This is a genomic window from Bradyrhizobium sp. Leaf396, from assembly GCF_001424605.1.
GTDB lineage: Bacteria > Pseudomonadota > Alphaproteobacteria > Rhizobiales > Xanthobacteraceae > Bradyrhizobium > Bradyrhizobium japonicum_C.
In genome coordinates this window covers 179,458-294,800 of sequence record NZ_LMQJ01000023.1, presented here as the reverse complement: position 1 = coordinate 294,800, position 115,343 = coordinate 179,458, and the positions used below count along the sequence as shown (strand labels likewise).

Here is a 115,343-nt window from a genome sequence, read left to right as displayed (position 1 = left end):
CGGCAGCACCGCCGGGGCCTTGCCCGTGGTCGCCTGCACCGATTCCGCCGCCCATTTGATCCAGGGGCTGTCAAAATCCGTGCGCGATGCAGCAAAACTCTGGGCCGCCCGCACCTCGACCATCGGAAAACCTTTCGCGGTCAGATGTGCCTGGATCGCCTCGATCAGGCCCTCGATCTTGGTCCCGACCACAAAACGCAGTTGCAGCACGGCATTGGCCTGACCGGGGATAGCGTTCGCCGGCTTCTCGATGTTGCCCGAGGACATCGCGAGCACTTCCAGCGTGTTCCAGGCATAGAGCCGTTCGGCGGCAGACAGCCCCTCCTCGCCCCAATTCTCCGCCAGTGCCGGCTCGTCCGCCGAGGGCACCACCTGCACGTCGGCGAGATAGCTGCGGATCTGATTGGTGAGCCGCGGCGGCTTCAAGGCATCGAGCAGGAGACGGCCCTGCCCATCAACCAGCGTCGAGATCGCATTGGCCAGGATGGTCGCGGGGTTGGCGAGCACGCCGCCCCAATTCCCGGAATGGTGGCCGCCATCGCGCAGGTTCACGTCGAGATGGATGCGGATGCCGCCGCGGCAGCCGAGAAAGAGCGTGGGGCGGTCGGCGGACAGGCGTGGCCCGTCGGAAGCCATGAACAGGTCGGCCTTGAGCGCATCGCGATGGAGATCGCAGACCTTGCCGAGATCGGGCGAGCCGATCTCCTCACCCATCTCGATGATGAACTTGGCGTTGAAGCCGAGCTGGCCGCCGCGAGCCTCGCGCACCGCGCGGAGCGCCGCCATGTTGATGCTGTGCTGGCCCTTGTTGTCGGCGGTGCCGCGGCCGTAGAGCCGCGCGCCTGAAACGGTGGTGCGCCAGGGATCACGGCCCTCGCGCCACTCGCCCTCCATGCCATCGACGACATCACCATGGCCGTAAATCAGCACAGTCGGCGCGGACGCGCTCTCGTGATGCTCGGCGAGCAGGAAGGGCGCCTTACCGCTCGGCGATTCCACGATGCGGCTGGAGAAGCCCAGCGCGGCGAAGGCCGGCTGCATCTCCTGATTCAGATAGGCGCGCAACTCGGCGCCGCGCGATGGATTCTGGCTTTCGGTGCGATACGCGACGCGACGGTCGAGTTCAGCGAGAAACGCACCGGATTTGAAGTCGTCCCGGGCGCGGGCGATGGCGTCGGCTCTGGTCATTGCTTTCGGTTTCAAGGTTTCGGCGCGGGCGAACGCAGCGGGCTACAAAGGCCGTCCACAGCGGCGCGCTTGGACAGTTCTGGAGTTTCCGTTGTAGTTCTCTTGCAGTTGTCTCGGGATTTCGTCCTGCTCGTTTGAGATTGGCTTGCCAAGCGCAGCGGCACCGCCGAATTGATCTTGCCAACACCCAAACCTTGGTTGGCCCTTGCCAAGGGCCAACCATATGCAAGAACTTCGCCAGGTTGGCGCGCACATCTATCATTCGATGAGCGCCCAGTACAGAGCGCCCGGAGATCAGCATGGCCAAAGAGATCAGGCTCAACGCATTTGCGATGAATTGCGTCGCACACCAATCACCCGGCCTGTGGACCCATCCGCGCGACCGCACCGCCGACTACAACCGCCTGCCCTACTGGATCGATCTCGCCAGGACGCTCGAGCGAGGCCGCTTCGACGGGCTTTTCCTGGCGGACGTGCTCGGGGTCTACGATGTCTATGACAACAGCCCTGACGCAGCCTTGCGCAATGCAGCACAGACGCCGTCGAACGAGCCGCTGTTGCTGCTCTCGGCGATGGCCGCCGTGACGCAAAATCTCGGTTTCGGCGTCACCAGCAATCTATCCTTCGAGCCACCCTACCCGTTCGCACGGCGGATGTCGACGCTCGACCACCTCACCGAAGGGCGGGTCGGCTGGAACGTCGTCACCGGCTATCTCGACAGCGCCGCACGCGGCGCCGGCAAGGACAAGCAGACCGGGCATGACGACCGCTACGACATCGCCGACGAGTATATGGAGGTCGTCTACAAGCTCTGGGAAGGCAGCTGGGAGGATGACGCCGTGCTGCGCGATCGGACGCGCGGCATCTTCACCGATCCCGCGAAAGTTCATCGCGTCAATCATGAGGGCGCGAACTTCCGTATCAACAACACGATTCATCTCAGCGAGCCGTCGCCGCAACGCACGCCGGTGCTGTACCAGGCCGGCACCTCGCCGCGCGGCCGGCAGTTCGCCGCACGTCACGCCGAATGCGTGTTCATGTCGGGACCGTCGGCCAAGGTGATCGCGCCACGCGTGTCGGCGATCCGGCAGGAGGCCGCTGCGCGGGGGCGAAATCCGGCCGAAATCCTGATGTTCTCGATGATGACGATCATCCTCGGGCGGACCGAGGCTGAGGCAAAGGAAAAATACGCCGATTACCGCCGCTACATCAGCCCCGAGGGCGCGCTGGCGCTGATGTCGGGATGGACCGGCGTCGACTTCTCCGGCTACGACCTCGACCAGCAGGTCCGCCACGTCCAGAACGACGCCGGCCGCAGTGCGATGGACAATGTCACCCGGGCCGATCCCGACCGGGTCTGGACCGTGCGCGACGTCATCGAGCATGTCGGCATCGGCGGCGCCGGCCCGGTCGTGGTCGGCACGCCCGAGATGGTCGCGGACAAGATCGAAGAGTGGTTCGAGGCGACCGACGTCGACGGGCTCAACGTCGCGTTCGCAGTCTCGCCCGGTGATTTCGAGGATATCGCCGACATGCTGGTGCCGGAGCTGACCCGGCGCGGGCGGTACAAGCCGGAATACGCGAAAGGCACGCTGCGTGAGAAGCTGTTTGGCGCGGGCCGGGCAAGACTCGATGCGAACCATCCGGCGGCGGAGTATCGGGTGGGGAAGAAGGGATAGTTGCCACCTCCTCGCATCGCGAGGGTAGCGAAGCGGTCCGGAGATGCATCCGCAGAGACTGTCTGGATTGCTTCGTCGCTACGCTCCTCGCAATAACGATGCGACATCCCGCCCCTACACCTTGCCGTCCACCATCACCTCGATCAGCTTCGTCCCAGGCCGGCCGAACGCCGACGCCAGCGTCGCCTTCAGCTCGCGGGGGTCGCTGACCTTGATCGCCTCGCAGCCCAGTGCCTTGGCGACGCCTACGAAATCCACGGGAGGATCGACGAAGTCCATGCCGACGTAATTGTCGTCGCCATGGAAGGCGAGCAGCCGCTGCTTGATGATGCGGTAGCCGCCATTGTTGACGATGACGACGTTGAGCGGCAGCTTGTGGTGCGCCGCGGTCCACAGCGACTGGATCGAGTACATCGCGCTGCCATCGCCCGAGAAGCACACCACCGGACGATCCGGGTTGGCGATGCTGGCGCCGACGGACGCCGGCAGACCCCAGCCGATGCCGCCGGAGGCAAGGCCGTGATAGCCGTAGCGGTCGCGGTGCGGGCGCAGCGCCGTGATCTGGCGGCTGGAGGTGAGGCCTTCGTCGACGAGGATGGCATTGTCAGGCATCGCCTCGACCATCTGCAGCACCAGAAAATCGGGATCGATCGGAGTACGGTCCGCGCTCTTGCTGATCTCCTGGACAAGAGCGGCACGCCGCGCGGCCCAGTTGGTCGGCGCGAGCTCGGCGAGGCGCTGCTTCGCCTTGCTCGCCAGTGTTGCGCCGCCCATCTCCTTCAGCACCGGGATGAGCGCGCGCAATGTTTCCTTCAGATCCGCCTTCAATGCGATCTCAGCGCCGTAGTTCTTGGCGATTTCCCAATCGAGCAGACCGATCTGCACGATGCCGAGGCCATCGGGCAGCGCATCGACCTCGCTATAGACCGACATCCGCAAGGGATCGCCGCCAAGCGCGATCAGCAGATCGTAAGGCGCAAGCGTATCGCGCGCGACCTTCTGCACGCGTGCCAGAGTGCCGACGAAGCTCGGGCTCTCCGACAGGAAGTGCGCCCCGTATGGCGTCGACGACTGGTAAGCTGCCGCGCCGAGCAATTCGGCGAGTGCGGCAGCCTCCTTCAACGCATCGCTCTTGACGACTTCGTCCATGGTGACGATGACGGGGCGCTCCGCCTTCAGCAGCCGCGCGGCAAAGGCCTTCAGCGCCTCGTCCGATGGCTTCGTGCGGGCATCGATCCGGGTGGACCGGCCGAGATCGATGCCGGCTTCACTGTTTAGGATATCGCCCGGCAGCGAAATGAACACCGGCCCGGTCGGCGGCGTCGTTGCGACCTTGGCGGCACGGCGCACGATGCGCGGCAGATCTTCCAACCGCGTCACCTCGACCGCCCATTTCACCAGCGGCTCGGCCATGCGCACCAAGGGGCCGTAAAGCACCGGCTCCATCAGGCCGTGGCCCTGCTCCTGCTGGCCGGCCGTGAGAATCATCGGCGTGCCCGTGAACTGCGCGTTGTAGAGCGAGCCCATGGCATTGCCGAGGCCGGGCGCGACGTGGACGTTGCAGGCCACGAGCTTTCCGGAGGCGCGGCTGTATCCGTCGGCGATCGCGACCACCAGGCTCTCCTGCATCGCCATTACATAGGTGAGGTCAGGATGATCCTTCAGCGCATGCATGATCGGCAGCTCGGTGGTGCCCGGATTGCCGAAAAGGTGCGCGATGCCCTCGTCCTCGAGCAGCGCGAGAAAGGCGGAACGGCCGGTGATCTTGTTCTTCATGTTTCCTCCAGGAGCGGGCGTTGCCGCAAGGACGGAACGCATGATGGCCGAGATTGCGGGATGGGCGCAAGGAAACGCGGTCATGGCTGCGTTGCGCGGGAGAGGCGCGCTACATCTCTCCCGGTCCCAGTTCGAACGGATCACCGCCGCGCGCACGCATCCTCTTTTTCGATCGCTGCCACACCACGCCCGGAAACCCCTTGAGCGGCACCAGCGGCTCGCCAGTGTAGGCCCATTCCTGCAGCTCTTCGATGGCGATGTGATAGAGCGGCTGGCGGCCGGTGCGCTCGTTGAACAGCGCACGGGGGATGTTGACCATGTGCGGGCCGCGCGGTCGCTCATAGGCGATCGGCGTGCCGCAATGCGAGCAGAAGCTGCGCGCGGTCTTCGTCGCCTTGTCCTCGTAGCGCGTGAGCGCGGTCTTGCCGGCGGTAATGCGAAAGCGCTTCTTCCAGCTTCCGACATAGGTTGCGTAGGCCGCGCCATGTGCGCGACGGCTGGCGGCGGAATGATCATGCCAGGCCCACCGCGCGGGAACGTGGATTTCGAAGGTGACCTTGCCACAGAGGCACTGGCCGGTGGCTATGCCCGCGGCTGCTGCGGCTTTGGCCATGGAATTCTCCCCGTCGTCATAGCGACCGCAACAATACACGATTGTCATTCCGGGACGCGCCGAAGGCGCGGGCCCGGAATCCATCAGGCGGCTCGTTCATATTCCGGGTTCGATGCTGCGCATCGCCCCGGAATGACAGCAGAGGTCAAGCCGGCGTCAGTTCGTCATACACAGGATAATCGGTATATCCCTTCTCCTCACCGCCGTAGAATGTCGCACGGTTGTACGGCGTGATCGGATAGCCGTGCTCAAGGCGGCGTGGCAGATCGGGATTGGAGATGAAAATGCGGCCGAACGCGATGATGTCCGCATGTCCATCGGCGATCGCCGCGTTCGCGGTCTCCCCGGTGAAGCCGCCGGCGGTCATCAACACGCCGCTGTAGAGCGGACGGAACAGCACCATCGCCGATGGCACGTTCTGCCAGTTGACCTCGGCGCGGCCCGAGCCGCTGGAGCGTGGTTCGATGAAATGCAGATACGCCAGACCGAGCTTGTCGAGCTCCTTCACAACATAGGTATAGAGCGGCATCGGATCGGGCTCACCGGAATCGTTGGCGATGCCGTAGGGCGACAGCCGTACCCCGACGCGGTTTGCACCCCAGACGTCGATCGCAGCTTGCGTTACCTCGAGCAGCAGCCGCGCGCGATTCTCGATCGAGCCGCCATATTGATCGGTGCGCTGGTTGCTGCGCGATTGCAGGAACTGCTCGAGCAGATAGCCGTTGGCGCCGTGGATCTCGACGCCGTCGAAGCCCGCGGCAAGCGCGTTCTTCGCGCCCTGTCTGAAGGCTTCGACGATGCCCTTCACTTCCTCGGTCTCCAGCGCACGCGGCGTCTCGTAATCGGCGATCTTGCCGTCTGCGGTCATGGCCTTCATGCCCTCGGCCTTGATCGGGATCGCCGAAGCAGAGACCGGCAGCGCGCCGCCATGGAACGATGAGTGCGAGACGCGGCCGACATGCCAGAGCTGCAGGAAGATGATGCCGCCCTTGGCGTGCACCGCATCGACCACCTTACGCCAACCGGCTACTTGCGCCTCCGAATAGATGCCTGGCGTGGCCGGATTGCCGCGGCCATGCGAGAGCACCGGCGAGGCCTCGGCAATGATCAGGCCGCCTTTCGTCGCACGCTGGCCGTAATACTCGGCGTTGAGCGGGCGCGGCGAAAAGCTCTCGCGCTCGGCTCGCATACGGGTCAGCGGTGCCATCGCGACGCGGTGCGCAAGCTTATACGGACCAACCTGCAACGGTTGAAACAACGCCTCGAATTTCATATGGGCCCCAGATGTCTATGGAAGGATGCGGATCATATAGCGAAGGGCGGCCACCGGCAAAGGTGCCGCCCCCGCAAAGGCAGATATTCCCTCCCGTGGAAGATGGAAGGGATGTTGATGTTAGGCGGTCTTGATCCAGACGGCTTTCACGTTGAGATATTCCTCGACATGCTGCTTGCCGGACTCGCGGCCATAGCCGCTCATCTTGTAGCCGCCGAACGGCACGGCTGGGTCCATCGCCTGGTAGCAGTTCACCCAGACCGAACCGGCACGCAGACTCTTCGCCACAGCGTGAGCCTTGCTGACGTCGCGCGTCCACAAGCCGGAGCCGAGGCCGAACGTGGTGTTGTTGGCGCGCTTGACCAGCTCGTCCATGTCCTTGAAGGCGATCGCGGAGATCACAGGTCCGAAAATCTCCTCCTGCGCGATGCGCATGTTGTCTTCAACACCCGCGAACACCGTGGGGGAGACAAAGAAGCCCTTTGACAAAGCTCCTTCGGTGACGCGGCCGCCGCCGGCGAGCGCCCTGGCGCCTTCCTTCTGGCCGATGTCCAGATAGCCGGTGACGCGTTCGAGCTGCTGCTCGGAGACGAGCGGGCCGATCTGCACGTTGGGATCGAGGCCGTTGCCGACCTGCAGCTTCTTGCCGAACTCGGCGACGCGACCGACGAATTCGTCATAGATCGACTGTTCGACGAACAGGCGCGTGCCGGCGCTGCAGATCTGCCCGGAATTGGCGAACACCGCCATCGCGGCGCCCGGGACGGCTGCGTCGAGATCGGCATCCGCGAAGACGATGTCAGGCGACTTGCCTCCGAGCTCGAGCGAGACGCGCTTGAGGTTGCCGGCCGAGGCACGGATGATCGACTGGCCCGTAACATGCGAGCCGGTGAAGGCGACCTTGTCGACATCGTGGTGCGATGCGAGCGCAGCGCCCGCGGTCTCGCCATAGCCGGGTACGACATTGATGACGCCGGGCGGCACGCCGGCTTCCATCGCGAGTTCGGCGATACGCAGCGAAGTCAGCGGCGCTTCTTCGGCAGGTTTGAGCACGACGGTGCAGCCGGTCGCGATCGCCGGACCGATCTTCCAGATCGTCGCCGTCAGCGGTCCGTTCCAGGGGATGATAGCGCCGACGACGCCGACCGGCTCCTTCAGCGTGTAGGAGAAGATCTCACCCGGCAGCGAGTTCTCGATGGTCTCGCCATGGATCGCGGTCGTCTGGCCGGCGTAGTAACGCAGCATGCCTACGGCGCGGAGACGATAGGCGCGGGTGCGGCTGAGGGGCGCACCCATGTCGAGCGTATCAAGCTGTGACAATTCGTCGAAATTTCTCTCGACGAGATCGGCGAGCTTCAAGAGCAGGTTCTGCCGCTCGAAGGGCTTGACCTTGCTCCAGGACCCTTCGAAGGCGCGGCGTGCCGCGGCCACCGCGCGGTCGATATCTTCTTTGTCGCCTTCGGCGACGGTTGCGAGCAGCTCGCCGGTGGCGGGATTGCGGGTCTCGAAGCGCTTGCCCGAGGCTGCATCGACCCATTTTCCGTCGATCAGCATCTGCTTGTACGATCCGTTGGCGAACGGATGACGCGTGATCGGAATAGCCTGCGATACAGCCATGGCTGCGCTCCCTATCAGGTGATTGATTGGTTCGATCTGGGCGGGATCGTTCGATCGAGGATACAGCCCTGCTGGATAGGCGTAAAGGCAGCGAAGAAGGAAGACCTCCCATGCCGACTTGTGCAGGGTCGGATTGCTGCCATGCTATAGCTCGACCGAGAGCCATCCACGGAGACGATCCATGCCACATCCCGCCATCGTCAGAGACAACGTTGCCGTTATCACAGGCGGCGCGTCCGGCATCGGATTTGCCGCTGCCACCGCGTTTGCGCGCGCTGGAATGAAGGTGTGTATCGCGGACGTCGACGAGACACGGTTAGCAGAAGCTGCAACAAAACTGTCATCCATCACGGTTGCCACAAACGTGATGAGTTCAGTCGTCGATGTCAGCGAGGCCGAGAGCGTATTGGAACTGGAGCGCACGGTACGCGGGCGGTTCGGCGGCACCGATGTCCTCATGAACAATGCCGGCATCCAGCCGGGCAGCACATTGTTCGGCGATCCCGACAATTGGCAGCGCATCATCGGCGTCAACATGTGGGGCATCATCAACGGCTCGCGGATCTTCGCGCCGAACATGATCGCACGCGGCCGGTGCGGCCTGATCATCAACACCGGTTCCAAGCAGGGCATCACCACGCCGCCGGGCGACCCCGCCTACAACGTCTCGAAGGCCGGCGTGAAGGCGTTCACTGAGGCGCTCCAACACGAGCTGCGCAACACGAAAGATTGCCAGGTCTCGGCACATCTATTGATCCCGGGCTTCGTCTTCACCGGCCTGACGGCGAAGGGACGCAGCGAGAAGCCGGCCGGCGCCTGGACGCCGGAACAGACCGTGGATTTCATGCTGATGCGGCTGGAGGCGGGCGACTTCTATATCTTGTGTCCGGACAACGACGTACCGCGCGCCCTCGACGAGAAACGCATGCTCTGGGCCGCCGGCGACATCGTCGAGAACCGCCCGCCATTGTCACGCTGGCATCCGGACTACGCGGACGCGTTCAAGACGTTCGTGGAGGGGAAGTGACTGCCGCCCCCTCGCCGTGAGGAGCGCGCCTTGTGCGCGTCACGAACCATGCAGGCCCGGCTGGGGCAGCCCGGCCCGACCGCTTACAGCGGGCTCCGCAGGAGGACGGGCGGAGTGTTCGCTGCACGCAAGCACTACAGCGTCTCCTGCTTGTGCCCGCAATTCTTGCAGGCGAACTTGACGCGGCTTTGGCCCTTCTCCGCCTGTACCCGGTTCGGTGCGCCGCATTTGCCGCAGATCGCCTCGATGCGGGTCGTGCCCTGCTTGACGACGATGGTCTTCTTTTCCATCGACTCGCGGATCAGGCGTTCGGCCTCCTCGCGCAGGGATTGTTTCGACAAGGCTGGTCTCCGCTTCTGAAAGGCGCGCGAGCCATATCGCACCTGCGTTCGAAGCACAATGCTGACGAGGATCGCGGGTCACATAACCTCATGCGAAGTGGTCCACATTTGCGGTGGCATGGCGCCTCCTCGTCCCCCGTCACCCCCGCGAATCCCAACTTTGGGATGGCTAGGAACGAACATTCCAAGCGTTCGTTGTCGGCGTAGTTCCCTCTCAGCGCGAGCCCTTCCATGTATCACCACGTCAAAAAGCTGATGTTCACTGTGCGCGTCGATGAACCCGATCCGCGCTTCGGCAATATGCTCCTCGAGCAGTTCGGCGGCGCCAACGGGGAACTTGCGGCTGCGATGCAATACTCGATTCAGGGGCTGAATTGCGAGGATCCTGATCGCAAGGACCTGCTGATGGACATCGGCACCGAAGAGCTCAGCCATCTGGAAGTCGTCGGCTGCCTTGCCCGCATGCATCTCGCGCCTTCGAAGAACGACCGTCAGGCCGCCGAGGCCGATCCGCTGATTGCGATTGCCGGCGGGGGAGGCGTCAATCTGTTCAATTCGCAGGGCAATCCCTGGACCGCCGACTATCTCAAGATCACCGGCGAACTCGACGTGGACCTCCGCAGCAACATCGCGGCCGAAGCGCGCGCGAAGATCGTCTACGAGCGACTGATCAATTTCTGCGACGATGCCGGCAGCAAGGATGCGCTGCAATTCCTGATGACGCGCGAGATCACGCATATGAAGGCATTTGCGCGCGCGCTCGAAAGCCTGTCGAAGCCGGCCTTCAGTGTGGGCAGGATTGCGCCGACGCCCGGCCTGGTGAACCAGTACTTCAACGACTCCACGGGCAGCGGCGACCATGGCGAGATCGACACCCGCGGTCCCTGGAACGAAGGAGAGGACTGGGTGTTCACGGAATCGCCTGCGCTGCAATCCTCGGATCCCGGCGCTGCGACCCCGATCGTCACCGAGAGTTCACCGCCCGTCGACGAGGCGGGCCTGACGGATCTCCTGCTCCACGAACTCCGCGACATTCTGCATGCCGAGAAGCAGCTGACGAAGGCGCTTCCCAAGATGGCGCAGGCCGCGCGCTTCGACCAATTGCGCGAGCTGTTCGAGCAGCACCTGGTGGAGACCGAGAACCAGGTCGAGCGCATCAACGAGTGCTTCGAACTGCTCGGCGAGAACGCCCGGGCCAAGCCATGCAAGGGCATGATGGGCCTGATCGAGGAGGGCCAGGAGGTCATGAAGGAAGGCGAAGATAAGGAGGACGCGGCCGCCGACCTTGCGCTGATCTCAGCGGCCCAGCGCGTCGAACATTATGAGATGTCCGGCTACACCACGGCCCGCAACCTGGCGCAGCAGCTTCGGCACAGCGCGATTGTCGCCCTGCTCTCCAGGTCGCTTGCCGAGGAAGAAAATGCCGACCTCCTGCTCAATCAGGTGGCGCGGTCGCTGATGTCGGTCGCGAAGATGCCCGCCGCGCTGGAGCAGGCCGAATAAGGAGCGCACGACGACCCGACGCACGGACGACCGGAACCGGACTGCCTCGCGCCGTTGCGCGAGGCGGTGCTGCGCGATCGAGCCGGTATGTAACTATTCCTGACGATCGGCGCTGATCGCTCGCGAAACAGTCCGGGCCTGCACGACCGGACGGCCACTGTCCAGCCGCCCCGCGCTGGCGCGCAGCATCGCGGCATCGAGCTTGTCCTGCCGCGATCCCTCGAGCGCGCAGGCAAAGACACGGTAGAACTGCACGCCGTCATAGGCGACCAGCAGCAAATCGACCCCGCCATTGATCGCCTCCACCACAGCCTTGCAGACGTCGTTCTGGTAGATCGCGCCCATGACGAGATCGTCGGTCATCACCACGCCGTGGTAGTTCCACTTGTCGCGAATGATGCCCTGGACGACGCGTTTCGAATGCGAGGCGGCGCGATCGGGATCAACGGCGGTGAGCGTGACATGACCGACCATGAGCGCGCTGCGCGAACGCGACAGCACCTCCCGGAACGGGCGCCAGTCCGTTGCCTCCAGCTCCGTCACGGGCGTATCAAGGTTTGCGCTGAAGTGGTGGGTGTCGCCGTCCACGCGGCCGATGCCAGGAAAATGCTTCAGCGTGGCACCGACGCCGGATTCCTCCAGCCCACGCACATAGGCGGTCGCGATCGTGCCCACGACGACGGGATCGGTCGCGATCGCACGTTGCCCGATCAGCGTATGGAAATCGAGGCGATTGCGCCTGGGCGGCGGCTTCAGGTCGAGCACCGGCGCGAGGTTGAGGTTGACTCCGAGATCCGCGAGTTCGCGGCCATGAATGCGGCCGAACTCTTCGGCTTTGGCCTGCTGCTCGTCTGGCGCGAGCCCGGCGAGTGTTGCCAGCGCCGGAACTTTCGTCAGCGGCGGTGAAAGATGGCCGACGATGCCGCCCTCCTGATCCGCGGCGACGAACAGTGGCGGCAGGCCGGCGGTGCGCCTGATATCCTGGAGCGTCGCGATCTCGGCGCGTAGCGCCCCGACCGTCCGCGCCCGGATGTTGTGCCGGGTGATGTAGACGCCGCCGATCAATCCCTTCTCGGCAAGGCGCGCGACTTCCGGGAACGATGAATAGCCGACCATGAAGTGAGGTCCGAGCTGTCGCGCCTCGGGGTCACTCGAGGCGAGGACAGCGTGCTTGCGCAGCTCGAACCTGACATGCGCCGCCGACATCAGCAGTGGCGGCAAGCACCAAAGCATGACGAGCAGCTTTCCTGCAATGCTTCGCCATCGCCCCCTGCGCCACAGGACGATGACAATCGCGATGCTTGCAAAGACAAGCGCGATGTTTCCGGCGCCGCGCAGCAGAACCAGATAGGGATCGTTCTTGTTCGCGGCCGCGAATGCAGCTACAGGCGCGGCCAGCCGAAGCAGGATGAGACCGATACGTCGGAGTAACTGCATGATGCGTCACACTCGTGAGTGGCGAATGCTTCACACCTAATCAGCGCGATCGGCATTGCGCGAGAGGCAAGAACGCACCTGCACGAAATCTGCAAAAGACTCCTGAAACCGTGCAGACGACGATCCAGGCTTCTGCACAGGAGCCATTCAGACTCTGTGATGCCACCATTCACGGAGGATCTTCTGGACATGACCAGCCTGCCTTCGACATCGACGACGGACATCCAACCGATCGGGCCTTCCGCGCTGCCGGTCCAACTCACAATGGCCTTGCTGCTCGCAGCACTCGCCGATTGGCTCTTCTACGGCCAGCGGCTCGGGTTTTCGCTGGCCATCTTTGTGATCGCAATCGCCTGTGCCTCGATGTTCACAAACCACGCGATGCTGAATCTTCGGCGCGCGGCGATTGGAGGTGCGATTCTCGCGCTCGGCCTCGTGCCCGCGATGGAAGAGATCAACGCTCTCTCATTTCCGATCCTCGCCGCAGCGCTGCTCGTCGCCCTGCTGCTCACGACGAATCCAGACACGGCAGGACTTGTAGACCGCGCCCGCGCCCTTCGAGATTTCATCCTGCTCGGCTTCTTTCGCTTCTTGCCGGATGTGCTCAAGGTCTTCGACAAGGCAGCTTTCGCTAAAGGCATCGCGCTGTGGCTGATGCCGATGGCCCTGAGCACCGTATTCGTCACACTGTTCGCCGCGGCCAACCCGGTGATCGAGCAGTGGGTATCCCTGCTCAATCCGAAGGTTGTCCTCGAGCATGTCAGCGTTCCGCGCGTGCTGTTCTGGGCCTTGATGCTGACACTGGTCTGGCCATTCATCAATGTGCGCTGGCGAAGCCGGAAGATCGCTGTCGACGCGGCAGCCAATGTCGCCGAGCCGGAGCCTGTTGCGCCCCTCGTCTCGCCAGATTTCTTGGGCCCCTCGACCATTCTGCGATCGCTCATCCTGTTCAACCTGCTGTTCGCGGCCCAGACCGTCCTCGATGGCATCTATCTCTGGGGCCATGTGGCGCTGCCCGACAATTTGACCTATGCCGGCTATGCCCATCGCGGCGCCTATCCCCTGATCGCGACGGCATTGCTGGCCGCCGCCTTCGTGCTGGTGGCAATGCGCCCGGGCGGCCTGGCAGAGAAATCGAGGGTGATCCGGCCGCTGGTCTATCTCTGGGTAGGGCAGAACGTGCTTCTGGTCGCCTCGTCCATCCTTCGGCTCGATCTCTACGTCGACATCTACATGCTGACCTACTGGCGCATCGCCGCCTTCATCTGGATGGGGCTGGTGGCGCTCGGCCTGATCCTGATCGTCGCGCGCATCGTGCTCGACAGGTCCAACCTATGGCTCGTCGGCGCCAACCTCATCGCGTTGTCGATCGTGCTTTATGGCTGCTCCCTCGTGAACTTCGATGCGTTGATCGCCGACTACAATGTCGCCCACAGCCGGGAAGCATCGGGCAAAGGCGTGCAGTTGGACATCGATTATCTGCTGACACTCGGGCCGCAAGCGCTGCCTGCCATCGACAATGCGATGGCGCTGCGGCCCGGCGCCGGCCAGGGCAGCCTTGTGTCACGCCGCGACCGACTTGTAGAACAGCAACGTCGGGACCTGGCCTGGCGAAGCTGGGGATTTCGGAGCTGGCGGCTCCAGCGCAGGCTGGACGCGCAGGCGAGAGCTCAGTCCGGCAGCGGTCCGGCGGGCTGACGAGTTAACGGAGAGTTTCTTGGCGCATCGCATTCTCATCGTCGACGACGAGATCCATATCCGCGAGGTCATCCGTGTCGCCCTCAAGAAGGCGGGCATGGACGTGATCGAAGCGCGCGACGGCAAGGAGGCACTCGCCCGCTTTGCCGCCGACAGGCCGGATGTGATCGTGCTCGACATCGGCCTGCCCGAATTCGACGGCCTCGACGTCTGCCGCGAGATCCGCAAGACGTCCGACGTGCCGATCCTGTTTCTGTCGGCGCGCGACGAGGAGATCGACCGCATACTCGGTCTCGAGATCGGCGGCGACGACTACGTGACGAAGCCGTTCAGCCCCCGCGAGCTAGTGGCGCGGATCAATGTCATCCTGCGCCGCCTCAGTCCGCGCAATGGCGAGGCCAAGTCCGGTCCGGCCGCGCTCGTGCAAGGTGGGCTCCTGATCGATCCCGAGCAGCACGTGGCTTCGTTTGCAGGGACGCCGCTGAAGCTGACCGCGATAGAGTTCGGCATTTTGCGCGCCTTCCTGACCCGGCCAACGTCTGTGTTCAACCGCGAACAGCTGATGCGGGCGGCATATCAGCTCAATATCCAGGTCTCCGACCGCACCATCGACAGCCATATCCGCAACATCCGCGCCAAGCTCGCGGCGCTCGCCTGCGAGAACGTCATCGAGACCATCCACGGCGTCGGCTTCAAGCTCGGACGCTGCGAGAAAGAGGCATGAGCGCGGCGCCCGACAAATGGCGGCCGTCGCTTGGGCTCGTCATCTTCACGGTGCTGGCCACGGTCGCCATCCTGCCGCTGGTCGGTCTGTTCTTCTTCCGCCTCTATGACAACCAGCTGATCCGCCAGACCCAGGCCGAACTGATCGCGCAGAGCCGCGTGCTCGCGACGATCTATGCGCAGGAGGTCGCGGCAAGACTCGACAGCGGCCTGACGCTCGGTACCGAGGTGCCCCCGGGCGTGCTGCCCGATCCCGGCGACCAGGTCACGCCGATTCGCCCCGCGCTCGATCTCACCGCCAACGACCTGCTGCGGCGTCGGCCCGGTGCCCAAGCAGCAATCCGGCCGGCGCAGCCTGCCTTTGTCGAGATCGGCGCAAGATTGACGCCGATCATCCGCGAGACCCAGAAGGTGACCCTGGCAGGTTTTCGCATCCTCGATCCGCAAGGCGTTGTGATCGCCGGGCGGCAGGAGATCGGGCAATCCCTTGCGCATATCGAGGAGGTCGCCGATGCACTGCACGGGCAGTACCGCGCCACCTTGCGCAATCGTGTGCCGGACAAGCCGCCGCCGCCGATCTACTCCTTCAGCCGCGGCCTTGGCGTGCATGTGTTCTCGGCGATGCCGGTCATCGTCAACAACCGCGTCGCCGGCGTGATCTACACCACGCGTACGCCGAGTAACATCTTCGACCATCTCTACCAGGAGCGGGCCAAGTTCGTGCTGGCCGGCCTTGCCGTCATCCTCGGCACGATCGCAATCGGCATCGTCTTCTCGCGCACCATCACGCTGCCGATGCGCGAACTGATCGACCGTGCCGCCCGAATCGGCCGCGGTGACCGCGAGGCGTTCCAGCCGCTCCGGCACTACGGCACGCGCGAGTTCGCCCAGCTCTCGCACAGCTTTCTCGGCATGGCCGAGCAACTGGCGCGGCGCTCCGACTACATCGCGACATTTTCGGCCCACCTCACCCATGAACTGAAATCGCCGCTGACCTCGATCAAGGGGGCGGCCGAGTTGTTGCAGGACTCCGTTCAGGGCAAATCGGGCGGCCTGACGCCGGCCGAGCAGAAGATGTTCATCGCCAACATCCTGTCGGACACCCAACGGCTGGAAGCAATGGCACAGCGGCTGCGCGAGCTCGCCCGCGCCGAAAGCCTGCCGCAAAACGAGCGCACCGAGCTTGCCCCCGTCATTGCCGATCTCAGGAGCCGGTTCCCGGCAGGCGACATCTCGGCCAGCGGCGACCTCGACCGCCCGGTCGCGATGTCCAGCGAGAAGGCGCTGATCGTTCTGTCGCACCTCGCCGACAACGCGATGCGGCACGAGGCGAGGTCAATCCGGCTGGAGGCGGCCTTCGAGCGCACGACCCTGCTGCTGACCGTGAGCAACGACGGCGAACCGATCTCGCCGCCGAATCGCGACAGGATCTTCGACGCGTTCTTCACCACCCGCCGCGACCAGGGCGGCACCGGGATGGGACTGGCGATCGCGCGCGCGGTGATGGCGAGCCATGGCGGCTCGATCAGGCTCAAGCCCACCGACAAGGGCGCGGCCTTCGAACTCCAATTCCCGGCAGCCTAGATGGCGAACACCCAGGCGGCGACGATGGTGGCGATGGTCACGAGACCAGCGATGGTCCAGCCTGCGGCATATTCCAACTCGGGATGGCCGGTCGCTCGCATGATCTCTGCCGGATCGGCGGAATGCTTCTCTGCCATGACAGCCTCGCACATGACTCCCCGCGTCATATGTAAGTCGTATCAGCCGCCAAGAGGTTCCATCACGGACGTGCGAGAATGACCCAGTTGGCCTTGTTCGGCGGCGGCGAAGACGGCCCTGCGGGGCTCCGCTACACGGACGACTTCATCAACGCCGCCATCGAGCAGGACCTGATCGATCGCATCGCAGCATTGCCGCTGCGGCGCTTCCAGTTCGGGGCCTTCGAAGGCAACCGCCGGGTCGCCTCGTTCGGCTATCGCTACGATTATGCGCTGCAGCGGCTGGCCGAGGCGGAGCCGATCCCGGATTGGGTGACGCCCGTCGCCCGCCGGGTCGAGGCATGGGCGGGGCTGCCGGAGGCCAGCGTCCGGCAGGTGCTGTGTACCGAGTACGAGGTCAGTGTCGGCATCGGCTGGCACCGTGACAAGCCGCATTTCGACAAGGTCTTCGGATTGTCGCTGGGCTCGCCCTGCAAGTTCCGCTTCCGCCGCCGCAGCGGCGACCGGTGGGAACGCCACACGCTCGAGGCCCTGCCGCGCTCGCTTTACATGATGGACGGCGAGGCGCGCTCCGTGTGGGAACACAGCATCCCGCCCGTCGAGGCGCGGCGCTATTCCATCACCTTCCGCACGATGAAACGGACCTGATGGGCGGTCCAAAACAAAACCGCGAAAACAACCCCATGCACAGTAGAAGGCCCGTACCGGGTCGAAGCCGGCAACGCCTCGCCAAGGGTGCCGTGAATCCGCCTCAAGGGCAGCCAACTAATGAGGCGAACTGAAAAGACAGGCCAAATCGGCGAGCCAATATGCCCCACAGGGCCCGCATCACGATGAAGAATTATCTGGCATTTTTCCTCCTTCTGACCATGACCACGGCCTCGGCGCACGGGCCTTTGCCGCACCGGCTGGCTGCGCCGTCCGATCTCGTCCGGGCGGGCCTCACCGATTCCGACACCACGGCCGGCGGCACCGCGCGGCTGTGCGAGCAGGTCACCTTCTCGCGCGGTCTGCGCTACGGCGAGAGCGAGGCCAACGTGCTGGATGTCGCGACCAACGCGACCAAGGCCGACACGCCACGGCCTGTGCTGCTGTTCGTCGCGGGCGACACCTTCACCGGCGACCGCGCGGCGCCGGAGCTGGCCCGTCAGATCCAGGATCAGGTCATGTGCTTTGCCGCACGCAACGGCATGGTCGGGGTCCGCGTCAACTACCGCCTGGCGCCCGCGGCGACCTGGCCGGCCGGCGCCTCCGACGTGGCGTCCGCGCTATCGTGGGTCCACGGCAATATCGACCTGTTCAACGGCGACCACCGCGAGATCGTCGCGGTCGGATACGGTGCCGGCGCGTTCCATCTCGCAACGCTGCTGGCGCATCCCGAGCTGCAGACCGACGGCGCCGACGTCGCCGGCGTCGTGCTGGTGTCCGGGATCTACCGCGTCGGCAAGGACGCGAGCGACAGCGAGAAGGCCTATCTCGGCACCGATGCCGCCCAGTACGACAAGCGCTCGGTCTTCCCCGGCATCCTCAATGTCGATGTGCCGATCGTGCTGGCCTGGGCCGCGGATGATTCCGCCGGCCTCGTGGCGCAGGGCGAAACCCTGAAGAAGACGCTCTGCGGCGCCGGCCACTGCCCGCGCAGCGCATTGCTGCGCAGCCGCGACGGCATTGCGAGCGCCTTCGGCCTCGACGGCTCCGGCGACAGCCTCGCCGAACCCACGCTCCTGCTGGTGCGGCAGCTGGAGGCGCGGGGACTGCCGTAACCGGCGCAAGGCGTTGGGCTGGACAGACCGAGGCCGGGCCTCATGCCGGCTTCAGCGTGGCGAGCGCGTTCTCCAGCAGCGAGCGGACACGCGCGGCATCGCCTGATCTCACCACCGCGGGGTCGAGATAGAGCTCGAGCCCGGGCGCGCGCTCGGTGATGATGCCGCTGTTCGCCGCCGCAGCGTCGTTCAGCGCATCCACCGAATAGGGAATCACCTCTCGGCTGATGCCCTTCATGGTGATCGCCGGCAGCGCATGGGCGCGCACGACGTCGCTGACCAGCGCGAAGGTCTCGTAGCTCAAGACGATACCGCCGGGCTCGGCGATGGATTGCAGGCGCGCGGCGAGGTTCGCTTCCGCGCCGATGATGGTGTAGTCCATGCGGTCGGCGCTGCCGAAATTGCCGACATTGCAATAGCCCGAATTGATGCCCATGCGGGAGCGGAACGGCTGCTCGATGCCGGACGCGCGCCATTTCGCATTGAGCTCGGCAAGGCGCTGCTGCATGCGCCAGGCCATCTGAAGGCAGGCCTGCGCATCGGCGCGGTCCCCCCGGGTCTCGGGATCGCCGAAGAAGATCAGCATGGCGTCGCCGATGAACTTGTCGATCGTGCCGCCATATTCGTGGGCGATCGCCGACATCTCCGTGAAATATTCGTTGAGCAGCTGCGTCAGCTGCTCCGGCTGGAGCCGCTCGGCGGTCGCGGTGAAGTTCTGGATGTCGGAGAAGAAGATGGTGAGCTTCTTGCGCTCGGTGTGGATGGTGACGTCCTTCTGGCCCGAGAAGATGCTCTTGTAGACCTGAGGCGGAATGTAGCGCGAGATTTTCATCGACAGAGAGGCCAGGAAGTCGTTGGCGGATTCAAGCTCCTTGTTCATACCCTTGATGCGAAGCGCCTGGCGGCGCTGCAGCGACAGGAACGCCAGACCGCTGCCGGCGGCAATCACGAAATAGGCCAGGAGAAACTTGAACGAGAAGATGTTGGCGGCGATCGGCTGGGCAATGATCACCTCCTGGATGCCGCGGACGTCGCCCACCTTCCAGTCCTTCTTCGGGCTTTCCGGGTGGCTGTTGTGGCAGCTGACGCAGGCGGGACCCATGGTGACCGGGGCCACGAGGCGGACCTTGTCGTTGAACAAGGAGGTCTCGGTGTCGACGATCTTCTGTTCGGGATCCTTTCGAAGCGCCTCCAGCGCGTCCTTCTCGAACTTGTCGAGCTGGTGGGGCGCCCGGTTCTGGAACGGGAAGTCGGAGACGAAGCGGTAGGTGATGTTCTCCTGCTGCGCACCGATCACCCGGCCGAGTTCGAGCGAGAGCGTCGCCGGGATCGGGATCGCGCCGGGAACGGATTCATAATTGTGCACGACCTTGGTCGTCCCGTTCGGGTTGGCGAGCACGCGCCCGACCACGTTGGATGCGTAGTAGCTGCGCACGCTCGTGATCACTGAATTGAGATCGACCGCCTGGCGGCGCAGCGCCGTACTGCTCAGCTCGGTCAGGTCCAGCCACACTGCCAGGGGCAGGGCAAGCAGGAGGAAGACGATCACGGCGCCCGTGAGAATGCCGCTCTTGCGCTGTTCTTCGGAGATCTCTTGTTTCACCCTGCGGCTCCGTTATGTACGGTTTTGTCGCAAATTGCACAGAATCTGCGACAAAGAATGCGGCGGCACAGAGCCAATAATTCCAGGCCGGCGCAACCCCATTTTATGGGGTCGCAGCAAATGGCTTTTCGTTTGATCACGGATGCTTAAGATCAGCACCGATCTGCATCCGCCCGGCCGGGAGAAGCCCATGACCGAAACCATCCGCATCAAGCGCTTCCAGGCGCGTCCCGTGATCGTGCCGATGAACCTGCCGCTCCAGACCGCGACCGGCGCGGTCGCCAAGGCGCCGCTGGTGCTGATCGACTGCGAGACCGATCAGGGCGCAGTAGGCCATGCCTATCTGTTCTCGCTCACACCCTCGGCCTTGCGGCCGCTGGCGGCGATGGTCACGGAGATGTCAGATCTTCTCACCGGAGACGAGTTGCTGCCGTTCGAGATCGAACGCAAGCTGGCCCAGCGCTTCACGCTGCTGGGCCTCGCCGGCCTGCAACGGCTGGCGCAATCCGGCATCGACATGGCGGCCTGGGATGCGCTTGCGCGCACACGCAGCCTGCCGCTGGCGCGCCTGCTCGGCGGCGCACCGAAGCCGGTCAGGGCGTACAATTCGAAGGGGCTTGGCATCATGCCGGCCGGCGCCGCTGTCGAGGAAGCCCACAAGTTGCTGGCCGAAGGCTTCCAGGCTGCCAAGATCCGCGTCGGCCGGCCCGATGCGCGGGAGGATCTCGCGGTCGTGCGCGCGGTGCGCAAGGCCGTCGGAGATCAGGTCACGCTGATGTGCGACTACAACCAGGCGCTGACGGTGACCGAGGCCATCCGCCGCGGCGAGATGCTCGACGACGAGGGCCTCACCTGGATCGAGGAGCCGATCCGCCATGACGATTATGCCGGCTGCGCCCGCATTGCGGACGCGCTGCATACGCCAGTGCAGATCGGCGAGAATTTCGACAGCGCGTTTTCGATGCAATCCGCACTCTCGGCGGAAGCCTGCGACTACGTGATGCCGGACGTTCAACGCATCGGCGGCGTCACCGGCTGGCTCCGTGCCGCGGCGCTTGCGCACGCCGCCGGCATCGAGATGTCCACGCATCTGTTCTCGGAAGTGAGCGCGCATCTGCTCTGCGTCACGCCGACCGCGCATTGGCTGGAATATGTCGACTGGGCCGATGCGGTGCTGGCAACACGATTGAAGATCAAGGACGGCTTCGCACTGCCGAGCGAGGAGCCCGGCAACGGGATCGCATGGGACGAGGCGGCGGTGAAGAAGTATCTGGTCGGTTAGGTCGGGGGTGGAGGCTCTCAACGTGTTCGTCATTGCGGCCAATGTCGGCGTATAAGGGCGACTGCATTCGCCGTCTCCGGCGATCTCTTCACGGTGATCTGGGTGCGATACGCACGTCCGGTGCAACTCGGTCGCTGGGATAGACGATCACCTCTTCACCAGGCGCAAGGCCGGAAGCGACGGCCGCGAAGCGGCCGGACCGGCGCAGGAGTTCGATTTGGCGCAGTTCGGCCCGCCCGCCCTTCGCAACATAGACATTCCAGCCTTCACCCCGACGAAACAGCGCGCCCGACGGGACGATCGTGGCTTCGTCCCGCGCGAGGACGGTGATCTGAACATCCACCCGATAGCCATCTCCTAGTCGTGCCCACTGCTTCGCGGGCGAGAGGATGTCGACGAGAACATTGACCCTTTGCTCCTCGACTCCGAGCGTCGAGACCTTCGTGAAAGCTGCCGGCTCGACCCGGCGCACCCGACCCTTCAGTTTTCCCTCCCCACCCCAATTGTCGATGTCGACGTCGGCTCCGGGGCGGATCTCCACCGCATCGGTGCTGAGAACGTCGGCCACGACTTCGAGATCTCTGGCGTCACCGACGTCAAGCAAGAGCGTACCCGGCTGCACGATCGTTTCGCTTTCCTGCGCGACCTTCAGCACCACGCCGGCGACAGGCGACACAACGTTCCAGCTATCCGGGTGGCCGTTGCCATCATTGCCGTACCGGGCCAGCAATGCGCGCATTTGGCTGATCTCATGCTCGGCCGCATGATTCTGAAATTCCGCCGCCCGAAGATCCCGGTCGGCGAGATGCACCGCAAGCTCTGCACGCTCGAGCGCCTGCGTCGTCGCCGCTCCTTGCTGAGCCAGCGTCCGCGCCCTGGTCAAATCGGTATTGGCGTGATCGCTCTGGGCCTTAGCCCGCTCGACGACCGCCCTGGCGCGCTCCAGATTGGCTTCGGCCACTCCCAATCTCTCCTCGACCTCTCGGCGGGTCCGGGGGTCCATCAGGGGCGCTGGGGATGGGGTGATCGTGGCGATGGCGTCGTCGACCTGAACTTGATCGCCAACCTTGAACCGGATCCGGCTCAAGCGCCCCGCAAGCGGCGCGGCGACCGCGTACCGCTCGCGGACGCGCGTCTTGCCATCCTCATCGACAGTGGCGGCGAACCTCCCCTTTGTCACAGCTGCGGTCTCGACCGGCACTGAGGCCGGAACCAGGAGCCAGGCCGTAACGCCGGCGGCGGCCAAGAGTCCGGCAGCAATTGCGATATGACGGCCCGTGACGTGCATGTTTACTCCCTGGTCTTGAGAGCTGCGACCAAGTCGATCCGATCAACACGGCCTTTGACAATGCGGGCGCTGGCGGCAGCCGCAGCGAGGACGACGCCGACGGCAATGAGATAAGTCTGCGGGGCGATCACGGCAGGTATCTGGAAGCTCTCGTTGGAGTGAAATCTGGCGATCAGCTCGATAACGGCATGAGAGAGCGGCAGGCCGATCAGAATCCCCAGCGCGATCTCGATAGCGAACTCGCCGAACAGGATGCTCGCAACCTCGCCGCGCGTAAAGCCCAGCACCCTAAGGCTGGCCAGTTCCCATGCGCGCTCCTGCAAGCTGATGCGCGCGCTGTTGTAGACGACCCCTACCGTGATGATGGTGGCGAAGGCCGCAAGGATTCCGGCGGTCACGAAAACGAGCCCGGCGATCTTCTCCATGAACGAAGTGAGCGCATACGCCTTCATCGTCACAGATTCGATGGTCGGCAAGCTCTTGAACCTTTGCCCCAAGGCTATCATCGCAGTCGGCTCAACGTACAGGCTCGCCGCCGAAATCACCGCACCCTCCCCGGTAAAGCGATTCAGGGTCTCGATCTCCATGTAAGATGCCATTCCGATCGCCTCGTCGACGATGGCACTGACCGGCAGATCGCGTTTCCGTCGTCGTCCTTCCATCGCCTCGACCGTGAGGATGTCACCGGCCTTCGCGTCGAGTCGTTCGGCGAGCCGCCGTGTGAGCGTAATTCCGTCGGGGCTTACCGCGATCGGGCGCAGCGTCGCGTCATGCGGCCGCCGCAGCTCATCTCCCGCGGATAGACCGATCACCGAGGTCAAATAACTCTGCTGGCCGGCGCGTAGCCGCACCGGCAGGATGCGCTGCCCTTCCACGGCCAAGACACCGGGCTCGCGAGCCAGATCCCGCATTATGGCCCGGTCCATAGGGTGCGGGAACGTCACCGTCGTGTTGCCGCGCTCCACCAGGTTGAACTGCAGGTCGATCATCTCATTGATCGCGTCGCGCCAAAAGATTCCCAACACCATCATTGGGACGGCAAAGGCCACCCCGGCGACGGTCAGCAACGAACGAAATGGACGTCCGGCGGTATTCCGCAAAATCATCAGGAGGCGAGATCTGGTCGCGTTGCCTGGCAGAAGTGTCTCGATCCACGAGCGGCGAAAGCCCAGCGGCGCCGCCGGCCGCATGGCGACCGCCGGCGCCAGCCGGACGACCTGCCGCAGCGCAGTCAGGACGCCAAGCGATGCCGCAGCCAGGCTGATCGCAATCCCGAGCGCCAACGACCACGGCGTCAGCCGAAACGGCAGATCAGGCAAGCGAAAGAAGCTTTGATAGCTCGCAATCATCGCTTTCCCAAAGCTCCAGCCGGCTCCAACACCAAGCGCAGATCCAATCAGCACGATAACGAGGATGAGCTTGAGATAGTGCATAGTTAGCGTCGAGGTTGGAAAACCCAGCGCCTTCAACGCAGCAATCTGCTCGCGTTGGACCGCCACGATCCTCCCCAGAGCGCTGTTGAGCAGGAACGCCGCAACCCCGAAGAAGATGAACGGGATCGTGGTCGACATCACCTTCTGCTGGTTCAGTTCATCCTCGAGGAAGCGGTTAGAAGGCTGATCCCGCCGCTGGACGGCGCCGACCGATCCGTACTGTTCAAGCAAGCGGTCCAGCTCGTCGATAACCGGCTTCGGATCGGTGCCCGGCGCCAGCGAAATGACGGCGTCATTGAAGGCTGCCTTCATATCGAAGGCGGCTTCCGCCGCACTGCGGTCGACCCAAAGGATCGCATAGAGCCGATCGTCGGGAATCGGCAGGCCCGGCTTGACGGCATAGACATATTCGGGCGAAAGCGCGATGCCGGAGACGTGGAAAGCTTCCACCTTCCCGTTGAGCAGGACGCGGACGTCGTCGCCGGGATTCACTCCGTTGACTTCCGCGAACGCTTCGTTAATCGCTGCAGTTCTCGCAGAGCCTGGCTCGGGCGCCGTGCCACGGCGCAAGTGAAGTCGGGCGAGCCTTTCGTCGCCCGCATGGTTGAGCGACACGATCCGGGCCGACACCGGCTGGGATGCAGCCGGCCAATCGACGATGACCTCACGAACGATACGGGGCTCAACCGTCGCAACGCCGGCAATCGATTCGAGTTGCGGGACAATCGACAGCGGCGCCCGCTTGAGCGTCACGAAGATCTGCGGGAACCGCGCAGCCCCGTAGAACCGCTCAACGGCCATGTTGAGCGATTCGTAGGTGGAGACCGACCCGATGAAGACGGCGACGCCGGCTCCGACCAGCAGCGCGATCGTCAGCACCTGCCCTCGCATCGCGCCGATGTCACGCAGCAGTTTTCGATCGAGCAGGCTCACCAGTGCACCTCGTCTGCCGAGAGCCGATGCGCATTGCGCTCCTCGCCGACGATCCGCCCGCCTCCGAGCCGAAGTACGCGATCCGCCATGCCCGCAATTGCAGCATTGTGCGTGATGATGATCGTTGTGGTGCCGAGGCGCTCATTGGCTCGCGCAATCGCCGCCAGCACTACCTTGCCGGTCTCATAGTCCAGCGCGCCCGTCGGCTCGTCGCACAAAAGCACATCCGGCGACTTGACGATGGCACGGGCGACCGCGACGCGCTGCTGTTCGCCGCCGGACAGCTGCGAGGGGAAGTGATCGGTCCGCTTTTCGAGCCCGACGAGCGCAAGCACCTCCCGCGGCTCAAGCGGCTTGTCCGCAATCTCGGTCACCAGCGCGACGTTCTCAAGCACCGTCAGGCTGGGAATGAGATTGTAGAACTGAAAAACGAAGCCCACGTGTTCACGTCGATACCGGGTCAACTCCGCATCAGTTGCGCCGACCAGATTGTGATCCCGCCAATGAGCCTCGCCCGAAGTCGGACTGTCCAGGCCTCCCAGGATATTCAGCAGGGTCGACTTGCCCGATCCGGACGGGCCTAGGAGCACGACGAACTCGCCTTCGAAGATGTCGAGGTCGACGTCGCGCAGCGCATGCACCTCGATCTCTCCCATTCGATAGGTCTTCGAAAGACCCCTGGCGTGAAACACCGGGGATCTCTTGTTACCTTGTTCGAACTGTTGGGCGTCCATGGGCATAACCCGCTCGCCGCCTTCGGGGCCTTATCTGACCGGTGATCAGTGGGACAACAGCACCGGAATTGGCGGCTTCGTCAGGATGCTCCGGGTCGCGCCTCCCAATACGAACTCCCGGAAACGGGAATGGCCGTAAGCCCCCATGACAAGGAGATCCGCCCTGCGGGAGGCCACCTGCTCGGCGAAAACCCTACCGATCGCCCGTCCAGCGGCATCGGCCTCCTCCACGACGACGTCGATGCCATGCTTCGACAGGTTCTTGGCGAGTTCGGACGACGAGCGTCGGCTCGAAATCGTCTTCTCGTTGGTCACGGTGAGGATGCAGACCTCGCGCGCTTTCTCCATGATCGGAATGGCATCAGATATTGCACGCGCAGCCGCGCGGCTGAAATCCCACCCGACAAGAACCCTGTTCAGTTCGAACTCCCTGGAAGCCGACGCTTCCGGAAGCACGACGGTCGGCCGCCCTGAACCGAAGATGATCGATTCAGCATACCATTGATCGTAAGATTCCGGCACCGGCACAATGGCAAGGTCGCGAAGCCGCGCATATTCCACCAGAACGCCCGGCACCTCGGACGACAAACAACGATCGAGAACGAGCTCGTGCGCAACACCGGATTTTTGTGCCGTCGATTCGAAGGTCGCCAGCAGATCCTGGGCATTCTTCCGGCTCTTGTGGGCCTCGCTGGCCACTATTGCCCCGACATTGCCGGCCCCCGCCAGGAAACTGCCAGGCACCTGCACATGAACTTCGCAGGAGACCGCCGCGATGTGGGCGCCGAGGAGAGAGGCCAGCGATACGGCACGGTCGATCACCGCGACCGGGGTCGGGTCGGGATAGCTGGTGAGCGTGAGCAAGATGTCCCTGATTGCCATTTGGACTCTCCGAACTGATGCTGCCTGAGCATATTCACGCGAGTTCGGGGCAGCTTGATCTAGCTCAGAGTACCGGCGGCTTTCCCTGTGGCGCCAGGCGAGAGGCGGCGGCGTGCCGCGACCTTCTGCTGCGACATCGTCGCGCAGACGGGCCCTTCACTCAACCAACGGCGTTGCGGAGTTGAGCAGCAGGGACGGCTGAAGCGTCGCCGCAGATGCGCCCTCGCATGCTGGTTCATTGCTGTCGATGTCACAGCACGTACTTCGAGGGGCCCCTATGGCCGATCTGCCTTCACTGGATGTTGAATCGCGCGCCCGGGCATTCGTTGGTGACGGTCGTTGCCACGAGCTGGGCGGCGGGCGAGGTCGGCTTCGGAACCGCGACGATCATCCAACGTCCCTGCTTGTTGAGCCAGAACTGCCTCATCGTGGTCGCGACGCGGCGCTCGGTGTATTTTTTCGTCGAGAACAGCGGGACCTTCGACTTCGGCGCGGGGACTTCCTTCCAACCGTCGAACGAATAGAACTCCTGGAAGAAAACGTGCCACTCGATCTTCTGGAATTCATGGTGCGAAACGACGACCCGGACGATCGAGTTTCCCGTAAGCCATTCCGACCCCATCGGGTCAGGTTCGACCTGCAAACACTTCGTGTGTAGTGGCTCCTGAACTTGAAGCAAATTCACTCGCTGACTCTGCGAAAGCATCGCCGAGGTCACGGGCTGCCCTACATTCTTGTCGTTGGCAGGCCCTGAGCAGACCGGGACCGTTGAGGGACCTTGTCCGGTCCATGGATTGTTGCTGCAATAGACGTAGCGCGACCACGACGACCAGCCGGTGGACACGTTTTCCTCCGCCTTGCCCGTCTCGCGGTCCCAAATGCCGGTAAACTTGAGCGTCTTGCTCGGCGGACAGGCCGTGATGGGAGGCCCGGTCCACCAATGGGTGGTCTCGAACTCATAGATGGATTGGTTCGGATGCGGGTACATCACTGCTTTGGCGCTGGTTAGCGCATGATGCTCCGAACACCCCTCGCCCTTGGTATCGAGCCAACAGACGAGCGGAAAGTTATCGCTCGGCCAGCAACCCGCGTTCGCCGGCGAGAATCCGAGAACAGCGATCGCGAGAGGCAACCCAAAGAGACAAGCACGCACTGCAATCTCCGCGTCTGCACCTTTTCGTTGAGCTTGCCCCGTTTCGCCGCCGCCACGTTGACCAAGATCAACGCATTGATCCGTTCATCTCGGAGGTCGAGCTTCCCGATGCCGCGTTCCACGATCAGAAGCGGATCGACTTCAGGAGGACAATGGCGCCCACGTCGTTGCCCGCTGGTTCGACCTCGCCGGCCTCGACGTGGAAGGTGCCCCGAGCCTGTTTCCCGCAAGGCCAAGGGCTTGCTGCTAGGCGCGCGGCAAGGGGCAGCTTCGCGCAAACGCGCGGTCATTGCCGAACGCGACGCCTCGCGCAAAGGAAAAGCCGCCCGCTGCCGGCGGCTACTTCATCAGCCTGAAGCGGCCTCCTTCCACCTTGATCAGAAACGCCGAGCGCTCGTCGTAGCCGTTATGATCGGTTGCGGTCATCGTGGAGAGGCCGTTGTTCAGGTATACGTCCTTGACGCGCTCGAGTTCGTCGCGAAGGGCGGTGCGAAATTCTGCCGTGCCGGGTTTCGCCGTCTTCAAGGCGTTCGGTATCGCCGTCTTGAGGAGCGCCATCGAATCCCACAGATGCGCCGCGAAGATGTTCGGCTTCTGCCCGTTCGCCTTTTCGTAGGCGGACACGAATTGATCCCGAACCTTGCGGAACGGGTCGTCCGCCGGCAGGTCATCGGCGATCGTGAACGCCTCGCCGGTGAAGACGGCGCCTTCGACGCTGGCTCCGCCGAGCTTGATGAATTCCTCGGTGGCCACACCGTGAGTCTGGTAGATCTTGCCGGAATAGCCGCGCTCGCGCAGCGCCTGCTGCGGCAGCACTGCCGGAGTGCCCGCCGAGGCAATGAAGACCGCGTCCGGATTCGTCGCGATGACCTTGAGGGCCTGGCCGGTCACGCTGGTGTCGGCGCGCGCATAGACTTCGTGAGTGGTCAGGGTCAGGCCGAAGGTCGGAGCAAGCCTGCTCACTTCCTTGTAATAGCCCTCGCCATAGCCGTCGGAGACGCCGATGTAGCCGAGGGTTTTCACCCCGGACTTGGCGATGTGCTTGAGAATCGCGAGCGCCATCAGGTCGTCGTTGGGAACGACCTTGAAGGCCCATTTGCGCCGCTCGTCCATCGGCTGGACGATGGCGGTCGCCGCGGCCAGCGAGATGATCGGTGTCCTGGCTTCCCGGGCGACATCGAGCATCGGCATCGTCACGGGCGTCAGCGAGGAACCGATGATGGCATCGACGCCGTCCTGAATGACAAGGCGCCGGGCGTTCTGTATGCCCTTGGTCGAATCCGATTCGTCATCGAGAGCGATATAGACGATCTTCTCGCCGCCGATCTCCTTGGGCAGGGCCGCAACCGTCCGCATCTGCGGCTGGCCGAGCGCCGATCCCGGCCCGGTAGCAGACACCACGATCCCCACCTTGATATCGGCGTGTGCGCCGGGGATGGCGAGAATCATTGCAGTGCAAACGCTCAAGGCTGCGAGGCAGCGCCTGATCATGATGTCCTCCCTTATATTCTATTCGCCGACGCAATGTCGCTCCGGCCGCGGCGAAAGTCTGTCCCTACGGCTAGGGACAAGATCCAATCTCAGGGAAGATCGCTTGTCGGACCAACTTTGTGGGGTGATGGAAGCTTGCCGGTCAGACCGCAGCAATGGCCGCGGCAGCAAGTCTGCGGAACCGATGCTCGGAAGGATTCTCGGCCAGACGGCTCCGAGGAGCAACCGCTGGGGCAAGCCTCGTCACATCAGGCCAAGGCTGCGGACCAGCATGTAGATTGCGACCGCAAATATGAGCGCCGCAAAGACCGTATTCAGCGCGCCCTTGCGACCCGCAAGGGAGGTTGCGGAGCGGGCGCCGAGAAGCCCGCCGAGAACGCCGCCGACGATGAACAACCCGGCGAGAGACCAATCCACAAGACCGGACACGGCGTAGTTCGCCGCAGTTGTCAGCCCGAACGCGGTGACCGCCAGGAGAGATGAACCCACCGCATATAATATGGGCATGCCGGTGGCGGCGATCAGGGCGGGGACGATCAGGAAGCCGCCGCCGATCCCGAAGAAGCCGGACAACGCTCCCGTGGCGAGGCCGAAGGCAACAAGCTTCGGCAGATTCTCCCGGCTCAGCCTCACCGATGGCTCGCCCTCGCCGGAGTTCCCCCTCAGCATCAGGGCGCCCACGACCAGCATGATCAGGGCGAAAAGGGCGAGCAGCTTCTGGCCATCGATGATCTTGCCGAGAGTGGAGCCGAGAAAGGCGCCGGCCACACCCGCGACCGCGAACACGGCGGCGCAGCGCCACTTCACGTTTCCGGCACGGACATGGTTGGCCAGGTTGGCAGCCGCGTTGGCCGCGACGGCGACGGCGCTCGTACCAATCGCAATATGAGGGTCGCTCACCCCGACCAGATAGATCAGGAGCGGGACGGCCAGGATAGAGCCCCCGCCGCCGACCAGCCCCAGCGAGAAGCCGACCAACGAACCGGAGGCGATGCCGAGTGCGCCTTGGGTCAGCGACAGCATTGTGAGCTCCTCAATTTGCCGTCACGCAGCTCCTGACGGCACGTGGCAGCCCCGGCAGTTCCAGGGCACTTGACGTCGAGACGGCCAAAGGCAGGCATCATTGCGGCGATCAGTCGGCACCGTTCTGCGTTCGGCGTTGGGCCGCTCGATTACTTTCGGTCGTTTTCAACCGGCAGCCCCGCCTTGCGCCAGGCGTCGATCCCGCCTTCCACGATGAAGGCTTCGCAGCTTCCGTCCAGTTTCGACGCGAGCCGCGACGCATTGATCTGCGTGCGAGCGCCGCTCTTGCAGTGGAAAATGACCTGCTTGCCCTGATGCGCCGCAAGATCGGCCTCGTCGAGCTTGGACAAAGGCAAGTTTCGGGCGCCCACGATCCTTTCGCGGGCATGCTCATTCGCCTCGCGGATGTCGATGAGGATAGCACCTTTCGCCAGGAGATTGCGAGCTTGTGCGGGATTGATAGTGGGTAGCGACATTATCGGCTCCTATGTTGGCTTATCTGCTCCTAGTTCTGACAGGCGCGCAAAACAGCCTGTAGAACGTTGCGAAGAGTTGTTCGATCCGCGGATCGGCAATGCGATACCAGAGCGTCTGGCTCTCCCTCCGGAACGCGACGAGACCCTCGTCGCGCATTTTCGCCAGGTGCTGGGACAGGGCCGACTGCGACAGGCCCACGGCTTGAGCCAGGGAACCGACGTTGTCCTCGCCGCATTCAACCAGCCTGCATAGGATCATCAACCGGCGCTCGTTCGCGAGCGCCCGCAAGATGGCGGCGACCTCGACGGCCTGCTTCTCGAAGGTTTCCGGATCAAATGTTGAGGACGCCATCGGGCCTTCTCTTTTATTTTAGATATTGCTTATTTAGTTTATGCTAATATATCCGTCAAGACCAACCGGACGATGACATCAGGAGGTTCCAGACATGTCACGACCCATCATCCGATCATTCTTCGACGAGCCGACCAACACGGTGAGCTACCTGGTCGGTGATCCCGCCACGAGAAAGGCCGCTATCATCGACCCGGTGTTCGACTATGACCACAGTTCGGGCGAGGTGGATACGCGATCCGTGGAGGCGATGCTGAAAGCTGCTGAAGATGCCGGCAACACCATCGAATGGGTGCTGGAGACGCACGCTCATGCCGACCATCTCTCGGGCGCGCCGTTCATCAAGGCGAGGACTGGCGCGAAGATCGGTATTGGAGAGCACATCAAGGACGTCCAGCGCATCTTTCGACCGATCTTCAACGCCACCGACTTGAAAACCGACGGCAGCGATTTCGATCATTTGTTCCGCGACGGCGAGCGCTTCAAGATCGGAGAACTCGACGTCGAGGTTCTCTACACGCCGGGGCATACGCCGGCGGACATCTCCTACAAGATCGAGGATGCCGTATTCGTCGGCGACACTCTGTTCATGCCGGACTACGGCACCGCGCGCGCCGATTTCCCCGGCGGCGATGCTCACAAGCTCTACCGTTCGATCAAGCGGCTGCTGGCGCTGCCGTCGGAGACGCGGCTGTTCATGTGTCACGACTACAAGGCCCCAGGCCGTGATACGTTCGCGTGGGAGACCACGGTACGCGAGCAGCGCGAGAACAACGTCCACGTCAGGGACGGCGTTTCGGAAGACGAATTCGTGGCTTTGCGGCAGGCGCGTGACACCAAGCTTTCGGCGCCCAGGCTGCTGCTGCCTTCCATTCAGGTCAATATCCGCGCCGGCAAATTCCCGCCGGCCGAAGCCAACGGGGTGCGCTACCTCACGATCCCCGTGAAGCTGAAGGGCGGCGCGCAGACCTGCGTATAGGCCCGAAACAATCGCATCTCGTGCCGCGGCGCCGGACCCTGATCATACATCGAACGTCAGCTCCGATCTGGTGCCGCTGCGATCTTCGGGATTCAATCTGGCGAGCTGCGCTCCGACCCTGGCGAGGGCGGCCTTGAGAATTGCATGGCTCAGCCCGCGTCCGACTCTTGGATCGTCCGCGGCCAGAGGAGGACATGACAAGCGTCACTCCTTCGGCAAAGCGTATGCGATCACCGCGTCGCCCGTCTTGGTGCCGAGCGAACCATGCCCACCCGCTACCGCCAGGACGAACTGACGTCCATCGGCACCGAGGTAAGTCATCGGCGTAGCTTGCCCTCCAGCCGGTAGCCGGCCCTCCCAGATCTGTTCACCCGTGTTCACGTCGTAAGCGCGCAGATAGTAGTCGAGAGTGCCTGAGAGAAAGGCGAGGCCTCCCGCGGTCAGGATGGGCCCTCCGAGGTTTGGCACTCCCATCTTGAAAGGAATCGGCAGCGGCATGAGATCTCTGACCGTACCGTTCTTGTGCTGCCAGAGCACATTTCCGGTGGCGAGGTCCGCAGCGCCCACATAGCCCCAAGGCGGAGCCTGACAGGGCAATCCGAGCGGTGAAGTGAAGGCCGACAGCTTCACTGCGAACGGCGCTCCGAAATTCTCGTTCAGCGCCGGGAGGCTGTTGTCAGGTCTGTTGTTGCCCTGGACATACATGGTCCGATCGTCCGCACGCGGCACGAGTTGAGACACGAACGCGAGCGAGGCAGGCGTTACGAATGCAATCTGTCGCTGCGGGTCGACGGCAATGCCGCCCCAATTGAATACGCCAAAGTTGCCGGGATGAATGAGCGATCCATCGGTTGACGGAGGCGTGAAGCGCCCATCGTATCGCAGGCGGCGAAACTGGATACGGCACGCGAGCTGATCGAACAGCGTCGCCCCCCACATGCTGGCGCCGTTGAGCGGTCTCGGATTGAATGACAGTGCGGACACCGGCTGCGTCGGCGCGGTGTGATCTCCCTTGGCCGCACCTCCCGGAGCGCGCGTCTCCGTCACCGGGAGGACCGGGCTTCCGTTTCGTCGATCCAGCACGAAGATTTCACCCTGCTTGGTCGGCTGGACCAAGGCCGGAACGGTCTGTCCCTTGATGGTCAGGTCAATCAGACTGGGCTGAGAGGGGACGTCGTAATCCCAGAGGTCATGATGCACAGTTTGGAACGCCCAGCGCACCTTGCCCGTGGAGACTTCGAGAGCGACAACCGACGATGAGAACCGCTCGACGCTTTGGCTTCTGTTGCCACCCCATTGATCGGGAGGCTGATTGCCGAGCGGCACGTACACCAGTCCGAGCGCTTCATCCACGCTCATGATAGACCAGCTGTTGGGCGAATTGGCCGTGTAGGTCTGACCTGGGGGCAGCGGCGCCGTCTGGTCGGGGTTACCGGAATCCCAATTCCAGACCAGATCGCCAGTCCGGACGTCAAAGCCACGGATCACACCGGATTGCTCCTTGGTCGAGACATTATCAAGCACCGTACCGCCTACGATCACCAGGCCGCCTGCGACAACCACCGGCGAGGTGGAATAGTAGGCACCCGGCCGAACATTCGGCATGTTGGCCCAAAGGTTGATCTGACCGGTACCCCTGCCAAAGTCGCGGCACACCGCTCCGCTTTCCGGATCGAGCGCGATCAATCGGCCATCCGCGGTGGGCATGAACAGCTTCGCCGTGCAGCTCTTGGTCGGCACGCCGTCCGCCACGGCAATCGGCATGTCAGGTACCGGCTTGTTGATGACCGCGTCCGGAGGATCAGTCTGCGGGCCGGCTGCGGTATCGACGGCTTCCGTGCCGGGAGTCTGGTTCGCGCTGGAAGCGCCGGGATAGTAGGACAGCCCGCGGCAGGTCAAATGCTGAAGGGCAAGCTTGTCGAGGATCTTCGGCTCATAGCGCCAGATCTCCCTTCCGGTGGTCGCCTCCAAGGCAATGACCGACTGATGTGGCGTGCAGAAATAAAGGCGATCGCCAATCTTCAGCGGCGTCACTTCAAACGTCGTTTCCTCGGGATCACCCGGTCGCCCTCGCATGTCGCCAGTGTGATAGGTCCAAGCTACCTCGAGTTTCGCGGCGTTTTGCGGCGTGATCTGACTGAGGGGGGAATAACGCTGGCCAAGTCCAGTGCGCCCATAGGCGTGCCACTCGCCCGGCGGCAGATCCTGCGCTTCTACAGCCGCCGGCTCCGGCGTTGCCTTGGAGACAGACGTCGTCTTTGCCGCCAAGCGATGTGGATCAGTCGTCCAGGACGCGACAGCAACCAGGATCGCAGCGCATAGCGCGATGGACAGCGCCAGTCCGCCGCCATGCCATGCCGATCCCCCGCGAAGTCGAGATGATGCAGATCCCCCATGGGCCAAGCTACCGGCAATCCAGGGGGTCAACAGGATTGCACCCACGATGAAGATGACGCTGCCGCGCGCTGCCAGCGGCCACCAGTCAAGGCCGACCTCCCACAGCGACCAGATCAGGGTGCCGGCGGTCAGGACGCAGAAGACCCACAATGCCCGTTCGTCTCGGCGAAACAGGAGGATGGAGGTCGCCAGAAACGCGAGGCCAGACAGGGCATAGTACCAGGATCCGCCAAGGTAAATCAGCCAGAGACCACCGACCATCAAGGCGACGCCCATAGCGAGAAGCGCAACAGCCAGCGTCATAAGAATGACGTTTCGAAGCACCATAAATGGCCTCCTTTGTGCCGGGAGAGCGCTTGCTAAGGCTCAGCACCGCCATCAAGAATCACGATGCGCTGGCGCCAGAACAGGGCCGCACGATCACACGAATTTCTTCGGCAACGTGGGCGCTGTCGGTACGTTCCTCGGCTCCTCTCCCTGCTGCGCGGAGTTCATCGTCCTGGGCAGCGATAGACCCGGTGCACAGGAAGCCTTCTGGCCCGAGAGTCAGGTTGGCCGAATCAGCGCGCCAAGGCCGATCCCCGGATTAGGGTGATGCGCTTAAGGAGCGATCAGCTCGACCTTGCCCCAAGCAAGTGAGACGCGGCGCAAACATGGTGCGCCGGTGCACTCCCGCTTTGCCGGCTCCAACAGACATGTGCTCGAGCATGCCTTCTGCTTGAGCATGCCTTCGCCAGCGCGGTCCGCCGCTTTGAATGGCCGATGATGATAGGCAGTGGCAACAATTCGACTGTAGCGGCAAAGCAGGCCCGGGCCCTTCGGGGATTGGCTGCCTCGCTTGCGCGCACCCCAAGCCGAATTCGGGAATGTGCTATCTGGATAGCAGCCCTGAAATCAACGCTACGGCGCCGAGTGCAGTGAACGACAGAACGATTGGAGGATACAGAACCAACGCGGCCTCGAAGCGCAAGAACTTCGGGTGTTCGCCAGCACGATTGGGACGCCCAATGAAGATCAGGGTGGCTGCGGCCGCAAGCATAACAGCTCCGATTAGGATGTTCACGCACGCCTTCCTTTCTCAGAGAGCAAAGGCTCCCAAGCTGGAGGGTGCGACTATCCGCTCGTCCTGGAAAGATTGGACCGTACGCTTTGGTACTGACTTTCTCGACCACCCTTCTTTCGAGTGGAATGCTTTCAGGTGGGGTTCAGGGCGAGCGGGCTCTGGTGGCCATACCGAGAACCCGCTCGCGGGTGCGACTTCTCGAAGCGTCGAGCAGCATCGCTCCTGCCCAGCGATAGACGTTGTGCTCCTTCACCTGCTGTCGCATCAGGTTCATGCGCTCGGCCTGTTCCTCCAGCGGCATTGAGAGTGCAAGCTCGATCGCTGATGCCATTTCTTCGATATCATATGGATTGACAATGAGCGCTTCGGAGAGCTCGCGCGAAGCTCCGGTAAAGCTCGACAGGACAAGCACCCCAGCGCCGTCCTCTCGCGAACTCACGAACTCCTTTGCGACCAGGTTCATTCCGTCATGCAGGCTGCTGACGACGCAGACATCCGCTCCTTTGAACAGCCGGAACACGTCCGAAGGCTCGTAGTGCTGAACGATCAAATGGACCACACGTTGGCGACCTTTGTGTCGTTCGTTTATCTCCGAAGCCAAGTCCTCTGCTTCCGCCTGCAATCTCGAATATGAGCTCAGCTTGTTGCGGGTCGGAGCCGCGATCTGGATGAATGCGAGCCGATCCGTCCAGGTCGGATCTCGCGACAGGAGCGCATCGACGGCCCGCATGCGGTCGAGAATGCCTTTGGTGTAGTCGAAGCGTTCGACGCCGACGATCAGCCGCGTCCCCTCCGCCAGACCGAATTGCGCGATGATGTCGGATCGGCATTGCGCAGCGGCCGGCAGCTTCTCCAGTTCCCTCGGCGGCCATTCGATCGAAATTGGATAGGCGCGTATCCTGGTCTCATGCCCCCCAAGACTGACCGCCTGCACTTCGCGGTCGATCCTGCTTTCCAGAAAGCGGTCGACGCCTTCGATGAAGTTGTTGCAGTGAAACTGGGTGTGAAAGCCCACGATCGTGCTGCCGAGTATTCCTTCGATGATCTCCTCCTTCCATGGGCAGATGCTGAAAGTCTCCGCATTCGGCCATGGAATATGCCAGAAGGTTATGATCGTTGCCTTCGGCAGGCGCTCACGGATCATCTTCGGGACAAGCGCGAAATGATAGTCCTGGACCAGCACGACGGGATCCTCGGTGCGTGCTTCGGCAACGACTGCATCGGCAAAGCGCTGGTTGATCTGCCGGTACAGTCGCCAATCACCGAGCCTGAACGTGGGACGCACGAAAACAATGTGGCACAGCGGCCACAGCCCTTCGTTGGCGAAGCCGTAATAATACCCGTCCTGTTCCTCTTCGGAGATCCAGATCCGCCGAAGCGTGTAGGCCGGAGCTGCCTCGGGCACACGAATTCTGTCGTGTTCATCGACCGTCTCACGATCCGCGCTGCCGCTGCCATGCGCAATCCACGTGCCGCCGCAGGCGCGGATGATCGGCTCCAGCGCCGAGACCAAGCCGCTCGCCGGTCTCTGCACCACAGTCCCTCCTTCCGAAGCGTTGTGGATGTATGGCTCCCGATTGGCTACGACGATCACTTCGGCCCCAGGCAGCGCCCCATGCAGCACCTGTTGCAACGATTGTGGCGTCCACTCAATTTGACTTGTAACCGCAATGTGTTCGGCGTCACGCAGGAGCTTGTGAATCTCGCGATCGATTGACGAACCACTTGGCTTGGGCTCGGCCCTCTGAGCACCGCGACGCACCTCGTCGACCGCCCGCCGCAAGGCATTCATCCATCCCCTCATCATGATCACGGCAAGGATGATGGTGCCGACGGTCAACACCAGTACGACTCCGGCAAGCGCCGCGAGGAGATACGCCAGCACTTGGCTCGATCTGGCAGCTGCAAAGCTGAGGTCGGTCAGTATAACGAGGTACGACCGCCCACGGCTGCTTGCGACGGGAAAGGCAGCTACAAGAACCCGCCGTCCGCCGCTTGTTATGCTTGCGAAGCTGTCGCTTTCAGATCTGGCGAGTTTTTCGCACGAGAAGTCCGCCGGCATTTCGGGTGTCGGAGCGATCAACGATCCGTCCGTATCGCAAAATCCGACGGCGAGGATCTTCTGGTCGAGTGCTACTCTCTTGAAAAGGTCGGAGAGCCGGTCCCACGCACGTTCTTCCACATCAAGGCTGAGCAACGGCTGGATGGCATTGAAAACCAACTTGGACCTGGTCTCAACATCGCTTCGCGACCATTGCTGTACGATCCCTCCCGTGAACGGTGAGATGCCAAACGCAACGAGTGCCGCCACCGCCAAACCGAACATGCCATAGCGGAGCAACTGCTTGTATGATATCGGCATCACTCAGGCGCTACCATGGTGATCCGAACGAGAGAATGGTGAAGCCGCAGCGCAGCTCACGCTCCGAACAGAACTGGGCCAATGGCATTGCGGTAGTACATGTTGGCACCCGTGAGTGACTGCCGTCAGCTGGGACTGATCGGCAGCCTCTCCGGCGTAACGCCGCCGCGCTCATTGTTGCAGGCCAAGCAAGTCGTGCGTGCCACCTGCGCTCCCCGGATTGCCAATCGTTCATGCCGATGCGGCGTCTTCTCTTCACAAGACAAGCAATATGCTTGCGGAACCACGATGAGTGCCGTTCGATTCGGTTTTCTGATCATGAGAGCCCCCGCGGACACTATCGTTTTCAGGAGCCCCGTGAGCAAGCGGCAGCGGGCCGAGTCGGCCATGTTTGGTACGCAAGTGTACCGGATTTCATGCGCGGCAGCGCTGCCGCCAACCCTGCCACGAAATGCCTTGCGGATGTGCCGGAGGCGAAGACGCAAAGACTTGGCAGAGCAGCGCGCAGCGGCCAGCGGCCCCTCGGGGATCACCCGACCGGGGGCCGGTCGTCGTCAGGGACACGGATGCCGCATTCCGTCGTAGCCGAGATATGTTCCTGAAGCGGGGTCATACGACCGATATCGCTGCGAGCAGTATGCATTCGCATCCGCCTGTGCCCGGCTGTTGGCGATCGCGCCTCCGATGATCGCGCCAGCAGCCAGCCCACCCAGCGCTGCGGCCCCGGAGCCATAGCGATCCCTGTGCCATCCACCGTGTCGATGACCTCTGTGGCCATGCCAGCTTCGATACTGCACCTGCTGGACATGGGTGTCCTGCTTGATGGACGTTGGCGAGATCGGAGCGGCAAGCGCAGGAGTGCATGCGACTGACATCAGTGCCGTCACGACGATCATGGGCTTCATGGGTGCCATGGGAAATATCCTCTTCTGTTTGCACGAGGTGCCAACGAGGAGGCATGCGCTGCGTTCCGAGAATCGGCTGCACGAGCGCGGGCAAAAGGTCGCAAGAAACGCGCGTAGAAGCCAGTTGTACGTTACCGCACCAAGCCGCGTACGATCCGCGTCTCTAGAACACGGCTTCACTTCGGCTTGTTAGGCATCGCGTTCTTTCCAGCAATGGAAAGCGCGATCAGGCTGAATGTGATCAGGCGCGGAATGAAGTAGACAGGCTCACTTGCATTCGTCGCTTGCACGACCGCCAGCACGAAGCGCGCAACGGCATCGATTGCGAATGCTGCGGCAAAGAACAGGAAAAAAACATCGGTCGTTCTGCGCCAGAACTTCAGGAAATAGATGCTTGCCATGAGTGATGCGAATGCCGTCGCACCTTCAAGGACGGGAGCCAGATGGTCCATTACTCGGCCTCCCAGATCATTCCAAGCAGCAGGACCGTCATGGCGAACAAGCCGATCGAGACGCGTAGTGCGGAAAGATCGTCTTGAGGAAAGACGATCTTGTCTATCCACAGAGCGCCGTTCTCCAGCGCAAGCCCTGCGAAGCAGACCGCGCTCCATAACAGCAGCCTTGACCTGCTGGCAGAGTACGCTCGAACCAGCAGCCAGGCACAGAAGCCGCTCGTTATTGCGCAAAGGCTGTAGATGACCGCCGCCATGTCTAATCCTTTCGGATCCTGAAGGCATCGGAGAATGCCTGAATCCGGCGCGGCTTGTTGTGGATGATGTAAGTGATCGGAATGAGGTGCCGCGAATATGCTTTGCGGAGGGCCTCAACGACAGCCCGCAATTCGGCTCGTGGAGCGAATTCATACAGTGCCGGGCCACCCTCCAGGAAGCCATCGCGCCTAAGCGACGCCAGGGCGTCGGCCATCTCTACCTTGCCCGCGTAAAGACGCTTGGACAGCGATTCGACGTCCCAGCGCTCACCGGGCCGCTCATGGAAAAACAGGAGGGCCTCGAGCTGCGCCACCGAATGGATGTAGCGGCGGACCAGTTCCTTTACATCATGCGGCAACTCTTCGTCAGACATCTTCGATCTCAGCCAGCACTGCGCAAGCCGGGCTATTCAGAAAGCACATAATCAAGATCGTCCGCCGGAGGCGCGCAAGGGATGAATGACGCAGGCAACTTGAAGGCGGCGTCATCCGCATGACGCCGCCTCGTGAGGCTGGAGCAGCTTCGGGGTGCTGCTCGAGACCGGCTCAGTACTTGAATTCTGGCATTTGCTTCAGCTGATCCTTGTTTGTGTTCAGCACCACGTGATCCGGGTACCAGTTGTCATTTCGGCTCGACGGTGTCGATGCGCTTCCCGTCGTGCTTCCTGTCGTGCTTCCTGGATTGGCATTACCTGCTTTCCCAGAGGCATCGTTGGACGCTGTCTTCACCGGCTCCCTTACAAACTTGAGTTGATCGAAACCGACCGCGACGTTGCGTTCACCCATTCCAAGGAATCCGCCTACGCCGATCACTACATTGGCGACTCGGCCGGCCGGGTCCAGTATGATATCGTTGATGTCGCCGATCTTCTCGTTGTTGTTGTTGTAGACGGCAACGCCAACAAGCTTCGATGCCCGCCATTCGCCTTGCTTTTGCATAGAGGCGGGCGAGGCCGTGCTCGGTTGCAGGTTGGGAGCAGCCGGACTCGCGCTATTTTGAGGTGATTGCGCAGCAACCGGAGCGGTCAGAAGCATCGCTGTCGAAACGGCGCACAGAAGCTTTTTCATGTAGTGCTCTCCTAAGGTTGATGGATCGTCACCAACTCCCCGCGCGCCTAGAAGTTCGAAAGCTCGGAAGTGAACCCCTCGTTTTTCATCTAACCAACCAACATGAGGCGCGTGCGCATCTTTTGACGAAGCATCGCCCGCGTAACTGACGGATCACACAAGATGAATTCGACCATGGCTATGACGTCATCCCTAGAGCATTTGCAGTGGGGATTCTCATAGGCGGCAAGCAGGCGTTGAGCTTCCTCTACGGCGGCCACCAAGACCTCAGCATCCGTTCTCACCTTGCTCACCCTGGCCTCCATCCATTTGGCGCTCCTCTTCCCAGCATCCCTCGAATCCGTTCGCCGTTCGCGCGCCTCAGCCAGGGCGCATCAGCGGGCTAGGAATAAGCCATGCGAACGGGCGATACCGTACAAGTGCGCTCGTGCGCCGACAGGATGACGCTGTGACAATCACAGGACATCGATCTCAACCTCGTTGCATCCACAACGACGATCCCCGCCCTTCGGCAACTGATCACTCCCTCTCGCACCATCTCTCCCAAAGCTACGGTAACTCCTGCGCGCCGGACCGCGAGTGCGTTCGCAATGTAGCTGTGCGTAAAGGGCACTTCCCGCGATCCGAGCCTGTCGCTGGCTACCACCAGCCATCGGGCAAGGCGCTGGTGCAATGTGTGCCGGGAGTTGCAAGCGGACAGCTGGGAGCTGTGAATCAGGATCGCCTGCACGTATCCCAAGAGCAGCCTTTCGAGCTCGGCATCTCGCTTTATCAACGCGATCAACTCGTCGCAGTGAATGCGCAGCGCGTGGCCTCGGACCTGCACGCTGCACCGATGTGGCGACACGCGCATGCCGAGAATCAACGGCACTCCAACAAAGTCTTTCCTTCCGAGCGTGTGAATCTCCACCGGCAGGCAATCGCCGGCGCGCGTCGTGACCGAACATCCGCCGCTCTCGATAAAATAGGCAAAACGAAGAGGAATGCCTCGGTCATAGAGCACCTGACGCTTGCTTAGCGGCACCCTCTCGCACCTTTCGAGCAAGGACTGGCGCGAGCGCTCCGATAAACGTGAGATCAGTTCGTTGCAGCTGAGCTCGACGGATTTGCTCTCATAGCTCGGCCGTTTCAGGTCGAGCGCATCGCTCTCAGCAAGCAGCCGCATTGATTGATGTTCCATGTCAAGGCCAATTCTGGACCGCAACTACGATTGTCTGTAACATGGGGCAGATTGGGCGATCTCGGGAGTCAGGGTGACCGTCCGCGCTGTCAGGAAAACCCTGACGACCAGAACACGAAGGAAACTGTGGACGTGGGCGTTTCGTCGTCACATTCGGCTCCTGCTCACAGGGAAGCGAGAAGCTCGACTACACGGAGCGCAGCGCGGCGCCCGCTGGTCCTTGTCTTCATCGCAGCAGCGATGCCTCTGGCCCTGTTTGCCGGCTGGGTCGTCTTTCTGAATGCCCAGCAGCAACGCAATCATTCACAAGCGGCAGCGGTCGAAACCCTCGACAGCGTAGTGAGCAGGCTCGCCTCTGAGATCAGCCTGCAGCTCGAGATCGCGGAGACGATCGCGGCCTCCGCTACGCTGGACAAGCCGGATCTCGATGCATTCTATCGAGAGGCGACGCGGGTGAACGAGGCCAGGACGCTTTGGGAAACGATTCAGCTTGTTGATCCCAAGGGCAATCAGGTGCTGGACGTCACCCGTCCGCTGGCAGACGGAATGCGGGTGATAGCCGACCGGGAGAATTTCGAGCAGATCCTGAAGACGCGCCGGCCGGCGATCGGCGGTATCGGACCACCCGGTCCGGTCACGGGCAAACGCGTCGTTGCGGTAAGAGCGCCTGTCGAACGCGATGGGCAATTGAAGTTTGTTCTTACGATCGCCCTCGTCCCGGACGCGATGAGCCAGATCTTGAAAAGCGCGGGAGCTCCGACCGGGTGGGATGGCTTTGTCGTTGATGCAAAGGGCAACATTGTCGCTCGCACGTTCGGCGAGCAATCGGAACTCGGTCAGTCCGCCAGCGCTACCGTGCGTCAGGCGATCGCCTCGGCGCCGGAAGGAAGCTATGTCAAGACGACATCCACCGGCGATCAGGTCGACTCGATCTACAAGCTCATACCCGGCACGAGTGGTTGGTCGGTCCATTTCGGAATACCGACACAAGAGCTCAATGGTCCAGTTCAGCGATCAGCCATTTTCCTAGCCGGGGGCGGAGTGCTGAGCTTCGTCCTGGCACTTACCTTGGCCTGGTACACGATCCGCGACATCTCTCTTCGCAGGCGCGAGCAGGAGGCTCAGGCGGCCTTGGCGCTCAGCGCCAGTGAAGAGCAGCGCAGGCTTACGATTGATGCCGCAGACCTAGGCGTATTCAGCTGGAACTTCGCAACCAGGGAAGCGCTCGTGTCGCCTCGTGCGCGAGAGATGTTGCAGATTGGCGGCTCCCCTGACGGCGACACTAGCTTGCCTATCGATCGGATGCTGAACTGCATCGAACCCGCCGACCGGCAGCAGTTTGAGTCTTCACTTATAAGATGTCGTTCAGGAAGCGTCGCGATTGCAGACTTCCGGACCGCTCCTCCGCACAGTCGATGGTTGCGCGCCAGTGGTCGGCTCTCCCGGCTGGACCAGAAGAACCCAGATGTCGTCTATGGTGTCATTCTGGACATCGACGAAACGAAACGGGCCGAGCTGGAACGGCAGCGGCTACTTAGGCGTCTTTCCGAAGCAGAGGAAAATGAACGCCGTCGCATCGCGCGAGAGCTTCACGATCAAATCGGCCAAACGATCACAGGGCTCCTTCTGGGACTCAAGAACTTGGAACAGTTTCTCGGGCCAAGTCACAAGCGCAAGGTAGGGCTGGAGAAGCTCAACTGGCTCCAGGGATTGGCCAGAGGAATCGGCCGCGACATCCATCAAGTCGCCTCCGATCTTCGGCCGACTGCTCTCGATGATCTCGGGCTTTACAAGGCGCTGGAAGCCTTCTGTGTCGAGATCCAGCGGCGGTTCGGGATCAGCGTCGATCTTCAGCCCTTGGGCAGAAGGGAACGTCTCGGCCAGGATGTCGAAATCGCGGTCTACCGCGCAGTCCAGGAAGCTGTAAACAACGTGGTCAAGCACGCAAAGGCGCGAAACGTCAGCGTGGTGGTCGACCGGCGCACGGCAGAGCTGCGGATCGTTGTCGAAGACGACGGAAACGGATTTGACCTTCAGGACTTCTCGCGGAGTGATGCCCGCCACTCAAAGCTCGGCCTGTCGGTCATCGAAGAGCGCCTTACGATTCTGGGCGGATCCTTGGCGATCGAGTCTGAACCGGGCCGCGGCACTTCCCTCTTCATGAGAATTCCCGTGCCAGCAGAGGAGATGGGCTATGTGCCCGATCCGGATCACGTTAACTGACGATCATCCGCTCGTTCTGGCCGGGATGAAGGCGCTGCTGCAGGCGGTGGACGACATCGAGATCGTCGGAGAAGCAACGGATGGACAGACAGCGCTCGATATCATTCGCGAGGTCACGCCGGACATCGCGATCGTGGACATTTCACTTCCAGGCATCAGCGGCCTCGAGGTGGCTCGCACTGTCGCGACGCAGCTGCCTCAGGTTCGTCTGCTGGCGTTGACCGTTCACGAGGACCACGCCTACGTCCAGCCCATGCTCCAGGCCGGAGCCCGCGGCTATCTGCTCAAGCGCTCCGCGGCAGATGAGCTCGAGCGGGCGGTAAGAGCCATCGCCAGCGGAGGCTTGTATCTGGATCCCGCAATCGCGGAGAAGGCACTTCCGTCCTCTGCCGGCGCTCATCCGTCTGCCGAGACGACAGGCAGTGAACTCACGCCACGGGAGAGCGAAGTGCTGCGTTTCATCGCCCAAGGATTCAGCAACAAGGAAATTGCCGGCCAGCTGAACATCAGCATCAAGACCGTTGAGACCTACAAGGCAAGAGCCTTGGAAAAGCTTGGCCTGTTCACGCGCGCCGACATCGTTCGCTACGGCGTCGCGGTGGGCTGGCTGGGCCAAGCAGGGACGGGTGCCGCGGTCTGAGCCACGATCCACTTCGCGCCCGCCAGGATGTTGTGTGTCAGGATTATCCCGACAGACCTCAACTGCTGTCCCGACTGTCCGGCGAGCCGCCGCGCACTACTGTATCCTTCGTGCACTGGTCGAACAGGCTCGCTCGTCACAAGGGCCGATTTTGTTCTTGGTAAGCGCACGTTTAGCGGGTCGATCGGTCGTGGAGACTATAATGAGAAACGTACTCTTTCGAGGACGCGCCGGCCGACAACTTTTTGCGCAGTATCAGAAGCTGCCCCGGCTCAGAGCAAAAGCAGGTTCGCGAGCAGATGCCCGCGCAGCCCGGACCACGGGGATGGTCCTCGCCTGCGTATACGTCGCCTGCTTGCTGTTATCCGCGTATGCAATTGCTTGATCGACAATTACATCGTGCTGGCTACACCGGCACGGCACAGTATCCAGGCTTAAGCTCTCTGCAGGAGCGCAGATCAGCAATGGTCATCTGAATGGACGGCAGCCTGCTACTACTCGTCTTCGTCACGGCGCTTTCCGCTTTCGGCCTCGCGGCGCTGGAGGTCGCGGCCCGCCGATCATCTGGAGGTACGATCGGCGGTAAACCTCAAGCGACTAACGCCAAGCGGCCCGTGGAGTAATTCGACGTCCGTCCCGTTTGAATTCATGCGGAGGTTCGTCGTCTCTGCAAGGGGCCGCATTGATCGGACTGCAATCGCGACCTCGCCCCATCTGGAATTTTTCATCTCCTCAATGGAACGCGGATTGTGGCCAGGATCTCGGCCGCAGACGCTCAATGTCTGATCAGGCAACGGTCGTCTGCCCATGCGGGAGCCGGGGCAAGATGCTGCCAAGACAATTGTCAAATGTTACACATCGCCTGGATGGGCGAGCGCCTGTTCCAAATTGCCGAACCGCCGCCGGAGCCGTTACCTTCTGTACTTCATTCCATAGCGGCTGTGGCCTTGATGTACGCGGCTGCTTCAATCGTCCAGCCCTGAAAGTGGAGTTCGGCGGTGCTTTCGCTCATGGACATTGCGGCCGTTCTACTTACGCTTTCGGCGGTATTTGGCTGGCTCAACCACAAATTCCTGCCTTTGTCCCGCAGCGTGGGACTATTGGTGATGAGCGTCACGACGTCGCTGTTTCTCATAGGCCTGGATGCGGCAATTCCCGCCGTTCATCTTCTCAAACAGCTTTCAGAGGGTCTCCGCCAGATCGATTTCGCAGAGATCGTGGTGAATGGGATGCTCGCGTTTCTACTGTTCGCCGGCGCATTGCATGTGGATTTGGCGACCCTTAGGAGCCGCGCAGTTCCGGTGTTCATTTTGGCCGTGTTCGGCACTTCGATTTCAACGGCGACCGTTGGTTTCCTGTTTTGGTGCATCTGCAGTCTCATGGGAATACCAGTGTCGCTGCCCTGGGCCCTCGTCTTCGGCGCCTTGATCAGCCCGACAGATCCCGTCGCCGTTCTGAGCACACTTCGCAACACTAACGTGCCGAGCGAACTGAAGATCGAAACCGAGGGCGAAGCACTGTTCAACGACGGCGTCGGCCTCGTCCTGTTCACGATCTTGCTTCAGTTTGCGAGTTCCGAGGAAGGAGCGCACGTTTCGGTCGCGGAGGTCGCAGAGTTGCTCATCCGCGAAGCTGGCGGAGGGATCGTGCTGGGCTTGCTGACGGGCTATCTCGCGTATCGCGCGATGCGGCTCATTGATGACTACGCGATCGAAGTACTGATCTCCCTCGCTCTTGTCACCGGAACCTACGCAATTGCGCTCCACTTGCACGTCAGCGGGCCGCTGTCCATGGTGGCGGCAGGCCTCCTCATCGGGGATCGAGGACCGCGATATGCGATGAGCGAGCAGACACAGAGTTATCTTTTCGCACTCTGGACCCTTATCGACGAGATCCTCAATTCAGTCCTGTTTTTGCTGATTGGGCTGGAGACACTGGTTCTACGTTTCGATCTTCGCAGCTTCGGTCTTGCGGCATCGACCGTGCCAATTGTTCTTTTCGCTCGCTTCGTTTCGGTTGCAGTGCAGCCTTTTCTGTTCGGGTGGACGCGGCTTCTCTCGATGCGCAACGCGCCCTTTTTGACCTGGGCCGGCGTTCGTGGCGGGATTTCTGTTGCACTTGCCCTATCGGTGCCAGATAGCCCGGCGAAAGTCGCTATTCTCACCTCGACCTATGCGGTCGTTTTGTTCAGCATCATTGTCCAAGGCTCGACCCTGGGCTGGGTTACAAGGCGCACCGTCAAACGAGCCCGATGAACCGGTGCCGATTCAACCGGACAAAGGTTCCGCAGGTGTTTGGGCCAAGAGCAACCCTGGACAGCATTGCCGCGGCCGCCACCGCCAAGTTCGGCGGCAGCGGAAATGTTGAAATCGCACGTCGGCAATGACGGGATGCCGGCCCGGGTCGCTATCACCGCACGATGAAGTTGATGGTGAACCCGAGGCTCAACTAATGTGCCAGGCTGGGCCGCGCCTTTTCGCAGGCGCTCATGCACCGGCGACACGCGTCGGCGCAGATCCTGCAATGTTCATGCATCTCAGCGTGTTTTTCACATTCCTCGCCGCAGAGCCGGCACGCCGCTGCACAGGCATCGAGCATTCTTCGGATCATCTCCTCGTCGGACCCGGTTCGGCGGGTCGCGATCCTCCCGGTGATGTTGCAGATGTCTGCGCAGTCCATATTCAGTCGGATGCATTGGGTCAGGGATTTTACATTGTCTTCCGCGAGACACGCGTCGGCGCACGACGTGCATGTCTGCGCACAGGAGTAGCACTCCTCGATGCAGCGAATGAGGGCGTCGTTTGTATTGCCGCGAACCTGCGGATGCGTGCTGATCATTGCTTGAGCTTGCATTGAATTCTCCATCCTTACCCGCCCCGCCTCTCCAATTGGCGTGCGCAAGAATGGTTTCTACTCTTGCGAAACGGACAGCGATCAGGGGTGCCCGGTAACCATCTACAGCTGCGTCATTCATGGTTCTGGTTCGTCCCCCGGCGCTGCGGCCGCGGCTCTCCGATCACCGATCTCGAATGTCAACCAGGATGCCGTCGTACTCAATCGAACGGAACTCTCAGCGTTACGAAGTCCGTTCACGTCGACGCTTCGGCACTCATATCTTCAACGCGGCCGGTTCCGCGCGAGCGAGCCGCGGCGCAGACATCCTGTTCCGCGATCCGGTGCCTCCTCAGCTTCGCTCCAATGAACTTGCCTCGCTGGACGATAAGCTGAGGGGACGGGTCGAAAACATCCGGAGACCAGGCGAGTGAACGTAAATGGCAGCGAATAGCAACTGCGTGCCGAGAAGCGCAGCGGCCGCCGCAGTGCTCTGCAGAATCGAAACGCGGTTCGACAGGATTCCCGTTGCTATCGCAGAGCCGAGTGCGACCGTCGCTACGAGGCCGAAGGCGTTCTATTTGCCAAGGCGCGCTGGCCCAATGTTCGAACAAGGAGAAGCGCGATGTACAAGGCCACGACGGCCGCCATCGTGCGACTAGCGTCTCCCAAGCTGGGGCCAGTTCAACCATGGACCAGTTTCTCAGCTAGAAGCTCTCGCCTGCCCGGCGCGGCTACGCTCGATCGCGCCGGGCACTTCCTAAAGGCGGTTCATCACCACCGATGGCGCGCTCGAATCACCCCGTGATGATTCCGGTGATGTCGTGGCGCCCAGCCGTAGCTGTGTCTCCATGGGGGAGCACGCCGGACTGCGTAGCCCCACGGCCTGGGCGCAGACCAGCCGTGGCTGTAGCGCCAGGGGCGCGGGCCCCAGGTGTAGTAGCGTGGCGGTCCCCAGCCGTAGCCACCCCAATAAGGCGTGTAGGCGTACGCGGGATAGTAACCACCATAGCCGTATGGATAGCGGTACCTGTAGAGCGGCCTATAGCCCGCATAATAGTGAGGAGTGGCAATCGCTGAGCCGATCAATGCGCCCGCCACGAATCCGGCGCCGACGCCCCAACCGCCACGCCAGTGAACCCGCGTGAGATCGTCACGCACGAACGGCGTATGGTCCGCAGAATTCGCCGCCGCCGAGAGCGATGTCAGGGGTGCAGCCTGAATGCTGCCGACAGGCGAAATAGCTATCAGGCCCGTCAGAGAAAGAGCGAGTGTGAGTTGACGCATGTCTGGCTCCTGTCACTGCAGAGTGCGGTCAACTGAAGCCTGCTACCTTGGTTTCCAGGGTCAGGGAACGTCGGGGTACAAGCTGTACGGCAGTGTACAGACTTTATTTGGCACCGCAGACCGCAACCTTTCGACCACAGTCGCTGCCGCTCTTTCTCTCCAAGAACCATTCGACGTAGATCATACGCACCGCAACAAGAAGGACCGCAATAAATGGAGTCGCAACGATCAGGCCGATCAGGCCAAACAGAATCCCGAGAACCGTCTGAGAAAGCATCGTGAGTGCCGGCGGCAGCGCGATCGTCCGCTTTTGAATCCAGGGCGCGATCACGTTTCCCTCCAGCAGTTGAACCGAAAGGAATAGAAGAGCGACCCAGGCCGCAAGAACAGGAGACTGAGCCATGGCAACGAGAATTGCTGGAACCGCGCCGGCAAGCGCGCCCACATAAGGGACAAAATTGAGTATCCCGCCAGCAGGGCAAGGGACATCGCCAGTGGTAAGCCGATCAGGAAGATGCCCAGCCAAGCGGCAGCCCGACAATCGCCATATCTATGAATTGCCCGAGAAACCAGAGCCTGAGCGTGGCGCCGAGCTCTGCGGCAACTTCCCGGCCACGAGACCGCCAAGTCATCGGAAGAAGACGCAGCGCCCCGCGAAGATACAGTTGCGGCGATGCGGCGAGGAAATATCGCCGTCGCGCCCGTCACGATGAGGCTGCCGCCGATGCCGAGGACAGAGCCGACAACACCCGGGACATAGCCCGTCAGACCCGAGCGCAGGGACCTTCCCGCAATCTGCAACTGCTGGGCCAGCACTGAGCCCCATGAGCTGCCTTCCAGTTCTCGCCAGACTCGCTGGAGTTGCGTTCTCAGCTGCTGGCCGATCTCGTTGCCCTCTTCCAGAAAAGCGCTGCCGCGCCACCACAGCATCGCACCGAGCGTGAGGCCGATGGTGAGGATCACGCAAAGCAACGACGGGGCCCAGCCGTGTTCCCCGCCGGACGGCATCGCTTGTCCCTCGCAGGACGCAAGCGATGACGATGGCGCTGAATGAGAGCAAGAGGAGGTCGCGAAGCAGCCACACAGAAGCTGCGAGGAACAAAGCGATTGCGCTCACCCGAAGGGTGCGCTCGATATCACGGACAGAGTCATCCCGCTGATCTTCCAACTAATCTCCCGCTGTAGTGGCTCTTTGCATAATTGAATGAAGCAGCGACGACCTCTCAGCCTTACTCCAGGCGCGCTCAGCACGCTCGCAGGGCAGCAAAGCCGCTGAAGGAACGACGCGTCTGTTGTTCTTGCCAAAGCAATGCGGCAGTGGCGCATGCGACAAATGAGGAGATGCGGCCGTGGAGCCCAGCGACGTGATGCCAGCCGCGTGGTTCAGCGCGCTGGATTGAGTGCAGCTGGCGACGAACGGCCCATCGAAAAGCGCAGCGGCACAAGAGTGCGATCGAAGGCAAGCTTGGCTTCGGAGGTGACAGGACAGCCAAGTGAGCGCGATGCAGACGTCGGACACAACGGCCCGTGCGCCCACTCCGCAACTGCAGTCCGACTCCAAGCCAACCAAGCGAGACTCTCCGTCTCACGGTCATTTACGACTGCTGAAATTCCTTCATGTCCAGCCGCAGCCCTGCTCTGCTCGCCTGTTCCGCAGTGACGTAGGGAAGGCCGTAATAGCTCAGCTTCGGACTCCACCTTCCTAATTGGCCCGGGTAAGGGAACGCATATGTCCCTCCGCCGACAGACGCTTCCCGCGAGATCACGACGGCCGCTAACTTGCCGGTTCGATCGAAGACAAGATCGGATACGTAGCCATAGCCCTGCCCCGCTTGCAAGCGCGCGTAATCGCCGATGACCTTCGAGATCGAGAACTCATGCGACTGGTCCCGCCCTTGATCGGGATCAAAGAACAGACCGTATTCCCGCGATCTGAGGTCAGAGAAATCCGCCACGATAGCGCCTTCGTGAAGCGGACGCAGTACGCGCTCGAATGGAATTCGTGACATGAATTCCGGCTCTTCTTTGGTTCTGAGGCCCTCGACCAACAAAGAAACGATCTTGCCTTCCTCCGCCACGATCACGTTCCGAACTGCTCCTAGATACTCGCCCTTCAACGAAAACACAGCGCTCCCGAGCAATCGGGAGGCACGGTATCCATCGTAGACTGTGCTCGCGAACTCCTGGGATTGTGTCGGCTGAGCCGGCGGAACTTTCGGATCAGCTTGCGCAGGGCACGCGGAGATGGCGAACGCACCAAACATGAGAGCTGTGACGAAGGTCTTCATTGGGTGCATTGTGGTACTCCCTGCGCTAAAGTCGATTGCTCGACTACAACCAGATGCGAGGTCAGGAGTTCTGCGCGACGCTCCGAACATTGTCCGCTACCGTGCCAAACGGCGCGCCGGCGGAGTCTCGGTCGTCAGATTCTGCCGCCTCGCTCTCGGAGTGCCTCGACGGGAATGGAGCGCGAATGACCACCTTCGAAGCAAGGTGACGCAGCCGTGACTGCCGGCAGGATCATCAGACTGCCAAGCTGTTTCAGGTAACTGCAAGCTTCATCCAAGATCCCGTGCCAGAACATCGATCGGGAATCCGGGCAACGCGACGTTCGATCAGTCGCTCGCACATCCACTCCTCGGCAGCAGGAGCTTATTCGGCCGCATCGACTGCGAATATGCGAGGTGTTGACTCGTCCTACCGACTTAGTCGACGAGCTCCGCCGTCCAGGAACCACTCGGTAAAGCCTTGTCCGGTCCGCCATAGGTTCGGAACACCGAACGAGCGTTGGAGTTTCACCTGTCGGTGGTCGCGCAGATGAGTGATCAAGTGAGGAAAGTGGATCCATCCTACGTCGTCGTTGGCGCCACGATCTTTGTGGTTCTGACGATCTGGTGCGGCTGGATCGCCATTTCGTTTACCGGCTTCTCTTGACCTTTGCCGACGCAGCAGATGTCGGAAGACCTGCAAGGAGCGACTCTCAGGTCTTCTTGAATCTCACCGGCGTCCCTCGCGCGGCTCCTCAGAACGGATCCGGCACCTCGCACGTCGTTTCCACTGCCTGAGATGCTATGCGAGACCAGCGACAGCTAGAAGCACCGTCGATTGCTTCTTGAACGCGGTAAGACGACCTGAGCCATGACGAAGTCGCGCATGCAACGAACTGAGCCTTTGCGCAAGGTGCGAGATCCCGCAGTTTTCAGGTTCATTAGCCTTGCGTTCACGCTAGTCCAGGCTCGGCCTGGACCTGGGACATTTCACTGCCAGCCAAAACAGTTGGCCGGCCCTCGTTGAAAGGCCGGCCTCCCTCTCGGCGATCGTGCGTCTCTTGTTGTTTGGATCGCATCCCATCTGCTCATGAAAGCAACCCCGTCGCAAGCCAGGCAATCGGAGCCGAACGTGCGAACTTCAATTTAACTGGTACGCTGCCGCACGAAGAGGAGGTGCGCCATAACCGAAGAGATACTTACCTGCGGCGATTGGATGTGCCTAGGAGCATTTCAGCGCTGGCAAGATCGATAACGTCACGCATCAGCCCAGCTGACGACTCTCGCCATTGGAGGCAATCGTTCGTGGCGGGTTCCGCGATGATGGTGCTGTGGATCGGCAAAGGTCCGCCCTTGAAAGTTGGTACGCGACCGTACATCCAGCTCGTATGCCAAAACATTCGTGGGATTGTCCGGTCTCCCCAATGTGGCAGAATCGAGCATGGAAATGTTCGCCGGCCCAACGCTGTGGTCGCGGGCTCCGTTTGGAGCCGCGGTTCTGAGCTCAAAGGTGGTCGTCAATGCGCCAGTATTCTCAGCCGATCGACCGCAACTGCCGCATGAAAGCGTTGCAGGCCGCCCTGCAGGAGGTTGGACGGCCGATACTTCCCGCGTCCTTTGTAGGAGCTCTAACAGGTGCAGCAGTTTGGCTCTTCATTGCTCGGTTTACGGCATCCAGCGGCACCTCACTTGCCATCTCCGTTGCCGTGACGTTCATGGGCGCTTACTTGCTTGTGGAGCGTCAGGAGCTCAGGTTCAAGCGCGCCCTGGAGCGAGAGCTCAAGAAGATGACGGGGGGGCAACTTGAGCCGGAAGGCAGCAATCAGACCCGTTGCCGTACTTCCGATGAAACCGGCAGAGATCCTCGAAGCTAGGTTAGCCCGATGTGCGGCACTGGCAGCTTTCGGTGCCCAAAGGCAGAATGCGGCATTTGTTCGAATCAGTCGGACTGTGAGCGGGGCGGATTGCTCGCGCACACCGGGTGAGCGCTAGGTGCGGAAGCCTTGGGCGAGTTAGCTTGGCCGGCCAGTGTCGCCCATCCGGAGCCGCCTGCATCGAGAGGCAGGGTCCGCTGCAGCTCCTGACTTCGGAAAATATGAGCCTTCGCGATCATCTGGGCGCTCACCGGCGCGGTCAGGAACAGGAACAGCGTGATCAGGATTTCGTGGATGCCGACTGCCTGATGGCGCACCAAGAAATAGAGCATGGACGCGATCAGCAAGGAGCCAATCCCGAGCGTCGTCGCCTTGGTTGGGCCATGCAGGCGCCGCATCGTATCCGGCAGCTTGGCAAGCCCGACCGATCCGACGAACAGGAACGCGCCGCCAATCACGATGAAAGCGGCGCTCGCCATTTCGATAAATGCCGCCATGGTCATCACTCGATCACATTGCCGCGCAGCAGGAACTTGCAAAACGCGACGGTTGAGACGAACCCGACCATAGCGAACAACAAGGCCGCCTCGAAGTACATGGCGGTTCCGAACACGATCCCGGCCACGACGATGAGGCCGATCGCATTGATCACCATCGTATCGAGTGCAAGGATGCGGTCGGTCACGTCCGGCCCTATAATCAGGCGGTAGACGTTCAACAGGATGGATGCCGCGATCGCGATGATGGCAAAGGCGCAGCTGGCAGCGATCATGCGAATATCCTCATCAGGCGCCGCTCGTAACGGGACTTGATAGTGGCCACGGTGGCGGCGGGGTCGGTTATATCAAGGCAATGCACCAGCAGCGATCGTCCATCGGCGCTCAGATCGGCACTCAACGTCCCCGGGGTCATAGTGATCGTGCCCGCCAGGGTGGCGATCGCCTCCGGGCTTTCGAGAGAGAGGGGCACCGTGACGAATTGCGACTTCAGGCTTGCTCCGCGACGGAATAGAACAAGATAGGCGACCTGCACATTGGAGACGAAGATGTCCCAAAGCACGATGGCAAAATATTCCGGGATCGGCAGCGGGTTTCGGATCTTCGACCGCCCCGGCCAGTAGGGGCTGGTCAGCCAGGCGATCACCACCCCGAGCAGCAATCCGAACAGGATAGCGCCCCATGAGAGGTCGTTGATCAGCAGGCCCCAAACCAGAGCGAGGATCACGACAAGCACGGGATGAGGCAGCAATGCGCGCATCGGCCTATTCTCCCGTGAGGCTCGAGGTTTCGCGCGGCTGCAGCACCGTCGCGATGTAGCGCTGCGGCGAGAGCAATTGTTCGGCGGTGGCGGTCATGTCGTCCATCACCGGACCAGCGAAAAAACCCAGGGCCGCCACTGTCGCAATCATGCCGGCAATCACGAATGTCGGCAGCATCGGCACAGGTCGCACCGCCGACACCTGCGGTAGCTCGATCCGGTTCCAGAAGATCTGAATGCCGCTGCGTGCGAAACCGACGATCAGCAGGAGGCTCGTGATCAGGACCGCAGGCCAGATGGTCGTGGCATGGGAAGCGGCGCGTCCGGCCTCGAGGATCAGGAGCTTGCCGATAAACCCGGCGAGCGGCGGCATGCCCACCGTCGCGATGGCGAGAAGGAAGTAGAATCCTGCGAACAATTCGGCATGCTGCTGATACCACCCGAACTTTGCGCGGCCGCCTCTCCCGGGAGCGAGAAGGCCGGCGAGCAGAAACAGCGCGGCGCTGGCGATGGTGCTCTGCACCGCGTAATAGAGCGCAGCGGCAAGTCCGGCGGCGCTGGCCAGCCCGATGGCAATGAGCAACGTTCCCATCGAGGCGATCAGCGAATGGCAGGCAAGATCAAGCAGGCGGCGGCTTGCCAGCACCCCAATTGTCCCGATGACGAGCGTCAGCATCCCGGCCGGCAGAATCCAGGGCGTTGCGAGGTCCGACAGCGGGCCTGCACCGGAACCGAAGATCAGCGTATAGACACGGATAATCGAATAGGCCCCCACCTTGGTCATTATTGCGAACAATGCGGCGGCAGGCGGCGACGTCGATCCGTACGTCGGCGGCAGCCACCAATGCAGCGGGACCATAGCGGACTTGATTGCGAACACGGTGAGCAGCAGAAGCCCCCCGACTGCGAGCAGCGCCTGATCGGCGGTCGCGACTTGAGGTACCTTCACGGCGAGGTCCGCCATGTTGAGCGTGCCAGTGACAGCATAGATCGTCCCGACCGCGAGCAGGAAGACGGTCGAGCCGATCAGGTTGATTGCGACGTAGTGGAATCCGGCTTTCAGGCGACGGGCGCCGCCGCCATGCAGCATGAGCCCGTAGGAGGCGATCAGAAGCACCTCGAAGAATACAAACAGATTGAACAGGTCGCCCGTGAGAAAGGCGCCATTAACGCCCAGCAATTGAAACTGGAACAGAGCATGGAAGTGCCGTCCGCGCTTGTCCCACTCGCCGATCGCTGCCAAGACCACGCCGACGGCAAGCAGCCCGGCCAGCAGCAGCATGGTGGCCGCCAGCCGGTCCAGCACCAGCACGATTCCAAACGGCGCAGGCCAATTCCCAAGCAGATATGTTCGTGGTTCGCCGTCGCTGGCGCCGACGTAGAGCCCGATCGCGACAGCGAGCTGACATGCGGTTGCCGCCGCTGACAAAATCCGCTGTCCGGCCAGACTGTGGCGCATGGCCAGCACCAGCATCGCCGCGGTCATTGCCGGCACCGCGACAGGAACAATTAGCCATGCATCTGTCATCGGAAACGCTCGTCGCGGGGTATGCCGCACGACTCCTCGTCGCGCCGGACATGCAGAGCGACGTCGTCAGTGCCCGTCTCAAGAAAGGCCCGTAGCGATAACACCACGATCAATGCCGTCATCCCGAAAGTGATGACGATCGCGGTGAGGACGAGTGCCTGCGGCAGCGGGTCAGTGTATCCGGCAGCGGACCGGCTGACAATCGGGGGCAGGTCGATCGTAAGCCGGCCCATTGCGAACAGGAATACATTTACCGCGTAGGAGAGAAATGACAGTCCGATTACCACCGGAAACGTGCGCCGCAGTAGGATCAGGTAGAGACCGACGGCAGTGAGCGCACCGATTCCTGTAGCGACGAGAAATTCCATGCTCATGGATTGCGGGCCTCCATCTGGTTGGATGCCTGCTCTGCGCGTTCTTCCACGCGAGATAATGTCGCAAGCGACAGCAGGCAGGTGCCGACCACGGCGAAGAACACGCCAATGTCAAAGGCCATTGCGGAGGCCAGTTCCACTTCGCCGAACACTGGCAGGTTGAAATAGCCGAACGTGCTCGTTAGGAACGGCCGGCCGAACAGGAGCGCTGCGAGGCCGGTCGCACCTGCGATCAACACACCGCCGCCGATCATCACATGGGCGTCGAAGCGAGCGCGGCGATGCGCCCAGACATAACCGCTCGCCATATATTGCATGAGGAAGGCGATGGCGACGATGAGGCCGGCGATGAATCCGCCGCCGGGCATATTGTGCCCCCTCAGGAGGATGTAGGCGCCGACCATCAGCGACAGCGGCAGCAGAATGCGGGTCACGACCGTCAGCATCAGCGGGTGAGGGTCGTGGGCCTGCGGATCGAAACGCACCCGTGCGAGCCGGCGCCCAGCGGCGCCCTGCATCGCGGAGTCGAGCAAAGCGAAGATCGTTAGTGCCGCGATCGCGAGCACGATGATCTCGCCAAATGTGTCGTAGCCGCGAAAGTCGACCAGAATGACATTCACGACATTGGTGCCGCCGCCGCCGGGTTTCGATTGTTCGATGTGATAGCCGGAAATGGGCTCGAAGTTGCGCGTCATCACGGCGTAAGCCAGCGCAGCTACGCCAACTCCTGCGACCATCGCCAGTCCGCCAGCGCCGAGCTTTGCACGCAAGGGCGATTCGTCAGGCGTCGTGCGCGGCAACAGATTGATCGCGAGCAGAAGGAGAATCGTAGTTACCACCTCGACCGAGATTTGGGTCAGCGCGAGATCGGGAGCCGAGAACTGCAGGAAGGCGAGCGATACCACGAGCCCGACAATGCTGGTGACGATCAACGCGGTCAGCCGATCGTAGTGGCACCGGACGATCATTCCGCACGCCAGGAGCAAGACCAGCCAGCCCGTCACAACCGGTAGCGTGGCGGGAAGAACGGCGCGACCGCCTGCCATTGGCGCGGGCGCCGCCCCCAGGAATCCAGTCAGGGCCAGGATGCTGATGGTCCCGACGATGATGCTCAGGTAGCGCGGTAGACCTCCGCCATTGATGCTGCTGAGGGCAAGCCGCGATGCCCAAATTACGGCTGCGAGGGAAGTCATGAACATCGTCATGGCATCGGCCCGTGGCGCGGCGAGGCGCAAGCGGTTGGCGGACGGGTAGATCCACAACAGCACGAGGCCCCCCGCAAGTGCGAGCGAGCTCATTGCCAGTGCGGGAGTGAAGCCGTGCCACAAGGCGAGGTGAAAGTCTGGCAAGGTTCCGTGTGCGACCGCGCGCGCGGTCAGTTCGATCGGCACGGCGAATGTCGCGGGCACCACGCCGATAGCGATGACCGGGATGACCAGCACTGCAACTGGCAGCCACATCCCGAAGGACGGGTCATGCGGGTGGCGCGGGTAATTGCTCCGCTGCGGACCGAGAAAGACGTGGAAGATCAACCGGGCGGAGTAAGCCGCTGACAGCAGCGCTCCGACGGTGGCAAAAAGCGGAAAGATCCAGGCCTGTCCCGCGTAGATCGTGTGCGACGCCTCCTCCAGCATCATTTCCTTCGACAGGAAGCCGTTCAGCAAGGGTACCCCAGCCATCGAGGCTGCGGCGACGATGGCGAGGCCTGATGTGATCGGCATGAGATGACGCAAACCGCCAAGCCTGCGGATGTCACGCGTGCCGGCCTCGTGATCCACTATGCCTGCGGACATGAACAACGCCGCCTTGAAGGTGGCATGATTGAGGATATGGAATACGGCGGCGACGACCGCCATGCGGGTGCCGAAGCCGAGCAGCATCGTCAGCAGTCCGAGATGGCTGATGGTCGAGAATGCGAGCAGCGCTTTCAGATCATCCTTGAACAGGGCAATCCACGCCGCCATCACCATCGTGACGAGGCCGGTCAACGAGACGATCAGGAACCATTCCTGCGTGCCGGACATGACCGGCCAAAGACGCGCGAGCAGGAAGACACCAGCCTTCACCATGGTCGCCGAATGCAGATAAGCGGATACTGGCGTCGGCGCGGCCATCGCATGCGGCAACCAGAAGTGAAACGGGAACTGCGCCGACTTGGTGAACGCTCCCAGGAGGATCAACAGCAGTGCCGGCAGATAGAGGGGTGAGGCTTTGATCGCTTCGCCGCGGTTCAGGATCTCAGTCAGCTCGAAGCTGCCGGCAGAATGACCGAGCAACAGCATGCCGCCCATCAGCGCAAGTCCACCGGCGCCCGTGACCACCAAAGCCATGAGCGCTCCCGCACGCGAGGCCGGCAGGTGATACCAGTAGCCGATCAGCAGGAAGGATGTGAGGCTGGTGAGCTCCCAGAACACAACCAGGAGGAGGATATTGTTGCTCAGGACGATGCCGACCATCGAGCCCTGGAAAAGCAGGAGGTAACAGAAGAACCGACCCATCGAGTCGCTGCGGCTCAGGTAGAATCGCGCATAGAGGATGATCAGCAGCCCGATCCCTAGGATCAGTGCCGCAAAGAACAGGGCAAGACCGTCGGCGAAAAGCGAAACCGAGAGGCCGAGTTGCGGTAACCACGACATGTTCGTCTGCGGGACGCCACCAGAATAAACGGCCGGAGCTTCCGTGAGTAGAATGACGAGTGCGAGTCCCGTGATGGCGGCTGTAACGGTCGTGCAGACATTCCGCCCCGCTTGGATTGCGAGCGGCGGGATCAGAGCCCCAACGACCGGCAGCAAGACAACAAGCGAAAGTTTCATCTACGAGTCCGTTACAGCTGGCTGTCATTGTCGGGCGATTCGGTCGACCAAGTCTCCGAAATCTTACGATAACGCTCTCGGCATCGAAGGGTATCCGCCAGCCTTCATGCCATACCGGCTCCGCACCGACGCAAGACCGTGACAGTTGGCCGCAGTGCGCTGATGTGCATCAGGCCGCAACGCGAGTGATCGCGGAATGGGTCGCGAGCTATCTTGTATCGTAAGTAGAGAGAGCCATGCGCCGCCCTGGTCTTCAATTGTGCTTGTCGCTACACGGTCGTCTGTGAGGCGGGGGCCTGCTCGGTGCGCTGGAAGACAATTCTTAGCTGTTTCTCCGCCTCGATCACCGCGAAGAACACTGCGCCGACCGCCACGATGAGCATCCCATCGAAGAACGATACCGGTTGCGTGCCGAACACCTGCTGGAGCGGCGGAAGATAAGTGACAGCGAATTGAGCCAAGGTGATTGCGATCACGCAAATCCACACGACGCGTGTCCCCCGCACCGCTTTCAAGGTCAACGAAGTGCCGTAGATGTTGCGGATGAAAAAGAGGTGGAAGATCTCGAGCACCACAAGCGTGTTCAGGGCGATGGTCCGGGCGAGGTCTGGCGCATGTCCTTTGTCGATTGCATAGGTGTACATGCCGAAGACTGCCGCAAGGAACAGTACGGACACGAGAATGATGTGCCAGATCAGCGCGCCAGTCAGCAGTGGCTCCTTTCGTGACCGCGGCGCCCGCTTCATCGTGTCTTCTTCGGTCGGCTCGAATGCTAGCGCAACGCCGAGAGTGATTCCGGTGATCAGATTGATCCACAGGATCTGCACCGCTGTGACGGGCAGCGCCATTCCGAGAAACAGCGCGGCGATTATTGTCGTGGCTTCCCCCGCATTGGTGGGCAGCGTCCAACTGATGACCTTCTTGATGTTGTCATAGACCGTGCGTCCTTCGCGGATCGCGACGGCGATGGATGCGAAATTGTCGTCGGCGAGGACCAGATCGGAGGCTTCCTTGGCGGCTTCGCTGCCTTTCTGTCCCATCGCGATACCGGCGTCGGCGCGCTTGAGCGCGGGCGCGTCGTTCACCCCGTCCCCAGTCATGGCAACCGTCAATCCGTGCGATTGGAGCGCTGTCACCAGCCTTAGCTTGTGTTCAGGGCTGGTCCTCGCGTAAACGTCGGTGTCGACGACGACGGCCGCTAACTCGGCGTCACTCATTGCCTCGAGATCGGCCCCGGTAAGCACTTTGCCGGGGTGCTGAAGGCCGACCTGGCGCGCGATTGCTGCTGCCGTGCCTGCATGGTCGCCGGTGATCATCTTGACGCGGATTCCTGCGCCATGGCACTCCGCAACGGCGGCGATGGCTTCCGGGCGAGGTGGATCGATCAGGCCGATCAGTCCGACAAGCACCATATGGCCGTCGAGATCGGCAGTGTTCAGGACGACGTGATCCGGCGCCGTTGAACGTGCGGCAAGAGCCAGGACGCGCTGTCCATGCGCGGCAATGTCGTCCATCCGCTTGCGCCAGTAGTCCGCGTCGATAGCGTGAGTGCTACCATCTGATGCCCGCTGGACGGAACACATGGCGAGGATCCGTTCCGGAGCGCCCTTGACGTGGATCCAGGCATGCCCCTCATGATCGTGATGGAGGACGGCCATGTACCGATGCCTGGCGTCGAAGGGGATGGTGTCGGTTCGCGTCCAATCGGCGAAGGCCGCAGCGCCCTGACGCGTAATCTTGCCGGCCAGAGCCTTGAGCGCGCCTTCCATTGGATCGCCCTCGACCTTCCACCCTTCGTCATGACTGTGCAAGGCGGCATCATTGCACAAAGCACAGGTTCGGGCGAATTCGAGCAGCAGCTCATGCTCCGCCGGGTCGACGTCAGCATCGGCGAGCCGGATAGCGCCTTCGGGCGCATACCCGTCTCCCGCGACCGAATAGATGTGGTCGGCGCTGGCCAGGGTGGTCACCATCATCTCATTGCGGGTGAGTGTTCCCGTCTTGTCGCTGCAAATCACAGAAACAGACCCAAGCGTCTCGATGGCCGGCAGGCGGCGAACGATGGCGTTGCGGCGAGCCATCGCCTGGACACCCACGGCCAGCGTGATGGTCAGTACGGCCGGTAGTCCCTCCGGGATTGCAGCGACCGACAGGCCGACGACGCTCATGAACAACTCGGCGAAGGGCAGATGCCCCACGAAATAGCCGTAGACGAGCAGCACGCCGCCAATCATCAGGATCAGGATTGTCAGCCATCGCGCGAACCCGTCCATCTGGCGAACCAGCGGCGTGGTCAATGTCTCGACTCGGGACAGCATGCCGCTTATGCGGCCTATTTCCGTTGACGCTCCGGTGGCCACGGCCACGCCACGACCGGCGCCTCCGGCAACGAGCGTCCCGCTGAAAGCCATGCACGATCGGTCACCGATCATCGCTCCGCTTGCCACAGGCTTCGTTTCCTTTTCTGTCGGAACGGACTCGCCGGTGAGGATTGCCTCCTCGATCCGGAGACCGGTCGCCTCTACCAGCCGCAAGTCGGCAGGAACTCTCTCGCCTGCCTCCAACAGCACGATATCGCCCGGGACCACTGAGGCGCTGTCGATGCTGTGCCGTTCGCCATCGCGCATCACGGAGGATTTCGGAGCCAGCATCTGGCGGATGGCATCCATCGCCTGTTCCGCGCGCCCTTCCTGAATGAAGCCGATGACCGCATTGGCGATCACCACCGCGAGGATGACGCTCGAGTCGACGAGATGACCGAGAGCGGCAGTGATCGCCGCCGCACCCAGCAACACATAAATCAGGAAGTTGTGGAAGTGGGAGAGGAAACGCAGGATCGCACTGCGTCGCGGCGGTTCCGGAAGCCGGTTGGGTCCGTATCGGCTTAGGCGCCGCGCCGCCTCGGAAGCCGAAAGCCCGCTTGCACCAGCCTCGAGAGCGGCGAGGACCGCTTCCACGGACATTGCGTGGTGGTGTGCTTCGCGCTCGTTCTTGCTCAATTGTGAGACCCGGAGTTGTGTTTCGGTTGAGCTTGCTATCCGCTGCGTTGTCAGGGCGAGATCGCCACTTCGAGGACGTCCTCGCGCTGATTGGCGCATAGCCCGTAAGCCTCCTCGATCTGCTCGATCTTGAAGCGGTGTAAGGCGCGTACCTGCACGGGCACGGACGCCGGTTCTAGTGGAAGAGGAACAGGGGACAAGGCGGCCGCTCGACCAGTCGCCGCGTCGTCGAGCCAAACAGGGCATTGCTCCAGCCGCGATGACCAAACGCGCCCATCACCAGCAGACCAATGTCCCTATCAATGACTTCAATTCGGATCGCCTCGGACGGGTCCACCCTCGCCTCGATCGGAACGACCGTACAGTGTACGTCATGGCCACGTAAGAAGTCGGCCGCAGCATGAGCGCGTCGGGTCGCAAGCTCCGATTCCGCTGCGATAGACGTCACGTGCACGCGAGCCTCGCGCCACAATCCCAGAAGTGCGTACATTTGCAAGGCGCGCATGGCGGGCAGACTGCCGTCATATGCGACCAACACGTCGCGCGGACGGCGATACTCGTCGCCGCAGACGACGACTGGCCGTGGCGAGAGCAGCAGAAGGTTGGACAGCAATTCCGGCAGCGAGGGAGCCTGGTCGACCGAAAAGGTCGTATCGTGACCGGTGACGATCAAATCTCGCGTCTCGGAAGCAGCGCGGAAGGCCTCAGGCGGATCACCTTCGAAAGAGAGCCAGGAGAACTCGACGCCCCTCGCATCACATGCTTCAGCATATGACGCGTGTAGCCGCGCGTTACTCTCGCGCGCTTGCCGCCCCCGGATCTCCTCGAGCTTGGCTTGATGTGCCGACGCGCCAATCCCGCCAATCATTGGAACAGTGAGGGAAGACAGATCGATACCAGATAGGCCGGAAACCAGTAGTCCGCCGGGACGGGCGAGATCGAATGCAAACTCCCGCGCGCTAAGCGAGGACTCCGTCTCGCCGAGAAGAAGAAGAATGCGCATTGATCCCCTCCGGTCATTTGGGCCGCAATTGTGCTTGTGAACCGGTAGGTAACCTATAGGAGCATCAAGGCAAGTCTCATGACGCAGATCAACGAGCTTTCATACTTGAGGTCGGCTGCGAACTCCCAAATATCGCGGTGGGTGTTTTCCTTTCACCCTTCAGAATCAAAACGGCACGCTCTTGCTGCTGTGCGCCGACTGTGCGCTGCGGGAGGAAGGCTCGGCCGTTCGGCTTCTCTGGTTCACAAGCGGCTTCGCTCCCACCCCCGGGCATTCGAACCCTGCGGCGCCCGGCTGCACCACCGCCGGAGATGCGAGCCGTCGTGACGCTCTTCAGGGCACTCTGGATCTCTTGAGCTGAAAGAAATTGAGGACCCGGCTCTGGATGTCCTGCTGATTTGCAGACTTAGACGTGAGCTGATCGCGCTCTGGGACGGAACGCGAATGACCGGTGCGGGGAAGGCAAGCCAGCGCCGACTGCTCGTGTCGGCCAGTGCGGCGCCGGCGGACGCGACCACGGACGCATTGGTTTCAGTGGCTGTCCCGGCGTCCTACTCTTCTCGATCTCACATACACCGTCGGCGATCTGATCGCGGCCCTCAGGGAATGGCGGCACGTTGGACCGCATCGTATGGTCGCGGCCGCAATCTGCCTCCTGTTCCGGGATCTGTCGGCAAATTGGGGGATCAACCGTTTGCTTTCCTGGGATTGTCGTGCTGCCATCGCTCGTTGATCAGGGCGACGCACAAGCTGTCGCGGTCTCGCTGCCGCCGCTACCGACATCGTCGCGACGCTTCCGCAAATATAGCTCCTGCGAGCGCCTTTGACTGCGGCGATACAGATGCTATTGAACTCTCCGTCATGCGCCAATTAAAGACGACCGAGCTGGAGCGGCAGGCCAAGGAGGTGGCCGCGCTCATGCGCATGTTGGCGAACGAGCACCGCCTGCTCATCCTCTGCAGGCTGGTGGAATACGGCGAGATTGCCGCAAGCGCGCTCGCCGACGACGTCGGTCTTTCGCCCTCGGCACTGTCGCAACACCTCGCCAAGCTGAAGGCAGAGGGCGTTGTCGCCGCCCGGCGCGACGGGCAAACGATGTGGTATCGCATCGCGGACGGGCGGGTTGAAGAGTTGTTTTCAACCCTGCACCGGCTCTTCTGTCGTCCTCGGAAACGATGAGCTTGTCTCCGCGCATCTCGGCGCGGACAACAGGACTTAGCCCTTCTTCTGCCTGGCTTCCGTGGATTCGATCCACCAGAAGAACAGCCCGGCACCGACTGCCAGTGCGGCAAACCAGACGACGTCGGGGATGCCCGTCACGTCCGGCAGGCGAACCTTGCCAAGTGCCCCGACGTTGAGCACGTTCGCCTTCAGCCAATCGAAGCTCAGCGCGTAGAGGATGGCGCCGGCGATCATGCCGAGCGCGCCGACGAGAGCATGGACACTGCCGGTCGCAATAGCGCCAAGCGCCGTTCCGGGACAGTAGCCATAGACCACCATGCCGACGCCGAACAGTGCGGCGCCGAGCGCGACTGCCAGCATGTTGGCATCCTTCACGTAATATTTCGTGTTGCCGGTGTCGACGAGCAGCAGCACGCCGATGCCGCCGACCACGATCGCCGTGCCCATCACTTTCAGCACGGTGAAGTCGCGCAAGCGAAACTGATTCTCGATGACGTTGCAGCTCGTCACCTTGCCTCGCTGCAGGAGGAAGCCGAAGGCGGCACCCATCACCAGCGGCCCAAGGATGGTCATCATTGCGGTCATGTCAGTTCTCCTCAGCGGGCACGGAACATGAGGGCGGAAACGGCGAGTCCGGTGGCGAACATGACCGCCAGGAACAGCCAGCTCGAGAGCGCAAGCTGCAAACCGCCCGAGATGCCGTGGCCGCTGGTGCAACCGCCGGCGAGCCTGGCGCCGTACATGATCACGATGCCACCGAGGAACGCGGCGGCGAAGCGTTTCGCAACTGACGGGCCGAACCGTTCCTTCCAGACATCAGGCACGAGCTCGAGGCGCCACGTGCCTGATATCACTGCCGAGACGAACGCGCCGAATGGTATGCCGACGAGAAACCAAACACCGTAATCCCACTTCAGCGGCATGCTCTTCCAGTAGGAGTTCTGTGCCACAGCTTCCGGTCCGATCACCGGGACGGCGAAGAGTGAGGCGATGCGCGAATAGGCGGTGGTGACGCCGAGCGGATCGCCGAATACGCCAAAGGCGACCCAGCTCAACAATCCGATTCCGGCGCCGACCAGATAGGGCGACCAGTCGATCCGCGCGGTGCGCGGCGCTTCGCGAACGTAGCTTTCCGTGATGGTGGTCATGTGCCTTTTCCCCGGGGCAGCGGCGCATTACCGCGTTCCTGCGGCTCGAGCGGCGCGCATCGGGGGAAATCATATTCAAGGAATTAGATTTAGCAATCTCTAAAATAATGGTCAGGCGCCCGGCGTCGGCGACTTTGCCGGGCGGCGGGGTCGCGGCATGCCGGCACCGTCGACGAGAAGATCGGTCAGCCCTGCCCCGAGCCACATGCCAGCAAGCACGAGCCAGGCTGTGAGCGCAAAGACCGAGGCTCCGGTCACCCCGGCGCCGACCGCGCAGCCGCCGGCGAGCATCGCGCCGAACCCCATCAGCACCGCGCCGAACAGATAGCGCCTCATGCCGAGGCCGTCCGAGAATCCCTCCAGTTTCAGCTCACCCGCGCGCGCCGCCGCGGCGAATGAGCCGAGGAATACGCCCGGAACAATGCCGAGGTCGAAGCCGAGCCGGAGCTGCGAACTGTTCAGCACAAGCATCAGCAACTCGGCCGAAGGCCCGCTGAAGGTGAGGCTCTTCAGCGTCACGGGTGCGAACGAGGCCTGCGCGAGCTGGTAGGTGAAGAGCCAGCCAGCAACGACTGCCGCTCCCGTGGCAAGGGCGGCAAGCATGAGATCGCGTGGCAGGTTGCTGCGAAAGGCAAAAGCCAATCCGGCAATCAACCACAGTCCGCCAAACGCGAGCTTTTCGGGGGCACCGGCGCCGAAAACGGCCATGATGTCGCGGGACGGTCCACCATCGATCAGCCACAGATTGGTCACCCATTCGCGTGCCGGCGACAGCAGCCCGCGATAGGCGGCCTGGGCGGTCACCGCAAACACCAGCCCTGAAAGCAGGGCTCTCAGATTGCCATTGGCCGAGAGCACCAGCAGTCGGCTGGCGCAACCGCGCGCGAGGACCATCCCACAGCCGAACATCACGCCGCCCGCGAGCGCGCCGGAGATGCTGCCCTGCTGCGCGAGCTGGCGCGCCTCGGACACGTCGAGCCAGCCGATCGCGACCAGCGCCTGCGTGCCGACCAGCGCCGCGGCAAAGGTCAGCAGCCAGACCGCAAGGCGCGGACCGCCCTCGCCCCGGGAGAATTCGACCGCTGCGGCGCGCAGGCAGAAGCGACTGCGCTGGGCGAAGAACCCGAACAGGCCTCCGACGAGGAGACCTCCGAGCCATGACAGCCGGTCTTCACCAAGGAAATCGATAACCGGCGTCAGCACGTTCGTCCCGGCTGTTGCTGCGAGTTTGCAATTCTAGCGATCTGGTCGTCGCGTCCCATGAGCCAGATCAAAGCCAGACACCGCCGGATCCCGGACCAAAGGGGCCCTCGGGAACGCGAATCGGCATATCCGTGCTGTTGCAGCTCGGCGAGCCGCAACACGCCGCTGCAGCCTTCTTCTATCTCATTCGCTTGATGAACTCGGCGATTCGGTCTGCAACATCGTCTGCGAACAGGTCGCGGAAGAAATGGTCGGCATCCTCGATCTCGTCGAGCTGAACCCTTCCCCCTCCCGAACCCGCGAGCGAAGCGAAGGACGCTGCCACGTCGGGCACGACGGTATCCTTGGCCGCGACGAGTACCAGCACCGGCGGTTTCACACGGGCCACGAGCGCGGCCGTGTCCTGGCCGGCATCGGGACCGTAGAAAGAGGCCAGCGCCCGCGCGGTGACCATGGCATTGCGACAATAAATGAACCCCGGCACATCCATCCACTCGCCGCCGCGGCCAGCCGAGATCGACTTGGTCGCCAGCTCCACAAGGGGCTCGAGCGGCTTGCCATAGGTCTGGGCATAGGAGGCGCGCAAGTCGGCCTCGGCCTTTGCGGTCACCGGCGCCAGCAGCACCGCACCCGCAACAGGCGGGGTTTCGCCTGCGGCGAGGTACCGCGCGACCTGATTGCCGCCGCGCGAATGGCCGAATGCGAGGACGAGCCGGGACATGCCCCTCGCCCGCGCAACCCAGGCGCCGATCTCGGCAATTGCGTCCTCGATGACATAATCATGCCGCGCGGCGCAGTCATACATGCCCTTGCGACGATCGAGCCCCAGTGACAGCGTATGGGCGAGCGAAGCGATGCCGCGCTGCTCAAGCGCCTTGGCAATGCCCTGAATGACTTCCATGTCCTTGTGCGCAAGCGTGCCGTGGGTCATGACCACGAGCGGCGTATCGGGCCCCATCGAGCTGGGGGTGCGCAGGGTCGCGAGCGTCGTGCGGCCGTCGAGCGACAATTCGAGCTCCTGCTCGGCAGCACCTGCGGACGTCGCAAGTGCGAGCAACGCTATCAATCCCACCAACCATCGCATTGGCGCCTGTCTCCCCTAGGGTCGGACAATCGTCCAGTTCTTTTCCGCAAGATCCATCAACGCAGCGACCCCGACCTGGGTGACGCTGACGCCCTCGATCAGCCGCGGTTGCTTACCCTCCTTCGCCGCCAGCGTCTCCAGCGTGTTTCCGCAGGCGATGAAGCTCACATTGGGCATCGATTTCAGGAAGTTTGCGAGGCGCTCCTTCACCGGCGAGCGGTCCTCGAGCAGCATGTCGAGACCGCCGTTGAAGGCAACCACCACCAGTTCGACATCCTCGCCCTGCCCGGAATAATGCCGCGAGACGTTGGCCGCAACATCGAGGACGGCTCGCATCTTGCTCTGGTCGTCATCGCTGATCTGCAGCGCGAGCCTATGCGGCTCCGCCGCTTCCGCCGCGGCCGGGTGGATTGTTATGAGCGAACCCGCAACGAGACTCGCATGCAGCAGCATGCGACGGCTCACCCGGCCGTGGTTCACTCCACACCCCGGGACTTCTTGCCGTCCTCAGGCGTCACGTCGATGGCGACAGCTCGCCCCGTAATCTTCACCGGCGCGATGCAATCCTTCATGCAGGGGTCTTTCTGCCAGAACGACTTCTCGCTGGTGGCGCGGTCGTCCATCACGAAGCCCTGCTCGTTCGGCATCTTGATCGTGGCGAGATTCCTATTGGTCAGCTCGAAATTCTGATCTGTGATCACGTCGTTCAGATGCAACACATACGCAACCAGTGCATAATATTCGTCGACCGACAGCGATCCCGTATTGCCATAAGGCATGGCGTGACGGATGTAGTCGAACAGGGTGGAGGCGTAGGGCCAGTAGGAGCCCACGGTCTTGACCGGATTGTCCGAGGTCAACGAGCCCTTGCCGCCGGCCAGCACCGGCCAGCGACCGCTGCCCTCGCCGAACTCGCCGTGGCAGCTCGCGCAATTGTCCATGAACAGCTTCTCGCCCTGGGCAACCGTGCCCTTGCCCTCCGGCAGGCCCTGACCATCGGGTCGCACGTCGATGTCCCAACCGCGGATTTCGTCCGCGGTCGGCGCGCGGCCGATGTGATAGCGGGGACCGCTCTTGGTGTCCGTCCTCTGGCCCGCAAGCGCCGGCGCGCCCAGCACGCAGGCCGTCAGCGCCACTGCCATGAACTTACGCGACTTCGACATTCTCGACCTCACCATTGGCCTGCACATGCCAGGTCTGGATGCCATTGTTGTGATAGATGGAGTTGACGCCGCGGATCTTGCGCAGCTCGGCCTTGCTCGGCTGCACGTACCCGGTGTCATCCTGTACCCGCGACTGCAGCAGCAGCGGCTCTCCGTTCCAGTCGAACTCGTAGTAGAAGCGCGTCAGCGCCTTGTCGAGAACGGGCCCGTCGAGGCGTGCCGGCCACCAGTTGCGGCCGCCGTCGAGCGACACATCCACCCGCTTGACCTTGCCGTTGCCGCTCCAGGCCAGACCGGAGACAATGGTAAAGCCCTTGCCGTGCCTGATCGGTGCCTGCGGGCTCGGGCTCGTGATCACCGATTTGGCGTCCATCGACCAGGTGAAGCGGCGTGCCTTGCCGTTCGGCATGAGGTCCGTGTACTTCGACGTCTCCTCGCGGGTGTGCCAGGGCTGGTCGCCGACCTTGATGCGGCGCAGCCACTTGACCCACAGATTGCCCTGCCAGCCCGGCACCACGAGCCGCATCGGATAGCCCTGCTCGGGATAGAGCGCCTCACCGTTCATCTTGTAGGCGATGATGCAGTCGTCGAGCGCCTTCTCGATCGGCAGGCTGCGATCCATCGCGGCCGCATCGGCACCTTCGACCAGCAGCCACTTGCCGTTGGTCTTGACGCCGGCTTCATCGAGAAGAGTGCGCAGCGACACGCCTGTGTACTGCACGCAGTGGATCATGCCATGGGTGAACTGGCAGCCATTGAGCTGGGCGCCGCGCCATTCCATGCCCGAATTCGCCGCGCATTCCATAAAGTGGATGCGGTTGACGCGCGGATAGCGCTTCAGCTCATCCAGCGTGAGAATGAGCGGGCGTTCGACGAGCCCATGAATCATCAGGCGATGATCGACCGGATCGATCTCGGCGATGCCGCCATGATGCCGCTCGAAACAGAGACCGTTCGGGGTGATGATTCCTTCGAGCTCATGCAGCGGTGTGAAGCTCACCGAGGACTCGCGCGAGGCGGTCAGCCATTCAACGTCGCGCCGAACGACGTCCTTCTCGAACTTCGACGGCTTGCCGTACGGACGCACGGCGACGCCTTCGCCGAGCGATTTGGTCCATTCCGGCACGTTTGGGGGCTGGTTCGCCGGATTGCCGCCGCCGGCCAAGGCGGGCTTTGCGAGCACCGACGCCGCAACACCGGCGCCAGCGGCCAGAAAACTGCGTCGGGATTGCCGGGGACTGTCCATCTTCGACATCGCTTCTTACGCTCCGGTGACTTTGACGGCTCTGTTGGGCTCGAGCCGAATGGCTCTCTGTCGCGTCAGGTAATTCGAAACGACGTCCCAGATCGGCGGCCCTTCGGTCCCTTCATTGACGCTGGCCCAGCCGGCGACCTGATATTCCCTGGCAGGATCGATCGGCGTGCCGGTCTTGACCATCTGCATGTCCGAGATTCGGCTGCCCTGCGGCTTGGTGACGTCGATGGCATAGGACAGGCCGCCGATCCGCACCATGTCACCCCCCTGCTGATAATACGGGTCGACATTGAAGAGGTTGTCGGCGACGTCTTCGATGATCTCCTTCAAGCGCGCGCCAGTCATGCCCATGCGGTAGACCGCGGGATAGGTGATCGCGGTTGCATTGGTGACATCCTCAAAGGTGATGTCCTGGCCCGGCAGCACGCTGGTGCCCCAGCGAAAACCGGGCGAGAGCGCGATCTCGGCATCCCGCTCCTGCATCAGCGCCTGGCAGATCAGGTCATCAAACGTGCCGTTGAAATTTCCCCGGCGGTACAGCAGCGATTCAGTCCTGCCGAGCACCTTGGCCAAATCGGACGCGAAGGGCTTGCGGACCTCGGCGATCTTCGCAGCCATCTCGGCGTCCGCCGTGATCACATCGGAGAACAGTGGAATCAGCTTGTAGCGAAACGCCTTGACCTCGCCGTCGCGGACATCGAGATCGAGCCGCGACACGAACTTGCCGGACGAGCCCGAGGCAATCAGCAAGGTCTTGCCGACTTTCACCGCCTCTGGCAGCGCATCATGGGTGTGTCCGGTCAGGATGACGTCGATTCCCTTGACGCGGCTCGCAAGCTTGCGGTCGACGTCGAAACCGTTATGCGACAGCAGCACGACGAGCTGCGCCCCCCCCTTGCGCGCCTTGTCGACCTGCGACTGGACATCCTCCTCGCGCACGCCGAACGACCAGTTCGGGATCATCCAGCGCGGATTGGCGACCGGTGTATATGGGAAAGCCTGGCCGAGCACCGCGATCTTGACGCCGCCGCGCTCGATCATTGTGTAGGCGTCGAACGCCGCCTCGTTCCATTCGGTGTCGCGGATATTGAGCCCGAGAAACGGGAAGCCGAGTCCTTCGATCGCCTGCTTGACGCGCTCGGTGCCGTAAGTGAACTCCCAATGCCCAGTCATGGCATCGGGCTTGAGCAGCGCCATGCAGTCGATCATGTCCTGGCCGCGCGTCTTCAGCGACGACCAGGATCCTTGCCAGGTGTCGCCTCCGTCGAGCAGTGCAACCTTGTCGCCGCGCTCGGCGCGAATGGCCTTGATCACCGTGGCGGCGCGGTCGAGACCACCGATCCGGCCATAGGTCTTGGCCAGCGCCTCGAAATCCTCGGACGTCAAGGCATACGCCGCCGACGAGCCCGGCGCGATGCCGAAGCGGCTGAGAAACTCCCGACCGGTGACGTGGGGCGGCACCCCTCTTGCGTCTCCCGCGCCGAGATTGGTCGAAGGTTCTCGGAAGTAGAGCGGCATGAGCTGACCGTGAATGTCGGTCACATGCACCAGCGTGACGTTGCCGAGCGGCTCGAAGGCGAGCAACTCAGTCTGGGTCAGGCGCTGCTGGGCAACCGCCCGGGTCAGGCCAGAACCCACACCAGTCGAAAGTGCAGCCGTTGCCGCAGCAACCTGGATGAACTCGCGGCGAGAGATCACGCGCAATGCTCCTGCATATTCATGGCTTCAATTGCGCACCGAGGGCGTCTCGACCGGCAGCCCGATGCCGCGCCAGGCCACGTAGAGCTCGAGGGCAAGGAAGTCGTCAGACAGCGGCTTGAACGGCTCGGCACGCACGTCGAACATGCAGCCTTCGAACCGCTCATGCAGCGGCACCACACGCTGGTCACGCAACCGATAAGTCGGGAAGCCGTTGGTCTGCCCCTGGCTCAGGAAGTCCGCGCGCATAAACTTGCCATTGTTGCGCTCGTGGCAGGACGCGCAGGCGAGATCGAGTTGTCCATAACGGTTGTAATAGATCTGCTTGCCGCGCTCGAACCAGGGCGAGATCGGCCCGTCAATCTTCACCGCCACAGGCATACCGTGCGACTGGTAACGGACGAAGGTCGTCATGTCGGTCAACTCCCTGGATTTGAATTTCCAGGGCTCCGCCTTCATCTGTTCGCTACGGCAAAGATTGATGCGCTGCTCGAGATTGACCGGCTTCTTCAGCTTGTCGTCCCATTTCGGCATGGCGGCGCCCACACCTTTCATGCTGGCTTGGGCCTCCCCGTGACAGCTCATGCACGACTTGCCCTCACTGCCTTCCGCCTTCTTCCAGGCATCCGCCGCGCGCTCCACGGCGAGGAAGCCGGGATTCTCCAGATCGTCGTCCTGCAGGGCGCGGGTCTCCTTGCTGCGAAATTCGTAGCCGGAGATGATGGTCTTGAAGACATGGCCCGGCGGCGCCGCGATACCTTTCCGCTCGGCGTCATCGGCAGACACGAGCGTCGCACCCGACGTGATGGCCACGATTGCAGCGGCAAACCCAACATATCGTGACGCCATTCGAGTCTCCCTCACTGCGCGATGCGCATCATGCCTTGAGCGCGATCTTCTCTTCGGCGGTGATCACCGAGCCGTCGTCGTCGGTCCAGGCGAACTTGAACGTCCCGGCCTCGTCGATCCTGGCGTCGAACTGGATGTAGGGATTGGCCGAGATCGCAGGCTCCAGTGCGCAAGAGAACACCGGCCTTCCGTTGAACTCGCAGGCAAACTTGTTGATGATCTTGCGCGGAATGGGCTTGCCCTGCGCGTCCTTGCGCTGACCCGATTCCATGAGATGCGAGACCAAGGTCTTGATCTGGATCACCTCGCCCTTGGCCGCTTCCTTGGGGAGCTTGATGCGTGGTTTGTCTGCCATTGTTCCTCTCCTGACGCCCTCAGCCGCCGCAGCCGCCGATCGTGACCTTCACGGTCTTCTGTTCCGTGAACAGCGAACCGTCACTCATCTTCGCGACCGCAACCACGTTCTGCGTGGTGGCGAGCCGGATCCGGATCGAGGCTTCCGCCTTGCCCGACAGCGGTGTGAACGACAATGTCGCGACGCCGGCGTTCGGATTGCCATCCGCAATGATGAGAACGTCCTTGACGTAGGACTCCGCGGTCATCGGGCTCTCGATGTTGATCGACAGCGGCACGGTGTTGCCGTTCTCCGCGATCTCCGGCAAGTCGAGCGAAATCTTGCCCTTGGCCGGCTGCTTGCCGCCGGTGAACTTCTCGATCCACTTTGCCGCGTCGTTCGACACTTCCGCACCGGCCGCCATCGGTACAAGGGTCAGCATGACGAAGCCGCCCCCGAGCGCAAATGCCTGCCGTCGATTGATGGCTTTCATTCCTGGTCCTCCTCGCCGTCAGTTCAGCGTCTTGAGAAAAGCGACGACGTCCTCGACCTGCGCGGCCGTAAGGATCGTCTTGCCGACGAATTCCGGGCGCACCCGGCTGAGACCGTCGTTCTTGAAGAACGCCGGCATGACCGTGTCGGTGAAGATGCGCTTGGGGTCGGCGACGATGAGGCGCAATTGCGCCTCGGTGTAGCGGCCGGCCACGCCGTCGAGCGACGGACCGAACTCACCGTGGAATTCCTCGGATTTCAGGCTGGTGACCTGATGACAGGCCAGGCAATTGCCGAGCGTACGCGTGAGAAATACCTTCTTGCCGGCGGCGGCATTTCCGGGCGCGCCTATCAGGGATTTCGGCAGGGAATCGTCAACGACGTCGAGCTTGATCGGCTCCTTGACCGGTTCTTGGGCGAGAGCGCCCCCGGCCGCTACATAAAGTGCAAACGCAGCCATAAGCGAGCGCCGCATGTTTCCTGCCCTTGAATGCGGGGTGACGCCCGCTGTTGATCACGATGGAATTCAACGTCCATCAAATTCATTTATCATGATATGTTCATACGAATGGCCGCGTCAAGCGAAATTCGGAAGACGCTCTCAATCAGCCATTCGACGCCAGGAAATCCCGGAACGAGCCGCGCTCGTAGGCGCGCTCCCGCACGAAACGAAACATCGCCAGGAAGTGCGGAGGCTTCAGATAGCCGGGCGCCCGCGCCACTTCGCGCGCCATCGCTTCCTTCGCTTCCACGCCATCGGCGGACGGCGGAAAGAACTGAACAGTCGGAGTGAACCTGATGCCGTACTTCCGGGCGAGATCCTTCTCGGCCAATTCCTCGCGGTCAAAGTCCGTAACCTTGCGCGAGCCGATCAGATTGAGCTGCAACACCTCGAAGTTGGCTCGAATGTAGCTCGCGATCCCGGGGTCGGCGAAGTTCACCAGATGCGTCTCGCGGCAATAGGGACAGCCGCGCAGCTCCCACATGACGGCGAGGCGCTTGCCGCCGGCGGTGGCGCTCTCCAGGTCCTCGCGCAGATCGAGAAAGCTCTGCAGGAACCAGGGCTCGTGGTAGAGCCCGTCTTCTCCGACTGCTGGCTCGGCCGCTGCCGCGCCGCGGCCCGCCAAAGCCGTGCCTGCCGCGAATGCGAGGAGACCGCGTCGGGTGGGCATGCGGAGCGACATTGGGGTTTCCTGCCTTGGAGATCTTGCGCGCCGATCGTTTTTATTATGATATTCAAATATAGGAATGTGACAAGGAGTTCTGATCTTGCGCTGCACCATCGCGCTGCTGGCATGGCTGGCCTCCAACGCGCTCGCGCTTGGCGCGGATGGCGACAAGCCGGCGTATCTCGTATCCGCGGTGGCGCCGATCATGGCCAACCTGCGCATTGCCGCGAGCTATGTGCGCACCGGCAACGTTGCGCTGGCACAAATCGAGATCGACGAAGCGGCCAGCCGCTGGAAACGGATCGAGCCGAACACCCGCGAACGCCCGCCAGTTCACGCGTCTTCTGAATCGTCGGGATTTCTCGACCGAGGATACGAACAGCTCACAACGGCAATGGGCGCGCTGGACCGCGGAGACAATGCGGCCGCCGAACGCGAGCTGCTTGCGGTTCGGCGAGCTTTCCACGCGCTCAGGCGTCACGCGGGCCTCTACGATCTCGGCGATTGCATCTTCGAGATCGCGCCCGCCATGGACGCCTTGCGTGTCGCTGCGACCCGCTACAGCGAACGGCCGGCACAAGCGAACGCCGAGGAGACCGTCGCCGCCGCAGGCGCGTTCCGCGACCGGCTTTTACGGTGCAACGAATGGGCAAACGGCGAGATCGCCGCGCAAGGTGAATTCCGCCGCCTGATCGATGGCGCAATCGCCAGCAGCGGCGAGATCGCTCATGCCGCCATGGCCGGCGACGGCCCCCTCGTGCATCGTTACCTCATCGAGCTGCAATCTTTCGCCCAATTGCTCGACTTCCGCTTCGGCTAGCCTCAGCCGATGCTGGTCAATGCAGGGAACTGCTCGAGCAGCCATTGCGAGACCGCGGGCATCAATCCGGTCAGGAACATGAGACCGGTCACAACCAGGAAGACGCCCATCGTCTTCTCGACCAGACCGAGATGCCGACGCACGCGGCCAAGCGCTCCGATGAAGCGGCCGGTGAACGCCGCTGCGATCAGAAAGGGAATTCCGGTCCCGACCGAATAGGCGAGCAGCAGCAGCGCCCCTCGCCCGGTCGTGTCCTCCGAACCCGCCATCAGCAGGACGGCGGCGAGGATCGGGCCCGCGCAGGGCGTCCAGCCGAACGCGAATGCCAGCCCCATGACGAATGCCCCCGCCATACCGGCCGGACGATTGTCGACCTGCACGGTGGCGCTGCGATAGAGCAGCGGAATCCTGAGCAGCCCGAGAAAATGCAGCCCCATGACGATGATCAGCCCGCCCGCAGCGATACCGAGCGTCGACAGATGCGCGGAGACGAAGCGTCCCGCGATCGAGGCGGTCGAGCCGAGCGCGATGAAGACCAGCGAGAAACCTGCCACGAAGGACAGCGCCGAGAGCAGGATGCGCGGCCGCAAATCCGGCCTGTCGCCGGACAGATCCGTAACCGAGACGCCGGCCATGTAGCACAGGAACGGCGGGACCAGAGGCAGGATGCAGGGCGACAGAAACGACAAGAGGCCCGCGACAAAGGCCGCACCCAGCGTCACGTCCAAGGTCATTTCCGCCCATCCCTAGCACATATACGAATTTAATGATATAAAGCGCCGAGGACGTCCGAAAAGCAAGCCCGCCAGGCAGGTCCAAATGGCTCGGTTACGCAGCATGAACAGAATCATCGCCCTGCTCGCCCTCGCCATCGGGCTGGCGCTGCCGGCGACCGCATCGCGCGCCGCAGAGCTTGTCATGTTCGAGCGGCCTGGCTGCGCCTGGTGCGCGCGCTTCAACGCGGAGATCGCGCCAATCTACGGCAAGACCGGGGAGGGCCGGGCCGCACCGCTGCGCCGGGTCGACCTGAACGGCTCCCTCCCCGCCGATCTGGCCGGAATCGATCCGGGTCCCTTCACGCCGACCTTTGTCGTGGTACAAGAGGGCCGTGAGATCGGGCGTATTCGTGGCTATCCCGGGGATGCCTTCTTCTTCGGCCTCTTGGACCGAATCCTGTCAAGCACGGGATCAGAACCCGGGAGGTCGTGACCGTTCTTGCCTATTGTGCTAAGAGGAATCTGACGCGATGCCGTTGCCGAAGCTGAAGGAGATCGAGGGCTCAGCCGAACTCGAGCAGATGATCGAGAAGGCGCGCGAGGCGAGCGACATGCTCAAGGCGCTGTCCCACGAGTCCCGATTGCTGCTGCTCTGCATCCTCGCCGAGGGTGAGAAATCCGTGACCGAGCTCGAGCAATTCCTGGGCGAGCGGCAATCGACGGTCTCGCAGCAGCTGGCGCGGTTACGGCTCGATCGGCTGGTGACGACCCGCCGTGACGGCAAGACGATCTACTACAGCCTCGCCAACGAGGACGTCCGCAAGATTCTCACCGCCGTTTACGACGTGTTCTGCGAGCCGGTGCGCCGGCGCCGCCGGTAGTTCTCCGCGCTGGCTTTTCGCGCCCCACCGGCGCAGATTACCCGCGGCCAGAACCAAGAAGAAGCGGGAGGAATGCTGAGCCCTTCGACCATCGCGTTTGCATGCGGGCTTGCCGCCGGCGCCGTGCTCGGCATTGCCGGCCGCGCCGGACGCTTCTGCACGCTGGCGATGCTCGAGGACGCGTTCTTCGGATCGGATTATCGCAGGCTGAAATCCTTCGCGCTGGCCGCGGCGGTCGCCCTGCTCGCGACCCAGGCGCTTGCCGAGTTCGGCATCGTCGATCTGTCGCGGTCGATCTACCTCACGGCGTCGATCGGCCTTGGCGGGGCCATCCTTGGCGGGCTGATGTTCGGCGTCGGCATGGCCCTGGTCGGCACTTGCGGGTTCGGCACGCTGGTGCGCGTCGGCGGAGGCGATCTGCGTGCCATCGTGGTGTTTCTCGTGCTCGGCCTTTCGGCGCTCGCGACCATGCGCGGTATTACCGGTGTGCTGCGGCTGATGCTGATCGAACCGTTGTCGGTGCGGCTGCCCGAGGGGAGCACCCAGACCTTGACGTCGCTGCTCGGCGCCGACGGCATGATGCGCGCGGTCCTCGTCGTGGCCATTGCCACCGCGCTCGCCTTCTGGGCCCTTGCGGACGGCAGGCTGATCCGGTCGCCGCGGCTGCTGGCCGCTGGTCTTGCCGTGGGCGCGGCGATCGCGTTCGGCTGGTTTGCGACTGGATGGATTGCCGACGACGAGTTCGACGCGGTGCGGGTCTCCTCGCTCACCTTCGTGGCTCCGCTCGGCGATGCCATTCTCTATATTGCCACCTTTTCCGGTGCGCGGCTGAATTTCGGCATCGGCTCCGTCGTCGGCGTCGTCGCAGGCTCGTTTGCCGCGGCGATGCTCGCGCGCGGCTTTCGTTGGGAGGCCTGCGACGACGCCCGCGAGCTGAAGCGGCACATGACCGGCGCGCTCCTGATGGGCATCGGAGGGGTCATGTCGATGGGATGCACGATCGGCCAGGGATTGACCGCATTCTCGACGCTCTCTCTTTCAGCGCCTATCACCATGTTGGCAATTGCCTGCGGAGCTCGACTCGGGCTCGAGTTCACGATGACCGGCGAATGGTTGCCAGCAGTGCGCAAGCTATTCGGCACGTAGCTGAGGAAGGCCTCGGGAAACCAGTAACGCAGCCGGATTGTTCAATTTCATTTTGGCTGACGAAGCTCAGAGTGCAGCTGATGCCGGCGGGAGTGCCGCCTTACATTGAGCGCAGCCCAAGCGACACGCGTGCCGGTTACATGAGGCGGCGGAGATCCTCGGAACCGTCGGTGCCTCGCGCCGGGGCACGAATCGATGGAACCCAAGCGCCGTTTCTCGAGAGCCGAGCGGAACGGCATGTCTGCCGCAGCAAGGCTGTCCGCACCTGTGCATGCGGCCGTCTCCGGAACATCCTAGTGAGCTCCCCGCATATCCGCCTCGATTCCCAGAGGCGCACGTTCGTCGAAGCGTGACCGATAGGCCTGAAGGTTCTCCATCACACGCTGCACGTAGATGCGCGTCTCGGTGAAAGGGATACGCTCGACCCAATCGATGACGTCAACGGTCGGATCTCGGGGATCGCCGTAGCGTGCGATCCATTGCTTGACCCGCCCACGCCCGGCGTTGTAGCCGACCAGAACGAGGACGTGGTTCCCATCATAGGTCTTGAGAAGATCTGCGAGTTCGGCGGATCCGAGTTGTACATTGTAGGCTGGATCGCTTCGCAGCCGCCCGGGCTCAAATGCGATACCCAGCCGGCGGGCGATCGTTTGGCCTGTTGCGGGTGTCACCTGCATCAATCCCGAGGCTTTTGCCGGCGATTGCGCGCCCTTGTCGAAGGCGCTTTCCGCCCGCGCCACAGCGTAGACGAGACTTGCAGCCGCCTTCGGGCCGACCGAGGCATAGTTGGGCAGGCCGAAATTGGGAAACGCGTACAGATCCAGCGGAAACCCACGCGCAAGGGCGCCCTTGCCGACCGCAAGGGTAGCGCGCGCATCCCGCCTCTTGGCGACGGCTTCGGCGATGACCGTCAGCAGTCCAATGTCGGCCGTACGGCCAAGGTCGGCGACGAACGGGATCACCAGATCGCTGTTGCCAGTCGCGTAGAGCAGTTCGACTGCGCGAACAAGATCGCGTTTGGACAGGTTTGCGCGCTCTCTAGGACCGAGGCTTGGCGGTCGCGGCAATGAAACGTCGCGCCGGCCCAATCGGGCGCTTGCCAGCTGCCCGTAATATGCTGCGGTGCGTCTCGATGCGGCGGCATAGTGGCCGCGCGCCTTCTCCCGATCACCGCCCGCCTCTGCAGCACGTCCGAGCCAGTACGCTGCGCGTGCGAGCGAGGTTGGATGGGTCGTCATCCTCGCGATACGCGCGAAATGCTGTGTGGCCAGATGGGGGTTATTCAGAAATCGCAGCGCGATCCATCCCGCAGTGAATGTCTGGTCGACGCGAAGACTCTCCCTGGAGGGGGAGGCCGCATCGCGGGCGATTCGGTAGGCTATCTGCGCCTTGCCGTCATCGAGCAGTCGACGCACCAGGATGCGGCGCTCGACCCACCATGCATCGGCATGGTCGGAAACGGATGCGCGAAGCTTGGCGGAAAGCAGCAGTTGCGCGGCCTCCGCAATGCGGTCCTTGCGGCGAAGCCACTGGATACGAGTGAAGAGGTAAGCAGGCTCAGCGCCTGCAGCCGATGCTACCGCGTCGAGCAAGGCACCGCTGGTGCTGGCATTTTGGATGACGGCTGCCCGCGCTTTCACGATCGCTCGGTCGGTTGCGCTGAGGCGCTTCGCCGCACGCAGGGATCCCGTGATGTCGTCCGCATACAGACGTGATTCCATGCGAGCCCGGTGATCGGCAGCCGAGAGCAGGTGTCCGAAGCGCGCCAGCACTTGCGCCTCGGACTGCGCGGAGAGGCGGCCGTTGTGCCAGGCGGAACGGACGTATTTTCGGGCTGCGGCTTGATCGCCGCGCTCCGACAACGCTCGCGCAAGCGCGAGCTTGCCCAAGGCCCCCAAGGGTTTCCGCTCGGAGAAGAACATGAGCACGGTTCCGGGCTCGTGCGGCTCGAACCAGAGCCTGGCTTCTGCGCGTCGCCGAAAACGATCGAGGCTGGGCCACGATGGATTGGCGCGGACGAACGAGGCGTAGCGTTGAAAGTCGATCCCATCATCATCGGAACGCAGGATCACCCACTCCGCCAGTCTACGGCTCGCGCGGTCACGAATTGCCCCGCTGCGTTCGATCGCCAATCCCGTCTTCCCGCGACGGGCAAGACGGATCGTCTCTTTCAAGTTGCCGAACGCAGTAACCGACCGTGCCTCCGTCTCCTGGTGAACGAAGCGCGTATCGGGAGAATGGTCCTGCGACGTCGCGGCGGGAGGCAAGGGGAGCGCCGCCTTCCTCGATGATAGCAATCGGCCAATCACATCGGAAGCATCGGACGTCGAGGCGCTCTGACGTGGCAAGGACCTCCCTCGCCGTGCTGGAGACGGTTCGGTCCGCGCGAACGGCACGTGCTCTGAGCTTGAGGTACGAGAGTCGGACTGTGGATCCGCTAACGGTTTATGTCCGTGCGCTTCGGAGGCGAAGACAACCACCGAACCGGCAGCCAATAGCATCATGTGGACAAGCAGCGGGATATAGATGACCCGATTGCGCGACATCGGCGGCATAAGCTTCTTCCTGGGCGGTGAGGAGCCGAGACGATCGAGTGCAACGACGAACGACGGCAGAAACTGGGCGAGCCGGGAGAGATGGTTAACTACGCCGCACGAAGCGAGCATCTCTCTTGATTCGATCTCGCGCTTGGTCCTCTACCGTACAAATCTCGGGCGCAAATCTCCCTTCCGACGATGTATGCAACGGCTCGCGCAGGCGTCGAGGAGCTGCGGGCGTTCTTGCGTCTGAAGTGCGGACGTCCTCTCGCTCACCGCGCGCGTCGCACTATCATCAGGAGAGGGTTTGGTTTCGAGGGTGTTGGGACGATCAGATACGGAGAATTGGAGCATTTGGAAGCAGCTGTCGTTGCAGAGATTGATGAGCGCAGCAGCGACGGCGATCTTGCTCGGAAGCCTGGTCGGCTCGGCGTCTGGTTCCGAGCGCGTCCAACGGAGCGGCCTTCCGATACCCCGTTTTGCCTCCGTCAAGAGCAAGCCGGCCAACGTTCGCGCTGGACCCGGTATCGATTATCCGCTGCGATGGACCTTCGTTCGCCGCCATCTTCCCGTGGAGATACTCGCGGAGTTCGGAAACTGGCGGCGCATCCGCGATGCCGATGGCGAAGAGGGATGGATGCTGGGCGCACTGTTGTCCGGCCGGAGGACCGCGTTGATTGCTCCCTGGTCGGCCGCAAAGCCGGTTCGTCTTCGAAAGCATCCGAAGCCAGACTCGGCGGTCAACGCCGTCGTTGAACCGCGCGTTCTCGTCATCGTAGATGCGTGCGCCGGCGTGTGGTGTCACGTTCGAGCAGAGACTTCCGCAGGCTACGTTCGGCAGACCAGACTGTGGGGCGTGTATCCCGACGAAGTGTATTGATGCGCGGAAGATCGTTTGACTGATCGGCGCAACGCAGCTCTGCGCGACGGTGCCGTTCATCTCGTATTCACCCGCTGACGCAACACTGAAGATGGGGCATCTTGTAAGGAAACTTTATGAAGAAACTCGCTCATGGTCTCGCCATTGCCGTCCTGCTCACTTTCGGAACACTCTCGGTTCCAGCCAACGCGGCGCCGGCGCGTCCGATTGCTCCTGCGGTAGCTTCCGAGCTGGTGCAAGCGCACTATCACCACCGCTATCACCGTCACCATCGATATCATTCTCGGAAGGTGTGCAAGCTGCGCACCGTCGTAAGACGCGGCCCTCACGGCCACCGCGTCGTGACCCGTGTGCGCGTTTGTCGATAAGCACCACGTCGATGGGCTGCTGCAAGCAGCAGCCCATTCCCTTTCTTCCGAAGCGCTTCGCGTAAGCCTCTGGTGGTCTAGTTGGCGCGGAAGCGTACCAAGAAACGCGCGTCGTCAGCGGATTTGCGGCAATTCGTCACTTGTCTTGCCGGCCAGAGCGCTTCATCAGCGCACAACGAATTGCTCTCCTGTTGAACGGATCGGTGCTGCTCGAATTCGGACTCAGGCTTGCATGGGAATGGAAAGGTTCCAGCTTCAACTCATCATCATCCTCATTGCGGCAATCGCGATGTGGTGGAGCAGCCATCCGTCGTCCCGCACCATCGAAGGCTGCGTTCAGAGAGGTTGCCTGGCTGACTATCGGAATGGATTCGATCCAACACTGATTTCCGAGATGAGCCCTTACATGCGCAGCGAGAAATGGTGAGAACCGGGATGGGATGCAGACGCTAGCGTTGTGCGCGGCTTTTAGGCAGGAGGGCATTCTCAACTCGGAGAGCGGTGCGACCTTTTTCGACGCCCGTCTTTGAACCGTTCAATCATGCCGTCGCGAAAAAACGAGTGGCGCTAGGGAGCCGCCGCCTCATCGAATACCCGGACCAACCTGCCTCTCGCCTAGAGGCGCACCCGTCGCGTGTTCATCGCTTGTCCAATACGGCCGAGAGCGCCGAACCATCGTTCAAGATCGAAAAAACCTCCCGGGAGGACAGATGCGCCGCAGCCTGATCGAAAGTCTCGCTGGCATCGACCTTGGCGCGCCCGACCGCCAGGTTTGTGTCGACGGTCTCGGGCCGGGCGGCGCGAGGAGGCGGCAGTTGCGCAACGTGGAAGGCCAGGAGTGCGGCATCTCCGCGCAGTTCCACGAGCGCGGGTTTGATCGCTAGATCGGCCGACGCGCTCAATTCGTTCGCTCGTCGCAACACCGCAGGCGGCTCCCGCTCTTCGGGCGTGACGAACAATTTGCCGGACGCGGGCCTGGCGCTCAGTGCGCCAATCGGAACTGCGAACAGCAGGCCAACGATGACAGGCGACATCCAGAGCAGAAGGGGGAGCGAAACGGCGTACGCGCTTGCCCCCATGACAACGCCGCACAATGTTGGAACGCCGTATTTGCGATAGAGCTCGCGGCGCTCCACGGTCCCGTCGTCGCGCCTTTGCGTCTGCCAGCCCGCATCGCGGCCAGCAAGAATTTCGACGACCGCGATCGACTGGAAGATCATCATCACCGGCGCCATCAACGCCGATACGACGATCTCTGCGAAAAGGCCGGCCGAGGCTCGCAATGCGCCGCCGAATTGGCGTCGTACCGAGCCCCGCATCCAAACAAGGATCAGGCTCAGCAGCTTCGGCAACAACAGCAGCCCCATCGTTGCAGCGAACACCCAGATGGCGAGCACGGGATCCTGGGCCGGCCAGCTCGGAAACAAAGAGAAGCCCTTGGGAAAATACTCCGGACGCACGAAGCGGGCCTGCAGCGAGATCAGCATCCCCAGCAGCAGGAACAGGAGCCACAGCGGAGCCGTCAGATATGCCCCTATGCCCACCACGAAATGCAGACGTGACACCCAGTGGAGCCCCCGCGCGGGCACCACTGCGAGATGCTGAAGATTGCCCTGGCACCAGCGTCGGTCGCGCGCGGCGAAATCAAGCAGCGAGGGCGGCACCTCTTCGTAACTGCCCCCGAGCGTCGGCAGCATGTAGATGCCCCACCCTGCCCGCCGCATCAGCGCGGCCTCGACGAAATCGTGGCTGAGGATGTGCCCGCCGAACGGCTTACGTCCGCGGAGTTGCGGCAGCGCTGCCGCTTCGGCAAACGCCTTCACCCGGATGATGGCATTGTGGCCCCAGTAATTGCCTTCCGAGCCGTGCCACCAGGCTACGCCCGCGGCGATCATCGGGCCGTACAGGCGGCCAGCGAATTGCTGGACCCGGCTGAACAGACTTCGCGCGTTGACGACCATGGGGAGCGTCTGAACGAGGCCGGCGCTCGGATTGCTCTCCATGGCATGGACCAATCTCACGATCGTCTGCCCGCTCATCAGACTGTCGGCGTCGAGCACGATCATGAAGTCGTAGACGCCGCCGAATCGCGTGATCCACTCGGAGATGTTCCCGGCTTTCCGTGCCGTATTGTCTGCTCGGTGGCGATAGTACAGCCGCGTTCCAACGGCCTGTCGCAACGCAAGCACCGCCTTTTCTTCGGCGACCCAGATGTCCGGATCGGTGCTGTCGCTCAGAACGTACCAGTCGAACAGCTTTCCGCGCGAGGTCGTCTCCAAGGATTCGATGATCGCCCGAAGCCGCGCCGTCAATCGGTGTGGGTCTTCGTTGTAGGTAGGAAGCAGCATGGCGGTGCGGCTTGCGATCGCAGGGAGCTCCCCGTCTGGTGCGAAGGCGCCCGGACGATGGACAAGCAGCACAAAGAAGCCGGCCATCGCGGAGGCGAACGAGAAGGCGACCCAGGCGAGCAGCACCAGGAACAGCGCCAGCACCATCGCTTCAAGGACGGTTACGCCACCGACCTGCAGCACGCGATACATCTCATACCCGCCGCCCCCCGTGAGCGCCGCCGTCGAGAGGAGGATGAGGCCGCGCCGCCAGGCCATTGCGGGGGTGACAGGCGCGGGAATCCGGTCGCGTACCCGGTTCTTTCCCAGGTCGCCGGGAGCCATCGGAAGGGGAGCTTCCGCCGGCAGCAGGCGCTGGGCCGCGATGTCTTCGGCGATCGGCCGCTGCGCGCGGCTCACGGGGCCCATCGGTAGACCCAGACTTCGGATAAGGGCTTGTCACCTGCGGTCAGAAAGGCCCGCAGCTCGATCGGCTCGGTCTTCACCTGGCATTGGAAGCTCAGCCGCCAACCACCGGTGTACGGATTGGGCTGCGTGACGATGTTCTTCACCTCGGTCTTTTCGGCCGTCACCACGCCTTTGACGCCAGCCGGATCGACGCCTTTCAGGTTGTCGCCCAGCAGATCAAGGACGAAGAGGCGCGCGTCCTCACCCCTGGCACCTATCCCGCTTCGCGTGAACCTGGCGAGCGAATGCGGCTTCGGACTATCCGGCCCCCAATGCAGCCGGTAGGTGTAGTTGTGTTCGCCCTTGGCCTGCAGCGGGCCCTTAGGCCGCCAGAATGCAGCGATGTTGTCGTGAACTTCCTCCTTGGTCGGGATCTCGAACAGCATGACCCCGCCCTCGCCCCAATCGCCGATCGGCTCCATCCAGAGACTTGGGCGTTTTTCGAAGCTGGACTCGATGTCCTGATAGACGGAGAAGTCTCTCTCCCGCTGCATCAAGCCGAACCCGCGCGGATTGAGATCCTGGAAAGTGCTGATCTGGAGGTCGCGGGGATTGCTGAGCGGCCGCCACAGGCTTTCGCCCTTTCCGTTGAAGATCGCAAGGCCATCGGAATCGTGGACGGACGGACGAAAATCATCGATGTCGTTGCGGTCGTTCGGACCATAGAAGAACATGCTCGTCATGGGCGCGAGCCCGGCCCGCTGCATTTCGACGCGCGGGTAGACCGACATTTCGACGTCGAAGACCGTCGTGTCCCCAGGTCGCACCGTGAACCGGTAGCTCGCTGCGCAGCTCTTGCTGTCGAGCAGAGCATGGATCACCAGCGAGGACGCACCAGGCGCCGGCCGCTCGAGCCAGAACGCCTTGAAGAGCGGAAATTCCTCGCCCTTGCTTTCGCCCGTATCGATCGAGAGCCCGCGGGCTGAAAGCCCGTACGTCTGCCCCTTGGCAACGGCGCGAAAATAGCTCGCGCCGAGGAAGGCGCAGACCTCGTCGTAATAGTCGGGGCGGTTCATGGGCGCGTGTATGCGAAAGCCGGCGAAGCCGAGATCGATGTCCTCGAACGCCGGAATCTTCTCGCCGAACGAGAAGTCTGTCTTGCGGTACTTGAGCTCGGTTGCCTTTCCGTCCACGACCTCGAAGATGTTCACTCTGTTCTTGTAGAAGAAGCCGCGATGGAAGAACTGCGCTTCGAATGGAAGATTCTTGCCGCGCCAGAGCGCGCGCTCGGGCAAGAAGCGGATCGAACGATACTTATCGTAGTCGAGATCCTTCAATGCGCTCGGGAGCTTCTCGTCCGGCGCCTCGTACGGTTTGCCCGCCAGCATCCGCGCCAAGTCCCTCACCGTGGACGGGCTGAACGCGTCGTCTGACGCCGCGGCGAAACGCCCGCGCGAGGCGAGCAGCAGCGCCGGCAGCAACGCCGACCCTCGAACAAGCTGGCGTCGATTCACGTGCTCTCCTACTCGCTCCTGCTGCCGCGGCCAAGCAACGACCGCGGCGCCCGCGAGTTCCACCGTCCGGCCATTACTGGTGCGAGGTGAAGTGCGCAGCGGCGATGGACCACAAAACGGACGGAACTTGAGAGCCGCCAGCTTCCTCCATCAGGTCGGAAAATCTGACCGCCCCCCGGAGAGCCCGGAGAGTCTTGGCTCCGAAACGCGCTGTTGACGACAGAGGCGCTTCGCGTGACGCGGCTACCGCGCGCTGTCAGATCGGCGGAATCCGCGCGCTAGATGCACGGGGGCAGCCCGCATCGAGATGAGTCTTCGTGGAAATCTTGTAGAAACCTCCTCTTCAGCCCCAGGCGCCGGGCGCCCAAATCGTTGAAGAGGATGGTGGGCACGACAGGGATCGAACCTGTGACCCCTACCATGTCAAGGTAGTGCTCTCCCGCTGAGCTACGTGCCCTAGAGGTCGTCTAAGATCGGGTGGGTCCCTATAACGGCTCAGGGGAGCCGGCGCAAGGACGGAAGGGGCCTGATTCAGGCCGCCAGCATCTTGTTCACTTCGCTGACCAGCTCGCGCAGATGCACCGGCTTGGACAGCACCTTGGCGTTCTTGGGGGCGTCCGAATCCGAATTCAGGGCGACCGCGGCGAAGCCGGTAATGAACATGATCTTGATGTCAGGGTCGAGTTCCGAAGCCCGGCGGGCGAGCTCGATGCCGTCCATCTCGGGCATCACGATGTCGGTCAGCAGCATCTCGAACGGCTCTTCTCGCAGCCGCTGATAGGCGGCCATGCCGTTATCATGGGACGAAACCTGAAAACCGGCGTTTTCCAGCGCCTTGACCAGGAAACGGCGCATGTCGTTGTCGTCTTCGGCGAGCAGGATCTTTGGCATGGCAGGAAATGTCGCATCCCCAGAGGATATCAGCAGAGATCACTAAGCCCGACAGAGGGTAAATTTGGGGTGAAAATCTTTACCCTGAGTCGGCTGCGCTGCCGCACTCTTCTGAACCGGAAAGCGGCTCGAATCAATCGAGCCGCCTTGGCCCATCCCGCCTCCCTGTCGGCACGGTTAAGAGGTGTTCCAACGCGCCGTCACATCTTTTCGCTTGGCAGAATGGTTGCGATTCCGGACAATGACGACACATAAGAGCCGCTCGATCGGCCGAACTCAATGCGAACTGGCTCCTGCCAGATCCCGGCCCGAGGGACGAAACCTGAGAAGATGACCCGGTTTGACGGCGAGACGTCGCCAGCCTTCGAGATCGTGGAGCCCGCGCAATGGCGCGCGCCCGTCATCTTCAACTCGCCCCATTCCGGCTCAACCTATCCGGACGAATTCCTGGCGGCCTCGCGAATCGACCTGCCGACGCTGCGGCGTTCGGAAGATTCGTTTATGGACGAGCTGATCGGCCATTTGAGCGAGCGAGGCTTTCCGACGGTGCGGGTCAACTTCCCCCGCTCCTATGTCGACGTCAATCGCGAGCCGTATGAGCTCGACCCACGCATGTTCACCGGCCGCCTGCCGAGCTTCGCCAACACCCGCTCGATGCGGGTCGCCGGCGGCCTCGGCACGATTCCGCGCGTGGTCGGCGATGGCCAGGAGATCTACCGCGACCGCATCCTGGTCGACGAAGCGCTGGGGCGGATCGAGACGCTCTACAAGCCCTACCATCGCGCGCTGCGCCGGTTGATCAACAAGGTTCATCAGATGTTCGGCACCGTGGTGCTGGTCGATTGCCACTCGATGCCCTCGGTCGGTGTCAGCAGAGACGAGCCGCGCCGTCCCGACGTCGTGATCGGCGACCGCTATGGCACGAGCTGTACGCCGCTGCTGCCCGATTGCGTCGAGGAGACCATGACCGGGCTCGGCTATTCGATCGGCCGCAACAAGCCCTATGCCGGCGGCTTCATCACCGAACATTACGGCAACCCCGCAAGCGGTCTGCACGCGGTGCAGCTCGAGCTTAATCGCGCGATCTACATGGATGAGCGGCGACGCGAGCGAAGCGCGCGCTTCGCGCAAGTGGCGTCCGATTTCGGTGTCCTCGCCGACGTGCTGGCGACCACGATCCCCTTCGCCGATCTCGGCCCGTTCCAAGCCGCGGCGGAATAGAGCAAGCTGCATTCGTATTGCCCATGCGAAGCGCGAACCCGCTTTCGCTTCGCAAGTTTCCGCGCACCGAATGAAACCGGAGCCCCAAGAAAAAAGGGCCGCTCGCGAATGACGCAAGCGGCCCAAGTCTAGGGAGGAAACGCCCAAGGAGGGCAGCGGTAACGCCAAGCGCTACCGCACCGCAACAATATGCGGCCGCGCCGCACAAAGTGCAAGGGCTTTTGAGCCGTTTCCCATGCAATTAGCACATGGCTCACTTGCTTCCTTGGAAACCCAGATTCAGTTTCTTTGATAAGGGAATTCAATGGGTTGATAGCCGTTTTGGGGGCGCGCGCCCCAACCTCGGAACTAAGCTTTCAACTCTATGATCGATTTTTGGCCCCGGGATGACCGAACGAGCAGTCGCTCCGGGCATCCAAAATACCAGGGAGCAAATCAAGACAGCGCTGCACGTCGGAGACGAATTGAGCTAGGCAGAAGGCGAGCTTCATCCAACTTTCGCTTCGAGGATTCCCGTGACGGTGATCGATTTCTCCGCCTTCATCGGACGGCTCGCCACCGCCTCCGGCGAAACCATCCTGCCGTTCTTCCGCACGTCGCTCTCGATCGATGACAAGAGCAAGACCAGGGATTTCGACCCGGTGACGGAGGCCGACCGCGCCGCGGAGGCGGTGATGCGCAGGCTGATCAAGGCAAGCTTCCCCCAGCACGGCATCGTGGGCGAGGAATTCGGCAACGAGCGCGAGGACGCAGACTATGTCTGGGTGCTCGACCCCATCGACGGCACCAAATCCTTCATCGGCGGCTTTCCGATCTGGGGCACGCTGATCGCGCTTTTGCACAAGGGCGCGCCGGTGTACGGCATGATGCATCAGCCCTTCATCGGCGAGCGCTTTTCCGGCGACAACGGTTCGGCCAACTACAAAGGTCCGTCCGGCGAGCGCCGGCTCCAGGTTCGCCGCTGCGCTTCGCTGTCTGAAGCAACGAGCTACACCACCAGCCCGCTGCTGATGAACGAGAGCGACCGCGCCGTGTTCGGCCGCATCGAGCGGGCTGCGCGGCTGTCGCGCTATGGCGGCGACTGCTACTCCTATTGCATGCTGGCGGCCGGCCACGTCGATCTCGTGGTCGAGACCGAGCTGAAACCCTACGACATTGCGGCCCTGATCCCGATCGTGACCGGCGCCGGCGGCGTCGTCACCACATGGGAAGGCGAGCCGGCCCAGGGCGGCGGCCGCATCATCGCGGCCGGCGATGCGCGGGTTCACGAAGAAGCGTTGAAGCTTTTGAACCAGTAGCGAGCGGTCGGAGGGCTTGCATGACCGACGCGGGAGCGGGAGACGGCGAAATAGGTGGTTCTTACCCTGCCTGGAGGGGGGCGCTTCGCCTTGAGCGAAGCGAGAGGTGAAGCGGGGTGGGGTGATCTCTCCACACAGGCAGTGCCTCAATGGAGAGACTGTCAGCCCACCCCGCTCACGCTTCGCACGATGGCCCCTCCCCCTCCAGGGGAGGGTAAGGGTTCGCTCACACCGCCTCTGCCCGCAAATGCTCCACCAGCATCTTGGCCGGCTTTGGCAGCGCCTTGAAGCTCCGCGCACAGATCACGAGTCGACGGTTGGCGAACGCATCGCGCAGGCGGACCATGGCGAGCGGCATGGTCCTGGCGCAGCGACGGGCGGCAGCTTCCGGCACCAGAGCAACGCCGACATCGGCGGCAACCATCTGGCAGATCGCGTCGAAGTCGCGCAGGCGGGCGCGGACATGCAGTCGCATACCGAGCCGCGCCGCGTGCCTCGAGATGTGCATCTGGAGCGCGGTGGCGCTTGTCAGGCCGACAAAGTCGCAGGCTCCCGCCTCCTGAAAGTCGATCCGGCGGCGGTCGGCGAAGGGGCCGCGCTTCGACGTCACCAGCGTCAGGCGGTCCTCGCTGAAGACGAAGCGCTCGATATGATCGGGCAGCGCGTGCTCGGCGGCGAAGCCGAGATCGGCCGCACCGGCGGTGACCGCCGCCGCAATGTCGGTGCTCTCGCGCTCCTCGATGTCGACGGCGATGTCGCGATGCGCGCGCAGGAAGCCGGCGAGCGCCTTCGGCAGATGCTCCGACAGCCCCGACGTGTTGGCGAGGAAATGCACGCTGGCACGCATACCAGAGGCAAATCCGGCGAGATCGCCGCGCATGGCGTCGATCTGGTGGATGACGAGCCTGGCATGATCGAGCAGGCTCTCGCCGGCGGCGGTCAACTCCACGCCGCGGCGCCCGCGCTTGAGCAGCGCGACGCCGAGCGCATCCTCGAGACCCTTGATGCGCGCGCTGGCCGAGGCCAGCGCCAGGTGCGAGCGCTCCGCGCCGCGGGTGATGCTGCGCTGGTCGGCGACCGCGATGAAGAGCTGGAGATCGACGAGGTCGAAGCGCATAAGAGGTCTTTCATGCCTTCGTTTGCAGCGAAGGCTCTCTCCGTAACCTCCAGATTGTGCCGGCGCGCAGCTTCCGTCAATGTGCTGAGATGATCGACCCGCTCCTCATCCTGATCGCCGCCGTCTTCCTGCTGGCGGGATTCGTCAAGGGCGTCATCGGCCTCGGCCTGCCGACGGTGTCCATGGGCCTGCTCGCGGTGAGCATGGCCCCCAGCCGCGCCATTGCGATCGTGATCGTGCCTGCCATCGTCACCAACATCTGGCAGACCTTCGTCGGTCCTTACCTGCGGGACATCCTGAGGCGGCTATGGCCGCTGATGATCGGCACTGTGGTCGGCTGCTGGCTCAATGCCGGCGCACTGACCGGCCCGCATGCGCGCTACGGCACGATCGTGCTCGGCATTCTGCTCGTCATCTACGCGGTGATCGGCCTGAACAAATTCCATTTCCACGTTTCACCGCGGAACGAGAAATGGGTCGGCGGGGTGGTCGGCGTTATCACCGGCGTGATCTCGGCCTCGACAGGCGTGCAGGTGATCCCCTCAATGCCCTTCATGCAGGCGATCGGCATGGAAAAGGACGAGCTGGTGCAGGCGCTCGGCGTGTTCTTCACGACGGCAACGCTGGCGCTCGCCTTCAACCTTACGGCCGTTGGCTTGCTGACGCCCGCCAATGCCCTGCCGGGTGCCGTTGGCCTCGCCATGGCCTTTGCCGGCATGTTCCTCGGCCAATCGGTGCGGGCGCGGATGCCGGCAGAAGCGTTCCGCCGCTGGTTCCTGATCGCGATGATTCTGCTCGGCCTCTATCTTGCGGGCAGCGCGCTGGCGCAGGAGTTCGCCTGAGAGCCCGGAATTCGATCCAGGTGTGACGCCCGATTCACCTCCTCCCCCTGGGACAGGTGAGCTCACCGCGCCTCCAGCATGGCGACGCGGATTCCGAGATAGATGAACAGCCCACCGAGAGCGCGATTGACCCAGGCGATCGCGCCCTCGGACTGCCGCAGCCGGTGGGCGGCCCTGGCCGCAGAGGCGGCGAGCACCAGACACCAGAGCGTGCCCGTGAAGATGAAAATCAGGCCGAGCGTCAGGAAGGCGAGCGGCTTGTGCGGCGCATCGGCTGCGACGAATTGTGGCAGGAAGGCCAGGAAGAACAGCGCGACCTTGGGATTGAGCGCGTTGGTGAAGACGCCCTGGAGGAAGACCCGGCGCAACGAGCTCCGCACCGGCTCGTCCACGGCCGAAACGAGGGCCGGTCGCGACCACAGCATCTGGAGGCCGGTGACGACGAGATAGGCCGCGCCGACCAGCTTCAGGATCGAGAAGGCGGTCGACGAGGCCATCAGCAGCGCGGAAAGCCCGATCGCCGCGCCCGCGACATGGACAAAGCAGCCGCAACTGATGCCCAAGGCAGCAGCGGCGCCGCCCCGCCAGCCCATCTGCATGCTGCGGCCGATCACATAAACCGAATCCGGCCCCGGCGTGATGTTGAGCAGCACGCCCGAGAGGACGAAAAGCCCGATTTCGTGAATGCCCAGCATGCGCCACCCTCCGCCACCCGCCCGGGCGTGTTGGTTCCACTTAGTCGGTTCGCGCGGACCCGTCCACCGTCGGCCGCGCAAGATCTACCCGAAATTGCAGTGCGGATCGTGCTTCCGCTCGGCCGCATCTGCTTTATAAAGGCAGGGTTCTTGAAATGCGGGATTCAAGGCGACCGCCACGCCGTGGTCGGTCTCCTATCCCTCGGAGCTTCGCCGATATGGAAAGACGTCTGGCCGCCATCGTCTGCGCCGATGTCGCCGGCTATTCGCGCATGATGGGCAGCGACGAGGCCGGCACGCATGCCGCCTTCAAGGCCCATCGTGCAGCAATCCACCCCATCATCCTCAATCACGGCGGTCGCGTCGTGAAGAACACCGGCGACGGCTTCCTGCTCGAGTTCGCCTCAATCGTCGGCGCCACCGAGGCGGCGCTCTCGATGCAGACGCTGATGGCCGAGCGCAACCGCCATCTGCCTGCCGACCGCGCCATGCAGTTCCGGCTCGGCATCCATATGGGCGACGTCATCGCCGACGAGGACGAGGTCTTCGGCGACGACGTCAACATCGCCGTCCGCCTGGAATCGGTAGCGAGCCCCGGCGGGTTCGCGATCTCGGCCAAAGCCTATGGTGAGGCGAGCAAGCATCTGGCGATGCCGCTGACCGATGCCGGCAACCATCGCTTCAAGAACATCAAGGATGCGATCGGGGTCTTTACCTGGACGCCCGAGGGCGCGCCGGCGCTCGCTCCCGAGCTGAGAGAGGCGTCCGCTCTCTCGCAGCAGTACCGCACCGCGATCGTCGGCGTGCTGCCCTTCGCCAATCTCAGCGATGCACAGGACGAGTATTTCTCCGACGGCTTGACCGAGGACCTGATCCACGCGCTGTCGCTGCAATCCTTCTATCGCGTGCTGAGCCGCAACTCGACCTTCATCTTCAAGGGCAAGAACACCAGCACGCGACTGATCGCGCGCGAGATCGACGCCACTTATCTGATCCAGGGCTCGGTTCGGCGCGCCGGGGCCAAGATCCGCGTCACCGCCGAGCTGATCGCGCCGGAGACGGGTGAGCAGCTCTGGACCGGTCGCTACGACCGCGACATCGGCGATCTCTTCGCGATGCAGGACGAGATCACCACCAACCTGTCCGCCGCCATCGCCACCGAAATCGTGCGGGCCGAAGCTTCGGCGCCGGCGCGGCTCTCGACCGACGTCTCCGCCTGGGACCGTTTCCTCAAGGGGCTGTCGCATTACTACCGGCAGACCAAGGAGGATCTGGCCGCCGCCGTCGACCTGTTCCGCGAGGCCATCCGGCTCGATCCCAAACTGTCGATCGCGCATGCCTATCTGGGCACGATCCAGATCCAGAGCATTCAGTTCGGCTGGGTCAAGGGCACGCGGGAGATGTGGGCCGAGGCGATGAACCTCGCCGAAACCAGCGTGCGCCTCGATCCGCGCTCGTCGTTCGCGTTCTCGATCCTGTCCTGGGCCCATTCGCTGGAGGGACATCACGAGGCCGCGATGGATGCCGCAAAGCGCGCGGTCGCGCTCAATCCCTACGACAATGGCGCACGCGGCGTGCTCGGCATCTGCCATTTCATGATCGGCGAGCACCGAGAGGCGATCGAGCTGTTCTCGATGGCCTCGCAGCGCGACAACAGCGACCCGCGCTATCAATGGGCGGCGCTGAATGCGTTCAGCCACTACTTGTTGCGCCAATATGACGCGACCCTGTCATGGGCCCGCGAGCAGCTCTACATCAATCCGAACCACATGCAGGCGCTGGCGATCCGCGCCGCGGCGCTGGCGCAACTTGGGCGAAGCGACGAGGCGAGCGAAGCCGCCGGCGTGTTGATGGCAAACTATCCGTCGCTGAACGTCGACCGGCACCTGCGAAATTTCCATTGGAAGCGGCCCGAAGACATCGCCCATTATCGCGAGGGGCTGCTGAAGGCCGGCGTGCCGCTCAGTAAGCTGACCCTGTTGCAGAGCGACCTCAAACGCGCCGCCGAGTCCTGAACGGCGGGCTGCGAGTCCATCACGCCCTATCGGCGGCCGCCTGCTCTTGCCGCGATAAGTGAACTCCGCCACACTTCGTCACACGCCCAAGTCGTATATTGTGCCGGTTTGTTAGGACTTTCCGCGCTCTAACGGCGCGCCTGCTTTTCACGATTCGCTGTCTTCAGGATTGGGCCATGCATCACCCCGCTTCGAAGCCGCCCCTCGATCCCTCGATCCCGGTCTCGCCGAACAATCCCTGCCCGTTCCTGCGCGGCCTCGTCGGAGAAGGCTTCGTCGACGGCGGGACGGTCCCGCTCAACACGCTGTCGCAGACCATCGCCAACGCGACCGGCGAGACCGGGCTGAAGAAGGTCTCGGCGCGCATTCAGGTCCGCTGCGTCGCCCTCATCGCCAACGGCTTCAAGCACATCCTGAAGAGCATCTGGTCGGGTGCGCAGCTCGACGCGCTGCGCGGCGGGCCGCTGGACAAGCACGGTGCCGGCTCGCGCATCCTTGGCGTGGACGGCAAGGTCAACGAGGACGAGATCGCGCGGCTCGCGAGCTTCGGCCGGACTTACATTGATCCAAACACCGGCAGCAGCGAGCCCGGCCTCAACGCCGCGGAAATCAAGACCTTCATGCGCGACAACCTCAAGCGCGCGGGCAACGCCGCGCGCTGGTACTACCCGTTGCTGATGAAGTTCGAATGGCCGATCCTTTTGAAGATCATGGGCAAGGGCAAGCAGGACGAGGAGCGCTATCTCAGCGTGGCCGACGTGCGCACGCTGTTCGAGGAGCGCAAATTCCCCGAGCGCATCAATCAGCGGATTTTGTCGCAGCCGCTGCTGTCGTCCTGCCAGCTTCGCTTTCGCTGGGCGGCCGCGCTGACGGCGCTCGTCACCGGTCTTGGCTTCGCAGTCCTAGTGGCCGTCGCCGAATTCCCCAACCAGGTTCGCGCCATGCTGCCGCAGAAGGGAGTGCTCGTGAACCTGCTGCCGCCGCCCCTGCCGACCGTGCCCGAGACGAAGGCCGCTTACTGGCTCGAGCAGAACTGGTCGCTGAAGGACCGGCACTGGTTCCACCATGCTAGCCAGGGCACTGCGACCTTCCCGGTGCCCTATGAGTGGTTCGTGGCGCTGGAGCAGCCGCGGCTTCATCTGTTCTCGAAGCCCGGCATGATCAAGGACAGCGCCTATCTCGAGCGTTTCGGCTTCATCCCGAGCCCGCAGACGATCCAGGCCGACACGGCGACGCTGCGCCGCTTCGGCTACGCCAATGTCTACGAGACGGCGCAGGTGTCGGACTGGTCGACGCGATGGACGCCGGCGGAGAACGTCGACGGCCTGCCGGTCGGCTTCGCGCGCATGAACGGCGTGGTCGATCCCGCGACCGGGCGCCGCGAAGACGACATGATCGGGCTGACCTGCGCGGCCTGCCATACCGGCCAGATCCATTATCAGGGCGTCGACATCCGCTTCGATGGCGGTGCGGCCATGACCGACCTGAAGAAGCTCGAGCTCGCGACTGGCCTGTCGATCGCCTACACGCTGTACGTCCCATTCCGCTTCCAGCGCTTTGCCGATCGCGTGCTCGGCCCTGAGGCCAGCGACACGGACCGCGCCGCGCTCAAGCAGAAGCTCAGCACGATCGGCAGCTTCCTGATCGACTGGGCCAAGAATTACGACAAGACGATCGAGGGCAAGAAGACCTGGGACGGCAAGCAGCAGCAGGACACCGAGGAAGGATTCGGCCGCCTCGACGCCCTCAACCGCATCGGCAACCAGGTCTTCTCGCAGGACCTCGCAATGAGCGGCGTCAAGGGGTTCGAGAAGAATCTGCACGCCCAGGACGCCCCGGTGAGCTACCCCGCGATCTGGACCGTACCGTGGTTCAAGTTCGCCCAGTACGACGCCTCGATCGAGCAGCCGCTGATCCGCAATGCCGGCGAAGCGCTCGGCGTCACGGCGCTGCTCAACCTGTCCGACGCCTTTCCCGAGGACAGGCTTTGGCGTTCGTCGGTAAATGTCAGAACCCTCGGCTGGATCGAGGACATGCTGCGAGGCCCCGATCCGTTCAAAACGGCCGATCCTGTTGCCGGTCCGAAGTTCGGCGGCCTGCTCGCGCCGAAATGGCCCTCGCACATTCTCGGAGACGCCTGGAAGCTGAAGCCGGACCGCGTCGAGCGCGGCCGCGCGATCTACGCGGAGATGTGCTCTGGATGTCATTTGCCGGCCGTCGACACGCCGGCCTTCTGGTCGTCGAAGCGCTGGGAGCCGAGCGGCGACAGCAAGGTCCTGAACGCGGTGACGATCCCTCTCGATGAGATCAAGACTGATCCCGAGCAGTCGCTCGTCCTCAGCAAGAGGATCGTCGACGTGCCCGGCTTCCTGAAGGTGAATACGGCCGACCTGCAGACATGGTGGCAATGCGAGGTCCCGACCGCGAGCAAATCGCCCAACGAGATGGTCTATGCGCTCGGCCTGATGACGGTGGTCGACCTCGCCGTCCGCAAGTGGATGGATGATGAAAACATTCCGGAGGCCGAGCGAGGGAGGATGTGGAATCTGGCGCGCAAGAACTGCCTCAATCCAGCGCCAGACCCGCGCTACCGCGCGCGGCCGCTGAACGGCATCTGGGCAACGGCCCCTTACCTCCACAACGGCTCGGTCCCTTCGCTGTACTGGCTGCTGAAGCCGCAGAACGAGCGTCCGCAAAAATTCTGCATGGGCCGTCGCGACTATGACCCTGAAACCGTGGGTTTCGCAGTCACCGCCAACGAGAGCTGCAGGACGGGAGAAACGGAGTTTTCAGCGATCGGTTCTGACGGCCAGCCGATCCGGGGCAACAGCGTGCTCGGCCATTCCTTCGAGCTGAAGCAAGGCGAGCCGAAACGTGCCGGCGTCATCGGCCGCATTTTCAAGGACGATGCCGAGCGCTACGACCTGATCGAGTATCTGAAGACGCTTTAACGCGACCAGAGTTCTTCGTCTTATGGCCGGGCTTGTCCCCGCCGGCCACGAACCTTTCCGCCTACCATGAACGTGGATGCCCGGGACAAGCCCGGGCATGACGAGTTCGTGTCGCGATCCCTCGCTCACGCGCTCACTTGAACAGCGGCGTGCCCGGCACGAAGGCATCGAAGGCGGCCCAGAACTGGGAGCGGTAGCGGTCCTGCTCCTGCAGGATCTCGTGCTTGGCCCCGGCGATCACGAGATGGGAGCCGGCTCGCAAATGATACGCGAACTCCTCGATCGCCGCGGTCGAGACCACGGTGTCGTTGGACGCCGCGAGCATCAGGATCGGCTGGCGGATCTGCGAGGGGTAGTTCGCGCGCTTGAAGGTATGCATCGCGCTGAAGGCGGTATCGGCCCAGGCAACCGTCGGAGACGCCAGTCCGAGCGTCGGATCCTCCTCCAGGATCGCGGCATTGCGCGCATAGCGCACGGGGTCGCTGGTCAGGGGATTGTTGATGAAAGGATCGAGGCCGGTGAGGCGATCGCTGCCGCCGGGAACGTAACGGCCGCCCTGTCCAAGCAGGCGCATCGTCTTGAGCAGGGCGCGCACCGGAAACGAGGTGGTGCGTCCGGGCAGGTCGATCATCGGTGCCGACAGCACCATGCGGTCGAACCACCGCTTGCCGGCATGCGCCACTCGCAACAGCACCGTGCCTCCCATGGAGTGGGCGAGCGCGAAGAACGGCGGCGGGCAATCCGGCAGCACCACCTGCTGCACGAAGGTCTCGACGTCGATCTCGAAATCGGCGAAGTCGCGCACATAGCCCTTGCGCGGATCGCGCAGGCGGCGGGAGGAATGGCCCTGCCCGCGCCAATCGATCATCGCCACCGCGAAGCCGCGGTCGCGCAGGTCGCGCACAGTCTCGAAATATTTCTCGATCTGCTCGCTGCGCCCTGTGAAGACGCAGACCGTGCCCTTGCGGCCCGCCGGCGGCGCCCACCGCGCAAAGCGCAGCTCGACGCCGTCGGGGGTCTTGATGGTGCCGCTGACGACGTTTTCAGGGACGGGATTGGCGGGAATTGAGACCAGCGTCATAGGCGGGAAGCACTGCAAATCAAGGGGCTGAAGCGCCGAAAAGGCGCAAATGCCGCCCTCTTGAACGCCGTCTCGTTCCACCCATATCATTTCCGTGCAGGCCGCTACCAGTGTTTCGGAACCGGAACATCAGGCTGCACACAGAGATGAGCCCGGCCCGATGGCGGGCGGGTTGCCTAACAGTCGCTCAATGGAGGACTTGACCATGCGTACTTACGATCTCACCCCCTTCTATCGCTCCACCGTCGGCTTTGACCGCCTCTTCAACCTGCTCGACCAGGCCAGCTCGGACGGCAGCCCCGGTTATCCGCCCTACAACATCGAGCGCACCGGCGAGAACGCCTACCGCATCACCGTCGCGGTATCCGGTTTCGCCAAGGACGAGCTCTCCATCGTCGCGAAGGAAAACACGCTGACGATCAAGGGCGAGAAAGTCGCTAACGAAAACACCAAGTCCGAAGTGCTCTACCGCGGTATTGCCGCGCGTGCCTTCGAGCGTGCCTTCCAGCTTGCCGACTTCGTGCAGGTGAAGGACGCCTCGCTCGAGAACGGGCTGCTTCACGTCGATCTCGTGCGCGAGATTCCGGAAGCCAAGAAGCCTCGCCAGATTGCGATCAACGCCGGCGCGAAGGCCCAGGTGATCGAGAACTCGGCGCAAGCCGCCTAAGCCAAGCAAACGTCCAGGTTGCGAAACGCCCCGGTGCCCCGGGGCGTTTCTCCGTTGTGCATTGCATTCACAGGGCGGTGAAAGCGCGTAACGCCGCCATTTCTCCCTCCGTCCTTTGGGCATCGAACCCAAACAAGACGGAGATAGATCATCTCACTCTGGCGCAGCCTTTTCGTCGCCGCGGGCCTGCTGGCGGCTCCCCTCGGCCTTGCTCATGCGCAGGCCATACAGACGGTCAAAGCCAAGAACGTCGTGCTGGTGCATGGTGCCTGGGCCGACGGCTCGAGCTGGTCGGAGGTGATCCCGATCCTGCAAGCGGCAGGCCTGCATGTTACCGCGGTCCAGAATCCGCTGTCCTCGCTTGCGGACTCCGTGGACGCGACCAAGCGCGCGCTGGCCGAGCAGGATGGTCCGACCGTGCTGGCTGCGCATTCCTGGGGCGGCACCGTGATCAGCCAGGTCGGCACCGACCCGAAGGTCACCGGCCTCGTCTACGTCGCCGCCCGCGCACCCGATGCCAACGAGGATTTCGTGGCGCTCTCGAAGCAGTTTCCGACCGGGCCCGCGCGCGCCGGCGTCGTCGAGCGCGATGGCTACACCAAGCTCTCGGAAGACGCTTTCCTGAAGTACTTCGCCAACGGCGTGAAGCCGAACCAGGCCAAGGAGCTCTATGCCGTACAATGGCCGACCGCGGCTTCGATCCACGGAGGCGGCGTGGCGCTCCAAGCCGAGCTGGTACGCGGTGTCGAAGAACGACTACACTATCAACCCCGACTTCGAGCGCTTCCTCGCCAAGCGCATGAACGCCACCACGATCGAGCTCGACGCCGGTCACCTGTCCCTGGTGTCGCATCCGAAGGATATTGCGAACTTGATCCTGGAAGCGGCGGGGTACCCGCGGAGCTGAGCCGCGACTGCTTGATGAAAGGCGCCTGAGCATTCGGCGCCTTTCGTTTGCTCAGCTTTCGTTCCTGCGTTCGCAGGGACGACAAACGTGATCATGGCTGGCGCCATCGTGTCCAACTCGCGGCGCTAATCCAGCCCCTGCGCCGCAGGCATCTCCTGCGTCGGCAAGATCGTGGCCGACGGCTTCGCCTGCCCGACGGTCGGTGCGGAAGCTTGCGGCACGGGCTCGGCCGCCTTGGCCGCTTGCTGCGAAGGCAACGCCTGACGGGCTTGGGCCTCCGCCGGCTCGGGCTTCGCGGCAGCCACCGGCGTCTCGCCGCGGCGCGGGGCTGCCTTGGGCAGCGGCACGGCGCGGCTCGCCACATGCGGGATCGAGCCTGGCGGGCGCGGCGGACCGCTGCGGATCACGGTCGGCGGCGGCAGCGCGCTTTGCGGGCCGTAAGGCGCGACCGCGCGCTCGTCATAGGCGGGGGCCATGCCGTAGGCATCAGCGGCCGGCATGAAGCGCAGGACCCGTCCGTCGCGGGCGTCGATCACCAGCCGGCCGTCCTCACCGCGGCGGTCGATCACCGCGATGGTGTAGACGCTGCCGCGCAGGCGCGGGATGCCAAGCGGCAGGAAGCCGTTGTCGCGCAACACCGCGTAGACCTCGGTGGACGGCAGCAACTGCGGGACCGAACCGCGCTCCTCGTAGCCGTAGCCGTAACGCGGGGACGGAGGCGGCGCCACCTCTGGCGACGCATAAGGCCCGTCGAAATCCGACACCGCGATGACGGCCCCTCCCGCGATACCGCGCGCGGGAACCTGCGCTTGAGCTGCACTTGCCGCCAGCATCAGCGTGGCGACGGCCACACATCCTGTGAAAAACTTCATGGTCGAGACGCTCCTGTCAGGCCCCCGGATGGCCGCCATCTTTCGCTTCTCGCGGCGTGGCGCGCTCTCCGAAGGGCTGATCCGAAGCTTCATTTGCGATTTCGGCGCGCGCGGGGCCGGAACACGGCGCGTTTGCTTCAAAACCGGGGCTGCGCAACTTTTGGAAAGCGATTGATTGACTTATCGGGAATCGGGACTTTCCCACGCTTGTGTGCTAGACAAAAATTTGGCAAGGTGATGGTTAGGACAGGAAGACTGTCTCAATTTTGCTTGCCACCCCGGCACAGGGATTGCAGCGAAAACCGATGCTCTCGAGCGTCGGCAAGGTACCAGGCAAAGCCGTTCTCGGGGACGAAGAACGCCTAGGCCTATTTAAGAAAATGCGGCTCGCAGCGGACGAGCGGTGACCCAGAGGCGGGTGCCGCGGTACGCCCAAGGTGCGCCGAAGATGGCGGTGAGGCAGCTTGCCGCACGGAGAGGACAGGAACAATGAACGGGTCGCAATTCGAGCGCGCAAACATCGTGGCAGAAGAGCTGTCGCCGACGGTCGCCTCGAAAACGACCGATCCGATTCAGGAACACAATTCGCGCCCCAAGGCCGAAGGTCTGTACGATCCGAGCCTGGAGAAGGACTCCTGCGGCGTCGGCTTCATCGCCAACATCAAGGGAAAGAAGTCGCACGAAATCGTCTCGGACGCGCTGAGCATCCTCTGCAATCTCGAACATCGCGGCGCCGTCGGCGCCGACCCGCGCGCCGGTGACGGTGCCGGCATTCTGGTGCAGATCCCGCACGCCTTCTTCAGCCGCAAGGCCGGGGAGCTGGGCTTCTCGCTGCCCGCGCCAGGCGAGTACGCCATCGGCGCGCTGTTCATGCCGCGCGAGACCGCCTGGCGCAACGTCATCAAGAGCATCATCGCCGACCAGATCAAGGAAGAGGGCCTGACCCTGCTCGGCTGGCGCGACGTGCCGACCGACAATTCCTCGCTCGGCGTCACGGTGAAGCCGACCGAGCCGGCCTGCATGCAGGTGTTCATCGGCCGCAACGGCACCGCGAAGACCGAGGACGAGTTCGAGCGCCGGCTCTACATCCTGCGCAAGTCGATCTCGCAGGCGATCTACCAGCGCCGCGACCGCGGCCTTGCGGGCTATTACCCCTGCTCGATGTCCTGCCGCACCGTGATCTACAAGGGCATGTTCCTCGCCGACCAGCTCGGCAAGTACTATCCCGATCTGCACGAGAAGGACTTCGAGAGCGCGCTCGCCCTCGTTCACCAGCGCTTCTCGACCAACACCTTCCCGGCCTGGTCGCTGGCGCATCCCTACCGCATGATCGCGCATAACGGCGAGATCAACACGCTGCGCGGCAACGTCAACTGGATGGCGGCGCGCCAGGCGTCGGTGAGCTCTGAGCTCTACGGCAAGGACATCAACCGGCTCTGGCCAATCTCCTACGAAGGACAGTCGGACACCGCCTGCTTCGACAACGCGCTCGAATTCCTGGTGCAGGGTGGCTACTCGCTGCCGCACGCCGTGATGATGATGATTCCGGAGGCTTGGGCCGGCAATCCGCTGATGGATGAGAAGCGCCGCGCCTTCTACGAATATCATGCCGCGCTGATGGAGCCGTGGGACGGCCCCGCCGCGATCGCCTTCACCGACGGCCGCCAGATCGGCGCGACGCTCGACCGCAACGGCCTGCGGCCCGCGCGCTATCTCGTGACCAAGGACGACCGCATCGTGATGGCGTCCGAGATGGGCGTGCTGACGATCCCCGAGGACCAGATCATCACCAAGTGGCGTCTGCAACCCGGCAAGATGCTGCTGGTCGACCTCGAGCAGGGCCGACTGATCCCGGACGACGAGATCAAGGCCGAGCTCGCCAGGAGCCATCCCTACAAGGAGTGGCTGGAGCGGACCCAGATCGTGCTGGAAGAGCTGCCGAAGGTGCCGACCACCGGCGTGCGCTCCAATTTGTCGCTGCTCGATCGCCAGCAGGCGTTCGGCTACAGCCAGGAAGACATCGCCATCCTGATGACGCCGATGGCGGCAACGGGCGAGGAAGCCGCGGGCTCGATGGGCAACGACACGCCGATCTCGGCGCTGTCGGACAAGGCCAAGCCGCTGTTCACCTACTTCAAGCAGAACTTCGCGCAGGTTACCAACCCGCCGATCGACCCGATCCGCGAGGAGCTGGTGATGAGCCTCGTGTCCATCATCGGACCGCGGCCGAACCTGTTCGACCTGCAGGGCATGGCAACGACCAAGCGCCTCGAAGTGCGCCAGCCGATCCTGACCGATGCGGACCTGGAAAAGATCCGCTCGATCTCGGAAGTGGCCGAGTCGCATTTCAAGTCGCGCACGCTGGACACCACCTTCCACTCCGGCCTCGGCGCGGCCGGCATGGACCAGGTGCTGGACGAGCTCTGCGCGCGCGCGGAAAGCGCGGTGCGCGAGGGCGTCAACATCATCATCCTGTCCGACCGCATGGTCGGCACCGACCGCGTGCCGATCCCCTCGCTCTTGGCCTGCGCCGCCGTGCATCATCACCTGATCCGCACAGGCCTGCGCACCTCGGTCGGCCTCGTCGTCGAATCCGGCGAGCCGCGCGAAGTGCATCACTTCGCCTGCCTTGCCGGCTACGGCGCCGAAGCGATCAATCCGTATCTGGCGTTCGAGACCATCATCGCGATGAAGGACCGCCTGCCGGGCTCGCTTGACGACTACGAGATCGTCAAGCGCTACATCAAGTCGATCGGCAAGGGCCTGCTCAAGGTGATGTCCAAGATGGGCATCTCGACCTACCAGTCCTATTGCGGCGCGCAGATCTTCGACGCGGTCGGCCTCAAGGCCGACTTCGTCGCGAAGTTCTTCGCCGGCACGCATACCCGCGTCGAAGGCGTCGGCCTTGCCGAGATCGCCGAGGAAGCCGTCCGCCGTCATGCCGACGCGTTCGGCGAGGCTCAGGTCTACAAGAACGCGCTCGATGTCGGCGGCGAATATGCCTATCGCAGCCGAGGCGAGGACCATGCCTGGACCGCCGAGTCGGTGTCGCTGCTCCAGCACGCCGCGCGCGGCAATTCTCAGGAGCGCTATCGCGCCTTCGCCAAGATCCTCAACGAGCAGTCGGAGCGGCTGCTGACGCTGCGGGGCCTGTTCCGGATCAAGAGCGCCGAGGAAGAGAAGCGCAAGCCCATCCCGCTCGACCAGGTCGAGCCGGCCAAGGAGATCGTCAAGCGTTTCGCCACCGGTGCCATGTCCTTCGGCTCGATCTCGCGCGAGGCGCACACCACGCTCGCGATCGCCATGAACCGGATCGGCGGCAAGTCGAACACCGGCGAAGGCGGCGAGGAAGCCGACCGCTTCAAGCCGATGCCGAACGGCGATTCCATGCGCTCGGCGATCAAGCAGGTCGCTTCCGGCCGCTTCGGCGTCACCACGGAGTATCTCGTCAACTCCGACATGATGCAGATCAAGATGGCGCAGGGTGCCAAGCCCGGCGAAGGCGGCCAGCTGCCCGGCCACAAGGTCGACGCGACCATCGCAAGGGTCCGGCACTCGACGCCGGGCGTCGGCCTGATCTCGCCGCCGCCGCACCACGACATCTACTCGATCGAGGATCTGGCGCAGCTGATCTACGACCTCAAGAACGTCAACCCGGCGGGCGACGTCTCGGTCAAGCTCGTCTCCGAGATCGGCGTCGGCACGGTGGCCGCGGGTGTCGCCAAGGCCCGCGCCGACCATGTCACCATCGCAGGCTTCGAAGGCGGCACCGGCGCATCGCCGCTGACCTCGATCAAGCATGCCGGCTCGCCTTGGGAGATCGGCCTTGCCGAAACCCACCAGACCCTGGTGCGCGAGCGGCTGCGCAGCCGCATCGTGGTCCAGGTCGACGGCGGCTTCCGCACCGGCCGTGACGTCGTGATCGGCGCGCTGCTCGGGGCCGACGAGTTCGGCTTCGCCACGGCGCCGTTGATCGCGGCCGGCTGCATCATGATGCGCAAGTGCCATCTCAACACCTGCCCGGTGGGCGTCGCGACGCAGGACCCCGTCCTGCGCAAGCGCTTCACCGGCCAGCCCGAGCACGTGATCAACTACTTCTTCTTCGTCGCGGAGGAAGTCCGCGAGATCATGGCAAGCCTCGGTTTCCGCACCTTCAACGAGATGGTCGGCCAGGTGCAGCTGCTCGACCAGACTAAGTTGGTCGCGCACTGGAAGGCCAAGGGCCTCGACTTCTCCAAGCTGTTCGTCAAGCAAAAGGAAGAGAAGGGCCAGAAGATCTATCACTCCGAGCGCCAGAACCATCATCTGGAGGCGGTGCTCGACCGCACGCTGATCGAGAAGGCGCAGCCCGCGCTCGACCGCGGCGCGCCGGTGAAGATCGAGGCCACGATCAACAGCACCAACCGCTCCGCCGGCGCGATGCTGTCGGGTGCGGTGGCGAAGATCTACGGCCATGCCGGGCTGCCGCACGACACGATCCATGTCAGCCTCAAGGGCACCGCCGGCCAAGCCTTCGGCGCCTGGCTCGCCCACGGCGTCACCTTCGAGCTCGAGGGTGAGGGCAACGATTATGTCGGCAAGGGCCTCTCGGGCGGCAAGATCATCGTCAAGCCGCCGAAGAACTCTGCCATCGTGCCGGAGGAGAGCATCATCGTCGGCAACACCGTGATGTACGGCGCGATCGAAGGCGAATGCTATTTCCGCGGCATCGCCGGCGAGCGCTTTGCCGTGCGCAACTCGGGCGCCGTCGCCGTTGTCGAGGGTGCCGGCGATCATTGCTGCGAATACATGACCGGCGGCATCGTGGTCGTGCTCGGCAAGACCGGACGCAACTTCGCGGCCGGCATGTCCGGCGGCGTCGCCTATGTGCTGGACGAGGCCGGCGACTTCGACAAGCTGTGCAACCTCAGCATGGTCGAGCTCGAGCCGGTGCTGTCGGAAGAGATGATCAACGCCGAAACGTATCACGCCTCCGGTGACCTCGAGGCGCACGGCCGGGTGGACGTGTTCAAGAACCTGCTCGCCTCCGACGTCGAGCGGCTGCACGTCCTGATCTCGCGCCATGCCAAGGCAACCGGCTCCAAGCGCGCCGCCGACATCCTCGCCAATTGGAAGGAATGGCTGCCCAAATTCCGCAAGGTGATGCCGGTCGAATACCGGCGCGCTCTGCGCGAACTGGCCGCCAATGCGGACGCCGAGCCGAAAATCGCGATCGGGGCTTAAAGATTATCAGCGCCCGTCATTGCGAGCGCAGCGAAGCTATCCAGACTTTCTCCTGAGCAACAGACTGGATTGCTTCGTCGCTTCGCTCCTCGCAATGACGGTTGAAGAAGCAACAAACGAATTAGCCGGCAGGGACTTCGGGTTTAATGGGCAAGATCACGGGCTTTCTGGAAATCGAACGGCACGACCGCAAGTACACGCCGGTCGCCGAACGCGTGAAGCATTACAAGGAATTCGTCGTTCCCCTCTCCGAGAAGGAGGTGCGCGACCAGGCTGCGCGCTGCATGAATTGCGGCATTCCCTATTGCCATGGCACCGGCTCGGTCGCGCCCGGCACGCCCGGCTGCCCGGTCAACAACCAGATCCCCGACTGGAACGACCTCGTCTATCAGGGCAACTGGGAAGAAGCCTCGCGCAATCTGCACTCCACCAACAATTTCCCGGAGTTCACGGGCCGCATCTGCCCGGCGCCGTGCGAGGCGTCCTGCACGCTCAACATCGACGACAACCCCGTCACCATCAAGACGATCGAATGCGCGATCGTCGATCGCGCCTGGGACAATGGCTGGCTGACGCCCGAGATCGCCGCGCATAAGACCGGCAAGAAGGTCGCCGTGATCGGCTCCGGCCCCGCCGGCATGGCATGCGCGCAGCAGCTGGCACGCGCCGGCCACGACGTGCATGTGTTCGAGAAGTACGCCAAGGCCGGCGGCCTGCTCCGCTACGGCATTCCCGACTTCAAGATGGAGAAGGGCGTCATCGACCGCCGCGTGGCGCAGATGGAGGCTGAGGGCGTCACCTTCCACTACAACAGCCATGTCGGCACCGAGGGCAATGTCGATCCGCGCGAGATGCTCAACGAGTACGACGCGATCGCGCTGACCGGCGGCGCCGAAGCCCCGCGCGACCTGCCGATCCCCGGCCGCGAGCTGTCCGGCATCCACTACGCCATGGACTTCCTGCCGCAGCAGAACCGGCGCGTCTCCGAGGAGCCGCTCGGCGGCGTCCAGGAGATCCTGGCCAATGGCAAGCACGTCGTCGTCATCGGCGGCGGCGACACCGGGTCGGACTGCATCGGCACCTCGCTGCGCCAGGGCGCGCTGTCGGTGACGCAGCTCGAGATCATGCCCTCGCCGCCCGAGCGCGAGAACAAGGGCCTGACCTGGCCGTACTGGCCGCTGAAGATGCGCACCTCGTCGAGCCAGGCCGAGGGTGCCGTGCGCGAATTCGCCGTGCTGACGCAGAAGTTTTCGGGCGAGAACGGCAAGGTCAAGAAGCTGCACTGCGTGCGCGTCGACGACAAGTTCAAGCCGATTGCCGGCACCGAGTTCGAGCTCGACGCCGACCTCGTCCTGCTCGCGATGGGCTTCGTCCACCCCGTGCACGAGGGCCTGCTCAAGCTGCTCGCGGTCGAGCTCGACCCGCGCGGCAACGTCAAGGCCAACACGCTGGACTACCAGACCTCGCGGCCCAACGTGTTCTCCGCCGGCGACATGCGCCGTGGCCAGTCGCTGGTGGTGTGGGCGATCCGCGAGGGCCGGCTGTGCGCAAGGTCGATCGACACATTCCTGATGGGGAAGACGGATCTGCCGCGCTGAGTTTTTGCTCCGCCGCCAAACCGGAAAAAGGTGTCATCGCCCGGCTTGACCGGGCGATCTAGTATTCCAGAGACAATTGTCATTGAAACGAGAGGCCGCGGCGTACTGGATGCCCCGGTCAAGCCGGGGCATGACAATGAAGTGAACGGTTAGAGAGCAGGCCTCAACCCAAGACGCGCGGAAAGTGCTGCGCGTCCCACTCGTCAAGTCGGAACAGCACCTTGCCGTATTCGAGAAGCTTGTCGTTTGGCCGATAGGGACGCGTCGAAACTTCGACGTCCGATGGGACTTCACTTGGCATCAAGTGAAAGTGCTCGTTGGTTTCGCTCAGAGCCAGTAGCTGCTTCACAAGAAGGTCTCGACCTCCCGGATTGAGCCATAGCTCGAATTCGCCAGCCGAATTGATGTCCAAGGTAATTCGAGCAGCCATGGTGTCTCTCAATTCTGCAGCCGCACCCCGACCAGCATCACCGTCCCCTGCGAGCTCGACCCGGCCACGTTCGAATCCAGGATGTCGTGGCGCAGCGTGCCTTTGACCCAGATGTTGCGGTTGAGCTTGTAGATCAGGTTGCTCTCGAACGAGTAGGTCTTGTCGTTGCGGTTCTGGCCCTGGTAGTCGAGCGTGCCGTAGGTGAACTTGCCGACAGCGGTGAGCCAGCGGCGGAAGTCGTGATCGACTTCGGCCGCGTAGGTGCGCACCAGCACGCCGGAGGAGCCGGGGATCGTGGTCTCGGCGATTTGCGTGTCGGTGAAGAATTTCACCGTGGTGAGGCCGCTGGCGCTCCAGATCAGCGAGCCCGTGGTGAGGAAGCCGGCGAGCTGGCTGAGGCGCGGGTCGGTGTAGTTGCGCGCGGAATAGCCGATCGAGATCTCGCCGGTGAGGATGCGCGAGAACTCGAAGGACGAGCCGACCTTGGCGTAGCCGCCGTTGGAATCGCGGAAGTAGCCGTTGCGGTCGGCCGCCTGGTCGTGGACGCGGGTATCGCCCTGGATCTCGACGAACGGCTTCAGCCCCGGCTTGAGGTCGTAGGAGAACCGGCCGACGCCGCCATACTGATTGAAGTCGCGATCGGTGTTGGGGAAGGTCGTGCCGTCAGTGAGCTTCGAATCGGTATAGGCGGTGCGATCGATGGTGGCGCCGGCGGCGACCTGGAAGCGGTTGAAAGTCTGGTCGAAGCCGATGGTCGTGCCGTAGGCGGCGTAAACGGGATATCGCTGCAAGCCGGCCTGCACGTTCGGACTGCCGGGATTGTCGGTGGCGAGCCGCAGACGCAGCTGCGAAAGAAGCTTGAAGTCCCGGGTGACGTCGAGCCGGCCATCGACATGGCCGGTGAAGTCCGGGCGATTGGCCTCGACCGGCGACGGCGAAGCGAAGCCGTTGATGCTCGCCGGCATGTCGTTGGTGTAGCCCGAGAACGAGCCGCGCAGATCGGCGACCAGCGCATGACGCTCCCAATCGGACATCACGAGCAGATCGGGCGCGATCACATAGGCCGGCGAACCGACGGGCCTGTTGAGGCGCGTCGGATTGGTGTCGTAGCCCGCGGAGAGCTCGAGCCCGCCCTTGATCAGGAAGCTGCCGGCATAATCGCCGATGGCCCCAAACGCATCGTCATCGGCCCTGAGGCGCCGGCGCAACGGCTGGCCGGGCACGGTGCCCGCCATCGCCGCCGGCACGGGCGCCCTGTTCGCGGACGCTGAGGGCGGGGGCGCGATCCGCGGTGGGCCGAGCGTTGACGCAGGCGGCGCTACCGATGGCGCCGGCGAGCCGGGACCGGCAGGTCGCTTCGGCTTCGGCTGACCGGGATAGAGCTTCGGCTGCTGCCGCTTGCGGTTGAGCGAGTCGTAAGCGGAGCTGCTCGCTCCGGTGGCCGCGGGCAGGCCGTAGGTCGGGACCTGACCGACGCGCGAGGCCGCAGGCCTTTGGCGGGCCTTGAGCGGATCGGCATTGGGATCGGGCAGCGCCGGCAATGCATCCGACGGCGCCTGCGGGACGCCGGCCGTGCGGCGCGTCGGCAGCGTATCGGGCGAGGCAAAGCCGCCGCGGTTGGGGTTGAACAGGTCCGGCGTAAGGCTCTGGGCAGCCGCGGAGCCGCTTCCAAGGGCCGTCAGCGCCAGGCATGGCAAAACCGCGCGCAGCAACTGCGCGCGTTTGCTCCGGCTACTGCCTGGAGACGACCCCACGATGGAATAACTCCAACGAAATCAGACACTTTCACGATCGTCTCCGCCGGCTGGCGGGAACCATCGTTAATGGAGTTAAAACAATTATGGTTAATGACCCGTTGAGGGTGCCGGGGGGCGCGTCGCCTCCCCGGGCGCGGCATGCTAAGCAGGCGCCAATGGGCGAAAGCCCCTCCTCCCTGGACCAGACCATGCCGAGTTCGAAAGCGCTGATGACCGCATCATCCGGCCCCATTCCGACAAGCGTCGAATCCGCACTCCGCACGCTGGAGACGGAGAGCGGCGGCATCAACGCGCTCGCCGCCGCCCTGCGCGGTCCGCTTGGCGAGACCTTTGCCAGGGCGGTCGAGCTGATTCGCAATGCCAAGGGCCGCGTCATCGTCACCGGGCTCGGCAAATCAGGCCATATGGGGCGCAAGATCGCGGCGACGCTGGCTTCGACCGGCACGCCGGCCTTCTTCGTGCACGCCGCCGAAGCGGGCCACGGCGATCTCGGCATGATCACGCCCGACGACGTCATCATGGCGCTGTCCTGGTCCGGCGAGCAGCCGGAGATGAAGAACCTCGTGAACTATTCGGCGCGGTTCGCGATTCCCATGATCGCGGTGACCTCGAACGGCTCCTCCTCGCTCGGCCAGGCCGCCGACCTCGTGATCGAACTGCCGAAGGCGCGCGAAGCCTGCCCGCACAATCTGGCGCCGACCACCTCGACCTTGATGCAGGCCGCGATCGGCGATGCGCTCGCGATCGCGCTGCTGGAGGGGCGCGGCTTCACCGCGCTGGAGTTCGCGCATTTCCACCCCGGCGGCAAGCTGGGGGCCATGCTGAAATTCGTCCGCGACTACATGCGTACCGGCACTGAGATTCCGATCAAGCCCGAAGGCACCAAGATGTCCGAAGCCGTGGTGGAGATGTCGGCCAAGGGGCTCGGCTGCGTCTGTATCATCAACGATGCCGGCGAGGCGGTCGGCATCATCACCGACGGCGACCTGCGCCGCCACATGCGGCCTGATCTTCTGACCGCAACGGTCGACGAGATCATGACCAGGCAGCCGAAGACGGTGCCCCCGTCGATGCTCGCGACCGAAATGATCGAGGTGCTGAACACCCGCAAGATCACGACCCTGCTGGTGACGGAGGCGGGCAAGGTGGTCGGGATCGTGCATCTGCACGACCTGCTGCGCGCGGGCGTGGCGTAGGGCCCGCTCTCTCCACGGAGTCATTCCGGGGCGCGGCCGCTTGGGCGCGAAGCCGGAATCCATTCATCTCCGAGGTCGCTACCCAATGGATTCCGGGTTCACGCTTCGCGTGCCCCGGAATGACAGAGAGTGTGTAGCACGCCTCTCTTCTCCGTTAGAGCGGTGTCGGAAACCGCGCCGCCTTCTCCTCCAGCGGCAATCTCAGGCCGTTCGCCAGGTACGACACCGTGCGATAAAAGCCGCACAGGAGCATGATCTCCAGAATCTGCGCCTCGTCGTAATGAGCCGAGAGCGCGGCGAACTCCTCGTCGTCAAGCGTCGCGCGGCGATGCAGCGCGTCCACGGCCGCAACCAGCGCCTGCTCGGACGGTGACCAGCACGGCGACATCGCATCTCCCAGCACCGTCGCGCGCACCTCCTCCTCATTGAGCTTTGCCGGTCCGGCGAAGATCGCGACGTGCACGCCCCACTCGTATTCGCATCGGTTCAGCGCACAGGTGCGGTCGATGACGATCTCGCGCTGGCGCAAGGAGAGCGGGCCGGGATCGAGCAGGCCACCGGCACGGAACTTGTCCCAGGCGCGGCCGTGGCCGGCCATCACGCGGAACAGCATCAGCGGCGGTGCGCCGTGCATGATGCGCTCGAACTGCGCCTGGATCTCCAGGGGATAAGGCGGCGCGAGCGGGGCGATACGCGGCGCGAATGGGGACATGGGTCGGCTCCTTTGCTACACTTATAGTAGCATGACGCTACATTATTTGTAGCATGACGCAAGAGGCGGCGATGGCGAAAGAGGCTGACTCCAAGACACGCAGCGTGCGCGGCTCGCGCACCGGGCGGCCGATCATGGCATTGCTCGATCTGCTCGGCCGGCGCTGGAGTCTACGGATATTGTGGGAGCTACGGGACGAGCCCCTCACCTCTCGAGCACTCCGCGCAGCCTGTGACGAGGCTTCGCCGACGGTGCTGCAGGCGCGGCTGACGGAGCTGCGCGAGGCGGGTTTCGTCGAGCTTGGCGACGGTGGTGGCTACGGATTGACCCCGCTCGGACAGGAATTGTGCGAGACGTTCGTACCGCTGCACCGGTTTGCGGAGAGGTGGAGGAAGTAGGACCGCGCTTGCCGGCGCCTGGAGGATACGAGCGCTACGTCACGGCGACGGTGAGGTTGGCACCATCGACCTGCACGACCCTGACGCGCGTCCCCGCCGGCGTATCCGGGCCGGCCACGCGCCACACGGTGTCGTCGATACGCACCGTGCCGGAACCGTCGATGATCGGCTTCTCCAGCGTGAACTCGCGACCGAGCAAGGCTTCGGTGCGCTTGTTGAGGAACGGGCTGGCATTCGCGTCCGGCTTCGGCCGGGCGAGGCGGCGCCACACCGGCACCGCGGCAGCGGCGAATACCGCGAACATCACGAGCTGGATCTGCCAGGACACGGCAAGCGCGAACGAGATCAGACCGACGAGCAGCGCAGCCAAGCCAAGCCAGAACAGGAAAATGCCCGGGGCCAATACCTCCAGCGCCATCAGGATGAAGCCGAGTATCAGCCAATTCCAGTTGCCCAGCGATACGAACATGTCGGTCATGACGCGACCTCTCTCACTAGCCCTGCCGCGGCGGCACCGCCGGCGGCGTGCTGCCGGTCGGCGGCACCGATCCGGGGCGGCGCGCGGCAGCAGCTGCGGCAGCCTCGCCGAACGTCGCCTTGGCGATCTCGCCGATGCCGGCGAGCGAGCCGAGCATGCTGGTGGCTTCCATCGGCAACATGATGATCTTCTGGTTCGGCGCCTCCGCGAACTGGCCGAACGCCTTGATATACTTGTCGGCGATGAAATAGTTCAAGGCGGCGACGTCGCCCTTGGCGATGGCCTCGCTGACCATCTGCGTCGCTTTGGCCTCCGCTTCCGCCGACCGCTCGCGCGCCTCCGCGTCGCGGAAGGCGGCCTCGCGGCGGCCTTCGGCCTGGAGGATCTGCCCCTGCTTGGCGCCTTCGGCGCGCAGGATCTCCGACTGGCGCTGGCCTTCGGCGGCCAAAATGTCGGCGCGCTTGACGCGCTCGGCCTTCATCTGCCGGCCCATGGCCTCGACGAGATCGGCGGGCGGCACGATGTCCTTGATCTCGATGCGGTTGACCTTGACGCCCCAGGGCGAGACCGCGGCATCGACGACGCGCAACAGGCGTTCGTTGATCTCATCGCGGTGCGAGAGCACCTGATCGAGGTCCATCGAACCCATCACCGAACGGATGTTGGTCATGGTGAGGACCGTGATCGCCTGGGTGAGGTTGGCGACCTCGTAGCTCGCTTTCGCGGCATCGAACACCTGGTAGAAGGCGACTCCGTCCACCGTCACGGTGGCGTTGTCCTTGGTGATGACCTCCTGCTCGGGAATGTCGATCACCTGCTCCATCATGTTGACCTTGCGTCCGACGCGATCGAAATAGGGCACGATCAGATTGAGCCCGGGGCTCAGCGTCTGGGTGTATTTACCGAACCGCTCGATGGTCCAGTCGTAGCCCTGCGGCACCGTCTTCACGCCGGCGACGAGGGTGACGATGACGAGCAAGACCAGAACAATTGCGAAGATGTCGAAACCGCTCATACGTCCTCCAAGGCAGGAAAAGAAGCCGGGAAAAGCCCTTCCCGCGCTGTCATTGGTCGGGAGCGCGACCCTACCGGTTCAGCAGCCGCAAGTAACGCCGGTATCGGTGCGATTCTGCAAGAGCCGCGAACAGCGGATGCGGCGCAGGCTACCGGCAGATAACACCGTGCAGCTCGGTATCAGCAGCTTCATTCGATGACGTCGTTCGCGAGCGCGACGAGGGCGGGGGCAAGCGTAACGCCGAACGCCCTCGCCGTCTTGAGGTTGATCACCAGCTCAAGCTTGGTGGGGTTCTGGACCGGAAGATCGGCCGCCTGCGCTCCCCTGAGGATGCGATCGACATAGGAGGCGGCCTGCCGCAGCTGTTCGGCAGTGTCGGTGCTGTAGGACATCAGCCCTCCCTCATCGACAAAGGTGCGGCTCCAGAAGACTGCGGGCACCCGCGCCTGTGCGATCGTCGCGAGCAGCTGCACGCGGTTGGCCAATGTGAAGAAGTCCGGCAGGACCAGGATGGCACCGTCCTTCCGCGAAGCCAGCGCTCCGATCGAGGCGGCGTCATGGACGGGCGCGGGCTCGACCATCACGTGAAGAGTCCGTGCGGCGCCCTCGATCGTGCGCAGCATCAAGGGCGCGAACGGCGCGGTGGCGGGATTGTAGACGACGAACACGCGGCGGACGGATGGCGTGACCTGCGTCAGCATCTCCAGCCATTTGCCGGCTAGCGGGCCGTCATAATCGGTGAAACCGGTGATGTTGCCACCGGGATGCGCGAGGTTTTCGACAAAACCCTGGCTGACGGGATCGGTGACGACGGCGAACACGATCGGGATCGTGGTGGTGCGCCGGCGCAGCTCTTCCACCGAGGGCGTGCCGACCGCGAGCAGGATGTCAGGCTTGAGCGCGATCAACTCGTCCGCAAGCTGCGCGATGCGCGCGCGATCGGCACCGCCGCTGCGCCACTCGATCCTGAGGTTGTCGCGCTCCTTCCAACCGTAGCCGGCAAGCGCCTCGGCCAGGATCGTGCTGCGTGCCTGTCCGATCGCGTCCTCGGCGGCGGTGACCGAGAGCACACCGAGCCGCCGCACCACGTTCCGCTGCTGGGCCGGCGCCGAGGCGGGGAGCGCCGCGATCATCCCGAGAAACGCCAGACACGAGCGGCGGTTCATGGGTGAACCATCAGATCCAGCCCTGAAGCTCGCGCAGCACCAGGGTCCGGATCACGTCCATGCCCGGATCGCTGTCGTTGAGACAGGGGATGGCGGAAAACTGCTCGCCGCCATTGTGCTTGAATATCTCGGCGTTTTCCTGCGCGATCTCCTCCAGCGTCTCCAGGCAGTCGGCGGAAAAGCCCGGCGTCACCACCGCGATGCGGCGCACGCCTTCCTTGGCGAGCCGCTCCATCGTCTTGTCGGTGTAGGGCTGGAGCCACTCGTCGTTGCCGAAACGGGACTGGAAGGTCAGCAGCAGCTTCGTTTCGTCCATGCCGAGCCGGCGGCGCAATGCTTCCGTCGTTGCGATGCAGTGCTGCCGATAGGGATCGCCCTTGTCGACATAGGCTTTCGGCATGCCATGGAACGACGCGACGATCAGCTCCGGCTTGAACGAGAGCGTCGCTAGATGCGCCTCGATCGAGGTCGCGAGGGCCTCGATATAGGCGGAATCCTCATAATAGGGCGGCGTCACCCGCAGCGTCGGCTGATTGCGAAGCTGCGCGAGCACGCGGAACACCTCGTCGCAGACGGTCGCCGAGGTCGAAGCGGAATATTGCGGATAGAGCGGGACAGCCAGAATGCGTTCGCAGCCCTTTGCGATCAGCGCGTCGATGCCGGCCTTGATCGAGGGATTGCCGTAACGCATCGCCCAATCCACCACGACATGGTCGCGGTCCGCCAAGGCGGCGGCGAGCTTAACGGCTTGAGACCGCGTGATGGTCTTCAGCGGCGACTCGTTCTGCTCGTTGTTCCAGATCTTCTGGTAATCCAGCGCCTTGGTACGGGGACGGCTGCGCAGGATGATTCCATTCAGCACCACCTTCC

General features: G+C 63.1%; 100 protein-coding genes and 1 tRNA gene (2 of these 101 only partly in view). 32 read left to right on the top strand and 69 right to left on the bottom strand.

The annotated features are described in order from the left end of the window. Nucleotides 1–1,188: the 5' portion of a M20 family metallopeptidase gene (locus ASG57_RS21550; protein WP_057197364.1), read on the bottom strand. 222 nt of this gene lie to the left of the window's left edge; only the first 1,188 of its 1,410 coding nucleotides appear in the window; its start codon is at nucleotides 1,186–1,188; the stop codon falls past the left edge of the window. Between the two features lie 299 nt (nucleotides 1,189–1,487). Here ASG57_RS21550 and ASG57_RS21545 point away from each other — a divergent pair, with 299 nt between their 5' ends. Then, nucleotides 1,488–2,867: an LLM class flavin-dependent oxidoreductase gene (locus ASG57_RS21545; RefSeq protein WP_057197363.1), complete on the top strand. Its 1,380-nt coding sequence runs from the start codon at nucleotides 1,488–1,490 to the stop codon at nucleotides 2,865–2,867. A 114-nt stretch (nucleotides 2,868–2,981) separates the two neighbouring features. Here ASG57_RS21545 and ASG57_RS21540 read toward each other — a convergent pair whose 3' ends face one another. From ASG57_RS21540 to ASG57_RS21525, 4 genes are all read right to left on the bottom strand, one after another. After that, nucleotides 2,982–4,643: a thiamine pyrophosphate-binding protein gene (locus ASG57_RS21540; RefSeq protein ID WP_057197488.1), complete on the bottom strand. Its 1,662-nt coding sequence runs from the start codon at nucleotides 4,641–4,643 to the stop codon at nucleotides 2,982–2,984. Between the two features lie 109 nt (nucleotides 4,644–4,752). Further along, on the bottom strand, nucleotides 4,753–5,256 hold the full coding sequence (locus ASG57_RS21535) for a GFA family protein (protein WP_057197361.1): 504 nt from the start codon (nucleotides 5,254–5,256) through the stop codon (nucleotides 4,753–4,755). Nucleotides 5,257–5,401: 145 nt separating this feature from the next. Then, entirely contained in the window at nucleotides 5,402–6,529 is a 1,128-nt protein-coding gene (locus ASG57_RS21530) for an alkene reductase (protein ID WP_057197360.1), read from the bottom strand. Between the two features lie 120 nt (nucleotides 6,530–6,649). Continuing rightward, the gene (locus tag ASG57_RS21525) at nucleotides 6,650–8,146 is read right to left on the bottom strand and encodes an aldehyde dehydrogenase family protein (protein ID WP_024337448.1); all 1,497 of its coding nucleotides are present in this window, start codon (nucleotides 8,144–8,146) and stop codon (nucleotides 6,650–6,652) included. A gap of 181 nt (nucleotides 8,147–8,327) precedes the next feature. Between ASG57_RS21525 and ASG57_RS21520 the strand changes: the two genes are divergently transcribed. Continuing rightward, nucleotides 8,328–9,173, top strand: coding sequence for an SDR family NAD(P)-dependent oxidoreductase (locus ASG57_RS21520; protein WP_024337447.1), 846 nt, complete (start codon nucleotides 8,328–8,330; stop codon nucleotides 9,171–9,173). Nucleotides 9,174–9,307: 134 nt separating this feature from the next. Here the strand turns inward: ASG57_RS21520 and ASG57_RS21515 are convergent, their stop codons facing one another. Further along, nucleotides 9,308–9,514 carry a hypothetical protein gene (locus ASG57_RS21515; protein WP_024337446.1) on the bottom strand — a complete coding sequence of 69 codons (207 nt, stop codon included), beginning with the start codon at nucleotides 9,512–9,514 and terminating at the stop codon, nucleotides 9,308–9,310. A gap of 231 nt (nucleotides 9,515–9,745) precedes the next feature. On the opposite strand from ASG57_RS21515, the gene ASG57_RS21510 reads away from it, so the two are divergent. Then, the gene (locus tag ASG57_RS21510) at nucleotides 9,746–11,017 is read left to right on the top strand and encodes a DUF892 family protein (protein WP_057197358.1); all 1,272 of its coding nucleotides are present in this window, start codon (nucleotides 9,746–9,748) and stop codon (nucleotides 11,015–11,017) included. A 93-nt stretch (nucleotides 11,018–11,110) separates the two neighbouring features. Here the strand turns inward: ASG57_RS21510 and ASG57_RS21505 are convergent, their stop codons facing one another. Next, complete coding sequence (locus tag ASG57_RS21505; protein WP_057197356.1) at nucleotides 11,111–12,454, bottom strand: glycoside hydrolase family 3 N-terminal domain-containing protein; 1,344 nt, start codon at nucleotides 12,452–12,454, stop codon at nucleotides 11,111–11,113. Between the two features lie 189 nt (nucleotides 12,455–12,643). On the opposite strand from ASG57_RS21505, the gene ASG57_RS21500 reads away from it, so the two are divergent. From ASG57_RS21500 to ASG57_RS21490, 3 genes are read left to right on the top strand one after another with little or no spacing between them, the layout of a single operon-like run. Then, entirely contained in the window at nucleotides 12,644–14,152 is a 1,509-nt protein-coding gene (locus tag ASG57_RS21500; protein ID WP_057197486.1) for a DUF4153 domain-containing protein, read from the top strand. Between the two features lie 19 nt (nucleotides 14,153–14,171). Then, a complete protein-coding gene (locus ASG57_RS21495) occupies nucleotides 14,172–14,876 on the top strand; it encodes a response regulator (RefSeq protein WP_024337442.1) in 705 nt (234 codons plus the stop codon). After that, the gene (locus ASG57_RS21490; protein WP_024337441.1) at nucleotides 14,873–16,459 is read left to right on the top strand and encodes an ATP-binding protein; all 1,587 of its coding nucleotides are present in this window, start codon (nucleotides 14,873–14,875) and stop codon (nucleotides 16,457–16,459) included. The genes ASG57_RS21495 and ASG57_RS21490 overlap by 4 nt, the downstream gene beginning before the upstream one ends. On the opposite strand, the gene ASG57_RS38775 is transcribed toward ASG57_RS21490, so the two are convergent. Next, a complete protein-coding gene (locus ASG57_RS38775) occupies nucleotides 16,456–16,596 on the bottom strand; it encodes a hypothetical protein (protein WP_196232340.1) in 141 nt (46 codons plus the stop codon). The two genes, ASG57_RS21490 and ASG57_RS38775, sit on opposite strands and share 4 nt — an antisense overlap. Before the next feature lie 78 nt (nucleotides 16,597–16,674). Between ASG57_RS38775 and ASG57_RS21485 the strand changes: the two genes are divergently transcribed. Next, the gene (locus ASG57_RS21485; protein WP_024337440.1) at nucleotides 16,675–17,244 is read left to right on the top strand and encodes an alpha-ketoglutarate-dependent dioxygenase AlkB; all 570 of its coding nucleotides are present in this window, start codon (nucleotides 16,675–16,677) and stop codon (nucleotides 17,242–17,244) included. 185 nt (nucleotides 17,245–17,429) lie between these two features. Beyond that, a complete protein-coding gene (locus tag ASG57_RS21480; protein ID WP_024337439.1) occupies nucleotides 17,430–18,359 on the top strand; it encodes an alpha/beta hydrolase in 930 nt (309 codons plus the stop codon). Nucleotides 18,360–18,399: 40 nt separating this feature from the next. Here the strand turns inward: ASG57_RS21480 and ASG57_RS21475 are convergent, their stop codons facing one another. After that, complete coding sequence (locus ASG57_RS21475) at nucleotides 18,400–19,962, bottom strand: adenylate/guanylate cyclase domain-containing protein (RefSeq protein WP_024337438.1); 1,563 nt, start codon at nucleotides 19,960–19,962, stop codon at nucleotides 18,400–18,402. Between the two features lie 190 nt (nucleotides 19,963–20,152). Between ASG57_RS21475 and ASG57_RS21470 the strand changes: the two genes are divergently transcribed. Further along, entirely contained in the window at nucleotides 20,153–21,244 is a 1,092-nt protein-coding gene (locus ASG57_RS21470; RefSeq protein ID WP_024337437.1) for an enolase C-terminal domain-like protein, read from the top strand. An 88-nt stretch (nucleotides 21,245–21,332) separates the two neighbouring features. Here the strand turns inward: ASG57_RS21470 and ASG57_RS21465 are convergent, their stop codons facing one another. The 9 genes from ASG57_RS21465 to ASG57_RS21425 form a co-directional block, all read right to left on the bottom strand. After that, the gene (locus tag ASG57_RS21465; RefSeq protein ID WP_057197354.1) at nucleotides 21,333–22,532 is read right to left on the bottom strand and encodes an efflux RND transporter periplasmic adaptor subunit; all 1,200 of its coding nucleotides are present in this window, start codon (nucleotides 22,530–22,532) and stop codon (nucleotides 21,333–21,335) included. Nucleotides 22,533–22,534: 2 nt separating this feature from the next. Then, nucleotides 22,535–24,898 carry an ABC transporter permease gene (locus ASG57_RS21460; protein ID WP_200948575.1) on the bottom strand — a complete coding sequence of 788 codons (2,364 nt, stop codon included), beginning with the start codon at nucleotides 24,896–24,898 and terminating at the stop codon, nucleotides 22,535–22,537. Continuing rightward, entirely contained in the window at nucleotides 24,895–25,632 is a 738-nt protein-coding gene (locus ASG57_RS21455) for an ABC transporter ATP-binding protein (RefSeq protein WP_028145775.1), read from the bottom strand. Before ASG57_RS21455 ends, ASG57_RS21460 begins: the two co-directional genes overlap by 4 nt. Before the next feature lie 45 nt (nucleotides 25,633–25,677). Beyond that, entirely contained in the window at nucleotides 25,678–26,514 is an 837-nt protein-coding gene (locus tag ASG57_RS21450; RefSeq protein WP_024337433.1) for a universal stress protein, read from the bottom strand. Nucleotides 26,515–26,806: 292 nt separating this feature from the next. Further along, nucleotides 26,807–27,502 carry a hypothetical protein gene (locus ASG57_RS21445; RefSeq protein WP_230646531.1) on the bottom strand — a complete coding sequence of 232 codons (696 nt, stop codon included), beginning with the start codon at nucleotides 27,500–27,502 and terminating at the stop codon, nucleotides 26,807–26,809. Nucleotides 27,503–28,006: 504 nt separating this feature from the next. After that, nucleotides 28,007–29,158 carry an ABC transporter substrate-binding protein gene (locus tag ASG57_RS21440; RefSeq protein ID WP_029673904.1) on the bottom strand — a complete coding sequence of 384 codons (1,152 nt, stop codon included), beginning with the start codon at nucleotides 29,156–29,158 and terminating at the stop codon, nucleotides 28,007–28,009. 243 nt (nucleotides 29,159–29,401) lie between these two features. Next, nucleotides 29,402–30,181 carry a sulfite exporter TauE/SafE family protein gene (locus tag ASG57_RS21435; RefSeq protein ID WP_024337430.1) on the bottom strand — a complete coding sequence of 260 codons (780 nt, stop codon included), beginning with the start codon at nucleotides 30,179–30,181 and terminating at the stop codon, nucleotides 29,402–29,404. A gap of 149 nt (nucleotides 30,182–30,330) precedes the next feature. Then, complete coding sequence (locus ASG57_RS21430; protein WP_029673902.1) at nucleotides 30,331–30,657, bottom strand: rhodanese-like domain-containing protein; 327 nt, start codon at nucleotides 30,655–30,657, stop codon at nucleotides 30,331–30,333. 19 nt (nucleotides 30,658–30,676) lie between these two features. Next, complete coding sequence (locus ASG57_RS21425) at nucleotides 30,677–31,009, bottom strand: ArsR/SmtB family transcription factor (protein ID WP_024337429.1); 333 nt, start codon at nucleotides 31,007–31,009, stop codon at nucleotides 30,677–30,679. 94 nt (nucleotides 31,010–31,103) lie between these two features. Here ASG57_RS21425 and ASG57_RS21420 point away from each other — a divergent pair, with 94 nt between their 5' ends. Continuing rightward, nucleotides 31,104–31,988 carry an MBL fold metallo-hydrolase gene (locus ASG57_RS21420; RefSeq protein WP_024337428.1) on the top strand — a complete coding sequence of 295 codons (885 nt, stop codon included), beginning with the start codon at nucleotides 31,104–31,106 and terminating at the stop codon, nucleotides 31,986–31,988. A 204-nt stretch (nucleotides 31,989–32,192) separates the two neighbouring features. Here the strand turns inward: ASG57_RS21420 and ASG57_RS21415 are convergent, their stop codons facing one another. From ASG57_RS21415 to ASG57_RS21380, 8 genes are all read right to left on the bottom strand, one after another. Further along, nucleotides 32,193–34,712, bottom strand: a complete 2,520-nt coding sequence (locus ASG57_RS21415; RefSeq protein WP_057197348.1) for a glucose/quinate/shikimate family membrane-bound PQQ-dependent dehydrogenase — start codon at nucleotides 34,710–34,712, stop codon at nucleotides 32,193–32,195. Nucleotides 34,713–35,590: 878 nt separating this feature from the next. Continuing rightward, nucleotides 35,591–37,810 (bottom strand): alpha,alpha-trehalose-phosphate synthase (UDP-forming), encoded by a 2,220-nt coding sequence (locus ASG57_RS21410; protein ID WP_057197346.1) that lies wholly within the window; start codon nucleotides 37,808–37,810, stop codon nucleotides 35,591–35,593. Between the two features lie 554 nt (nucleotides 37,811–38,364). Next, nucleotides 38,365–38,685 (bottom strand): BA14K family protein, encoded by a 321-nt coding sequence (locus ASG57_RS36955; RefSeq protein WP_422866891.1) that lies wholly within the window; start codon nucleotides 38,683–38,685, stop codon nucleotides 38,365–38,367. A 206-nt stretch (nucleotides 38,686–38,891) separates the two neighbouring features. Then, a complete protein-coding gene (locus ASG57_RS21405) occupies nucleotides 38,892–39,167 on the bottom strand; it encodes a DUF5985 family protein (RefSeq protein WP_024337425.1) in 276 nt (91 codons plus the stop codon). Then, complete coding sequence (locus tag ASG57_RS21400) at nucleotides 39,167–39,424, bottom strand: DUF5985 family protein (protein ID WP_057197345.1); 258 nt, start codon at nucleotides 39,422–39,424, stop codon at nucleotides 39,167–39,169. Before ASG57_RS21400 ends, ASG57_RS21405 begins: the two co-directional genes overlap by 1 nt. A 2-nt stretch (nucleotides 39,425–39,426) precedes the next feature. Continuing rightward, nucleotides 39,427–39,798, bottom strand: coding sequence for a hypothetical protein (locus ASG57_RS21395; protein WP_057197343.1), 372 nt, complete (start codon nucleotides 39,796–39,798; stop codon nucleotides 39,427–39,429). A gap of 172 nt (nucleotides 39,799–39,970) precedes the next feature. Beyond that, nucleotides 39,971–40,492: a PRC-barrel domain-containing protein gene (locus ASG57_RS21390; protein WP_024337422.1), complete on the bottom strand. Its 522-nt coding sequence runs from the start codon at nucleotides 40,490–40,492 to the stop codon at nucleotides 39,971–39,973. A gap of 382 nt (nucleotides 40,493–40,874) precedes the next feature. Then, nucleotides 40,875–41,672, bottom strand: coding sequence for a Crp/Fnr family transcriptional regulator (locus tag ASG57_RS21380; RefSeq protein ID WP_057197340.1), 798 nt, complete (start codon nucleotides 41,670–41,672; stop codon nucleotides 40,875–40,877). 240 nt (nucleotides 41,673–41,912) lie between these two features. On the opposite strand from ASG57_RS21380, the gene ASG57_RS21375 reads away from it, so the two are divergent. From ASG57_RS21375 to ASG57_RS21365, 3 genes are all read left to right on the top strand, one after another. Next, complete coding sequence (locus tag ASG57_RS21375) at nucleotides 41,913–43,895, top strand: sensor histidine kinase (protein WP_024337419.1); 1,983 nt, start codon at nucleotides 41,913–41,915, stop codon at nucleotides 43,893–43,895. Next, the gene (locus tag ASG57_RS21370) at nucleotides 43,867–44,535 is read left to right on the top strand and encodes a response regulator (protein ID WP_024337418.1); all 669 of its coding nucleotides are present in this window, start codon (nucleotides 43,867–43,869) and stop codon (nucleotides 44,533–44,535) included. Before ASG57_RS21375 ends, ASG57_RS21370 begins: the two co-directional genes overlap by 29 nt. Before the next feature lie 998 nt (nucleotides 44,536–45,533). After that, nucleotides 45,534–46,790, top strand: coding sequence for a cation:proton antiporter (locus tag ASG57_RS21365; RefSeq protein WP_024337417.1), 1,257 nt, complete (start codon nucleotides 45,534–45,536; stop codon nucleotides 46,788–46,790). 193 nt (nucleotides 46,791–46,983) lie between these two features. On the opposite strand, the gene ASG57_RS39280 is transcribed toward ASG57_RS21365, so the two are convergent. The 5 genes from ASG57_RS39280 to ASG57_RS21345 form a co-directional block, all read right to left on the bottom strand. Then, the gene (locus ASG57_RS39280; protein WP_035697770.1) at nucleotides 46,984–47,400 is read right to left on the bottom strand and encodes a four-helix bundle copper-binding protein; all 417 of its coding nucleotides are present in this window, start codon (nucleotides 47,398–47,400) and stop codon (nucleotides 46,984–46,986) included. A gap of 741 nt (nucleotides 47,401–48,141) precedes the next feature. Then, nucleotides 48,142–48,654 carry a hypothetical protein gene (locus ASG57_RS36950; protein ID WP_080654819.1) on the bottom strand — a complete coding sequence of 171 codons (513 nt, stop codon included), beginning with the start codon at nucleotides 48,652–48,654 and terminating at the stop codon, nucleotides 48,142–48,144. Between the two features lie 103 nt (nucleotides 48,655–48,757). Beyond that, nucleotides 48,758–49,099 carry an AI-2E family transporter gene (locus tag ASG57_RS39275; protein WP_230646540.1) on the bottom strand — a complete coding sequence of 114 codons (342 nt, stop codon included), beginning with the start codon at nucleotides 49,097–49,099 and terminating at the stop codon, nucleotides 48,758–48,760. After that, complete coding sequence (locus tag ASG57_RS39270; protein ID WP_230646541.1) at nucleotides 48,982–49,617, bottom strand: hypothetical protein; 636 nt, start codon at nucleotides 49,615–49,617, stop codon at nucleotides 48,982–48,984. Before ASG57_RS39270 ends, ASG57_RS39275 begins: the two co-directional genes overlap by 118 nt. Before the next feature lie 632 nt (nucleotides 49,618–50,249). Continuing rightward, nucleotides 50,250–50,942, bottom strand: coding sequence for a PRC-barrel domain-containing protein (locus tag ASG57_RS21345; protein ID WP_024337413.1), 693 nt, complete (start codon nucleotides 50,940–50,942; stop codon nucleotides 50,250–50,252). Between the two features lie 1,499 nt (nucleotides 50,943–52,441). Between ASG57_RS21345 and ASG57_RS21340 the strand changes: the two genes are divergently transcribed. Further along, on the top strand, nucleotides 52,442–52,795 hold the full coding sequence (locus tag ASG57_RS21340) for a hypothetical protein (RefSeq protein WP_024337412.1): 354 nt from the start codon (nucleotides 52,442–52,444) through the stop codon (nucleotides 52,793–52,795). 65 nt (nucleotides 52,796–52,860) lie between these two features. On the opposite strand, the gene ASG57_RS21335 is transcribed toward ASG57_RS21340, so the two are convergent. From ASG57_RS21335 to ASG57_RS21300, 8 genes are all read right to left on the bottom strand, one after another. Next, nucleotides 52,861–53,292, bottom strand: a complete 432-nt coding sequence (locus ASG57_RS21335; RefSeq protein ID WP_024337411.1) for a Na+/H+ antiporter subunit G — start codon at nucleotides 53,290–53,292, stop codon at nucleotides 52,861–52,863. A 5-nt stretch (nucleotides 53,293–53,297) separates the two neighbouring features. Next, the gene (locus tag ASG57_RS21330) at nucleotides 53,298–53,567 is read right to left on the bottom strand and encodes a K+/H+ antiporter subunit F (RefSeq protein ID WP_024337410.1); all 270 of its coding nucleotides are present in this window, start codon (nucleotides 53,565–53,567) and stop codon (nucleotides 53,298–53,300) included. Further along, nucleotides 53,564–54,052: a Na+/H+ antiporter subunit E gene (locus tag ASG57_RS21325; RefSeq protein ID WP_024337409.1), complete on the bottom strand. Its 489-nt coding sequence runs from the start codon at nucleotides 54,050–54,052 to the stop codon at nucleotides 53,564–53,566. The genes ASG57_RS21330 and ASG57_RS21325 overlap by 4 nt, the downstream gene beginning before the upstream one ends. Nucleotides 54,053–54,056: 4 nt before the next feature. Continuing rightward, a complete protein-coding gene (locus ASG57_RS21320; protein ID WP_024337408.1) occupies nucleotides 54,057–55,580 on the bottom strand; it encodes a monovalent cation/H+ antiporter subunit D in 1,524 nt (507 codons plus the stop codon). After that, on the bottom strand, nucleotides 55,577–55,948 hold the full coding sequence (locus ASG57_RS21315) for a Na+/H+ antiporter subunit C (RefSeq protein ID WP_024337407.1): 372 nt from the start codon (nucleotides 55,946–55,948) through the stop codon (nucleotides 55,577–55,579). Before ASG57_RS21315 ends, ASG57_RS21320 begins: the two co-directional genes overlap by 4 nt. A gap of 2 nt (nucleotides 55,949–55,950) precedes the next feature. After that, nucleotides 55,951–58,767, bottom strand: coding sequence for a monovalent cation/H+ antiporter subunit A (locus ASG57_RS21310; protein WP_057197338.1), 2,817 nt, complete (start codon nucleotides 58,765–58,767; stop codon nucleotides 55,951–55,953). 269 nt (nucleotides 58,768–59,036) lie between these two features. After that, nucleotides 59,037–61,766: a cation-transporting P-type ATPase gene (locus ASG57_RS21305; protein ID WP_502690805.1), complete on the bottom strand. Its 2,730-nt coding sequence runs from the start codon at nucleotides 61,764–61,766 to the stop codon at nucleotides 59,037–59,039. Between the two features lie 175 nt (nucleotides 61,767–61,941). Beyond that, nucleotides 61,942–62,769: a universal stress protein gene (locus ASG57_RS21300; protein WP_057197334.1), complete on the bottom strand. Its 828-nt coding sequence runs from the start codon at nucleotides 62,767–62,769 to the stop codon at nucleotides 61,942–61,944. 861 nt (nucleotides 62,770–63,630) lie between these two features. Here ASG57_RS21300 and ASG57_RS21295 point away from each other — a divergent pair. After that, nucleotides 63,631–63,948 carry an ArsR/SmtB family transcription factor gene (locus tag ASG57_RS21295; protein WP_024337403.1) on the top strand — a complete coding sequence of 106 codons (318 nt, stop codon included), beginning with the start codon at nucleotides 63,631–63,633 and terminating at the stop codon, nucleotides 63,946–63,948. A gap of 36 nt (nucleotides 63,949–63,984) precedes the next feature. Here ASG57_RS21295 and ASG57_RS21290 read toward each other — a convergent pair whose 3' ends face one another. The 13 genes from ASG57_RS21290 to ASG57_RS21230 all read right to left on the bottom strand — a co-directional run bounded on the left by ASG57_RS21290 (nucleotide 63,985) and on the right by ASG57_RS21230 (nucleotide 74,361). After that, a complete protein-coding gene (locus ASG57_RS21290) occupies nucleotides 63,985–64,536 on the bottom strand; it encodes a YeeE/YedE thiosulfate transporter family protein (protein WP_024337402.1) in 552 nt (183 codons plus the stop codon). Between the two features lie 11 nt (nucleotides 64,537–64,547). Beyond that, on the bottom strand, nucleotides 64,548–65,099 hold the full coding sequence (locus ASG57_RS21285; RefSeq protein WP_155248247.1) for a YeeE/YedE thiosulfate transporter family protein: 552 nt from the start codon (nucleotides 65,097–65,099) through the stop codon (nucleotides 64,548–64,550). Nucleotides 65,100–65,210: 111 nt separating this feature from the next. Continuing rightward, a complete protein-coding gene (locus ASG57_RS21280; RefSeq protein ID WP_024337400.1) occupies nucleotides 65,211–66,302 on the bottom strand; it encodes a YeeE/YedE family protein in 1,092 nt (363 codons plus the stop codon). A gap of 178 nt (nucleotides 66,303–66,480) precedes the next feature. Continuing rightward, nucleotides 66,481–67,386 carry an alpha/beta hydrolase gene (locus ASG57_RS21275; protein WP_024337399.1) on the bottom strand — a complete coding sequence of 302 codons (906 nt, stop codon included), beginning with the start codon at nucleotides 67,384–67,386 and terminating at the stop codon, nucleotides 66,481–66,483. 15 nt (nucleotides 67,387–67,401) lie between these two features. After that, nucleotides 67,402–67,839: a DsrE family protein gene (locus tag ASG57_RS21270; protein WP_024337398.1), complete on the bottom strand. Its 438-nt coding sequence runs from the start codon at nucleotides 67,837–67,839 to the stop codon at nucleotides 67,402–67,404. A gap of 23 nt (nucleotides 67,840–67,862) precedes the next feature. Beyond that, complete coding sequence (locus ASG57_RS21265) at nucleotides 67,863–68,549, bottom strand: c-type cytochrome (protein ID WP_035697774.1); 687 nt, start codon at nucleotides 68,547–68,549, stop codon at nucleotides 67,863–67,865. Then, nucleotides 68,533–69,804, bottom strand: coding sequence for a sulfite dehydrogenase (gene soxC / locus ASG57_RS21260; protein ID WP_057197332.1), 1,272 nt, complete (start codon nucleotides 69,802–69,804; stop codon nucleotides 68,533–68,535). Before soxC ends, ASG57_RS21265 begins: the two co-directional genes overlap by 17 nt. A gap of 6 nt (nucleotides 69,805–69,810) precedes the next feature. Beyond that, entirely contained in the window at nucleotides 69,811–71,502 is a 1,692-nt protein-coding gene (soxB, locus tag ASG57_RS21255) for a thiosulfohydrolase SoxB (RefSeq protein WP_057197484.1), read from the bottom strand. A 27-nt stretch (nucleotides 71,503–71,529) separates the two neighbouring features. Beyond that, complete coding sequence (gene soxA, locus ASG57_RS21250) at nucleotides 71,530–72,351, bottom strand: sulfur oxidation c-type cytochrome SoxA (protein WP_057197330.1); 822 nt, start codon at nucleotides 72,349–72,351, stop codon at nucleotides 71,530–71,532. 28 nt (nucleotides 72,352–72,379) lie between these two features. Next, nucleotides 72,380–72,706 (bottom strand): thiosulfate oxidation carrier complex protein SoxZ, encoded by a 327-nt coding sequence (gene soxZ / locus ASG57_RS21245; protein ID WP_057197328.1) that lies wholly within the window; start codon nucleotides 72,704–72,706, stop codon nucleotides 72,380–72,382. Between the two features lie 19 nt (nucleotides 72,707–72,725). Further along, nucleotides 72,726–73,178 (bottom strand): thiosulfate oxidation carrier protein SoxY, encoded by a 453-nt coding sequence (gene soxY / locus ASG57_RS21240; RefSeq protein WP_024337392.1) that lies wholly within the window; start codon nucleotides 73,176–73,178, stop codon nucleotides 72,726–72,728. A gap of 18 nt (nucleotides 73,179–73,196) precedes the next feature. Then, the gene (soxX, locus tag ASG57_RS21235; protein ID WP_024337391.1) at nucleotides 73,197–73,652 is read right to left on the bottom strand and encodes a sulfur oxidation c-type cytochrome SoxX; all 456 of its coding nucleotides are present in this window, start codon (nucleotides 73,650–73,652) and stop codon (nucleotides 73,197–73,199) included. A 130-nt stretch (nucleotides 73,653–73,782) separates the two neighbouring features. Beyond that, nucleotides 73,783–74,361, bottom strand: coding sequence for a SoxW family protein (locus tag ASG57_RS21230; protein WP_155248245.1), 579 nt, complete (start codon nucleotides 74,359–74,361; stop codon nucleotides 73,783–73,785). Between the two features lie 85 nt (nucleotides 74,362–74,446). Between ASG57_RS21230 and ASG57_RS21225 the strand changes: the two genes are divergently transcribed. Next, nucleotides 74,447–75,166: a hypothetical protein gene (locus tag ASG57_RS21225; protein ID WP_057197325.1), complete on the top strand. Its 720-nt coding sequence runs from the start codon at nucleotides 74,447–74,449 to the stop codon at nucleotides 75,164–75,166. Between the two features lie 2 nt (nucleotides 75,167–75,168). Here the strand turns inward: ASG57_RS21225 and ASG57_RS21220 are convergent, their stop codons facing one another. Next, entirely contained in the window at nucleotides 75,169–75,900 is a 732-nt protein-coding gene (locus tag ASG57_RS21220) for a cytochrome c biogenesis CcdA family protein (protein WP_024337388.1), read from the bottom strand. A 103-nt stretch (nucleotides 75,901–76,003) separates the two neighbouring features. Between ASG57_RS21220 and ASG57_RS21215 the strand changes: the two genes are divergently transcribed. The 3 genes from ASG57_RS21215 to ASG57_RS21205 all read left to right on the top strand — a co-directional run bounded on the left by ASG57_RS21215 (nucleotide 76,004) and on the right by ASG57_RS21205 (nucleotide 77,909). Beyond that, nucleotides 76,004–76,375, top strand: a complete 372-nt coding sequence (locus tag ASG57_RS21215) for a thioredoxin domain-containing protein (protein WP_156402763.1) — start codon at nucleotides 76,004–76,006, stop codon at nucleotides 76,373–76,375. 37 nt (nucleotides 76,376–76,412) lie between these two features. Further along, complete coding sequence (locus ASG57_RS21210; RefSeq protein WP_024337386.1) at nucleotides 76,413–76,763, top strand: ArsR/SmtB family transcription factor; 351 nt, start codon at nucleotides 76,413–76,415, stop codon at nucleotides 76,761–76,763. A gap of 72 nt (nucleotides 76,764–76,835) precedes the next feature. Further along, nucleotides 76,836–77,909, top strand: a complete 1,074-nt coding sequence (locus ASG57_RS21205; protein WP_057197323.1) for a YeeE/YedE family protein — start codon at nucleotides 76,836–76,838, stop codon at nucleotides 77,907–77,909. A 293-nt stretch (nucleotides 77,910–78,202) separates the two neighbouring features. On the opposite strand, the gene ASG57_RS21200 is transcribed toward ASG57_RS21205, so the two are convergent. After that, a complete protein-coding gene (locus ASG57_RS21200; RefSeq protein WP_230646533.1) occupies nucleotides 78,203–80,575 on the bottom strand; it encodes a lytic transglycosylase domain-containing protein in 2,373 nt (790 codons plus the stop codon). A 253-nt stretch (nucleotides 80,576–80,828) separates the two neighbouring features. On the opposite strand from ASG57_RS21200, the gene ASG57_RS40075 reads away from it, so the two are divergent. Then, a complete protein-coding gene (locus ASG57_RS40075) occupies nucleotides 80,829–81,326 on the top strand; it encodes an SH3 domain-containing protein (protein WP_051160635.1) in 498 nt (165 codons plus the stop codon). A gap of 1,006 nt (nucleotides 81,327–82,332) precedes the next feature. Here ASG57_RS40075 and mdoH read toward each other — a convergent pair. From mdoH to cpdR, 4 genes are all read right to left on the bottom strand, one after another. After that, the gene (gene mdoH / locus ASG57_RS21185) at nucleotides 82,333–84,450 is read right to left on the bottom strand and encodes a glucans biosynthesis glucosyltransferase MdoH (RefSeq protein WP_057197319.1); all 2,118 of its coding nucleotides are present in this window, start codon (nucleotides 84,448–84,450) and stop codon (nucleotides 82,333–82,335) included. Further along, a complete protein-coding gene (locus ASG57_RS21180) occupies nucleotides 84,438–85,943 on the bottom strand; it encodes a glucan biosynthesis protein G (protein WP_057197318.1) in 1,506 nt (501 codons plus the stop codon). Before ASG57_RS21180 ends, mdoH begins: the two co-directional genes overlap by 13 nt. Nucleotides 85,944–86,325: 382 nt before the next feature. Next, nucleotides 86,326–86,400, bottom strand: a tRNA-Val gene (locus tag ASG57_RS21175). A 74-nt stretch (nucleotides 86,401–86,474) separates the two neighbouring features. After that, a complete protein-coding gene (gene cpdR, locus ASG57_RS21170) occupies nucleotides 86,475–86,834 on the bottom strand; it encodes a cell cycle two-component system response regulator CpdR (protein WP_007597092.1) in 360 nt (119 codons plus the stop codon). A 330-nt stretch (nucleotides 86,835–87,164) separates the two neighbouring features. Between cpdR and ASG57_RS21165 the strand changes: the two genes are divergently transcribed. Then, nucleotides 87,165–88,055: an N-formylglutamate amidohydrolase gene (locus ASG57_RS21165; protein ID WP_057197316.1), complete on the top strand. Its 891-nt coding sequence runs from the start codon at nucleotides 87,165–87,167 to the stop codon at nucleotides 88,053–88,055. A 515-nt stretch (nucleotides 88,056–88,570) separates the two neighbouring features. Continuing rightward, nucleotides 88,571–89,353 (top strand): histidinol-phosphatase, encoded by a 783-nt coding sequence (hisN, locus tag ASG57_RS21160; RefSeq protein WP_057197314.1) that lies wholly within the window; start codon nucleotides 88,571–88,573, stop codon nucleotides 89,351–89,353. A 226-nt stretch (nucleotides 89,354–89,579) separates the two neighbouring features. Here hisN and ASG57_RS21155 read toward each other — a convergent pair whose 3' ends face one another. Beyond that, the gene (locus ASG57_RS21155; protein WP_057197312.1) at nucleotides 89,580–90,470 is read right to left on the bottom strand and encodes a LysR substrate-binding domain-containing protein; all 891 of its coding nucleotides are present in this window, start codon (nucleotides 90,468–90,470) and stop codon (nucleotides 89,580–89,582) included. Between the two features lie 89 nt (nucleotides 90,471–90,559). On the opposite strand from ASG57_RS21155, the gene ASG57_RS21150 reads away from it, so the two are divergent. Next, entirely contained in the window at nucleotides 90,560–91,312 is a 753-nt protein-coding gene (locus ASG57_RS21150; RefSeq protein WP_024337376.1) for a sulfite exporter TauE/SafE family protein, read from the top strand. Between the two features lie 62 nt (nucleotides 91,313–91,374). On the opposite strand, the gene ASG57_RS21145 is transcribed toward ASG57_RS21150, so the two are convergent. Then, nucleotides 91,375–92,007 carry a LysE family translocator gene (locus ASG57_RS21145; RefSeq protein WP_024337375.1) on the bottom strand — a complete coding sequence of 211 codons (633 nt, stop codon included), beginning with the start codon at nucleotides 92,005–92,007 and terminating at the stop codon, nucleotides 91,375–91,377. Between the two features lie 218 nt (nucleotides 92,008–92,225). Here ASG57_RS21145 and ASG57_RS21140 point away from each other — a divergent pair, with 218 nt between their 5' ends. Together ASG57_RS21140 and ASG57_RS21135 are read left to right on the top strand one after the other, a co-directional pair. Next, nucleotides 92,226–94,022, top strand: coding sequence for an adenylate/guanylate cyclase domain-containing protein (locus tag ASG57_RS21140; RefSeq protein WP_024337374.1), 1,797 nt, complete (start codon nucleotides 92,226–92,228; stop codon nucleotides 94,020–94,022). Nucleotides 94,023–94,198: 176 nt separating this feature from the next. After that, a complete protein-coding gene (locus ASG57_RS21135; protein ID WP_057197310.1) occupies nucleotides 94,199–96,973 on the top strand; it encodes a di-heme-cytochrome C peroxidase in 2,775 nt (924 codons plus the stop codon). Nucleotides 96,974–97,106: 133 nt separating this feature from the next. Here ASG57_RS21135 and ASG57_RS21130 read toward each other — a convergent pair whose 3' ends face one another. Next, a complete protein-coding gene (locus ASG57_RS21130) occupies nucleotides 97,107–98,054 on the bottom strand; it encodes an alpha/beta fold hydrolase (RefSeq protein ID WP_024337372.1) in 948 nt (315 codons plus the stop codon). A 205-nt stretch (nucleotides 98,055–98,259) separates the two neighbouring features. Between ASG57_RS21130 and ASG57_RS21125 the strand changes: the two genes are divergently transcribed. After that, nucleotides 98,260–98,721: an Hsp20 family protein gene (locus ASG57_RS21125; protein ID WP_024337371.1), complete on the top strand. Its 462-nt coding sequence runs from the start codon at nucleotides 98,260–98,262 to the stop codon at nucleotides 98,719–98,721. A 252-nt stretch (nucleotides 98,722–98,973) separates the two neighbouring features. Beyond that, complete coding sequence (locus ASG57_RS21120; protein ID WP_422866854.1) at nucleotides 98,974–99,657, top strand: alpha/beta fold hydrolase; 684 nt, start codon at nucleotides 98,974–98,976, stop codon at nucleotides 99,655–99,657. A 96-nt stretch (nucleotides 99,658–99,753) separates the two neighbouring features. Here ASG57_RS21120 and ASG57_RS21115 read toward each other — a convergent pair whose 3' ends face one another. Further along, a complete protein-coding gene (locus tag ASG57_RS21115) occupies nucleotides 99,754–100,500 on the bottom strand; it encodes a hypothetical protein (RefSeq protein ID WP_024337370.1) in 747 nt (248 codons plus the stop codon). On the opposite strand from ASG57_RS21115, the gene ASG57_RS37980 reads away from it, so the two are divergent. The 3 genes from ASG57_RS37980 (at nucleotide 100,499) to ASG57_RS21105 (ending at nucleotide 107,321) form a co-directional block, all read left to right on the top strand. After that, nucleotides 100,499–100,675, top strand: coding sequence for a hypothetical protein (locus tag ASG57_RS37980; RefSeq protein ID WP_155248242.1), 177 nt, complete (start codon nucleotides 100,499–100,501; stop codon nucleotides 100,673–100,675). The genes ASG57_RS21115 and ASG57_RS37980 overlap by 2 nt on opposite strands. 314 nt (nucleotides 100,676–100,989) lie before the next feature. Beyond that, nucleotides 100,990–105,723, top strand: a complete 4,734-nt coding sequence (gltB, locus tag ASG57_RS21110) for a glutamate synthase large subunit (RefSeq protein ID WP_024337369.1) — start codon at nucleotides 100,990–100,992, stop codon at nucleotides 105,721–105,723. Between the two features lie 146 nt (nucleotides 105,724–105,869). Continuing rightward, complete coding sequence (locus tag ASG57_RS21105) at nucleotides 105,870–107,321, top strand: glutamate synthase subunit beta (protein WP_024337368.1); 1,452 nt, start codon at nucleotides 105,870–105,872, stop codon at nucleotides 107,319–107,321. Nucleotides 107,322–107,484: 163 nt separating this feature from the next. Here ASG57_RS21105 and ASG57_RS21100 read toward each other — a convergent pair whose 3' ends face one another. Together ASG57_RS21100 and ASG57_RS21095 are read right to left on the bottom strand one after the other, a co-directional pair. Continuing rightward, on the bottom strand, nucleotides 107,485–107,751 hold the full coding sequence (locus ASG57_RS21100) for a hypothetical protein (RefSeq protein ID WP_028145782.1): 267 nt from the start codon (nucleotides 107,749–107,751) through the stop codon (nucleotides 107,485–107,487). Nucleotides 107,752–107,759: 8 nt separating this feature from the next. After that, nucleotides 107,760–109,505, bottom strand: a complete 1,746-nt coding sequence (locus ASG57_RS21095; protein WP_057197308.1) for an outer membrane beta-barrel protein — start codon at nucleotides 109,503–109,505, stop codon at nucleotides 107,760–107,762. 191 nt (nucleotides 109,506–109,696) lie between these two features. Here ASG57_RS21095 and ASG57_RS21090 point away from each other — a divergent pair, with 191 nt between their 5' ends. Next, entirely contained in the window at nucleotides 109,697–110,704 is a 1,008-nt protein-coding gene (locus ASG57_RS21090) for a KpsF/GutQ family sugar-phosphate isomerase (RefSeq protein ID WP_024337365.1), read from the top strand. 154 nt (nucleotides 110,705–110,858) lie between these two features. Here the strand turns inward: ASG57_RS21090 and ASG57_RS21085 are convergent, their stop codons facing one another. After that, nucleotides 110,859–111,416, bottom strand: a complete 558-nt coding sequence (locus ASG57_RS21085) for a carboxymuconolactone decarboxylase family protein (RefSeq protein ID WP_024337364.1) — start codon at nucleotides 111,414–111,416, stop codon at nucleotides 110,859–110,861. A gap of 71 nt (nucleotides 111,417–111,487) precedes the next feature. On the opposite strand from ASG57_RS21085, the gene ASG57_RS21080 reads away from it, so the two are divergent. Then, on the top strand, nucleotides 111,488–111,814 hold the full coding sequence (locus tag ASG57_RS21080; RefSeq protein WP_024337363.1) for a winged helix-turn-helix transcriptional regulator: 327 nt from the start codon (nucleotides 111,488–111,490) through the stop codon (nucleotides 111,812–111,814). A 34-nt stretch (nucleotides 111,815–111,848) separates the two neighbouring features. On the opposite strand, the gene ASG57_RS21075 is transcribed toward ASG57_RS21080, so the two are convergent. The 4 genes from ASG57_RS21075 to hemH all read right to left on the bottom strand — a co-directional run. After that, entirely contained in the window at nucleotides 111,849–112,292 is a 444-nt protein-coding gene (locus ASG57_RS21075) for an NfeD family protein (protein WP_024337362.1), read from the bottom strand. Nucleotides 112,293–112,308: 16 nt separating this feature from the next. Next, nucleotides 112,309–113,307 (bottom strand): SPFH domain-containing protein, encoded by a 999-nt coding sequence (locus ASG57_RS21070; RefSeq protein WP_024337361.1) that lies wholly within the window; start codon nucleotides 113,305–113,307, stop codon nucleotides 112,309–112,311. Between the two features lie 188 nt (nucleotides 113,308–113,495). Further along, nucleotides 113,496–114,473 (bottom strand): ABC transporter substrate-binding protein, encoded by a 978-nt coding sequence (locus tag ASG57_RS21065; protein WP_024337360.1) that lies wholly within the window; start codon nucleotides 114,471–114,473, stop codon nucleotides 113,496–113,498. Between the two features lie 10 nt (nucleotides 114,474–114,483). Further along, nucleotides 114,484–115,343: the 3' portion of a ferrochelatase gene (gene hemH, locus ASG57_RS21060; RefSeq protein WP_024337359.1), read on the bottom strand. The gene runs 178 nt beyond the window's last position; 860 of the gene's 1,038 nt are visible here — the last part of the coding sequence; its start codon lies off the right edge, out of view; it ends in the stop codon at nucleotides 114,484–114,486.

Bases quoted from the DNA above. Each gene is read 5' to 3' on its own strand.
- ASG57_RS21545 (WP_057197363.1), top strand. From the start codon at position 1,488: ATGGCCAAAGAGATCAGGCTCAACGCATTTGCGATGAATTGCGTCGCA.
- ASG57_RS21540 (WP_057197488.1), bottom strand. From the start codon at position 4,643: ATGAAGAACAAGATCACCGGCCGTTCCGCCTTTCTCGCGCTGCTCGAG.
- ASG57_RS21535 (WP_057197361.1), bottom strand. From the start codon at position 5,256: ATGGCCAAAGCCGCAGCAGCCGCGGGCATAGCCACCGGCCAGTGCCTC.
- ASG57_RS21530 (WP_057197360.1), bottom strand. From the start codon at position 6,529: ATGAAATTCGAGGCGTTGTTTCAACCGTTGCAGGTTGGTCCGTATAAG.
- ASG57_RS21525 (WP_024337448.1), bottom strand. From the start codon at position 8,146: ATGGCTGTATCGCAGGCTATTCCGATCACGCGTCATCCGTTCGCCAAC.
- ASG57_RS21520 (WP_024337447.1), top strand. From the start codon at position 8,328: ATGCCACATCCCGCCATCGTCAGAGACAACGTTGCCGTTATCACAGGC.
- ASG57_RS21510 (WP_057197358.1), top strand. From the start codon at position 9,746: ATGTATCACCACGTCAAAAAGCTGATGTTCACTGTGCGCGTCGATGAA.
- ASG57_RS21505 (WP_057197356.1), bottom strand. From the start codon at position 12,454: ATGCAGTTACTCCGACGTATCGGTCTCATCCTGCTTCGGCTGGCCGCG.
- ASG57_RS21500 (WP_057197486.1), top strand. From the start codon at position 12,644: ATGACCAGCCTGCCTTCGACATCGACGACGGACATCCAACCGATCGGG.
- ASG57_RS21490 (WP_024337441.1), top strand. From the start codon at position 14,873: ATGAGCGCGGCGCCCGACAAATGGCGGCCGTCGCTTGGGCTCGTCATC.
- ASG57_RS38775 (WP_196232340.1), bottom strand. From the start codon at position 16,596: ATGGCAGAGAAGCATTCCGCCGATCCGGCAGAGATCATGCGAGCGACC.
- ASG57_RS21485 (WP_024337440.1), top strand. From the start codon at position 16,675: ATGACCCAGTTGGCCTTGTTCGGCGGCGGCGAAGACGGCCCTGCGGGG.
- ASG57_RS21480 (WP_024337439.1), top strand. From the start codon at position 17,430: ATGAAGAATTATCTGGCATTTTTCCTCCTTCTGACCATGACCACGGCC.
- ASG57_RS21470 (WP_024337437.1), top strand. From the start codon at position 20,153: ATGACCGAAACCATCCGCATCAAGCGCTTCCAGGCGCGTCCCGTGATC.
- ASG57_RS21465 (WP_057197354.1), bottom strand. From the start codon at position 22,532: ATGCACGTCACGGGCCGTCATATCGCAATTGCTGCCGGACTCTTGGCC.
- ASG57_RS21455 (WP_028145775.1), bottom strand. From the start codon at position 25,632: ATGGACGCCCAACAGTTCGAACAAGGTAACAAGAGATCCCCGGTGTTT.
- ASG57_RS21450 (WP_024337433.1), bottom strand. From the start codon at position 26,514: ATGGCAATCAGGGACATCTTGCTCACGCTCACCAGCTATCCCGACCCG.
- ASG57_RS21445 (WP_230646531.1), bottom strand. From the start codon at position 27,502: ATGTACCCGCATCCGAACCAATCCATCTATGAGTTCGAGACCACCCAT.
- ASG57_RS21440 (WP_029673904.1), bottom strand. From the start codon at position 29,158: ATGATCAGGCGCTGCCTCGCAGCCTTGAGCGTTTGCACTGCAATGATT.
- ASG57_RS21435 (WP_024337430.1), bottom strand. From the start codon at position 30,181: ATGCTGTCGCTGACCCAAGGCGCACTCGGCATCGCCTCCGGTTCGTTG.
- ASG57_RS21430 (WP_029673902.1), bottom strand. From the start codon at position 30,657: ATGTCGCTACCCACTATCAATCCCGCACAAGCTCGCAATCTCCTGGCG.
- ASG57_RS21425 (WP_024337429.1), bottom strand. From the start codon at position 31,009: ATGGCGTCCTCAACATTTGATCCGGAAACCTTCGAGAAGCAGGCCGTC.
- ASG57_RS21420 (WP_024337428.1), top strand. From the start codon at position 31,104: ATGTCACGACCCATCATCCGATCATTCTTCGACGAGCCGACCAACACG.
- ASG57_RS21415 (WP_057197348.1), bottom strand. From the start codon at position 34,712: ATGGTGCTTCGAAACGTCATTCTTATGACGCTGGCTGTTGCGCTTCTC.
- ASG57_RS21410 (WP_057197346.1), bottom strand. From the start codon at position 37,810: ATGCCGATATCATACAAGCAGTTGCTCCGCTATGGCATGTTCGGTTTG.
- ASG57_RS36955 (WP_422866891.1), bottom strand. From the start codon at position 38,685: ATGTCAGTCGCATGCACTCCTGCGCTTGCCGCTCCGATCTCGCCAACG.
- ASG57_RS21405 (WP_024337425.1), bottom strand. From the start codon at position 39,167: ATGGACCATCTGGCTCCCGTCCTTGAAGGTGCGACGGCATTCGCATCA.
- ASG57_RS21400 (WP_057197345.1), bottom strand. From the start codon at position 39,424: ATGGCGGCGGTCATCTACAGCCTTTGCGCAATAACGAGCGGCTTCTGT.
- ASG57_RS21395 (WP_057197343.1), bottom strand. From the start codon at position 39,798: ATGTCTGACGAAGAGTTGCCGCATGATGTAAAGGAACTGGTCCGCCGC.
- ASG57_RS21390 (WP_024337422.1), bottom strand. From the start codon at position 40,492: ATGAAAAAGCTTCTGTGCGCCGTTTCGACAGCGATGCTTCTGACCGCT.
- ASG57_RS21380 (WP_057197340.1), bottom strand. From the start codon at position 41,672: ATGGAACATCAATCAATGCGGCTGCTTGCTGAGAGCGATGCGCTCGAC.
- ASG57_RS21375 (WP_024337419.1), top strand. From the start codon at position 41,913: ATGCCTCTGGCCCTGTTTGCCGGCTGGGTCGTCTTTCTGAATGCCCAG.
- ASG57_RS21370 (WP_024337418.1), top strand. From the start codon at position 43,867: ATGTGCCCGATCCGGATCACGTTAACTGACGATCATCCGCTCGTTCTG.
- ASG57_RS39280 (WP_035697770.1), bottom strand. From the start codon at position 47,400: ATGGAGAATTCAATGCAAGCTCAAGCAATGATCAGCACGCATCCGCAG.
- ASG57_RS36950 (WP_080654819.1), bottom strand. From the start codon at position 48,654: ATGCGTCAACTCACACTCGCTCTTTCTCTGACGGGCCTGATAGCTATT.
- ASG57_RS21345 (WP_024337413.1), bottom strand. From the start codon at position 50,942: ATGAAGACCTTCGTCACAGCTCTCATGTTTGGTGCGTTCGCCATCTCC.
- ASG57_RS21340 (WP_024337412.1), top strand. From the start codon at position 52,442: ATGCGCCAGTATTCTCAGCCGATCGACCGCAACTGCCGCATGAAAGCG.
- ASG57_RS21335 (WP_024337411.1), bottom strand. From the start codon at position 53,292: ATGGCGGCATTTATCGAAATGGCGAGCGCCGCTTTCATCGTGATTGGC.
- ASG57_RS21330 (WP_024337410.1), bottom strand. From the start codon at position 53,567: ATGATCGCTGCCAGCTGCGCCTTTGCCATCATCGCGATCGCGGCATCC.
- ASG57_RS21325 (WP_024337409.1), bottom strand. From the start codon at position 54,052: ATGCGCGCATTGCTGCCTCATCCCGTGCTTGTCGTGATCCTCGCTCTG.
- ASG57_RS21320 (WP_024337408.1), bottom strand. From the start codon at position 55,580: ATGACAGATGCATGGCTAATTGTTCCTGTCGCGGTGCCGGCAATGACC.
- ASG57_RS21315 (WP_024337407.1), bottom strand. From the start codon at position 55,948: ATGGAATTTCTCGTCGCTACAGGAATCGGTGCGCTCACTGCCGTCGGT.
- ASG57_RS21310 (WP_057197338.1), bottom strand. From the start codon at position 58,767: ATGAAACTTTCGCTTGTTGTCTTGCTGCCGGTCGTTGGGGCTCTGATC.
- ASG57_RS21300 (WP_057197334.1), bottom strand. From the start codon at position 62,769: ATGCGCATTCTTCTTCTTCTCGGCGAGACGGAGTCCTCGCTTAGCGCG.
- ASG57_RS21295 (WP_024337403.1), top strand. From the start codon at position 63,631: ATGCGCCAATTAAAGACGACCGAGCTGGAGCGGCAGGCCAAGGAGGTG.
- ASG57_RS21290 (WP_024337402.1), bottom strand. From the start codon at position 64,536: ATGACCGCAATGATGACCATCCTTGGGCCGCTGGTGATGGGTGCCGCC.
- ASG57_RS21285 (WP_155248247.1), bottom strand. From the start codon at position 65,099: ATGACCACCATCACGGAAAGCTACGTTCGCGAAGCGCCGCGCACCGCG.
- ASG57_RS21275 (WP_024337399.1), bottom strand. From the start codon at position 67,386: ATGCGATGGTTGGTGGGATTGATAGCGTTGCTCGCACTTGCGACGTCC.
- ASG57_RS21270 (WP_024337398.1), bottom strand. From the start codon at position 67,839: ATGCTGCTGCATGCGAGTCTCGTTGCGGGTTCGCTCATAACAATCCAC.
- ASG57_RS21265 (WP_035697774.1), bottom strand. From the start codon at position 68,549: ATGTCGAAGTCGCGTAAGTTCATGGCAGTGGCGCTGACGGCCTGCGTG.
- soxC (WP_057197332.1), bottom strand. From the start codon at position 69,804: ATGTCGAAGATGGACAGTCCCCGGCAATCCCGACGCAGTTTTCTGGCC.
- soxA (WP_057197330.1), bottom strand. From the start codon at position 72,351: ATGGCGTCACGATATGTTGGGTTTGCCGCTGCAATCGTGGCCATCACG.
- soxZ (WP_057197328.1), bottom strand. From the start codon at position 72,706: ATGGCAGACAAACCACGCATCAAGCTCCCCAAGGAAGCGGCCAAGGGC.
- soxY (WP_024337392.1), bottom strand. From the start codon at position 73,178: ATGAAAGCCATCAATCGACGGCAGGCATTTGCGCTCGGGGGCGGCTTC.
- soxX (WP_024337391.1), bottom strand. From the start codon at position 73,652: ATGCGGCGCTCGCTTATGGCTGCGTTTGCACTTTATGTAGCGGCCGGG.
- ASG57_RS21230 (WP_155248245.1), bottom strand. From the start codon at position 74,361: ATGTCGCTCCGCATGCCCACCCGACGCGGTCTCCTCGCATTCGCGGCA.
- ASG57_RS21220 (WP_024337388.1), bottom strand. From the start codon at position 75,900: ATGACCTTGGACGTGACGCTGGGTGCGGCCTTTGTCGCGGGCCTCTTG.
- ASG57_RS21215 (WP_156402763.1), top strand. From the start codon at position 76,004: ATGAACAGAATCATCGCCCTGCTCGCCCTCGCCATCGGGCTGGCGCTG.
- ASG57_RS21210 (WP_024337386.1), top strand. From the start codon at position 76,413: ATGCCGTTGCCGAAGCTGAAGGAGATCGAGGGCTCAGCCGAACTCGAG.
- ASG57_RS21205 (WP_057197323.1), top strand. From the start codon at position 76,836: ATGCTGAGCCCTTCGACCATCGCGTTTGCATGCGGGCTTGCCGCCGGC.
- ASG57_RS21200 (WP_230646533.1), bottom strand. From the start codon at position 80,575: ATGCTCGCTTCGTGCGGCGTAGTTAACCATCTCTCCCGGCTCGCCCAG.
- ASG57_RS40075 (WP_051160635.1), top strand. From the start codon at position 80,829: ATGAGCGCAGCAGCGACGGCGATCTTGCTCGGAAGCCTGGTCGGCTCG.
- mdoH (WP_057197319.1), bottom strand. From the start codon at position 84,450: ATGGGCCCCGTGAGCCGCGCGCAGCGGCCGATCGCCGAAGACATCGCG.
- cpdR (WP_007597092.1), bottom strand. From the start codon at position 86,834: ATGCCAAAGATCCTGCTCGCCGAAGACGACAACGACATGCGCCGTTTC.
- ASG57_RS21165 (WP_057197316.1), top strand. From the start codon at position 87,165: ATGACCCGGTTTGACGGCGAGACGTCGCCAGCCTTCGAGATCGTGGAG.
- ASG57_RS21155 (WP_057197312.1), bottom strand. From the start codon at position 90,470: ATGCGCTTCGACCTCGTCGATCTCCAGCTCTTCATCGCGGTCGCCGAC.
- ASG57_RS21150 (WP_024337376.1), top strand. From the start codon at position 90,560: ATGATCGACCCGCTCCTCATCCTGATCGCCGCCGTCTTCCTGCTGGCG.
- ASG57_RS21145 (WP_024337375.1), bottom strand. From the start codon at position 92,007: ATGCTGGGCATTCACGAAATCGGGCTTTTCGTCCTCTCGGGCGTGCTG.
- ASG57_RS21140 (WP_024337374.1), top strand. From the start codon at position 92,226: ATGGAAAGACGTCTGGCCGCCATCGTCTGCGCCGATGTCGCCGGCTAT.
- ASG57_RS21135 (WP_057197310.1), top strand. From the start codon at position 94,199: ATGCATCACCCCGCTTCGAAGCCGCCCCTCGATCCCTCGATCCCGGTC.
- ASG57_RS21130 (WP_024337372.1), bottom strand. From the start codon at position 98,054: ATGACGCTGGTCTCAATTCCCGCCAATCCCGTCCCTGAAAACGTCGTC.
- ASG57_RS21125 (WP_024337371.1), top strand. From the start codon at position 98,260: ATGCGTACTTACGATCTCACCCCCTTCTATCGCTCCACCGTCGGCTTT.
- ASG57_RS37980 (WP_155248242.1), top strand. From the start codon at position 100,499: ATGGTCGAGACGCTCCTGTCAGGCCCCCGGATGGCCGCCATCTTTCGC.
- ASG57_RS21115 (WP_024337370.1), bottom strand. From the start codon at position 100,500: ATGAAGTTTTTCACAGGATGTGTGGCCGTCGCCACGCTGATGCTGGCG.
- gltB (WP_024337369.1), top strand. From the start codon at position 100,990: ATGAACGGGTCGCAATTCGAGCGCGCAAACATCGTGGCAGAAGAGCTG.
- ASG57_RS21105 (WP_024337368.1), top strand. From the start codon at position 105,870: ATGGGCAAGATCACGGGCTTTCTGGAAATCGAACGGCACGACCGCAAG.
- ASG57_RS21100 (WP_028145782.1), bottom strand. From the start codon at position 107,751: ATGGCTGCTCGAATTACCTTGGACATCAATTCGGCTGGCGAATTCGAG.
- ASG57_RS21090 (WP_024337365.1), top strand. From the start codon at position 109,697: ATGCCGAGTTCGAAAGCGCTGATGACCGCATCATCCGGCCCCATTCCG.
- ASG57_RS21085 (WP_024337364.1), bottom strand. From the start codon at position 111,416: ATGTCCCCATTCGCGCCGCGTATCGCCCCGCTCGCGCCGCCTTATCCC.
- ASG57_RS21080 (WP_024337363.1), top strand. From the start codon at position 111,488: ATGGCGAAAGAGGCTGACTCCAAGACACGCAGCGTGCGCGGCTCGCGC.
- ASG57_RS21075 (WP_024337362.1), bottom strand. From the start codon at position 112,292: ATGACCGACATGTTCGTATCGCTGGGCAACTGGAATTGGCTGATACTC.
- ASG57_RS21070 (WP_024337361.1), bottom strand. From the start codon at position 113,307: ATGAGCGGTTTCGACATCTTCGCAATTGTTCTGGTCTTGCTCGTCATC.
- ASG57_RS21065 (WP_024337360.1), bottom strand. From the start codon at position 114,473: ATGAACCGCCGCTCGTGTCTGGCGTTTCTCGGGATGATCGCGGCGCTC.